A 115,343-nucleotide genomic window follows, 5' to 3' on the forward strand; every position below is an offset into this window, starting at 1 on the left:
TTGATCGTCTGGTCGCTCATGGGCTTCATGGGCGCAACCTATTATCTTCTGCCGGAGGAGACTGAGACCGAGCTGTTCAGCCCGCTGCTCGCGAAGATCCAGTTCTGGATGTTCTTCGGCGCTGCTGGTGTTGCCGTGATCGGCTACCTGTTTCAGTATCACGAAGGCCGCGAATTCCTCGAGCAGCCGTTTGCGATCAAGATCGGTATCGTCGTCGTCTGCCTTGTGTTCCTCTTCAACGTAACGATGACGGCGCTGAAGGGAAGAAAGACGACGGTCACCAACATCCTGCTGTTTGGACTTTGGGGCGTCGCGATCTTCTTCCTGTTCGCGTTCTACAACCCGGCGAACCTGGCCCTCGACAAGATGTACTGGTGGTACATCGTGCACCTGTGGGTCGAAGGCGTCTGGGAATTGATCATGGCCTCCGTATTGGCCTTCCTGATGATCAAGCTCAACGGAATCGATCGAGAGGTGGTCGAGAAGTGGCTCTACGTCATCGTTGGCCTCGCGCTGTTCTCCGGCATCCTGGGCACCGGCCATCACTTCTACTGGATCGGCGCGCCCGGCTACTGGCAGTGGATCGGTTCGCTGTTCTCCACGCTCGAGGTGGCGCCGTTCTTCACCATGGTCATCTTCACCGTACAGATGACCTGGAAGGCCGGACGCAAGCATCCGAACCGGGCTGCGCTTCTGTGGTCGGTCGGTTGTTCCGTGATGGCATTCCTCGGCGCCGGCGTGTGGGGCTTCCTGCACACCCTGTCCTCGGTGAACTACTACACGCATGGCACCCAGGTGACGGCAGCGCACGGACATCTCGCATTCTTCGGCGCTTACGTGATGCTGAATCTCGCGGTCATGGCCTACGCGATCCCGCAACTGCGCCAGCGCGCGCCATACAACCAGTGGCTCAGCATGGCGAGCTTCTGGATCATGTGCACCGCCATGATGACGATGACCTTTGCACTGACCTTTGCAGGCGTGGTCCAGGTGCATCTGCAGCGCGTGCTCGGCCAGAACTTCATGGAAGTGCAGGACCAGCTCGCGATGTTCTACTGGGTCCGCCTCGGCTCCGGCGTCTTCGTTCTGATCTCGGCGCTGATGTTCGTGTGGGCGGTTCTGGTGCCGGGCCGCGAACGGCAGACGGTCGCGACTGGCGCGCTGCAGCCGGCCGAATAGGCGTCAGGCGGCCGGCCATCGACGTGGCCGGCCGCCGTTTCAATGCTGGAGATTTGATATGAAGGCCGTACTTCACGCCGTCGGAGCGCCACCTGAGCTTCCGGCCTACGTCCCAAGCGGCAACGAGTGCACGCTGTTCGAACAAGCCTGGCGGCGTCGGCTGCCGGTTCTACTGAAAGGACCGACCGGCTGCGGCAAGACCCGCTTCGTCGCCCACATGGCGGCGCGGCTTGCTCTGCCGCTGCACACCGTCGCCTGTCATGACGATCTCACGGCGGCCGATCTCACCGGACGCTATTTGCTCAAGGGCGGAGACACGGTCTGGGCCGACGGTCCGCTGACCCGCGCCGTGCGGGAGGGAGGCATCTGCTATCTCGACGAGGTCGTGGAAGCGCGCAAGGATGTGACGGTGGTGCTGCACCCGCTGACGGACGATCGCCGCATCCTGCCGCTCGAGCGCACGGGCGAGGAGCTGGTCGCGCCACCGGGCTTCATGCTGGTCGTGTCCTACAACCCCGGTTACCAGAGCCTCCTGAAGGTTTTGAAGCCGTCCACCCGCCAGCGCTTCGTTGCGATTGAATTCGGTTTCCTGCCGGCCGAACAGGAGATCGAGGTGGTCGCAGCCGAGAGCGGACTTGCGCCCGAGCGCGTCCGTCCGCTGGTGGCGCTTGCGGGGCGGCTGCGTGCACTGAAGGGGCAGGATCTCGAGGAAGGCGTATCGACGCGCCTGATCGTCTATTGCGCGACGCTGATTTCGGCGGGCATCCCGCTTCCGGATGCCGTGCTTGCCGGCATGATCGAGCCGCTGACGGACGATGCGGACGTCAAGGCCGCACTGCTCGACGTGGCCCGCGCCGTGATCGGATGAGGCATGCTCGACTTCCTCGAACTTGAGGAAACGGTTGGCCGCGCCTGGCATCGGCTGGTGGGCGCAACGGCGAGCTATCCCGTTCATCCGGATGCGGCCGCTAAGCTTGCGGAAGTGCAGGGGCAGATCGCGATCATGTTCCGCGCGCTGGGCGGGGAGGCGGGCGTCCAGATTGCGGGCGCCAAATCGAGAAAGTCCGGCCATCGGCTCGGCTGGCGGCAGCGCATCGGGCTTGGCGACGAGAGCATCGACCATCCCGGCCGCGACGGGGCAACTGTTTTTCTGCCGGACCGGATCGCCCTGTTTCCAGACCACGAGCTCAACGCCTTGCTCTATCGCTGGCTGGCAGCGTGGTTCGCCACAGCGCCCGTTGCGATGACCGATGAGATCGACCCGTTGCGGCGCGATCTCGTGACCTTGCGGCGTGTCCGCGAGACGGTCGGAAAAGTCCAGGCGCTATTCCCCGGCTTGGTCAGTCCCTATGAGCGGCTGACTGTGGCCACGGCGCAAGCGCGCCCGCGCAGACCGCTGCCGCGGGCCGAGCAGGAAGTGGAACGGATCGTGCTGGCACTGCTCGGCGCCGACGCGCCCCCGACAGGCCCACTCTGGCCGGCCGTGACCGGCGCCGGCGATTTGCCGGCGAAAGCGCCGCCCGGATACAGGCCAATGCTGCCGTGTCCGCTGTGGGGCGATTGCTGGACACGCGAGGCCGTTGCCGCCGAGGGCGTCGACGACGACGCGCCCGTGCCGGGCGATGAGGCTGATATGCCCGATACGCGCAAGCGCCGGGCCGTCCGCGAAGGCAGCGACGGTACCAAGCGCGATCCGTTCATCCTGAATCGCTTCGAGAAAATACTTGCGATGGCGGAGATGGTGAATGTCGACCGCCCGTCGGATGACAGCGAGGATGAGGACGCCCGCAAGGCAGCCGACGACCTCGACGAACTCGCGATCGGCCGCCGCAGCGGCAAGCCGGCGACCAAGCTGAAATTCGACCTGGATCTGCCGCCGGAAGCCGTCGATGCCACACGGCTGAGCAGTGGTCGTCTTTATCCGGAATGGGATTACCGCGCCGGCGCCTATCTGCCGGATCATTGCCGGGTGTTGACGGGCGGGGCTCCGGAAGCTGGAGAAAGCTGGCACCCGGACGCGGACGTCCTCAAGCACGTCCGTCAGGTGCGGCGACGCTTCGAGGCGCTGCGGCCGCGGCATGAAGTGATGCGCGGCCAGGCCGACGGGTTCGATCTGGATCTCGACGCGCTCGTCCGCGCTAGATGCGATCTGCGGGCCGGTAGCGGCGCGCTCGATAGGGTCCACCTGGCCATGCGGCCGCAAGGGCATGACCTCGCCGCCACGCTGCTGGTCGACGTTTCGCTCTCTACGGACGCGTGGGTCGATGGCCACCGCGTTCTCGATGTGGAAAAGGAAGCGCTGCTCGTCCTCGCACATGGACTATCCGCCTGTGGCGACCATCACAGCATCCTGACCTTCACATCGCGGCGGCGCTCCTGGGTGCGCATCGAGACCGTCAAGTCGTTCGAGGAGCCGATGGGAGTTGTCGTCGAGCGGCGCATCGGTGCGCTCAAGCCGGGCTACTACACGCGCATCGGCGCGGCGGTGCGCCATGCCGCTGCCGAGCTCGCCCGTCAACCGCAGCGCAAGAAACTGCTGTTGGTGCTGACCGATGGAAAGCCCAACGACGTCGATCATTATGAAGGCCGCTTTGCGGTCGAAGACACCCGCAAGGCCGTGCGGGAGGCCCGACGTTCCGGAGTTGCGGTGTTCGGCGTCACGGTCGACGCAAACGCCCAGTCCTACTTTCCTACCCTGTTCGGGCGTGGCGGCTACGCCATCGTCGGCAACATCCGCCGATTGCCGGCGGCGCTGCCATCGATCTACCGGCAATTGGCCCGCTGACCCTGTTGGCCAGGGCCGATTAACCACGTAACGGCCCTCAATATCGTCTGGATAATCCGCGCGCAGGAATCCGTTGTGCCACCATCATTCAAATTCGACCGACTTCATTAGCCGTTAATTATTGATGTCAGGCAGGTGGCGGCCCTCGCATTCGAGTTGGATAAAACTGTAACGGTCAGTTTGAGCGGCGGGCAATAGTCTTCCCGCCAAATGCCCCGGGAGCCCGCGAGAGGCTCTTTGGGGATGTCTGATGTTCTCACGTGATCTGGCCAGTTCGTCGAGCAAGGATGCGATTGACGGCTTCGATGCGATCGCCAATGCGCTCGATCGCGGTCTCGATACCGCCGAAAGCAAGGGCTCGAGGATCGGCGACTTCCTCGCGATCGCCGCAGGCTGGCTCGTTCTCGGCGCGATTATTCTCTACCCCAGTCTCCAGCTCGCGGCGATCGTGATCTGCGCAGCTTTCCTCGGAACGCGCTCGTGTGCGCGTCTCATCCTCGGTCCAAGCCCGACGGACAAGCAGCAGCTCGACCGCCAGCGCCTGCTGGCGGCCTAACTATTCGGCTGCCGCGCCATCTGCGGCGACCGCCGGCCGTGGCAAGGTGAGCTCACCCATGTGCACCGGGTAAGAGTGCGAGGTCTTGTCCCAGACGAGAGCCGTGCCGGATATCCGGTGGCTCAGATAAATGCGCACGGCGCGCCATGTTGCGAAGAAGTTCACGAAATTGCCGACCACAAGCCTCGGCGCGGCCATCAGGGCGTGACGCACATTGTAGATCATGCCGGTGAATGTCATTCGGTTGAACAGGCGCCAGACCAGAAACAGGAAGTTCGCAAAAAACAGCCACATCGCCCAATTCTGGTTCAACAGCGTATAGACAAACTGCCTTTCGGGATCGAACACCGCCCGATAGAGTTCGAATATGGTCAGATTGGCGAGCGCAAAATAGGCCAGCATGACGGCCGGGCTGGTGATCACGCCCTTTCTGTCTCGCGCCAGAAAATACTTGGTGCCGAGCGATCCCTTCCAGCCATGTTCATGAGCGCCCTGGAATACGATGCCGAGCAGCCAGCGCGCGCGCTGGCGATAGGCGGCCTCGAGGCCTGACGGAAAGAATTCGCGGGTCGCCACGGGAAGGGTCCGGTGGAGAATGCCCGGGTTGCCGCTGTCGATGTCGATGTCGATCGCGTAGCTGGCCGGATAGGCGATAAACGCGGAATTGAACCCGAGCTCCGAGACGCGGAACGCGATGTCATAGTCTTCCGTGAATGATGACGTGCGGAAAGCCTCGCCGTGGTTCTGATCGTTGAGATGCTGGATCGCCTCCCGGCTGAAGCATGCGGAGACGCCGGCGCAGGGAATGACGCCGCTGATCCGCTGCCGGACCTCGAGGTCCTTGGTGTGCATCTCGGCGAATTCGTCCATGTAGAGGCCCGCGATGAGCGAGGTGATCGGCCGGGAGAACGAGTAGACCGGCAACTGGATGAAGTCGTAGATGTCGACCAGCTTGTTGAAGAGTTTCAGCTCCAGTGGATGAATGAGGTCCTCGGAATCGTGCATCACGATTCCCGCAAACTTGATGTTGTGCTCGGCCTCGAACATGAAGATGTCGGAGATCGTCTGGTTCAGGCAGTCGGCCTTGCTGGTGGGACCGTCATGCGGGACCAGCACCATATGGATATTCTTGTACAGCCCCTGTGCCTTGCGCACCTCGGCCTGGGTGAGGGGATCGTTCAGATAGACGCCGACGAAGTAATGCGCGTGCTCGTAGCGCACGAGCCGGGAGTTCGACGAAAGCATCGAAAAAATGACGTCGTGTTCCTTCCAGCACGGCACCATGATGGCGATGGGGCGCTCGGGCAGTTGCTCGAGAATCTCCACGCTCGGCAATTCCTTGGACTTGCTGTCCGCCGTCCCCAACAGCCTGCTGCTCCAGTACAACAGATCCACCACGACGTCGTCGATGCTGGAAATCGTGATGATCACGGCCGCGATCAACATCAGAATCTCGACGACATAGAGATATTGAAAGATAAAGGAGGCGACATGTGTCATGAGCTAGGACGCGTGCTGAAGCTGAAGGATTTTGGCCGAGCGCATTTGTGGCGGCAGGGCGAATTGCCGATAGAGAGACTCCACGATCCGCTTGCTGGCGTGACCATCTCCATAGGGAAACACCGGCCGGGCCATGCGGGTGTATTTCGCACTGTCCTTGTGCAGCTCGAACAATGTCTCGAATACCATGTGGCGGGACGTGCCGACCAGTTCGACAACCCCAGACGCCACTGCCTCCGGCCGCTCGGTCACGTCGCGTAACACCAGGACGGGCTTGCCTAGCGCAGGCGCTTCTTCTTGAAGGCCGCCGCTGTCCGTCACCACGCACCAGGCATTCTGGATCGCGGCGACGACGTCGCGGTAGCCGAGCGGATCGACCAGCTTGATCCGGGGATGTCTCGAAAGAATCTCAAAGGCCGTTTCGCGTGCGTTCGGATTGGGATGAACGGGGAAATACACGGCGACATCGGGGGTGAGATCGACGAAGGCCCTGATCGCGGTGAACGCGTCCCGTAGCGGCGCGCCAAAATTCTCGCGCCGGTGTGCGGTGAGAAGGATGGTCTTCCCTCTGGGAAAGTCGGCGGGTGGCGCCGGCTTCGAGGCCGCCACTTCAAGCAGCGAGTCGATCACCGTGTTTCCCGAGACGAGAATCTTGTCGCGCGCAATGTTTTCCCGCACCAGGTTCTGCGCCGCGGCCGATGTCGGCGCGCAGTGCAAGGATGTGGACACGGCAATCGAACGGCGGTGAAATTCCTCGGGGAAGGGCGCGTCGAGGCTCGGCGTGCGCAGCCCGGCCTCCACATGCACAAAGGCGATCTTGCGGTAGAACGCCGCAATCGAGGACGCATAGGCGGTCGTCGTATCGCCCTGGGCCAGAACGCAATCCGGCCGCACCTCACCGAAATATTTGTCCAGGCGACGAATGAGCAGGCTGGCGAGAACCGCCGGCGTGCGACAATGGCTTCGATGCGGGATCGAGAAATCCGGACGCAGGCCGAATTCGGCAAGGGTGCTGTCGAGCAGATCGCTCTGCTGGCCTGACGTGACGATCCGAACCGTTGCCCACTCGGCTTCGCGCAGCCGGCGGATGATAGGTGCCACCTTGATGACTTCAGGGCGGGTGCCAATTACAAAAACAAAAGTGCGGACAGGCGTTGAGTGGCTGAAATGTTCTCTACGTGGGTGATGCATACCGCGCTTTCCAAGATCGCATCGTCCCCACGACACGATCCAACCGAAATGCCGTTACATCGCCACTAAACCCGACGGCAAGATTAGGAATCGCCGGCAATTTAGCCCGCAGCCTTAAACCGGACAATTGATTTAAATGGTTTTTTGGAGATTACCGTAGAAGTCCGGTGAAGATTTTGGATGCATGGTAAATGCTCGCACGGCTTATCTGCGAGGACATAACGCTTAACCATCAAGCGGCGCCCGGAAATAGATTTTCGACCGCGGAAGGCGATCCGGTTGGGGGCCAGCGTGCGACCCTTGCGGATCATGCAACCGTCGAGCGCCAGTTAGTTAATTCTGATTTCTCTTTGGAAGAAGCATTTGTGAATTGGTCGTCTGCGAATCGCATCCATGCGCCCGGTATGGAGAGCGCGGTACGGCACACGCGCGAAGGCAATCGAGCTCTGCCTTGCGAACTTCTTTGCGAAGTTGCTGAATCTCGAGATAGGTTTTTGCAATATCAAGCGACATAAATGTGTTCTCAACCGAGCACACCGAATTGAACCATGAACCCATTATTTGGTCGGGTCACAACGTAACGATGAAAACGGCAATAGCGCATGAGTGCTATGCCATACAAATGGGCTTGCCTGGAGTCCCGCGATTTTAGCCATGCGCGGTAGCATTGGAAGGCTCGATTTTGCGGGTTGTCGCCAGTTTATCGCAGGACGCCGCGCTTTACCGCAAAGGCAAAACGATCGACGAATGTCTCGAGGCCATCTCGTTGATATCCCTCGAGATTTTCGGCAGCCGAGCGGAGGGAGGGGTGCGGCCGCTGCTCAATCGCATCCAGGTCCGCGGAAACCGCCTCGAGGGCATATCGCAATCGCCGTAAATCGGAACTAGATTTCGTATCCACGGCCGCCACCGCTGGAATAGAATTAATCAATGAAAGTTTAAAGCTAGAATATAATATTGCAGCGGTCAATGCGGGTGCAATTGAAAGTCTCCAACGATTTTAGGAGCTTACCCGTAAAATCTCGGCTCGTTGTCGTTTGCGCTTGTCGTACGGACTTAAATCCGGGACCGCCGAACTGGCAGCACGTTTGCGCGCTCGAAGCGCGGCGCATGCCTGCGCGAATACGCGGATCTACGGCTCACCGCTATGGATCGTGCGAGCAGGCGAAAGCTTGTTCTAAAGCGGGATGGGGTTAGGCTGAATCGATTTGGGATTCCCAAATCAGCGGGTTTCTGATTCACCATGCTGGCTGTGAAGGAGGCCAGCATGGATGGGCAAGCCTTACTCTGTGGATCTTCGCAAGCGTGTGGTGGCCGCGATTAAGGGCGGAATGTCCCGCAATCAGGCAGCCAAGCATTTTGGGGTCGCGATCAGCACGGCAATCAACTGGATGAAGCGGGTCGATGAGACCGGCAGCGTTGCGCCTGGCCAGATGGGCGGTCACAAACCGAAGGTGATTTCCGGGGAACACGCGGTCTGGCTGTCGCAGCGGATCAGGAACGACGATTTTACCCTGCGCGGGCTCGTTGCCGAGCTTGCCGGACGCGGCCTGAAGGTCGACTACCACTCGGTGTGGGACTTCGTGCACGCCGAGAAACTCAGCTTCAAAAAAAAGCGTGGTGGCTGGCGAGCGCGATCGTCCCGACGTGGCGCGTCGGCGCGCCCAGTGGACAAAGTATCAAGGTCGCGTCGAAGCTGAGCGGCTGGTCTTCATCGACGAGACCTGGACCCGGACGGATATGGCTCCCCTGCGGGGATGGGCGCCACGCGGGCAAAGGCTCCCCGCCAAGGTTCCTCATGGCCGCTGGAAGACCATGACCTTTCTGGCGGCCCTGCGCCATGACCGGATCGATGCACCATGGTTCATCGAGGGGCCGATCGACGGCGCGAGCTTCCGGGCCTATGTCGAGAAGGTTCTGCTGCCCACCCTTCGGCCCGGAGATGTCGTCGTCATGGACAATCTCGGCAGCCACAAAGGCAAGGTCGTGCGTCAGCTCATTCGCTCCGCCGGCACCAAGCTGTTCTTCCTGCCAAAATACTCACCCGACCTGAACCCGATCGAACAGCTCTTTGCCAAGCTCAAGCACCTGCTCCGAAAGGCTGCCGCCCGAACCGTCGATACGGTCTGCACCGCTATCGCTGAGGTCCTCGACGCCTTCACACCCGAAGAATGCGCCAATTACCTCAGAAACTCAGGCTATCGAAGCTAATGCCATCACGCTTTTTAAGAGCTGGCATCCCGCCACACGCTGGCTTCGTAGCCATCGATGACTTGCGTGGTATGGGTAAATTCCTCGAGCTGTCGCAACGGCTCGATGATCTTGCGTGCCACCAGCACGGTATTGGGCTCGGCGTTTTTCTGCATGTGCCCGGCGACGTCGATGACGCGATCCGAAATCGTCTCGAGGGGCGTGGAGTCGTCGAAATAGACCAGGCCCGCATTCACGCCGCAGCGAACGGCGAAATCCGCCTTGGACAGTTTTACCTCGCGGTTGAACACCTTGAGGCTCTTGATGACGTCCTTGCCTGACTGACAGGCGTCCTCCACATGGGCGAAGCATGCCATCACGCCATCGGGCGTCCATGCCGTCTTCAACACGCCCCTGGCGCGGAAGATGCGCTCCACGAGCTTCCGGTACTCTTCGAAGTCATATTGGATCGAAGCGGGGTCTTCTCCGGCCTTCATGCCGACCGAGCCGACCACATCGATGGCAAGGAAGGCGACTTCACGGCCGAACGTGTCGAGCTTCTTCTTGGTCTCGGCAAATACCCGCAACAACTCCTGGCGATTCACGGCCTTGCCGCTTTCCGCCATTCGCAGCGTTGTTTCCAGTTCAGCGTCGAGCTTGGAGCCCGGCTTCACACCCTCTTTCCGGCGCCATGCCTGGGCCGACTTTCGAAGCATCTGCCGGTTTTGGGCGGTTTGCGCGCGCTGGGCGATGGCGCCTGAGAAAATGGTGGCGACAATGGCAAGACCAATCAGTATCCAGTCGGAGCGATCGTTGCCGGCAATGTTGGTTGGCACATAGCGATGCAGCACCGGCACCGATTTACTGAGAATGTATTGGCGCGCCTCGAACAGCTTCGCCGGAACCGTTGCGCTCTTTGGATTGTCGAACAGGACAAACAGCTTCGGGCCCAGCAGAACAATAATCAGGGCAAATGTTGCAACGCCCAGAAGTTTCCTGAATCCAAACAGCACGTGAACCAGGATCGATTTAGGAGCTTCACGATGAACCACTTTGATTGTCCCCAGGCTGAGCGGGCGAGACGCTCAGGCAACCGCCCGACCGGCTTATAGCTTGCCATCCGATTGAGTGGCAAATCACCGTGCCCGATCAGGCGTATGCCGGACCGGTAATCGCGGCGGCTCATCCGCTCGGTGGCGCTTGCAGTCAGGTTGATGGCGGCTTGGCGTCCACCTCGTCAACAACCGGTCCCAAGGCGGACATCGCCGCAGTCTTCAGGCGGACCGGATCGCGCTCTCCGTCGCCGGCCACCTTCAAGATCGTTGCAGCGAGCGATCGAAGCTGCTGGTCCGATACCGGGTGAGGCAGGGAAGTCTCGGCAGCTTCCAGGGCCTTTGACATCAACTCGATCGTTTGCGGACCGAACGAGGGACCGCCAAATTTTCCATGGTCCAGCTCCTCGATAATTCGGCGGGCCTTTCTGAGCTGTACGGCTTCCTCGGCTTCGAGATTCGTCGCGGCACTCTGCAAAGCTTCGAGCTTCGGATCGGACGCAGGGCCCCCGCCTGGATGCATGAGCTTTTCAGGCACAAACAGTTCAAGAGCAAATTTCAAGGTGTCTCGAAATCTCATCTTGCTTGGGCCCGCCGTCACTTCGGCATATGCGTGGCAAATCTATACGGTTGCGCGGTCGTTGCTATTCCAGAAACTCCGAATCATCTGAGAATCCAGCCTTTCGCATTTTCAAAAAAATGCAACGTTGTTGATCGGGCAGCGGTTCGTTAGGCTGTAGAAAACTTATCCTTTTCATCGTTGGTCCGGCGGTCTGCCGGCTCAAGGAAACCGTTTAGAACGGGTACGCCAAGGAGATTCGATATGGCACGAGCTTTCAAGGTTCGTTCCGCAGAGCGCGATGCTCAAACCGACAGCGAACGGCTTGGCTCAATTTCGGCCGCTATTGAAGCCGCGGTCGCTTCCATCCAAAAGGAAAGGGACGCCCTGCGTGCGCGCGTCGATGCGGCGCGCGATCAGGCTGCCTTTGCCACGGGCACTGAATACGATGAGTATCTGACGCGGGACGCCAAGGATGCGGCCAGGATCAAGGAATACGAACAGCAAATGGCAAGCGGCGAAAACCGCACGCAGGAGCTTGATCGCCAGCTTGGCGGTTTGGGGGCCGTTCAGGAACTCTTCAGCCGGTATTTCGCCGACAAGGTGCGGTAAACCGCCGCCGCGGAAATCGCGTATAATCCGCGTTTAAATCGTATTTCCGGGATTATACCCGCTCTGAGTGCCGAATATTGAGCCGCGTTCGCAACTGCAAATAAGCCGGCCGCGTCGTCAGGCCCAGAAAATACCCCACCTGAATGGTGACAATGGGGAGGGCTACGACGGCTAAACCATCCAGCAAATCTTGGCCATTGGCCCAGGCCGAGACGATGTAAGCGCCGGCGCCCAGTACGGAGAGCGGGAGCAGCGCTAAAATATTAAAATGAAGGCCCACATAGATGCCGGCACCGCAGGCGAGGATGGGCAACATCTGTTAACTCGCTCCGATTAACCGCATTCAAACTGATTAAATGTTGCGTCGCACTCCCGCCGAGTGTATGGTCGCCGCCATTAACGAAGAGTTACTTAGGCCTTTTAAGGTCTGTCGGATTTATGGTCCGGAGCCAATAATCAGGCAGTTGGGTACCAGTAATACTGCGCGGGCATTTTTCTCATGTCGATTGGAGCGGATATTGGCAACAAGGTAGGCCAGATCGACCAATCCGCTGGCGGTCCTCCCGCTCGTTTCTCCAGCAATGCGGTCCCCTATCTCTTGTCGACCGCAGATGCGTTCGTGATCCTGCTGTCCAGCGTGGCAGGTGGCATCGGCTACCAGTTGACCATCGGCAACTTGGTACCGAACATTCTCCCGCATTGCGCGGTCGGGTTGTTGGCGAGCTTCATTCACATCCTGCGCATGAGCGGCAGCGGCTACTACGATTTTCCTGACAGCGCCAAACCGCGTGTCGAGATCGGCGAAATACTGATCTGCTGGTTTACGACGGGGTTGCTGCTCGCGTTCTTTGCGTTCTTGCTCAAGGTCGGCGTCGATTATTCGCGCGGCGCCTTTGTGGTGTTTTATTTTGTCGCGCCGGCAGGATTGCTCGTCGTCAGGAAGGGTACCAAGGTGGCTCTGGCGGCTGCCGTTTCCAGAGGTGTGATCGGCCGACGCGATATCGTGCTGATCGGTGATCTCCACGAGATCGCCGCGTTGGAGCCGAGGGATCTTCTGGTTTTCTTCGGCACCTCTGAGGTCAGCCGCTTCACGCTCAGTTCGGACGACGACCTCCAGAAGCGTGAGTCGACCGACGTCAACGTCATCAATGCAGCGGCAAACTTTATCCGGCGCAACAATTGTCGCGAAGTGATGCTCGCCATGCCCTGGGAGGATACGGGCCGGCTTGAGTTCATCCGCGAGCACGTCAAGACGCTTCCAGTTGCGGTGCGGCTGCTGCCCGACATCCGCGTTCGAACGTTGACGAATTATGCGTCGTCGGCGCGCCAGCGCGTCCTGGCGATCGAAATTCAACGTGCGCCGCTCAGTGCCGCGGAACGCTTCGTCAAGCGCGTGATGGACATTGTCATCGCGGCGCTGGCGCTGGTGTTCTTTCTGCCGATCATGGCGCTCACGGCCATCGCCATCAAGCTGGACAGTCCCGGGCCGGTTATTTTCCGGCAATTCCGCAAGGGATTTAATGGCAAGCAATTCATGATGTTCAAATTCCGAACCATGACCGTGCAGGAAAACGGGCCCGCTGTGATGCAGGCTACCCGCGACGACCCCCGGGTGACATCCATCGGCCGGCTGTTGCGATCGGCAAGTATCGATGAATTGCCGCAGCTATTGAACGTCCTTAAGGGAGATATGTCCCTGATCGGTCCGCGTCCTCATGCGCTGGCCCATGACAATTATTTCGAGACGGTATTGAGCGAGTATGCGTTCCGGCATCACGTCAAGCCCGGCATGACCGGCTGGGCGCAATGCAACGGCGCGCGCGGGGGCACACCGACGATCGAGCACATCTCCGAGCGCGTAAAACTCGACCTCTGGTACATCAACAACTGGAGCCTGTGGCTGGACGTCCAGATAGTGATCAAGACCTTCTTCGAGGTATTGCGTAAGCGCAACGCCTACTGATTGCAAACAAAGGAGAGAACCTCCGTTCTGCCAATCACCAGAGGTTGCGGGTGCGTGGCAGGGAACTTCGCCGTCAGCAGGTTGGTGACGCCGGTCCCGCCGAAATAGAGACGAGCAAGCCTGCCGTACGAATCCGGGCTGATCACGATTTGATTGATATTTGAATGACTTAGGCTTGATGCTCTTAAAGCCCCGGGGTTCTACGGGGGATTTGTTCGCCAAATTTGCAATTTTACTGGAAAGGGCCGGTGCCGGACTTATAGTTTGTCACGAATCGTGATGGTCGCAGGCGGGATGAACAAGAAGCCAAATTTCGATGGAATGTCGGTAGACGAGTTATGGCAGCTCCATGAGGAGCTTAGTCAGGTGCTATCGGTTCGACTGACGTCGGAAAAGCGTGAGCTCGAGAAGCGCTTGGCCCAACTCCGGCGTGAGAAGGAGATGCGTCAGACGGAATCCGCGGACCCGCAAAGGGCACCTCGCGAGCGCCGGAAGTACCCGCGCGTATTCCCAAAATATCGAAATCCCGAGGAGCCTTCCGAAACCTGGTCGGGGCGCGGCAAGCAGCCTCGCTGGCTCACGGCCGCTCTGAAGACCGGCCACAAGATCGAGGAGTTCGTGATTGGCAAGCCGGAAGGTAGCGGCGAGAGTCCTCGACGCCGCCGCGCGTAGTCGTCGCCTTTTTGTGGCTACGAGGTGCTATCGTCGGAGGTCCCCATGAAGCTCGCGCTCTGTGCTGCATTGACCCTGCTGCTGATCGGAACGGCCTCTGCAGGTCAAAGCAACGTCTCGATTGGCAAGCTGCGCCTGGCCGATGCCGCCACCGACGCCTGCTTAGCCAACTGCGCCAGCCAGAATGATGCCTGCAAGCGCGTATGCCCAACCACGCTTGGCGCTCCCTGCCAGAGCGCCTGTGACAGCCAGGCCCAAACCTGCAGGCAAGGCTGCCGTAATAGATAGCTATGATCGGTCGCGACGCTCTCGATCGGGCGGCGGACCTGCCCCGTCGCGACTAATTTGCGGCCTGCCGGTAGAACGCAGCCTCGGCGTCCCAGGCCGCCGCTTCGCTCCAGCCGAATTCGGCGCCGTCAATCCGATCCGTGTTGATCCGGACCATCGGTTCGGCGAACTCCTGTTGTTGCAGCAGCGTCACGGGACAGGCGATCCCAAGGCGCGATGACATTTCACTGGCAAAGCGTTGAGCAAACGCGCCCTGGCTCTCGACATAAAAGCTCGGATTGAACTTCGTTATGCCGTGATGCGGAGGGACTTTCTCAGCAAAGGTCGCGTAGGCTTTCGCCAGTAAATCAACATGGATGTTGTCCCGCACGTACAGCGGCGTGCGTACTGTCGGCACTTCGCCCTTGAACCAAGAGCGGGTCAAATAGCTGCAGAACCGCGGCTCCTCGAACGGGCCAAAGGGATTCGCGATCACGAACTTCCCGAGATTGAAATGGAGGGTTTCGCTGAGGAAGCGATAGTATTGCCAGGTGAGGCCCTTCGACAGTCCGTACGGTGAGAAAGCTCTGAGCGGTGCGTCGCCGGCACCTTCGTCCTGTTCGAATACGGAGCCGGTGAGTACGACGCCGGTCAGGCTGCGATCCATCATCTTCTTCAGGACCGCGACAAGGTTCTTCGTATTGTCGGTGACGGCGCCAATGACGTCGAAGTCCGGATTGCGGTAGTCGCCGGTTTGGGCCGCATGCTGGCACAACAGGTCCCATGAGCCGGTGCCTGCGAGATCGAGAAAGCGATCCGAGCCAAATGGGCAGTCTTCGACGATTTCGGCAACACAGCGAAGCTCGGCCACGCGACTGCCGCGCAGGCCCGAATAGTTGCTGCCCTTGAGGGGCGCGACGACGGTATGGCCTCTCGCGGCAAGGCTGCGCGCAAACCATAGACCGGTAAACGAGCTGCCTCCGGTCAGTAGGATTCTCACGTCAGGCCTCGCAAGGATTCGATGCCGTGGAATACCGGGTCGAAGTCCGGCCAGCTTTGGTCCTTGGGCGAAACCTCGACGGGCTGGCGCGGCCACTCGATCCCAAATCGCGGATCGTCGAAGCGTAGGCCGCGCTCCTGTTCGGGAGCGTAGAACGCATTCACCAGATAGAACGCCTCCGTATCGTCGGTGAGCGTCAGAATGCCGTGTGCAAACCCCTGCGGAACGAAAATCATCGTTCGGTTTTCCGCGGTGAGTTCGACGCCGAACCATTGGCCGAAGGTTGGGGAGTCCGGCCGCAGATCGACGATGGCATCAAAGAGCGCCCCGCGGATACAGCGCACCACCTTGATTTCTGCGGCCGGCGCCACTTGATAGTGCATCCCGCGCAGGGTGCCGGCTTTCGCACTGAGGGAGTTGTTGATCTGAACGATCGACATCGGCACGCCGGCCGCTTCGAATTCCTTCTGGCAAAAGAAGCGCGCGAAAAACCCCCGGTCGTCGCCGCGCTTTTCGAGTTCGATCGTGTAGGCGCCATGAAGCGGCGTAGGGTGAAACTTCACGATGCAAACCTTTCGAGATTATTGCCAGCGGAGGTCGGCAGACAGGCGGCCCACCGCAATGTGGTCCTTGAGCGTCTTGAGCCGCATCAGCGAGGACGAGCGAAACTCCTTGTCCGAGAACCGCATTCCTTTCAATCCGGCGTAGAGATTTTTGACGGACTGAGCGAGCGGGACCGCGGGAAGATGCGCAGGAGCCAGTTCAGCGAACAGTGAAAAATCAACCTGATAGGAGCGCAAATCCGGCGGTGCCGCCGTGTTGATACTTACCTTGGTACCCGGCAGTTCGGCAGCCACGACATCGGCCAGGTCGCGGACTTGATAATTTCCCGTGTTGCTGCCGGCGTTGACCACAAGAACCCGTCCGCCACGGTCCGCATCGCGTCCGATGGCCCATTCAATGGCGCGTGCCATATCGGCTACGTCGATCAGTGGCCGCCACGGCGTCCCGTCGCTGAGCACGGTGATCTCGCCGGTGGCCAGTGCACTCGCGACAAAGTCGTTGAGGACCAGGTCGAGCCGCAACCGATCCGACATGCCGCAAGCGGTGGCAAACCTCAGGCAGGTGACCGTCATGTTGCCTGCATTGCTCGAGCGAAGCGCGTTTTCCATCGCAACCTTGGACCGCGCATAGGCGGTGAGGGGATTGAGCTGGTCGCTTTCGCGCTTGGGGCGACCTTCGGCGGCGCCGTAAATGCTGCAGCTCGAAGCGAATATGAAGCGACCGACGCCGCGCTGCTCCGCCATCCGCGCAAGCGCAACGCTGGCCTTTTCGTTGATGGCTTCGGTGACCCCCTCGAATTCCTTCCCCATCGGGTCGTTGGAAATCGCAGCCAGATGAACGACGACATCGACCCCATCGAGCAGTTCCGGCGGAAAATTTCTGATATCGCCGAAATGAACGCGATCCAGCAGCGACTCAGGCAGCCTGATCGCTCCCGTAAGGTTGTGGGCAAAGAATGCAGTATCGAACCCGATCAATTCGGCGTCTGGAAATTTCTGCCGAAGGTGGCGTGTAAGGATAGGGCCGACATAACCCATCGAACCGGTAATAAGAATGCGCATGGAATCTTTCTTCTTCACCATTTCTTCCAGGGGGCCTTATTGCTTGACCAAAGATCTTCCAGATATCGCTTGTCCCGCAACGTATCCATCGGGTGCCAGAATCCGTCGTGGAGGAATACGCTGAGCTGGCCGGCCGTTGCCAGATTCGTCATCGGCTCTTTTTCCCAGACGGTCGCGTCGCCTTCGATGTAGTCGCCAACCTTCGGCGAGAGCACGAAGAAGCCGCCGTTGATCCAGTTGCCGTCGCCGCGCGGCTTCTCCTGAAATCCGGTAACGCGGGGCCCCTGATGGTTGATGGCGCCGAAGCGGCCGGGCGGCTGCGTGCCGGTCACGGTCGCAAGACGCCCCTCGCGCCGATGGAAGGCGATGCTTTCGGTGATGTCGATATCGGCCACGCCGTCGCCGTAGGTCAGGCAGAAGGCATCGTCATCGCCGATGTAGGGTAGGATTCTCTTGATGCGGCCGCCGATCATGGTTTCTTCGCCGGTGTCGATCAACGTCACCCGCCACGGTTCGGCATGTTTCTCCAGAACCTCCATCCTGTTTTCGCGAAGGTCGAAAGTGACGTTCGACTGATGCAGGAAGTAGTTGGAGAAATATTCCTTGATCACGTAGCCCTTGTAGCCGAGGCAGATGATGAAGTCGTTGATGCCGTGGCTAGAGTAGATCTTCATGATGTGCCACAGGATCGGCTTGCCGCCGATTTCGATCATCGGCTTGGGACGAACATCGGTCTCCTCGGCAAATCTGGTTCCCAGGCCTCCGGCCAGCAATACTGCGCGCATTAATTTGCCATTCAATACGTTGAGATTAATGGGTTTAGCGATATTCACTACATGAAATGGCGAGGCCATGCGAGGCCGCACCGTCATTTCGTGGCAGAATGGTTTATTTGATTTCGCCCGTCAATTTACGGGGGTTCCCGTGCGGACGGTTCGCGCGTTGAGGTAGACGCGGCCGGAGTAAGGTTGATGGGTTATCTTAATCAACGGCTTTGATTGAGCCGCTCACGGGCGAAGCTATAATGAAGTATGAAGCGAAATCGCCCACGTCGGAAAATCGTCACCAAGCGTAAATCGCGGGCTCGGCCCGACGATCTCGCGCAAAAATATCGGGAAGTGTGCGAACTCCGACGCAAATTGGAGTGCGTTACGGCCGAGTTATTTTCCCTTGGTCGGCGCGATTTGGCTTTTAATGCCGGAGTTCAGTGCGATGAGCCGCTATAACATTTTTCAGAGCACGTCGTTCAGCCCGGAGCGGGCGTGGGCGGATACCTGGCACCTCTGGACCGTCATGTTTCCGAGGCGCTCGATTACCGGGCGGCTGTTGTGGGGCAAGGTGTGGCGCCGGCACGATGGCAGGCGCTGGATCTACAAGAAGTTCGTCGAATACGAGCCCGACGACCTCGGCTGAACGACCGAGTGCTTCGCTCAGACCCGCCGTGACACGCTGCTACGCCGTTCCGAGCGCAAGGCCAATGCGACGCCGATGACGATGATCGTCATCGTTGCCAGCAGACTGGCCGGAGCGGCACAATTAATGCACGTTCCAACGATCGAGAAGGTCTCGCTCACGGGAGCTGCAACAAGGTTCGTCATACCGCCATCCTGACATTCAGGCCCGACGCGGGCCGTAAATTAAATATAGCAGCTCCGTCCTGATCCGGCCAGCGAGCACCGCTCGCTCCAGTGGATCAGCGACGATATTCGGACGTCAGGTTTATATTAATGGGACCGAAACGGGCCGATTATCTCGGATTTAGCTCGCCGCAAGCGTATTCGCGGGCATTTATGGACCGGCGCATCCCGATATTCCGGCCGATTTACTGTCGATTAACCATGATGTTTTACCGAATATTTACGCGCCAAAATAGTCCACGGCGCGCGTTGGTTTGGGGGTTTCACCTTTGTTGCCTTCTCGTAGCCTAGCGACGAGGTTGGCCGCCTGCTGGGCGGCAATACTCGTTGTGTCTGGCTGCACCACCACCCCCACCACGCCTCTGACTACGGTCTCACAACCCAGATTGACGGGGGGACAGCCGGTTTCCCTCGAACAAACCTATGCGTATGACGGCGGGCCCACGGGTGCCGTGCCGCTTCCGTCACCCTCATCGCAGGCAGTTGCGGTCATGGACGGCGGCAACGGCAGTATGATCGGCGGGACGTATTCGAAGCGGAAGGCAGTCGGCGCAGACGGCAACGTAGTACTCAATCTGGCAAGCGTCCCTCTTCAGCAGGCCGCCAAGACCGTCCTCGGCGACATGATCGGGGTGAACTACGTGGTCGATCCTCGCGTCGACGGAGTCATTTCCGTGCAAACGACGCGACCGGTCAGCAAGGCCGAGGCGCTGGAGATGTTCCAGACCGCACTGGCGCCGATCGGCGCGGTGCTGGTGCAGAGCCGCGGCACTTACCGGATTGCCCCGGCCGACCAGGCCGCCACGGGCGCGATCGTGACCGGCGACGGTCCAGCCGACAGCGCCATCGCCGGTAACGGCGTTCGCGTGGTTTCCCTGAAATACGTTTCCGCCACCGAAGTCGCGCGCGTGCTCGAGCCGATGGTGCCGAGAGGTGCCATCGTGCAAGCCGACGATGCACGCAACATTCTCGCGCTCAAGGGCTCTCCGGCGGAGATCGAGAGCATGCTGGATTCGATTTCGGTGTTCGATGTCGATGTCATGAAGGGCATGTCGTTCGCCGTGGTCCCGGTGAAAACCTCCCAGCCGGATAAGATGGTCGACGAACTGAAGGCGATCTTTGCTTCCGAAAAGGAGGGGCCACTCAAGGGGCGCGTGAGGTTCATCGCGAACACCAGGCTTGGGGCGATCCTGGTCGTGACGTCGCAGCCGAGCTATTTGCCGAGAGCGCAGACCTGGATCAGGCGGCTCGATGCCAAGGCGGCCGGCTCCGAGCGGCAGCTTCACGTCTATCAGGTGCAGAACCGGCCGGTGGCCGAACTCGCCAGCGTGCTGCAGTCGATGTTCTCGAACGAAATGAAAGTGGTGAAGCAGCCGACGCGCAGTGTTTCACCGCGATCAAGGCAGGCAAGCTTCTCCGGAAGCTCGGCCCGGGCGCCCGGACCGGGTGGCTCGGTGACGGATATGGATCAGGGCGCAGCGGCCGGGCTTCTCCGGGGCGGTGTCAATCCTGGCAACAACGATCTGCAGAGCCTGCAGCGCGCGCTGAACAACGAGCCGGATGCATTGACGGCGGATTCGATGGAGCCGCCGCCGTCGTCCGGCAGCGCGCCGGGCGGCGAACCGCCGCTCAAGATCGTGGCCGACGAAACGAAGAACTCGCTGCTCGTCATGGCCAATGACCGGGATTACCAGCGCGTGCTTCGCGTCATCCAGGGGCTCGATGTCGTCGCCAGCCAGGTGTTGATCGAGGCGGTCATTGCGGAAGTGACGCTTAACGACAAGCTGCAGTATGGCGTGCAATGGCAGCTCTCCAAGAAGGGCACGCCGACCGCCTCGTTTTCGAACGCGCTGACCGGTGGCGTGGCGTCGGTTTTTCCGGGTTTCAACTACGCCGTCAACGCGGCCAGCATAGCGGCAACGTTGAGCGCATTGAACGCGCTCACGCGCGTCAACGTCATTTCGACCCCCTCGCTGATGGTCCTCGATAACAAGACGGCCAGGCTGCAGATCGGCGATCAGGTGCCGATCACCACGCAGACCGCAACGAGCACGGTGACGGCGCAAACCGCGATCGTCAATTCGATCACCATGCAGGATACCGGCGTGATCCTTTCGGTGACGCCGCGCATTAACGAGAGCGGCAGGGTGCAGCTCGAGATCGAACAGGAAGTCAGCGCCGTGGTGAAGACCACTTCATCCGGGATCGACTCGCCGACTATCCAGCAGCGCCGGGTGAAGACCACCGTCGTCGTCAACGATGGCGAAGTGCTCGCGCTCGGCGGCATGATCCAGGAGCAGGCCAGCAAGACCAGCAACCAGATCCCGCTGCTCGGCGACATCCCTGGGCTCGGTGCCGCGTTCTCCAACCGCGGCGACCAGGTTCAGAAGACCGAACTCGTCATCCTGATCACGCCCAAGGTGGTCCGCGACGGCACGGAAAGCCGTCTCGTGACCGAAGAATACCGGCGCAAGATGCACGTCTATATGCCGCACACGACGTCGCGCGAGCGTACGCCGGCCAACACCCTGCATCGGATTACGTCACAGTGACGAAGCGAGCGGCAGCCTTCTTTAGGAATTTCTCGCTGGTGTCGAGCATGGCCTGCGCGCTCGCCGGCTGCGTGACCTATGCCTCTCCGATCATCGAACCGCCGCCGCCCTATGCCGTTTTGCCGGTCGATGAATCCATGAGCTGCAATGGCATCGCAGCGTCGTTCCGTTACTCGGCTCGCCGCGCGGCTCGATTGGAGTACTGGCTGGCGGTGGGGCCGCTGGCGGGCTACGGCTACGAACGATACCCGCTGGATGCGCCCAAGCAGCTCATCGATGAACGCCGGCGGCTCGACGCGCTGTCGGATCTGCAGCGCTACAAGGGCTGCACCGTGATGGAGCCGGGCCCCGCTGTCGTCGAGGAGCGTCTGAAGCTCGAGGGCTCCGTTCGTCCGCCGCCTCCGCCGCCACCAGTGGTGCTCAATTCCAAAGGCTAGTTGCAGCCCAATCGTCGATGCGGCGCGTCAGCTTGACGTCGCATCGCGAAGGCGCAGGCATGCGTGCGCCGCGCCTTGAGTGCGTTCCTGCCGCGCGCTTGATGGATCGATATCCCCGCGCCGCCATTCGCGGATGACGAAGGGACGTCCGTTTCCGCCTTCCAGTGAGACCAGCGCCTCTCGTATGAAGCGCGTGCCGTCCGAGGCGCTGATATCGGCACGAATGGTGATGCTGCCGCCTGCGGGCAACCCTCGCTTGCCGAGAGTCTGCTTCGGCTGGACGTTGAGCAACCTGAGCGTAGCGGGAGAGGCAGCTTCCATGTCGGGCTCCGGCCGTCCAGAGCGAACCGTGACATGGCGAAGCGCCGTCCGAAACAGCCGGGGCGACATGCCGTCGATCTGATCGAGCTGCATCACGGTCGTGAAGCGTGATTCAGCCGGCTTGGTAGCCGGCGTGGCTTGCGCCTTTGGACTGCGAAATGCGACGATCTCCGAGGCGATGCGGATGCCTCTCGACTGATCGCCCGTGAGGGCGGTGAAGAAGCGCGTCAGCGCCGCCGAGGATGCCGTGTTCAGGTCGATCTTTCCGGTCTCTTCCTCGACCGTGATCGTTGCGCGTTCGCCGCCAGGCAACCGGCAACGCAACGGAAAATTAACGGCCTGCTCGGGCGTTGCCGCCAGCGCCGTGGCAATTGCGAGGTTGACCGCGCTCTCGGCGGCCATCTCGGCCGCGGCGACCGAGGCGTAGTTCGACGATGTCTTGGTGCGGTAACGCGCGCCGACGATGACAGCCATTCCAAGCAATGTAATCAGGCCCAACGTCCAGATCACGGCGACCAGCGCGAAGCCCGATTGGCTGGCTCTGGAGCGGGACAGGGCAGGGCATTCCGCACCGGCGGGGACGGCAAATCGGTTCGTTCGAGCCTCTGGCCGGTTTGCCACGTCGGGATGCCTTGCTGGGACGGCCAGGCGGCCTGACCTCGCGTCTTCACCGATATTTACGCAGGAATGGCAAACAAAGCGTCAAAGCTTTGGTTAATCAAAACCTCCTAGAATCGCGCCGACGCAGACCCCCGCGAGACCGCCGAGCACGAATGGCATTCGATATCCAGCAATTGTTGCGCCCGGCCACGCCGCGGAGCCTGGGACCGGAACTGCCGGGGCCAAAGCACGCCGGCTTCGCGCAGGCGTTTTCCGACCTTCTGGTCGGCAAGGACCTGGTCGACCCCGCCGCCATCGGCCGGGCCCGGCGGGCAGCAGACGCGGCCTCCGAGCGTTTCGACCTCGTGCTGGTCAAGCTCGGCCTGATTTCCGAGGCCGACCTCTGCCTCGCCTATGCCACCTATTGCGGCCTGCCGCTGATCGAACCGGTGGATCTCCCGGCCCGGCCCGTTCTGGCTGACCGCCTGCAGCTCTCCTTCCTCAAGACCAACCGGATCCTGCCGATCTCGTGCGACGGCCGGCGCCTCTTGCTCGCCACTGCCGATCCCTTCGTCGACGAGGCCGCAGAGGCCATCAGCTACATGCTCGACGTCCGTGTCGATCTCGCCGTGATTGCTCCAGCGGAAATTGAGCGCGCCCTGCGGACGCTGTATCTGGACGCGGCGTCCGAGACGCACGCCGAGGAGACCGACGGCATCGCGATCGCCGGCAACGACGGTAGCGAATTCGACGTCGAGCGCCTGCGCGACATCGCCAACGAAGCGCCGGTCATTCGGCTGGTGAACCAGATCATTGCGAGAGCCGTCGAGCGTGGCGCCTCCGACGTGCACATCGAGCCAGGACGCGATGCGGTGGCCGTTCGCTACCGGATCGACGGCTTTTTGCAGCAGGAACGTCTGGTACCCGCAACGCTGCGGGCCGCGCTGACGACGCGCATGAAGATCATGGCCAAGCTCGATATCGCCGAGCGGCGGCTGCCGCAGGATGGCCGCATCAAGACCGTGGTACGCGGCGTCGAGATCGATATCCGTGTCTCGACCCTGCCGACGGTGTTCGGCGAAAGCGTCGTGATGCGAATCCTCGATCGGACCCGGGTGGAGCTGGACTTCACCAAGCTCGGGCTCGACGGCAGGACGCAGGAAAGCCTGCGTCGCCTGATGGCGCTTCCGAACGGCATCATTCTCGTCACCGGCCCGACCGGCAGCGGCAAGACGACGACGCTCTACACCGCTCTGAAGGATCTCAACCGGCCCGAGCTGAAACTGTTCACCGTGGAAGATCCGATCGAATATCAGCTCTCCGGGATCAACCAGATCCAGGTCCAGCCGCAGATCGGTCTCGACTTCCCGACGGCGCTTCGCTCGATCCTGCGCCAGGATCCGGATATCGTCATGATCGGCGAAATCCGCGACCTCGAAACCGCGCGCATCGCCATCCAGGCGGCGCTGACCGGCCATCTGGTATTCTCGACCCTGCACACCAACAGCGCGATTGCCGCGATCACGCGCCTGATCGACATCGGACTGGAGCGTTACCTGCTCGCCTCGACGATCGCAGGCGTGATGGCGCAGCGCCTGGTCAGAAAGCTCTGCCCAGCTTGCGCGCGGCCGCACAGCGATAGCGAACGCGCACACGGCAAGTTCAAGATGGCGATATCAGCCAATCCGCAAGTCGATTGGTCGCACAGCCGCGAGCCGGTTGGCTGCGAGGCGTGCAGTAATACCGGCTATAGCGGCCGGACCACGATATCGGAACTGCTGGTGATCGACGATGCCATCCGCGAAGCGATCGGAAGAAGGAGCCAGGACCAGCGCGCGGTCGAGCAGCTTGCGCGTGAAGCAGGCTTTCACACGCTCTACGAGGATGGCCTGGTGAAGGTCGGGGCCGGCGAGACTTCGCTCGAAGAAGTCCTGCGCGTCACCCGCGCGTCCTAAAGGGAGCACCGGCCCTTGGCAACATTTCACTACAAGGCTTACACCGAGCGAGGTGCCGTCACGGCGGGAACGATCGTTGCCGAAGGTCTCGAGGCGGCGATCGATGCGCTCTACAGCTCAGGGCTGACGCCGTTCGAAACCTATGGCGTGGCCGACCGGACCGCGGAACGGCCGAGCCCGGCGTCGGCCTCTCTGCACGAGACCGAAACCTCGATCTGGAAGCGGGAGCTCGTTCAGTCAAACCGATTCAGCCTGAAGGAGCTGACGGCCTTTACGGTTGAGCTGGCTTCGCTGATCAATTCCGGCATGACGCTCGATGCCGCGTTCCGGATCATCGCGGGGCCGGGCGCCGCGCCGAAAACCGTGCGTCTTGCCAACGGGCTTCTCAAGGACGTGCTGGGGGGATTGCAGCTTTCGGAAGCGATGGCGCAACGGGCGGACGTGTTTCCGTCGGACTACCGGGCCATCCTGGCCGCCGGCGAAGCCGGAGGCGTCACCGGGCAGGTCCTCACGCAGATCGCCGAATTGCTGGCACGCCGGCTCGAGATTCGCAACAAGATCGCCTCGGCGCTCGTCTATCCCCTGATCCTGATCCTGATGTCGCTGGTATCGGTCGTCGTCATCGTGTTCGTGCTGATACCAAGCATCTCGCCGATCTTCATCGATGCCGGGCTTCCGCTGCCGGGAATCCTGCATTTCTTCGAGGAGGTTCAGGACAACTGGCCGATCGTCTTGCTGGCCGTCGGTCTGTTCGGTGCAGCCGGTCTCCTGGTGTGGCGCAAGGCGAAGCAAAATCCCGAGGTCATGCGCGGTGCCGATCGGTTGAAATGCTCGCTGCCTGTCATCGGCCGGCTCATTCAGAACCGCGAAGCCGGCGGCTTTGCGCGTGCGCTCGGCACGTTGCTCATCGCGAGGGTGCCGTTGATGTCCGCGATGCAGACCGCGCGGGCGCTGGTCACCAACCGGCACCTGAACGCGCTCTATGAGAGCGCCATCAAGCGCGTTCCGGAAGGCACGCCGCTGCACCGCGCCTTCGATGGCGACGGTCTGTTGCCGCCAGCCTCGCTTCGCCTCGTCGCCGTCGGAGAGGAGTCCGGTCAGCTCGGCCCGATGCTCATTCAGGTGGCCACCGTGATCGAGGCCGACCTGCAGCGGCGCATCGAACGCATGGTCGGCCTGCTGACGCCGGCTCTGACGCTCGTCATCGGCGGCAGCATCGGCGGGCTCATCATGCATGTGATGAGCGCGGTGCTCTCGATCAACGATCTCGCGTTCCAATGAAACGCCCCGCACGATCGTCAGCCGGGTTCACGCTGGCCGAGCTGCTCGTGGTCATCGGCATCATCGGGCTTGTCCTGGCCGGCACGCTTTCCGCCAAGCCGAAGGCCGCGGCCACGCGTGTCGCCGTCACGGCGCGCTCGGTCACGGCGACGCTTCAGCTTGCGCGCGCGCAGGCGATGTCAAGCAATGCCGAAACGCTGTTTCGGATCGACGTGGAGAAAGGCCGGTTCGGCCTGCCGAATTCCATGCACAATCTGCCGCGCGGAATGGCTGCCGCGGTGGTGGTGGCCGAGACGGAGCGTTCCGGCGACACGGGCGGTATCAGATTCTATCCGGACGGCCAGTCGTCCGGCGGCGAGATCGCGCTGACGCTGGAGGGGCGGTCGGCGCGCATCGCCGTCAACTGGCTGACTGGCGAACCTCGGCTAATCCAATGATGGGCGCGCGATCCAGGCGAGCGTTTGTCAGGCACGGCGGCCAGCGCGGATTTGCGCTGATCGAAATCCTCGTTGCCTTCGTCATCCTGGCCCTGGGTCTCGGCGCGATATCGACGGGCGTGGTGGTGGCGATGCGCTCCGATGCACGCACGCAGGTCAATCGCGCCGCGCTGCGGGTGGCGCAATCGCGCCTCGAAGCGGCAGGGGTTTCCGAGGCGCTTGCGCCGGGTTACCGCGAAGGCGTGATCGCGAACAAATTCCGATGGCGGCAGACCGTCACCGAAGTTCGTCCCGCCAGCGACGCGCGTCCGTCGCAAGGCGCCCGGCCGGCGCCCGCAACAGGTGCCTTGAAGTCGTTCTGGGTAGAAATAGCGGTCGAGGCGCCGGACGGCACCGCCACCAAGCTCGCCGCGCTGAAGCTTGCGGCGGAGGCGAGACAATGACATCGGGGTTGCGCAACCGGCGGATCGCCCGCGTCGCCGCCCGCCGGAGGGGCGAGCAGGGGCTGACGCTGATCGAGTTGCTGCTGTCGCTCGCCATCCTCGCGATCCTGACGGGCTTTCTGGCCGGCGGATTGTCGATGGCGCGGCAGGCTTTCGGCGCCGATCGCGCGAGCGAGATCGGGAGTGAGACCAGTGCTGCGGTCCAGACCGTCGCTGCGCTGGTGGGATCAGCGCTCCCGGTCCGTGCGGACGGGGCGAGCCCAAAAGACGCCATCGGGTTCGACGGTCGCGGCGAGGCGATTTCCTTCGTGGGGTTGAGCGAGGGACGGTCGTTGCGAGGCGGGCCGTACAGAATCGTCCTGCGGCGAAGCGCCGGCGATATCGTCGCTGATTTCGTGGCGTTTAACGCGGCGCGCTCGAAGGAGAACCCGGAACCAGCCGCAACCCGGGTCGTGGTGCTGAGCGGCGTGCGAGAAATCCGTATCGGGTATTTTGGTGCGGCCGATGCCAAGACCAAGCCCACCTGGCGGGCCGATTGGACCCGCGCCGAGCGGCTGCCGGATCTGGTTTCGATCCGGATTGAATTTGAAGATGAACGGCGCAACGAGCCCGCCACTATCGTGGCGCTGCGGCAGGGCTAAAAATCAAGCAAGAGCCGGCAGCCGGATTTCCGAAAAATCGTGCCCAAACAACATGATGAACCAATGATTAAATGCAGATGAAGCACGTTCTGAGATCCAAATTCAGACAGCTTGTGAACGTTCGCTCGTTACCCTTCGTAAAGAATTAGTAAATAGGCTTCGCGCATTCGAATCGAATGTCTCGATCCGAGAAGTGACGATTATGCCTGTCGCCGATCTGCCCGCAGCCCGAGCCGGTGGCCTCCACGTCCTCACGGCGTGGGGCAGGGGCTTTGCGCAATGGTGGCTGGCGGGCTTGCGCGACGCGGTGCCCGCGCAATGGCGCGAATGGGCCGAGGGCGAGGCGAGACCGATAGCGACGCTTTGGCGAGATGGCGACAGCGTCACATGCCGTCTGATGTCTGCCGCCGGGCCGGCGGAAATCCGGATTCCGTGCCCCTCTTTCAACGCGGCCGCACTCGAACGATGGCTTACCGGGCAAGGCGTGACGCGGGAGGCGACGACCGTCGCGCTGGTGATTTCGCGCGAGCTGTTCTTTCTGCGCGAGTTGAGTGTGCCCAAGGCGGCCTTTGGCGCCCTGCTGCGGATCCTTGACCAGGACATCGTGCGGCGGACACCGTTCCAGCTTTCGGACATATGGCATGCTGCAACGGCCGTCGGGGAAGAGGCGGACGGTGTCGTGCCGATGTGCCACTGGATCATCCGGCGCGATCGCGCCGAGGCGGCTCTGTCGGAGCTCGGCCTGACGTCGCGGGATGTCGACTGTCTGGCGGTGGCAGATACCGGCGGCGAGGCAGTACCCGTGATCACGTTCCGCGCCGTCAGCGACGAAGATCCCGCTTGGGCGCTACGGGCGGTTCGGCTGCTAGCAGCCGCCGCGCTCGGGGCCGTCCTGCTTGGATTGGTCGTCTTCGAATGGCGCCAGGCCAGTGTCGCCGCGGCGGTGGAAACGGCACTTATCGAGGCCCGACAATCAGCCCAGAGCGGTCGCGACGGCATGAACCCCGCGGCGCGCTTGTTCGCGATGAAGGCCGAGACCGGCGTCCTCGCCGTCTGGGACGAGCTGTCGCGTATTCTGCCCAATCATACCTTTCTGACCGAGACTCGCATTGCCGAGGGCACGGTGACGCTGTCAGGGTTTTCGGCGGATGCCGCGCGGCTGGTTCGCCTCATCGACCAGTCTCCGCTGTTTTCGGGCGCGACCCTAACGTCCGCGATCACGCCGGATGCGAACGAGCACAAGGAGCGTTTCAGCATTGCGTTCAAGCTGCGCGGCGCCCGTGCGGCGCGGCCGGCCGCAAGACCCCGGACCGCGCCATGATCCAGAACCTGAAATTGGCGCGCGGGACGCCCTTCCTGGCCTTCAACGCCGCTGCCATCCTCTTCGTTATCGTCTTCTTGTTCGCGCCGATCCTGACGCGCTTTGCCGACAGGGGCGAAGAGATATCGGACAATGCGGCGCAGCTTGCGCATTTCCAGAACGTGACGCGCGCGGCAAAGAAGTCGGCCGGCAGCGTCGGGCTATCAGGCGATCCCTTCCTGCCCGGCAGCGAAGAACGCGTTGCCAGCGCCGATCTGCAGGCCAGCCTGAAGGCGATGGCCGCGACTGCCGGGGTCAATCTGCTCGCGATCCGCGGATTGCAGGGCGGCCGGTCCCAGCCGCTGCACATGATTGCCGTCAGCGTCGAACTCGAAGGGCCGTTGAAGGCCATTCGCGACATGATCTTCGCGATCGAGAATCAGACGCCGTTGCTGTTTGTCTCCACGGCCTCCTTCCGCAGCCTGGCGGATGGGGAGGACGGTCCGGTCAGGGCGGAGCTCAGGGTTCAGGGCGCTATCCGCGACGGCTCGCGGTCTCCCGCCATGGATGGCCAGCAAGCGGGCCGCGGACCGGCCCCGGCGGAGCGGATGCCATGACGTCGTTGGGGCAAATGGTCCAGCTTCGGCTGGCGGGCATGACCGCTTCGCCACGGCAACTCGCAGCCTCCAGGCTCGCCGCGATGCTCGGGCGGACCGATCTCCCCGGCCGTAGCGAATTGGCGGCGCTGCGGCCAGCGACGTGCGTTCTCATCGTCGGCTTTGCGGTCTGGATCGGGCTGGTCGGCGTGATCACCCTAAGCGCGGTGATTTCGCTCGAGCTTTCGACGGTCACGGCCCCGACATGGTTTGGCAAAAGCATGCCGGTCGCCAAGGCCTCCGATGCGCGCGCCGCCGCAGCCTTCGAGAATATCATCCAACGCCCGCTGTTCTCGCGGAACCGGCAGGTTTTTGTCGCGACCGAGCCTACCTCCGCACCGCCGCCGCCCGTGGCGACGTTGGACTCCGGAATCACCCTCAAAGGGGTATTCATGAGCGATGGGGTGGCCAAGGCGTTCCTGATTACGACGCAGAGCCCGGTGGGCGTGTGGGTTGAGGTCAACGGGCAGATCGAGGGCTGGCGCGTCGCCGCGGTTACGCCGGAGCAAGTCGTGCTGGAGGGGCAAGGCGAGAAGCTGACCGTTCCCCTTCATGCGAGCGGGAGATGATACGCTCGCTTCGCAAAACCTGTAACCGTACCGGCCGCTTTTTCGGCGAAGCGCTCGCGTGGCGCCGGGCAGGGCGGCAATACGTCGTCATGGCGTGGGGCCTGATAGCCGGCGCGGCCTGGCTCGCAATGAGCCTTGCAGGCGATCCCGGCTGGCCGCTGCCGGCCTTCGCCGGCTGCTATCTCGTGGTTCTGTTGGCCTCGATATGCGCCATAGACGGCCGCTACGGCATCATTCCGGACAGCCTGGTCCTGGCGCTGGCCGCCGGCGGGGCGCTACAGGCGCATCTGTGGGGCGCGGCAGACCTCTGGTGGCGTGGATTTGAGGCTGCCTTGGTCTTTGCCGCCGCGGCGCTGTTCCGCACCGGTTATCGTTGGCTGCGGGGCTTTGACGGCCTGGGTTTCGGCGACGTCAAGTTTGTTGCGGCCGGCACCCTCTGGATCGGCGCGGAAGGCATTCCCGGCTTGCTGTTGATCGCCGTGGCCTCCGCTTTGGTCAGCCTGCTGATCCTGAGATCCGAAGGACATGACCTTCATGGCAAGCAGGCCATCTCATTCGGGCCCCACCTTGCCATCGGCCTCTGGTGGATCTGGGTTTTGGGCCAGCCGCCGATTTAATGTGCAGCGATTCTCTGTAACGGTTGCAAGAAAAAAGCCGCCCGAAGGCGGCCTTTCGCATCACTGACGAAGATTGGGCTCAGACAGCCAGCATTGCCGGTCGTGATTTCCGGCGATAGGCCACGAAGCCGACGCCGGCGAAGCCAAGAATCAACATCGCCCAGGTCGACGGTTCGGGAACGGCATTGACCTGGATCGACACGTCGCCCAAGAGCTGGTCGTTCGCGCTGAAGAGCTTCAGATCGAAGGTGTAGACCCCGGAGACATTGGGATTGAAATTCAGCGGGCCTCCCAGAAAAGCGAAAGCAAGGTTTTCGCTGTTCTGATAGAGCGGACCGCCGATCGGCGTATTGTCTGGAATTAGCTGCGGATTGAACGCCAATGACCCTCCCGGACCGGTGATGGTCAGCAACGAATAGGTGTCCACCAGCGAACCGGGATTGACCGAGAACTCGAAATTCCACAGCGCCTTGCCGGATGAGTTGCCCACTGGTGCGATGTACAGATTTCCCGTCGGTGTGATCGGCCCGACAAATCGAATGGAGGCACGCAATCCGAGTTCGACGCCATTGTCCCCCGTGTCGACCGCGAAATGGCCGTTGCTGGTGCCGGTGCCCTGGGTCCAGCCCGACGCCAGATTCTGATCAAATGTGACGACAGCCGAGGCGCTGCTGACAGACGACGTCAACGCAAGCGCGGTCCCCAGACCAATCAATCCAAGCAACGAAAACCGCATGATTCCCCCCAATTATTAATAGTTGTATTTTCCTTAAATACGTTCCTTTAATTTAAGTCAATCTCCGGTGAGGATAACACTTCGTTGCACGTGAGATCGGCCCCGCCCATTCCGCCTTGCGGAACGAGGCAGTCTTGAGCCCTACACCCACCCACCCACCCACGGAATTTATATCAGCAGGGCTGATGATCTCAGGATGGCGTGTCCTTGGCCGACCACACTAGCCGGGCAGTTCTCGCAAAAACGATGCCGGCCGCGCCGCCCGCTAACTTCTCCAGCGCATCGATCAATGTGCCATGGCGGTCCGGCGTCACGGTCTGCAGTATCTCCAGCAGCGCCGCGGCGCCGAACACGATGCAGCAGACCAGTATCAGGCGCCGAGGATAGGCGAAGCCGAAGAGGGCGCCGAGGATGGCAAATGCGATCACGTGCTCGAAATGCGCATAGGTCTGCATCGCTGGGCGCATCAGGTACGGCGACAGCTTGAAGTAGATGGCATAGACGAAGCCGACCTGCGCCAGCGTAGCATAGGCGATCGCGATGACCGCGATCCATGCCGCAGCAATGGCAAGCTGGGAAATACGTCTCTTCATCTTGGCGTTTTGCACTGGCTCAAAGACTCTTTCGAGATAATAGGATCCTTAACCTTACCTTTCAGATCAGAGAGCCGAGCCTCGGCCGACCGACAGCGGTAAATTTTCCGATAAGGGAAACCGTCGATTGCGGACCGACCGCTTAGGCCAAGTCCAACGGATTTTCGATAAGATTGCCGAAAGAGAAAATCAACGAATGTGGGTTGGGGCGGGTGTTTGTGGATCGGCGAAAAAGCGAACGTCGCTCCTGCCACGGGGCGGCAAAGATTCAGTTGGGACTCGGCTCTCTGCCGCGCGATTGCACGATCACCGACATATCTGACGGCGGTGTGCGGATTATCGCTGAAAATCTCGATGAGCCCGCGGAGTTCACGCTGATCCTTTCAACAGGCCGCCCGCGTTTGTGCCGACTGGCTTGGCGCATCGGATGCGAATTTGGCGCTCAGTTCATCGACCATCTGGCCGCGGCTCCGTCGCGACATTCCGCTCCGCAGGATAGCGCAAGGACACCGGAATATGCGTAAGACACATTCAGCCTTGCTTGCGCTTTGCCTGGCGTTTGTGATCGCCCCCGATATCGCGGCAGCGGACGCCACGTTGGTCGTCGCCCCGGGATTCCGCGGGATTGGCTATCCGGGCGGCTACGGCTATGCGCGGCTCTACGGCCATCCGTTCGACGACGGCTACGACTATCCGTTCGGCTACGGCGAGTATGCCGAGTACGGTCCATGGGCTTATCGCAGCGATCCGCTCTGCTATGTCGTGCGCCGGGTCTGGACCGCCAGGGGCTGGCGGCAAAGAGCGGTTCGAGTCTGCGAATAGGCGTTCGGGTCCGCGACGCGCCTAGAGGTCAAGCGCCCAGGCAAGGCTATGCAGAAGCAACCACGACCAGCCGATCATGGCTGCGGCGATGGCAAACAAATATGTCAATCTGGCAACGCTTGAGCGCATGATGGTTTATTTCGATGCGAGCCGATTGACAGCGGCGGTCGCCTGCAGCGCGGCCTGGGTCCGGAAGACGGCCTGACGCAGTCTCAACACTTCGGCGTAGCGGTCGCTCAGTGACTGCTTCGGCAATTCCCGGACATTCTTGGGTTTGTTCAAACGCTGGCGCTTCACGCAATGCTCCGCAGTTCATATAATCAATTTGGCCAAATCCGCTAACTCGAAAGCAACCATAGTTTCTTACGGGTCGTTCGCAACGCAACTCGCGCGTTAAGCTTGATGCACGCGCAAAAGGTTAAATCGGGAACTGGGCTCGGGCGCTTGCGTGATGCTCCGCCGATCTCAGGTAGTCGAACAGCGCTGCCGTCTCGCCCTTTTGATCGGAATGCGCTTAGTTCTACTGCGTCGGAGCTGTTAAAAAATCTCGTCCTGAGTGTCTGGGTCAAAAAGCGTGCAGCAATCTCGGGACTTGACGAGGGGGGCGTCGGGTATCAAAGCTTGGGGTGGGCGACGAGAAGCCAAGCCGCTTCGGTGAGCGGAGCCTTCGAAGTCCCCGGTAAGACTGCGGGGGCGTGCCAAACCATGCAAAGGTGTATTCGCCGATCCAGCGTCGCTGCAGAGTTGGAAGCCGCTTGACCCGCCCGGTCGTTCCACAATGTTGATGCTCCACTCGTGGCTCGGCTGAGCAAAAGGAACGGGAAACGCTCGCCTCATTTCCAGGTCGAGATGGGACCCTGAAGAAAAGGGGAATAAAACCGCGGCAAGTCGGACAAGAACCGGATAACGAGGTTTGGCGTGATGGCACTAAACAGAGGCTAGTCATTGCTCCTTTCGTTCCTCAGGGGCAATGGTGTGCGGGCGACATCGCAGACTGCTTCGATTAAGAGACGTACCGCCCTTGTTTCCCAATCGATTTGGTCGATGGGCGCCTCCCAGTACTGAGACATCACATAGGCCGCATGGCGCGCCTTCACGCCCAATCCGCTGATCGTGCAAGCCTGTGTCTGCATGATCGCCCGTTCGATTGGATCAAGACGAGCCAAGATTGCCTCGATCTGTCTAGTCCCGGCATCGCGTTCGGCTCGTGCATCCACTCCCGCTCGCATATGGATCTTTGCGCATGACCACTGATCTGAATAGCTGATTGATTCGCTGGCTGCGTGCTGAGCGGCAGATAGTTCAGCAGCAAGCGTCTCGAATTGAGCCCCTAGCTCCAGCAAAATGCTGTCGGCATCAGACGTGCGGGGTTCACCAACTTTCGCTGTAGAATCTGGCTCAATCATTGGCCGCACCAACATTTGCTAGCATTTTTTGTCGTCGAGGCCGTGATCGCGCAGCTGGCGTCAGGCCAAAGCCCTATGGAATTTATTCTATAACACCGAGCCAGCCTGCGCCATCTTTTTATGGAATTCGTTCCATAGAAACTTTTTGAAACCAATGGCCTACCGTCCCAATGGCAGGGCGGGATATCCAGGCTGCACGGCGTATCTTGGCGCAACATGTGCGCCGGTTACGGGTTGCGCGGCAAATGAGCCAAGAGGAGTTGGCGCATGCTGCCGAACTCTCCCAGGACCAAATCAGCGAAATTGAGAATGCGAAACACAGCACCACGCTGGACAATATTCAGCGCTTAGCTTTTGCATTGGGCGTGGCCGTTGCCGAGCTTCTTGATGAACCGCGTGGTTGACGGCGGGCAATTTTGAACGCCCTCTGCGCTATCTCCAACGAGATCGAGCACGGGCGGTGGGTTTAGCGAAGAGGACCGAGGCCACGCTGCGGCAGCTCGGTGTGCTCGGCGGTTTCATCAAGGCCATGCACCCGGCATCGCCCCCTCACGGACTCGCCGAGGCGCGTGGCTCAGAGCAGCCCGCAGAGCGGACGTCTCGAATCATATAGACAAGTGATGGGGCATTCTAGACGCGCGGAGCCTGTCATCGGGCCGCGATGCGCGCGCACCCGTTGGCGCTCCTCACCATCAGGGCTATGGCGCCAATAAGATCAGCCCGAACGATTCCGGCTCATTTGGACGATGTCGCCGATGCTCCACCGGGGTTCTTGCGCCATGACCAAGTCGAGAGTATGCGCTCGGCATCGGCTTCGAGAAGTTTTTGCTTCGCTATTACTTCTTCCTTCACAACCCTGAGGTCTTCGTCCTGATACAAAAAATCGGAGCATCGTGAATTGTAGTCATTGGCAAGCGCGTTATAGGCGCGGATGTCTTCGGGACCTCGAACCCGTTGCTTCACGACACGCAGCCGTTCTTCCTGAAAGCGGCAGAAGCGAACATATCCTCGCGCAAAACGCTGGCCATTGCCGACGGGAGGAAGCAACTCTGGCTCGGCTTCCTGCTGGGGTGGATTGGGTACTGAAACGACGGAAAATGCCGCTCCCCTGTCGAGAGCCCGATACGCCACCAGCAAGCCAGGCATGACCAGCAGTACCGCAGCCGCGAGCGCGGCTTTTTTGACGTGGCGGAAGCGGCCGCTCCCGGCCGGTACCGCAAGGTCCCGGTTCTGCATGATAGCGGTTGAACTGGCATGCAGCATTTCGCGCAGTATTTCCCCGACTTCGGCGAGGCGTGCAGCCGCATCCGGAATTGACCCGAAAGCGAGGAGCGCGTTGTCCAGAACCTGCTGTGTCGTACGGTATTGCCGTTGTCGGCAAAGATCGCCGAGCAAGTCAAAGATGCGATTGGGCGTGCTGTTCGCTTCCGGGCCGCTGACCTCCTCGTGCGCGTTCGCCAATAGCAGAGGCTCCCAGAGCGAGGACCAGAGCTGCAGCGCATCAGCAAGGCTCTCGACCGAGGACGCATCGCCCGGTTGTTGTTTCAGTGCTTGGCTAGCACTGTCGACCTGCTGATCGGTTTCGGAACGCATCTGCGCAGTTGCGCACCGATAGGCCTCCAGCAGGAGGGAGTGCATTCGGATGAACGGCCGTTCGCGCGTTTCCAGGATATGGCGGGCGGACTGCAGCAACGGCTCTGCTGCGCTTTCAGGTGGATCGTAGGCTCCGATAACGGTCATGCAATGCGCATTCAGGAGATTATTCAACCCATCCCTCACACTCGCCAGCGAGGGCGGCGGCCAACCGGCTCGATGTCGGAGCGCCTGCAGGACCTGATAGACTTCCATGACATCGATGGAATCGTGCGCGTCAATCAAGCCAACGAGCAGTTCGCTCGATGCACTCCGGCGAGCCGCGTAGCGCGCAATGAAATTGGCTCTTGCGACCGGAGCTAGCCGGGACGACGTTCGCAGAATGTCTTCGTCGGAAACGTCGGCAGGCAGTTCGGTGAAAAAGAGATCGACGCAATCGGGCGTGCTGCCGAGGGGACAGGAGAGTTCGCTCGGCAGGCGCTGGACGGGGTCCAAGAGAGCTGCCTGGGCTTCGGCCAGCCTCTTCTCGGGCGCGATATGCATTTCCCGTGCGTGCGCGAGAGCCGCCTCAATCTCCATGACAGTCGCGCCAGGATCGATCTCCAGGAGACGGAATGGTTGAACTGACGGATCACGTCCGGAGGGCAGGGTGTTATTGGCTAAATTGGCTGCCATGTCGGGGATACCCGCCGTGCTCCCGGCGCTGCCTCTTGTGGAAGGGAGTGGCTATGCCGAAACGTTGGTCGAGATGGTCGATGCGTCAGCCATGTCGAACTCGTCGCTGAGCCGCATGCCGATGTCCTGCACCCGCGAACGCCAGAGCTCTCGATCAATGCGGGGACCGGCTTCCGGCCGTATGGTCAGCATCGCATTCCACGGGTTTGACCCATAGACAGTGACGACAAATCCGCGACGGGGGCAATCTTCGATGACGCGCAGCGACTTCATGATGAGCCCTGCGATTTCATCTGCGGTATGAAGCTGTTTACCGATTGCGCCGGCAGATAGTGCTGGCCGAATGTCCGGATCGGATTGCTTGTTGGCGGGCAACGGGGGAGGCAGGTTCTGACCGCCGAGCTCGGCTGCGGCCGGTGAGGCCGCGCTGGCGTCGCCTGGCGACGGCTCTTCGAACCCGCCTTCGTTCGCAATTCCTTTTGGCATGGCTACAATTTTTTGGGCAAACTCTACAAGGCTTCGATCAATCTCATCGACGGACATTACGCAATCCCGGATCGGATTTGAAAATCACGAGGTCAAGGCCGGATTCTTGACGTCGGTCACCTTGAAGCCCTTGAAAAATACGCTGTGCCGGATTGAATCGAAAAGGTGCTGCGGAGGGGTATTGTCTTCCTTTCCCGTGAGAATGACCCGCAGCCGCCAGAGCGACAGGCCTGCAATCCTGCAAATGTCGACCATCGCAGCGTAGAACGCGCCGTGGTTCTTCAGGAAGTGACGCCTGCGCGCTTCCAAGAGATAGGATGGCAAACGCTTGGGCTTGTTGTTCACGCCGGTCGACTGGCCGACGAGGTGAACCACGCGGCTTGCCGGAACGTACCAGGTGGGCCAGCCCTGCTTTCTGGCATTGAAGCAATAGTCGATGTCGTCGAAATAGGTGAAATAGCCTTCGTCGAGCAATCCCGTCGCTTCCATGGTCTCGCGCCGGACGATCATGCTGGCGCCGGAAACCCAATCCGTCTCGAAGGCATGATCGACCACGGGCGGCGCCACCACCCAGCGGCTCAAGAGCTTGCTGACCAACCCCAGCTTCAGGCTGCCCTCGAACTCTCCGAGCGGCGTTTGAAAGCGGAATGCGGACCGTTGCGGCGTGCCATCGGGATCTTCGAGCCGACTGCCGGCGATACCGACTTGTGGGTTCGTGTCCATGAAGTCAACAAGCGTCTTGAAGGCGTTCGGCCGGACGATCGTATCAGAATTGAGCAACAAGAAATATTCCGGCTTGTCGGCCGATTCCAGCGCCGGTCGCAGGATCGCATTATTGCCGCCGGTGAACCCGAGGTTTACGTCGAGCGCCTTGAGCATGCACCAGGATGACCAGCCATTGTCGTCGATCGCCCTCCGGAGGAGTTCGGCGGAACCATCCCCCGATCCGTTCTCGCAGACCGCGACATGGATGCCGGGGACGCTGGCAATCTCCTTTGCGACCGAATGCAGGCAATCAATCGCAAGCTGGGTGACGCGGTAGTTAACAATGACGACGAGCAGTTTCACGGTGTGAGACCAGTTGGTGCAAACAATCGGCGATCATTAGTCTTGCGGGTCAGAAAAGAAAAGGCATCTTTGGGGCCTTGTTTAATGCATTGGGATAAACGTTCTTGTTTAATGCATTGGGATAAACGTTAAAGGCGGCCTTTGTGCCTGCGGCGTTAAAATCCCGGGGCGAGCCGGCCTGGCAAGTCGCCAACCTTTCCATCTTGTGGTCGCTATCGCAATGCCGGCGGAACCGATGTCGATATCGGCGACAGCGTGCCGCGGGATCCCAATCTTCGGCGCAGCCGATCGATCAGAAGGTAGATCACCGGCGTGCTGTACAGCGTCAGGATCTGCGACACGAACAGTCCGCCGATGATGGTGATGCCGAGCGGCCGGCGCAGCTCGGTGCCGGGGCCGGTGGCGATGACCAGCGGAATGCCGGCAAACAGTGCCGCCATCGTCGTCATCAGGATCGGGCGGAAGCGGGCGCGGCACGCCTCGAAGATCGCGTCCGCCGACGACAGGCCGCGGTGGCGTTCGGCGTCGAGGGCGAAATCCACCATCATGATGCCGTTCTTCTTGACGATGCCGATCAAAAGAATGATGCCGACGAAGGCGATCACCGTGAGCGGCGTATTCGTCACCTGCAGCGCGAGCAGCGCGCCAAGGCCCGCGGACGGCAGGGTCGAGATGATCGTGATCGGATGCGCGAGGCTCTCGTAGAGGACGCCGAGCACGATATACATCGCCACCAGCGTCCCCAGGATCAGTAGCGGCTGCCGCGCGCTGGTCTTGTTGAAATCGCCGGCATTGCCCTCGAAACTGCTGCGGATGCCTTCCGGCATGTGCAGTTCCTCGACGGCGCGCTGAATGTTCGAGATCGCGACTTCAAGCGGCACGTTAGGAACGAGGTTGAAGGATACCGTAGCCGATGGGATGGACTGGGTATGGTTGATCGCCAGCGACGCCAGGCCGCGGCCATAGCGAACGAGCGCGGACAGCGGCACTTGAGCATCGTTGGCGCCGGCCACGAAGATGCGCTCGAGGTTGGACGGATCGGCCTGGAATTTCGGGTCGATCTCCAGCACCACCATGTACTGGTTGCGCTGGGTATAGATGATCGAGATCTGCCGCTGCGCGAACGCGTTGTTCAATGCGTCGTCGATGTCCTTGACGCGGACGCCGAGTGTGGCTGCGGCGTTACGGTCGATCGTCAGCGTGAGCTGCAGCCCGGCTGCGTCGCGGTCGGTGGAGATGTCGGTGATCCCCTCAACTGTTTCCATGCGTTTGGCGACGATCGGGGTCCATTTCCTGAGCAGATCGACGTCGACGCTCGATACCGTGTACTGGTAGTTGGAGCTGCTTTGACGTCCGCCGGCACGAACGTCCTGAGCGGCAAACATGTAGAGCCGTACGCCTGGCATCGTTTCCAGCTTCTTGCGCAACCGGTCGATCACGAGCTGGGTGCTGAATCCACCTCGCTCCTGCGGCGGTTTGAGGCTGATGAAGAACAGCCCGCGGTTTGCTGTCATGCTGCCGAGGATCGATCCGACCCCGGCGACGGCGTCGTCGGATTCGATGGCGTCCTCGAGCTGTTGCTGAAACCGGGTCATCGACTGGAACGAAGTGTCCGACGAACTTTGCGAGGCTCCGACGATCAGGCCGCTGTCGTCGATCGGAAAATAGCCCTTCGGGATATTGATGTAGAGCACCACCGTCAGCGCGATGGTGGCAAAGAACACGAGCAGGGTCAGGAACGGGAAGCCCAGTACGGTCCGCAGCGTCCAGGTGTAAAAGGCGACGACGCGCGACAGGGTGCCCTCGACCAGCCGGTCGAACCAGGTTACACGGTCGGAGGCTGCCTCCTTGATATAATGCGCGCAGATCATTGGCGTGACCGTGAGCGAGACCAAGGTCGAGACCACGACGGCAAAGGTCAGCGTCAGTGAAAATTCGCGCAGTAACCGGCCGACAATCCCGTCCATGAAGATCAGCGGCGTGAACGCCGCAATCAGGGACAGGCTGATCGACAGCACCGTGAAGCCAATCTGCCGAGCGCCCTCCAGCGCCGCCGGATAGGGCGCCATGCCGCGTTCGAGGTTGCGGTGCATGTTCTCGATCATGACGATGGCGTCGTCGACCACGAAGCCGACGGAAATCGCCAGCGCCATCAGCGACAGATTGTCGATCGAGAAGCCAGCGAGCCACATCCCGGCACAGGTGCCGGCCAGCGCCAGCGGCACCGAGACGCCCGCCGCAATGGTCGGCGTCAGCCGCCGCAGGAAGACGAACACCACCATCATGACCAGGAAGGCGGCCGCGAGCAGCGTGAACTGCATGTCGAGCACGCTGGCGCGGATCGTGCCGGTGCGGTCGACCAGCGTCGATAATTCGAGGCCGGCGGGCAGCCATCGCTTCAGCTCCGGCAGCAAGGATTTGACGCGGTCGACGGTGTCGATCACGTTGGCGTCGCTCTGCTTGGTGATCTGGATCAGGACCGCCGGCTGCTTGTTGAACCAGGCGACCGAGCGGTGGTTGCGCACGGAATCCTCGACCTCCGCGACGTCGGCGAGGCGGACGAAGTTGCCGGCCGAGCTCTTGATGATGACGTCGCGGAACTCGGCCGCGGTACGCATCTGCCGGTTGGTCGAGATCGTCTCGCTTTGCCGGCCGCCGTCGAAGATGCCGACCGGCCCCAGCGGATTGGCGTTGATGATCGCGAGCCGCACGTCGTCGGTCGCGATCCCCGCGTTTGACAGCGCCACCGGATTGAGCGCAATGCGCACCGCGGGCTGGTCGGCGCCGGAGACGGTGACTTCGCCGACGCCTGGCACCTGCGAGATGCGTTGCGCAATCACGGTATCGGCGACATCGTACATCGCGCTCGCCGTCAGCGTCTTCGACGTCAGTGCCAGCACGAACATCGGCGTCGCCGAGGGGTTTGCTTTCTTGAAGCGCGGCAGCGCCGGCAGGTCGCTCGGCAGGTCCACGAGCGACGCATTGATCGCCGCCTGCACGTCGCGTGCGGCGCGGTCGATGTTACGGCCGATCGAGAACTGCAGCTGGATGCTGGTGTTGCCGAGCGAGCTGGTCGAGGTGATTTGCTCGATGCCCGCGATCTGGCCGAGCCGGCGCTCCAGGGGCGCTGCGACGGTTGTCGCCATCACGGCGGGGTCCGCGCCCGGGCGGTTGGCGAACACCCGGATCATCGGGAAGTCGACATTGGGAACCGCCGAGACCGGCAGGAAGGCATAGGCGACCATGCCGACCAGAAAGAGCCCCACCGCCAGCAGCGTGGTGCCGACCGGCCGGCGGATGAAGGGCTCGGAAATCGAGGCCACAGCTGCTTTCCTGCTCTATTCTTCCAAGAGAAGAATGCATCGCTTCGGAGAAGCACGCCTTAGCTGGTAATCACCCGCCGTTTAAATCGGCTTTCGAAGTTTACGATCCCCGAGCGGGATGAGAATGCCCAACGGAAGGTCGTTGGTCGAGGATAATTTGCGCTCGTCGCGTGCGGAGGTTTAGGCGCGGATGTCAAATCGGCCGTAGCTGCTTACGACATCGCTCGGGCGACCAGCCTGTTTAGGCGATTTGGCTGGAGGCGGAGCTGATGGCTTTGATCGAGCTTCGCTCTCGCGAGGATCGAAAAACCGCTGTCCATATACATCAATGCCTGGCAGCGCTGCATGAGAGATCCAGCTCCACGAACATGTCGAGCGTAATCTGATCCGGCACGGTTCCGCCGCGTATGCCGTCCTGCATGGTTTGATCGGCTGCCTTGGCTTCGAACTGATGAAGCGGACCGTCGCCCTTCTCTGGCAGCAGCTTCGGCCGGACGACGAGGTTCGGCAGGAACTGGCGCAGGGTTTCGATAATCTCCTTCGAATCGCAGAACAGGAACGGTACAGCATCGGCAATACCGAGCTTGTGGGCAAAGGCACGGAAATCTGCAGCAACCTTGCGGCAGAACCTCCGTTCTGCCGCTGCCTGGCTCGACGTCCCCACCAGCGAGGCAGGCATATTGTCCGAAAACCGGCCGAACAGGCCCGGCCGGTGGACGTCATTACGCGCATTCAATGATAACTGGCGCATCAATGCGATCGGTCCGAGCCAGTAGGCGGCGCGTTCTCCCACGTTCTCGCCGTTGCTGTGACGGATGTGGATGCCGACGGCGAACGCAGAACCGATCTGCCGATCCCAAAATTGCTGCGCCTCGGCTACAAAAAAGGCCCCGTCATCAGTTGACGGGGCCCTTTGAACTTAGCTTACGAGCAGCGGCAACTTTACCAATTAAGCCAATCGGAAGCCCGTCTGATTTCTTTTGCCGCGATACGCGATAAAGCCAATTCCCAAGAATCCGAGGATCATCATAGCCCAAGTGGCCGGCTCAGGCACCGCGGTGACTTGGAGAACCGACGGCGCTCCGTTAGCCGACACGTACCAAAGCTCGAAAGGAACCGTGGTGTTGCCGAGGGGATTTGCGAAATTCTGAGTAATTGCGACAGTCTGTCCGGGGCTGTCGACTACAGTGGTCCCATTGAGTTTCAGAAGCGCACCGTCATCGTGCGTGATGGTTCCACCAGGGCCGTAGTAGTTGCCTGTGATGAGGAAGAACGTAACGTACGCGTTGTCTTTGATGCTCAGGCTGAGGGACGCGAAATCTGCCAAGTTATTCAGCGTTCCGTTAGGCGAAGTATAGCCCGAGATATTCGCAAAATTCAGAAAACTCGAGGCTAAGTTGCCGGCAGGCGTGGTATTCTGGGGCTCAATATCCACCCAGTTAAGCGGACCAGTATAGGTAAAGTGCGCGTCAGCAGTGCCGGTAGGAATGGCATTCGCAAGGTTATTCGAATCAACACCGTTAGGCGCGCCATTCCAAATCGTGACGTCGAATGTTCCAGTCAGGAAAGCGGCCGATGCCGGAACGATTGACAGCCCGACTAGCGCAACGCCGGCCAGTGCCATGGCAAGTAATTTCTTCATAGTAAACCTCCAACTCCGCAGCCAGTGCGAGATGTAATACCGGATTAATTGATAATTAAGGAGTCTGCTTAAGTCAATCGTATTTTGCGCCGCACTCGTGATTTATTTAAATTAAGTAATTTTTTAATTTCTGGCCATTTAATTAAGCCGGGTGATCTTGCCACCGTACCATGTTAAGCGGGCTGGTCAGAGAAGAGGTCGTAACTCGGGACGAGCCAAGTGTTCAGGCGGGTATGGGTACGAGGGAATAGCGAGGCGCGCCTCGTCCAACTAATTGCGTAGATTAAGTTTTTGCCGTCCTAGCGGGTTTAAATTGAATCAAACAACCATTCGGATATGGCCGGCAGGGCGGTTTGCTAATCAAATGGCCCAGCTTATGTTCGCCCGTAGAATACAGGAATTGTGCCGATCGGAAGTTGTTGTGTTCGGACATAAACTGCCGGAGTGGTCCTTACAGGCTGACTTGCGTGGGACGGCACAGAGATCAAACTTGTCAGTTGGATCGAATCTGACACGAGCCGATTATCTCGCCGCCATGATCAATCGATGCCGACCTCCGACAATCGAGCTCGATGGTGTGGTTCTGAGAGTCGGCAACTATGGCGACATCGAGCGATATCGCGAAATGTTTCCTTTAAAGAAAGAAGAAGGGATCCAAATCGGGAAGGATCGTATCCTGATACATATCCGCGCGGGCGACGTTAGCGTGCCTTCCCACGGCAGCTACGGACCCGTTCCAATCAGCTATTATCAATACCTCGTTTCGGAAACGAAGCTCACCCCGGTATTCATCGGCGAAACCAGCCAATCGCCCTACATGGAGGCATTGTCCCGCGAGTTCCCAGGTGCTGAGTTTGTCGGCGGCGCTTCGGCCTTCGAGGATTTTCAAACCATCCGCAGAGCGCAACATATCGCTGTATCAGTCAGCAGCTTCTCGTGGCTTGCCGCCTTTCTTTCAACGGCGGAAACCATTCACGTGCCATTGGCAGGCTTGTTGGACCCTCGTGAGCGGCCAGATGCGGATTTGCTTCCGCTCAGCGATCCTCGTTACCGATTCCACGACGTTAGCGCTCGCGCCTGGAAAAATCGCTATTCTGACGTGCTCGCACATCGCGCTGATTTTAAGCCCATGTCCGTGATCGACGCGAAGCGGCTCAAGGGGGCGGCGGTACGACGAACCGCTGTGCAAAGCGCGAGGATACACCTTGGTCTCATGCGCAGAATGATCTTCAGCTAATTAATACTGCGATGTCCAAGGCCGTGGATTTCCGGATAGAGCTGCTTCCAGCTACTGTCGAACGCGGCTTCTGCTTTGCTGGATTAAATGCAATTTTTTCCCGGTGATTTACTTCAAATTGACCCTCGCCTGGGGTTGTTCCACTTCGTGAACCTTTTGGTGACCGTGGCCCCGGAGGATCGCCCGCGAGATCCGTAGGAAACGGACGCGGGGCGCAACTGCCATGTTTATGACGATGAAAAATGCACAAGCCAGGCTTCTCGGCAGTGGCCGAATGGAGCGCTATCGAAGGCGGAAGGACGCCGGTTATACGCTGCTCGAACTGCTCGTCGTGATGGGCATTCTGGCGGTTCTGACCGCGATCGCGACGCCGCAGCTGATGGGATATTTCGGCAAGGCCAAGACCCAGTCGGTGCAGTTGCAGATCGAGAATATCGGCACCGCGCTCGAGCTCTATTACATGGAAAACGGCGCCTATCCGAGCGCCGACGCCGGCCTGAAGGCCCTGGTCGAGGCGCCGTCGGAGGCGTCGCGCTGGAACGGCCCGTATCTGAAGAAGGCGAAGAACCTGCTCGATCCCTGGGGCCGGCCCTATCAATACGCCATCTCCGACGGCCAGTACGAGGTCTATTCGCTGGGCCCCACCGGCAAGGCCAAGTCCGCGAATGCGGGCGCGGCGCCGGCGTTCCGGGGTGGTTAATGGGCGAATTAAATCGTTCCCGAAGAAGTGACTGACTAGCGTGGATGACGCGGCCTGCGATAAAATCAGAACGGTCGCGAAATCAATCGTCCTCGAATTTATCCCTTAACGATGATTGGACCTGACTATGGCGTCTAACATGAACCGTAGAACCTTTCTGCAAGGCGTGAGCGTAGCTTCCCTGACGTCGATGCTGCCGGCCGCGGCGCTCGCTGCACCGCTGGCGGCTCCGGGGAGGATCAAGACCCCGACATCTTCATTGGCGGCGGCAAAGTTCAATGGCGGTCGGTCGCAGGTGAATTTGAACTTTTTGCAGGTTGGCGGGGACTTCCCGTTTTTGAATTGTCTGAAGACTGCGCAGGCGTGGAGCCTGCTCGACAACAGCGGGTTTCCAGACCCGCTCACGCTCGACAGTGACGGTTATCCCGTCTCCATTTCGAATGGAGGGGTTTACACCGTCTTCTTCGTACCCTCGCAAGCGGAACGGCCGGGCAACTATGTAGTCGCTTGGGACGGCAATGGCACGATTGCGTGTCCGAATGGCACCACCGTAAGTGGCAGTCTGACAAGCACCAGCGGAAGCGGCCGCTACGTTTTTTCCACTACTCGGACTCGATTCGTCATCGGCATTTCCGCGATTGGTAACCCTCGCATCACAAACTTGAGGGTGTTTCATGTGAACGACGAGGCGGCTCTGAATGCAGGTCAGGTCTTTGGAGCAAAGTTCAAGCAACGACTCTTGGAAGCCAACTTTGGTGTAGTGAGATTCCTCAACTGGCAGAGCGGGAATACGACAAACGTTACGACGTGGGCAACGCGGAAGCCCCTTTCTTATGTTTACTACTCGGGAGCCGAATTTCGCAGCCGCCTCTATGCAGGAGTTACGACAAATGTGGGGTCTGCCTACTCGGCGACGCTGCTAGACTTCAAATTGCAAGATAAAGCGACCGTTACCCTAAAATTTAACGTCGGTAATAGCTCAGCATGCACGCTCAACGTAAACGGAACTGGCGCCATCAACATTCTAAGTGAGTATTCCGGTGCACTATCGAGTGGCGGAAATTCTTTTCCGCTGGCCGGTGCGACAGCTACCTTGGTATACGATGCCACGTTGAACGCTTGGATCAAACAGGGTGGAAGTATTTCCGGTCGACACGCCGGACTGAACAATGGATGTCCACCAGAACTAATGCTTCAATTGTGCGCTGAAATCGGCGCGCATCCTTACTTCGTAACGCCTCCGCTCGCGATTGATCCCGCAACGGATTATATGCCGAGCCTGGCCGCGTATTGCCGCGACAATGCACCGGTCTGGATGATACCTCGTTTTGAAGGCCCAAACGAAGTTTGGAATAACACTGGCGGATTTTTTCAGACTGGCTACGCGAACGCCAAGGCTCAGGCCTACGGATGGGGCGCGGACTATCATAATTGGTACGGCAAGGTGATGTCTATGCTGGGCCAAATTGTGAGTAGCGCCTACGGCGGAAATCGCGCCAGATACCACGTCATTTGTGGGGTGCAATCTGTCGGCGGCGCCAGGCTGGGCGGTACCGCAGGAAGTAACCCAAGGCTGGCATCCACGAAGTATCTCGCGCAGTCTGCATCTGCGCAGTCGCCTTACACGAAGAGTGCGGCATCAAATTGGGTGACGCACGTAGCGATTGCAAATTACATTATCCCGTCGGACTATAAGTCCGCTCAAGAGGCTACCTATGCGGCAAACTACGCAGCAGCAACAGGAGATCCGACTCTACAACAGTCGATCGCAGCGGCGTATGCAAACACCGTGAATGGCGGTGCCGGCACGTTCACGTTGATAGGATGCGCCCTGATCTACGCAAGCTGGAAAGCTTGGGCCAAGAGTTTCGGGATCAAGAAGATGTGCTGCTACGAGGGAGGATATTCACCGGACTACACTGGAGGCGGAACCTCTCAGGTCGATCTACTCCGATCTGCTTCCAAGCAGTCGCCATCGCTGACTAACTTTACAACTATCAACTATAACAATTTCACCGGCTTATCCGATAGCGATTTTACGGCAGAATTTCCATCGTGCTTCCAACTATCAGGGATGACTCCGTCAAACGGTGCTTGGGCTGTCCTGGAGAACATCTACCAGAGCCCAAACCCTCCACAATGGAATGCGATTGTGGCCTTCAATCGAAGCGTCTAATGAGTTTCAATGCGAGGAGGGGAGTGCTGCCATTATCATGATGGTGCATTATTAGGCGTGGCATTTCGCGCATTTTGCGTGGACGTCGATCGCTCAATCCGTGTAAGAGGTGCTGCTCGCTAAACAGTCGTTGTATCTTATCGAAGAGTTCCATCTGCTTGTCGGTGGGGGCAGCGCGGGCTGCATATATTTCGAAAACTCCCGGTGACGGTGAATGCCTAATGTCTTTGCATATTTTGCGCTTTGCATTTGGCCCGCCGTAGGTGCTTACCTATACTTCACGCGCCCAATTAGAAAAGCGACGCTTTGGCTGTTTTTGGGCGCGTATCTGCTACTCCCCGTGGGGGTGGTGATCAAATTTGAGATGATTCCGCAGTTTGACAAGTATTCCATACCTAGCATCTGCGGCCTAATCGGATGTCTTGTAGCATCTCAAGGTTCATTCAGAATATGGAGGAAATTCGGATTCGTAGAATTTCTAATCTGCCTTTATATCGCCAGCCCGTTCATTACGTCGTCAATGAACAACGATCCCATTGTTGTCGGAAATAAGTTTCTGCCCGGCGTCGGCAGTTATGACGCGTTCTCCGCATCTTTGGCGCAACTAATATCAATATTTCCATTGCTGATTGGAAGAGAGCTTTTCCGCACTCCCGAAAGTAGCAACTTGATCTTTCGGGCGTTGGTCATCGCTGGGTTGGCTTATTCCTTGCCGCTCCTTTTTGAGATTCGCATGAGTCCACAGCTCCATGCGTGGATCTACGGAATTCGTCCCAGCGAATTTTTACAAGGGGTCCGTGGCGGCGGCTATCGGCCCATGGTTTTCTTGGGTCATGGTCTTATTGCAGCATTCTTTATGATGACCGTCGTGGTGGCTGGATGCGCACTATGGCGAATGAGAATCCGATTGTTCAATCTACCCGGAGCTGGGACGACAGCTTACCTTGCTGGCGTGCTGATCCTTTGCAAAAGCTTCGGCGCGTTTGTTTATGGTATAATTGTGGGCCCATTGGTCCGGTTTGGATCGGTCAAGCTGCAGCATCGGGTTGCCGTAGTATTCGTGGCGATCGCGTTGGCATTTCCGATTCTTCGGATCGTCGATATTTTTCCTACGACAACCCTCTCCAATGTCTTTAGCGCCTTCAGTCAAGAGCGGGCCGACTCGCTTCAATATCGCTTTGATAACGAGGACAAGCTTCTTGCGCACGCAAACCAGCGCTTCTGGTTCGGCTGGGGACGTTTCGGACGCAATAGAGTTTATACGGAAGATGGCGACGACCGTTCAGTTACCGACGGGCGTTGGATCATCACGATGGGCCAGTTTGGATTTTCCGGCTTTCTTCTGGAGTTTCTGCTGTTAACCTTGCCGGTTTTCCTCGCTATGTCGGCTAGCCGTTTTGCCGTAACTACGTCGGACCGTGTTTCGCTTGGAGCATTGTCGCTCATTGTAGCTATCGGCGTAGTCGATCAATTGCCGAATGCATCAGTTGGATCATGGAGCTGGCTATTGACGGGTGCCCTATTGGGGCGCGCGGAGTCATTGAAGGTTCTTGGTCGATCGAAAAGAAGGCGAGCATCAGAAACGGCCGTTTGGAGCGGCGAACCTCTGGCCGGATTGCGGTCGTCGAATTAGTTAAGAATAGGCGTTAAAATGTTCTTCGATTACTTTGACCGCATTGCCGTCATTCATCTTCCTGCCCGAACTGACCGCTTTCGCGCGCTCGACCGCGAACTCTCGCGAGCCGGGTTCGATATAGGCCACCCCAAAGTCGTCTTTCCTGAGCCGCCTATGCCGAACGAAGCAAACGGTTTTCGTTCTCAAGGCGTCTATGGAAATTTCCTGAGCCACCTCGGTATCATTGAGGGAGCATATAAAGATAACCTCGATACAGTGCTTGTCCTTGAGGACGATGCCATCTTCAGTAATCGTTTTCGGGCTAAGCAGCCCGACCTGGTAGCCGCACTGGATGCAAGCCCATGGGATATGTGCTTTATTGGGCATTCCCTCACATCGGGATTGCCAAATTCCCCAACTGGATTGATTCGTTTTTCCGGCCCCTTCATTTGGGCTCACTGCTATGCCGTGCATCGGAGGGTGATGCCGCGTTTGATTCAGTTTATGCAGGATACGCTGGTTCGTCCGTCGGGGCATCCTGATGGTGGAAGAATGTATATCGACGCGACGTTCACGTTTTTCCGAAAGTCCAATCCAGACGTTGTTTCTCTGATTTCTTCGCCGTGCTTATCTATACAAAGAGGATCCCAAAGTAGCCTCAATGCTAAGTTGTGGTACGTCAAAAATCCCGTCACTAACTTTGCGGCGAACACGGCAAGAGCCGTAAGAGATGAGTTCTGGCGGCAGGGATGGCTGCCGTAAAGAGTTCTTTGCAATTGAGGAAGATAAACTAGTTTGAACCGAGATGTTGCCTGGTTCGGAATTGTGGATAACGAGCATACTTGTGTGAAAGAAAGCTCCCCTGCAGCAGCTCGACTCCCCCTTAAGACACGTTTTGCCAAGGCAGCAAGCTGGGTTCTCCTCGGCCAAATCCTTGATAATGTATTACGACTTGGCGGAAATCTCATTCTCGCTCGTCTGATGATTCCAGACGTGTTCGGAATCATGGCGGTTGCAAGCGTGGTGCACATGATTGTCGCACTGCTTGCTGATATTGGGGTACGACAAGCAGTAATTCAAAGCCCCAATGGAGGAAAACAATCTCTCCTGAACACGGCGTGGACGCTGCAAATCCTGCGCGGGTTTCTTATTTGGGCCATCTGTCTTGTTTTAGCGCTAGCCCTCCATATTGCAGGTACATGGTCGATCTTTCCCACTGGAACGGTCTACGCTGATCCCGTTCTGCCGTCGGTAATCGCAGCCGTCTCCTTCTCGGCCGTTCTTACTGGATTTCAATCGATGAAGAGCGCCAGCGCGAACCGCGCAATCGATCTGAAGCGCCTAACGATGATCGGAATCGCGGCTCAGATCGCGAGTCTCTGTGTCGCCATCGGCTTCGGTTGGCTCACTGGTTCCCTGTGGTCGTTCGTTGCTAGTGGGCTGGTTTCGGCCATGCTATCCACGTTGTTGAGCCACGTGTGGCTGCCTGGGCCGACTGATCGCGTCGGGTGGGATCGCGACGCTTTGCAAGAACTTTTGCGTTTCGGGCGATGGGTGTTCATTTCTTCGGTTTTTTATGTTTTGGCAATGAATGGTGACCGAATAATGCTGGGCGCCTGGGCGACGCCGGCGATACTTGGCTATTATTCGATTGCATTCACTCTCACAAACGTCGTTGATAGCACTGCGACGCGATTGTTTACTGCGGTCTCGATGCCCGCTCTAAGCGAGATTGCACGGACTGCGCCTCATCGAGTGCCGAACCTGTTTTTTCGGATGCGAAGCCTTACCGATGTTGTTTATGTTGGTCTGGCTGGTTTTTTCTTTGCCACCGGTGCTTGGATAATTGGATTCCTTTACGATAGTCGCTACGCCCCTGCGGGGCCGCTGCTTCAATTCCTGTCGTTCAGTCTTCTATTCTCTCGATACAATCTTGTGACCTCTGTCTACCTGGCGCTTGGACGTCCCGAATATCAGTCGTATGTCAATGTTGTTCGAGCCGTTTCCTTGTTCGTGCTGGTGCCGATCTCTTATCATCTTTTTGGATTCGAGGGAGCCATTGTCGGTATCGCTTGTCATACAGTGCCGACGCTACCATTGATATTTTGGCTGAACAGCCGGCATGGACTCAACAACATCCTGTTCGAGTTTGCCGTGTTGTTGATGTGGCCAGTTGGTTGGGCGGTAGGCCACGCGTTTATTGCTATCGCGCGCAATATTTCGTGGTAGCGTACTCCAGCGCGACTGCTACCTTCATCGCAAATCAGAATATGAGAGGTTGAGCGCGGTCCGACACCGCTGTTGGTCGAACGATCGCTTCTTGCGAAACTCGGCCATTACGCCGTGAATCGCGATTAGATCAGCGAATTCCTCGATCGCCGAATAGTTACGACCCACGTAGTCATCGACCAATAACCGGGTTTCGGAACTAACGTGAAGAAGACTTTCCAGGGCGCAAGCAACTCGCATGCGTCCATCGATCAGAATTGTGTTTGGCTCTTTGGTCTTTAAAATACTCCAGGGCGCCTGCGGGTACCTTTGCCAACGAGCAATTCGAGACTCGGTAGGGCGCCCGAAAACAGGTGTTCCCCATCTTGCGGTTACGCCGATATAGGGAGAGAGCAAATGAAGCTCGGCCTTAGTAGGAGGCATTGCCTTTTCGACCGCTCGTCTAAAAACCGGGTCGCTCTCGACACTCACCAAGGTGTTCACGTACCTTGACGCGACAATGGTCGATCCACCGCTGCCATATTCAAGGTAAGTCGACGTTTTTTCAATAATGGACCGGAAAATCGCCAGGCCCGCTGGCTGGAACGTTGGCTCGAACCCTACTTCGTAACCTAGAATATGCTTCTTTGCGACGAAGAGGCCTGCATCTAAGAAGTAGCTTGCCTTTCCCATCAGGGAACTAACCATCTTGAACCTTCTCTGCTTGTCTGGCTATTTAAATCGCGTTTTCAATGAATTGCATTAGGGGACGCCTGATCGTCCGACATATCCGAGATGGAAGTAGTTATGACATTTGAAGGGTCTCGCCGGCATTGCAATAATTTCGGCTTCCTCCGTCTGCTTTTCGCCTCGCTCGTTATTATTTCGCACTCGGCCGAAATTATTGACGGAAATCGTTCCCGTGAATGGCTCGTGAGCATCGGCGGCACGATGACTCTAGGGGAAGTTGCGGTTGACGGTTTCTTCTTGATCAGCGGCTATCTTGTACTGCAAAGCTTCCAGAACTCAACGACTGTGTATTCTTACATCATAAAGCGAGTTAGGCGAATCTATCCGGGATTCATTTTTGCCTACGTTACTTGTTTCTTTGTCGTCGCGCCATTTGCTGGCGTAGATTTTGGATCATTGAAGTTCACTAGCTATTTGAAGTATGCACTTCAGGCTCTAATGCTCAACGGACCAGATTTGTATGCTTTCCCGTCAATGCCCGTTCATGCGTTGAATGGCCCAACGTGGACCATCGTCTACGAGTTTAGGTGCTACCTACTGATCGTCCTGATTGCCGGGCTTGGCCTCTACAAGTGGCCCCTAATGTTTGCCGCACTCTCAATCGGGTTGCTGCTACTGAACGAAGTAGGATTTTTTATAAAGGTTGGCGCCTTGGGCCGGATCATAGGAAACCCAATGTTTCTAGTTCGGTTGGCTTCATTGTTCTGTATAGGAAGCTGCTTCTATTTGTTTCGTTCTAAAATAAGATTTCGCGTTGAATTTGCGATCATTGCTTGCACGGTTCTGACGGCTTCCATCTATTTTTCAAAATTTCAAGAGGCTGTATTCGCGATCTTCGGTGGATATCTTATCTTTTACGTGGCTCTCCATATCAAATCGAGAGTTTTAGTGAGCATAAACAGCAGGGTCGATATTTCGTATGGCGTCTATCTTTATGCTTGGCCAATCCAGATTTCGTTAGCTTATTTTTTTGGCATCCATTCTCCATGGACCTTGACGATAATCGCAACTCCATTCGCATATGTTGCCGGCCTTCTGAGCTGGCATTTCATTGAACGACCATTCCTTGTCCCGGCGGTCGCCGAGCGACGCACTTACGCTTAGCTGGTGCGACCACGAAGTTCCCCTCGACCTTTGAGATTGTTTACGTTTAGACCCAGCAGACCCTCCTTCTGCAGCCAGAACTAAGCCGAAAATATATGATTGCCTGATATGCCATTTCTACCGCAGGCATTCCGTGTGTCTATAATAAGATTGCTCCATTCTGCCAGGGTTCTGTAATCGACGTCATCGTGATCTGTTGCAATTAGAACGACGTCGTATGAACCCACCGTTTCTACATCAAGCTTCGCAGACTTTCGATTGGCCAGATGGCCATGTTCTCTGGTGCGAGGAATGGTGGGCACGTGAGGATCGTGGTAATCTACCACAGCTCCTCTCGATTCCAGCAAGTCTATAAGTACAAGAGCTGGACTTTCTCGAGTATCATCGATGTTCTTCTTGTAGGCCAATCCGACGACCAAAACTCTTGAACCATTCAGTCCTTTCTTGCGCTCACGGTCCAGCGCGATTGCTAATTCATTCACGACATAGGAGGGCATTCTTGAGTTGATTTCACCCGCGAGTTCGATGAAGCGGGTTGGAATTCCATACTCTCGCGCCTTCCACGAGAGATAAAAAGGATCAATCGGAATGCAATGGCCTCCCAAGCCGGGGCCTGGATAGAATGGCATAAAGCCAAATGGTTTTGTCTTGGCAGCTTCGATTACCTCCCATATGTCAATGCCCATCTTGCTGTAGATTTGCTTAAGCTCGTTGACCAGGGCTATGTTCACAGCTCTAAAGATGTTTTCAGTAATTTTAACTGCCTCCGCTGTGGCAGATGAAGAAACGGGGACCGTCCTAGCAACGATGTTGTCATAGAGCAGCAGAGCGAGCTTCTGCGCATCCGTCCCTTCGCCTCCTACGATTTTCGGAATCTGTGCCGTGCTAAAATTCGGATTGCCGGGGTCCTCGCGCTCGGGCGAAAAGGCGAGGAAAAAATCGGTTCCGCACCTAAGATCGCTCGTTTCGAGAATCGGCAAGAGAATGTCTTTGGTAGTCCCAGGAAAGCTAGTTGACTCGAGTACAATGAGTTGCCCTGGGCGCAAGTGTGCTGCGATCTGGTGCCCGGTGGATTTGACAAATGATAGATCTGGCTCGAAATGAGATGATAAGGGCGTCGGCACGCAAATAATGACCACGTCGACAGAGGCAAGCCGGGAAAAGTCTGTTGTTGCGGCGAAAAGGCCGCTCTGATTCGCTAGTTCAATATCCTCTGAAGGGATGTGTTTTATGTAGCTCTTTCCAGTCTCCAACAGCTTGGCCTTCGATGGGTCGACATCGAATCCCAACACCCTTGATCCTGCGCGAGCTATCGCAAGAGTGAGAGGTAGTCCAACATATCCTAAACCTATGACACCAATGTGTGCTTTTCGATGCTCTAAGCGCCACGCAAGATTATGCTCGGTCATGCCTGTTATCATATTTTGCTACGCTCCAAGAACACAAAGACTTAAGGAATATAACGCGCTGAGTTAGTCAGCCGGATGTAGTCAAGACTACTCCAATTAAGTACTGTTACTCAATTCTGCTTCGATCAGGTCTAGGGTCCGCAGAAGACGTTCAGGATTTACGGTAAATCCGCTTAAAGCTGGTTCTGCAACAACGTATCCAAACCGAATTCCGTTAAGATCAAACAATATCTTGTGGAACGCGTTGAACTGATTTGGCGGCTGGATCACCAGAACTCCTGCATTCTCGGGGAGCGCGAACTGTGCGTGGTTCAGCGCTGACCCCTCCACTGAAACAACAATCTTTGCACTAGCTAACGATTGTGCAATTGCCCGGGGGGAGAGACTTTCGGGCGCGACGACCGTGAAACCTCGAGCTGCCAGGAGCTCGACGATGGCGGGCGCGTTTAGCAACTCTCGGGCCGCGCCTGTCAGCCCGCGTGCCAGAAAAACACGAGATGGACCGCCGGCGTTGGTCTTTCCGCGAACTCTTGCACGCAATTCTTTGAATCGACTGATCCAGCTAGAATTAAGTCCGAGATCGTCGATCACCCAAAGCCTTTCTATTCGCGCATATGAAACGGGAAGGCCGGGCAATTCCATTAACTCTCGGTACCCGGCTTCGTGCATCCAGGGCTTTCCCTCAAAACTTAGTGGGAGCAGGCCGCGCTGTTGTGCAAGGAGCTCCATGGCCATGGCATCTCGCAACCAATGACCAAAATAAATATTTGAAGGGGCGTAGGTACAGAGTTGTCCCTCAGGATACTCATCATAAGATCCTGCAAGAATAGCGCGCTTTTTGCGCGCTTTGGATACCTCATAACCACCTGACCAGTAGCAGGTGTGATCGGCCAATATCGCGTCATCGAGCCGATATGCAATCGTTGGTCCATGTTTCAAGCTCTTTGCTGTTACGATCTTTCTTTCAGCTTCAATTGTCGAGCTTGGACCAACTCCTCGCACACGCTCAAATTCATTAGGCAGAGCTATAACCGGAAGTGCAGGAGCTTCGTCAGCTGGCGCCAATTCAATGCTTTCGACGGCGCCTTCCGGGACTGGACGTATCTTCTGAAATTTTGCCTTGAAGCGCGCCGTAAGCGGCAAAAAGCTGTATTTTGTAAGAATTGACATCACGAAACGTCCGGATAGAGTTTCTCAATCATTCGCTGAACTGCTGTTGAGTAGCCTTGTTCTTGATCAACAAATTGCAGCGCGAGCTGAGCACATTCGGATTTCAAACGTGTGTACAAAGCAGGTGTATTGATCAACGACAATATTGCAGACACATAACTATCAATATTGTCGACCTCAGCTTCGATTGTCGCTGCTCCAATCACGTCGAATGCGTTCGCTACTTTGCTTGTAATTACCGGAAGACCCGATAATACAGCTTCCGCGCAGACCTGAGGCATTCCCTCGGTAAAATTACTACGTGTCGGCACGATCGCAGCGTGGGCCTCTCCATATACCTTTAGCAGAGCTTCCCGCTCAAGACGCCCGTGAATGATAACCACATCGCTCAGGCGATCTCGCTCGATCAGTTTGGCAAGCTCGAGCAGTGCAGGGCCGTCTCCACAGACATCGAAAATGACTTTTACAGAAGCTTGTATCTTGAGATCAGCGGCCATTTGCGCGAGATCCAATAGGCCTTTGTTCTTCTCCGCGCGCCCTACAAACACGATTCGAAATGTTCCGCCCTGGTATGACGGAGAATGCCTGAACCCTTCGCGCCTGAATTGGCAGCGATATTGAAAAAACGGAATTCGGTGATCTGATTCTGCCTGCACCTGACGCTCGCACTCGGGCGAGACGCCGATAGCGCCAGCGGCTGCATACCGAAAGAAAAGGCGGTTCAGCGACCGGATAGCCCGATGGACAAACCCGGTAGGCGGAAAACCCGCTGGCCACAGGACGTTATGCAGGTTGGCGACGACAGGAATCCCGACCGCTCGAAATAGAGTCAGAACAAAGTAGTGGCTGGTTCCTGAATCGATAATCGCGATATCCGCTCTGAAGCGGAGTGCGCGAATAGCTAAATATATGCCGTACAGAGTGAGGGAAAGATGGAATCGAAGTCCGCCGCTGTTCTGGAACGACTTCGGCCGGTTCTCCATCGTGATGTTTTTATCTTCTAGCCGATCGATCCTGCTGTTTGATGAGATCGCGAGCGTCTTGATGTTATGGAGTCGGCAATAGGCAAACAACTGTTCCGAAAATGCGATGCTGGTCTCATTTACCGCCAATCCCGCGAGCTGATTTTTCCGAGCGTTTACAATATCGCCCGGTCCCAGTGCTGTGAACAGTCGCAATTCCGGTTTCACTTGGTCGCCTCCAGCCACGGCTCCAACGCCACTCCAATTCCCTCATCTACCATGCGCTGGCGGTCCGATGCCGGCTTCCAGCCCAGCTCGGTGCGCGTGCGCGTGCAGTCGAAATAGGCCTTCTGCGTCCGCGATTCCCAGTCGGCGTAGCTCGGTTTGCGGATGCGGTCGGGATGTTTCACCAGAACCTTCACCGTCCATTTCGCGAAATCGGCGAGGTAGAACTTCCAGATCGGCTGATAGATCACCGATAGTTTCAGGTCGCCGCGCCGTTGCAACTCCTGCAGATATTCGCGCGCCGTCAGCAGCGGGGCATCGATCAAATTGTAGCTCTTGCCCTCGATGCCTGGAACCTCGATGGCCCGCACCAGCGCCGCGGCCACGTCCGATACCAGCACGAACGGCAGCTTGTTGCGTCCGTCGCCCCACACCTCGCAGATGTTTTCCGAGAAGCGGCCGACGCCCCAGTGAAACGGGCCGCCGCCGCGGCCGATCACGATCCCGGGCCGCAGAATGACGAGCGGCAATTGCCGGCCCCGGCTCATCTCGGTCAGGATATCCTCGGCCGCAGCCTTGGCGCGCGCATAGTAGTTGCGCCGGCTGATCTCTGGATCGAGCGGCGTTGCTTCCGTGATGGTGCCTGTCTTGGCGCCGGCATAGTAGGAATCGATCGTGCCGGTGTAGACCAGCCGCTTGATACCAGCCGAAAGGCAAACCTCGGCCACCAGCCGGGTCGGCTCGACGTCGTTGGCGAGGTATTCATCCCACGTCTTGCACTGCGCATGGGCAAGGTGATGGACGAATTCGATTCCCGGCATGGCCCGCTCGAGGTCGGCGCGGTTGCCGATATCGCCGCCAACGATCTCCAGGCGGTCGGACGCGAATTCGTCGAGCGGCAAGGCCGAGCCGCGCACCATGGCCCGCACGCCATAGCCGGCGGCAAGAAGCTGGCGTATCAGCTCCCTGCCGATGAAGCCGGCGCCGCCGAGAACCAGCACCGTGGGCGGCGCGGCGAGGGCAGGGCGATCGGCCGCCGCGCGGGCCGCCATGGTGACTGAAACATCGATGGCGGACGCCTCGATGATCCCGACGCAATGGCCGATCACATCGCGGCCGGTGCGGCCGGCAATGCGGACATCGAGCGGCTGTCCGTTGCGGATCGCCGCGTAGAAGGCGGCGGTCGCGTCCTGGATCGAGTTCTGGTACGGGTTGCCGCGCCGCACCAGCTTCAGCTTGCCAAGCCCGTAGCGGGCCAGCACCGCGAGCGCCTGCCGGCGCAGCTGGCTTGCGATGCCGCGGCTGCGCTTGAAGCGGTCGAAATCCACATCCAGCGGCGTCCGCTGATCGATCACGCAGGTGTCGGCGTCGAAATCGAGCAGTGCCGATCCGAACAGGCCGCGGACGTAGATGGTCCGCTGCGGAAAGCCCGGCGCAAAGTTGATGTTGAGATCGATCGCGGTGCGGCCCACGGTGGTCCGCACGCGCCAGCGCCGGTAGATGCCGGCGCCGTTCGGCAAGGTCACCTTGCGGTCGGCGGTGACGGAAAGCGCTTCCGGCGCGCCAGCCAGATCGAGCAGTGCGGATACCAGATGCGGGCCAGTTTCGAGAATGACGTTGCCGGGGTTGCGCAGCATCCAGTTGTCGAACGGGCCAAAGCGGATCTGGCCGAGCTCGTAGAAATGATTGAAGGTGATGTGATCGATCGGGCCGAGCTCTTTCGCATGCACGGCCGCGCGCAGCCGCTCGAACGCCGCCGAGAACAGGAAGTTGTGGCTGACGCCGAGATAGAGGCCTCGCTCCGCCGCGAGCTTGACCAATTCGTCCGCCTCCGCGGTGGAGGTGCACATCGGCTTTTCAAGAAAGACGTGAACGCCGGCCTCCAGCGCAGCCTTGGCCAGGGAGAAATGCAGGTCCGGCGGCGTCAGGATATGGACGCAGTCGATCTGCGTTTCCTCCATCATCTTCGACAGCGAGTCGAAGGCGCGCGGAATATTCCAGGCGCCGGCGAAGGCCTTGGCCCGCCCGAAATTGGCGTCGCAGGTTGCGATCAGCTCGACGCCCGCGGCCTCGCGAATCGCGCGCGCGTGAAACTCGGCGATGTAGCCGGTTCCGACAATGGCGGCGCGAATGGGAGCCGTGGCGCTGATGGCGGCGCGCCGGTTCGTTGAATTATTGATCATGTATTTCCGCTCGTTGGTATCTGCTTGTGTTCGATGAGCTGCGGGCGGCGATGCAACAGGCGGTCGCGCCAGAACATCGCCAGCCCCAGCCCTTCCGGGAACCGGGCAAGAAGCTGAAAGAAGGCGAGGCGTGCGCGGTCCGAAAGCGGGCCCGGGTTGTTGATGCTCAGCCGGGCGAGCTGCATCGGATAGATCAGCCAGGCGATCCATCCGAAACGCGGCAGCGCGATTGTTGCGACGATCGCAGCGAAGGGAAGCAACAGGCCCCAAACCAAGGCGCGCCGTGCCTCGCGCACAAAATGCCGCTCAGGCGGCGCACCGTGCAGATGCGCGCCTTGCGCAAAGGCGTATCCGGCGCGCTGAGCCCTGCGCCACCACTGTCCGAAATGCAGCATCGCCGCATCGTGCAGCGCCATCGCGTCGGGAAGCCGCCAGATCCGCCAGTTCGCCTGGCGAAGCCGCACCGATAATTCGTCTTCTTCGGCGGCAATCACGTCCTCGCGATAGCCGCCCACGCGCTTCAGCGCTTTCGCGCGGATCATCACGTTGCCGGCAAAGGCGCGAACCTCGCCCGTGGGGCGGTCCCACTCCTTGTCGCAAAGCCAGTTGTAGACCGACCGCTCCGGATAGCGCTCGCGGAGCCTGCCGCATACGGCTGCGGCGTCCGCCTGGCGGTCGAGGAAGGCTGCGGCGGCGTCGAGCCATCCGGCGGCAAGCTCGGAGTCGCCGTCCACGAACTGAACATAAGCCACGTCGGGAGCGATCGTCAGCAGGCGGGCAAAGCCGGCATTGCGCGCGCGCGCCGCGGTGAAGGGAGTGGCAAGATCGAGTTCGACGATGTCGGCGCCCATCTCGCGCGCCGCCTCAACCGAGCCGTCCGTCGAATTGCTATCGACGTAAACCACTGCCGTCGCTGCGGATACCGCACGCAGGCACGTGATAAGCCGTCCGCCCTCATTGCGCCCAATGACGACAACGCCGAATCTTGCACGCTCCGGGCCATATTTGTGGTTAATGCGCTCGCTCGTCTGCAAAGTGGAATCTCTTAACATTTCAATCAGGCGGCGGCTTGGGGCGCCGGTAAACTTCCATCAAACGCGATTTCGAAACGCGACAGCAGCGGCAATTGTTTTGCCGACCGCGCCCCAATGACGAGGCAGATCGACAGAGCCTAGGTATCACGAAGGGAACGGACCGCAGGTACTATTGCTGAGCGTGGTGAATTCCTCCGGGATACCCCGTCGCCACCCCATACGGCTCGACGTCGGCAATCACCACCGCGTTCGCCCCGATCCGCGCATGCGCGCCGATCTTGACCGGCCCCAGGATCTTGGCGCCGGCGCCAATGTCGACATGGCCGGCAATTTCGGGAACCCCGCCGCGGCCGCGGCTGCCAAGTGTGACCTGGTGGAAAATCAGGCAGTTCACGCCAATTTTGGCGTCCGGGTGAATGACGATGCCATTGGGGTGGGGGATCAGCAGCCCACCGCCGATCCGGCAGGTGAGCGGTATCTCAGCGCCCGTCACCACGCTCCAGAAGCGATGACGCAGGGCGATGACCTTGCAACAAAGCGTGCCGAAAAGGCCGCCGCGCGCCTGCCAAAACTGGTAGCGCCGAACCGTCAGCAGCAGTTTGCGTCCGGGGTCCCAGAACTGCCTAGGGTTTTCCCGCGTCCAGTCGGGAACTTCGGCACTGATCTGTTCGATAGCCTGGTCCACCTCTGTGCACCTATTCTGGAATTAAACCCAATAGCGGACGGTTTGGCTTGTTGGAAGCCATCTTGAGCATAACCATCAGTCATTAATCGCCAATGGCCGCGATCCCGGTGGACTCCGCCGCCCATCGGTTTGGAATTGCTATTTCATTCGTGGACGCGGTATTAATCACGTACATTAAATCGATTTCACTAAGCAGGAATTTCGTAGTAGATCGCATACTATTCGTTAATTATATGACGGGGCCCCGCAATGCGTCCGGGCGAAATTTGAAGTTCGTGGAGCATTTATGTTGAAGACGTTGCGCCCCCCGGCAGTCTCGGCCGATTTTCCCGAGCAATCTGCAGACCCGCAGTCGGCAAGCGCCTCTCCGGACGACCTTTCCCGCCACGTATTTGGTCTCCTCGGCATTCCCGTGGATGCGCTCGATTTTCCCTCGCTGCTGCGGTCGATGGATCTCGCGACGAACGCCGGCTCGGCATTTCTGATCTCGACACCCAATGTCAATTTCCTCGTCAAGAGCCAGATCAACGGTACGTTTCGCGAATCCATGCTGCTGAGCGACCTGTGTCTTGCGGACGGCATGCCGTTGATCTGGATCGCCAAGCTGCTGCGCATTCCGATCCATGAGCGAATTGCCGGCAGCGACCTGTTCGGCCGGCTTAAATCCGCCAACGCGACCAGCAGGCGTCTGCGCGTCTTCCTGCTCGGCGGGGCCGAGGGGCTCGCGGCTGCAGTCGGCGCCAGGCTGAACGCCGAGAAGGGCGGGCTGGAATGCGTCGGCGTGTTCAACCCCGGTTTCGGCACGATCGAAGAGATGAGCTCGCCGAAAATAATCGAGGAAATAAATGCGAGCAACGCGGATTTAATTGCCGTATTTTTTGGCGCGGAGAAGGCCCAAGCCTGGCTTCTGCACAACCATTGGAGGCTGCGCCCGCCCATTCGAGCCCAGTTCGGGGCGACAATTAATTTCGAGGCCGGAACTGTTCGGCGGGCGCCGCCGATGCTCCGTAGCACCGGGTTTGAGTGGCTGTGGCGTATCAAGGAGGAACCGTACCTCTGGCGGCGCTACTGGAGCGACGGGAAGGCCCTGCTTGCGATGCTGGTCACCTGTGTGCTGCCCCTGATGCTGAGCGAGAGACGGGCGCGAGCCTTGAACAAGCTGTCGATCGCAAGAAGTGAGGATCATGGTTCAGTGACCCTTGCCCTGTCGGGGGCCGCGGTAGCGGAACATGTCGACCGCGCAATCGAGCAGCTCCGCGATGCGCTCGACAGCGGCAAACGAATGATCCTCGACGTTTCGAACACACAGTACATCGACGCAAGGTTCTTCGGGTTGTTCCTGATGGTTCGAAAGCAATTGGCCAGCCGGGGACAGAAACTCCTGTTTACGGGCGTGTCCGCGGGCCTGCGACGAATATTCCGCCTGAACAGATTCGAATTCCTCCTGTCACAGGAAGTGTGATAGCGGAGAAAACAGACGATATCCGGCCGCGTTCGGCCGCGTGCATGGTAATCCAAAAATGAAGCAGCCAGTCGGTCAATCTTTTTACGTTCGCGGCTCTCTTGCGCTCCTGCTCGTGACGTTCGTCGCGGGCTGCGGATCGCCCGAAGAACGCGCGCAAAGTTACTATGAGAGCGGAATGGCTCTTATCGAAAAGAAGGACGATCTCGAGGCGCGGAAGGAGCTTCTGAAGGCGGTCAAGTACAAGAGCGACAAGGTCGAAGTCTGGCGGGCTCTCGCCGGCATCGACGAACGGACCAAGGCGACTTCGCTCTTCCTGGATCTGCGCCGCATCGTCGAACTGGATCCGAACGACCTGAACGCGCGATTGAAGCTCGCAAGAATTATGGTGGGCGGTGGAGCGGCCGAGGCCGCGCTCCGGGTCGTCGATGCCGCCAACGAAGGCGACAAGCCAAACGCGGAACTCCATGCCCTGCGCTCGATCATTCTGCTTCGCACCAACGACAATGCCGGCGCGATCCGCGAGGCGCAGCGCGCATATGAGATCGATCCGGCCAACGTCGATGCGATCTCGGTACTCGCGTCGAAAAAGGTCGCTGATGGCGAACTGGATGGCGCACTGAAGCTTCTGGATTCGATCCCCGCTGACTCCAAGGACGACACGCGCCTCGCGTTGCAGAAAATCGACGTGTATGCACGCAAGAAGGATTTGCCAAAGGCGGAAGAACTGTTGCGCAAGCTGATTGTGCAGAATCCTCAAGAGGCCACATACCGAGCTCAGCTTCTGCAATTTCTTATCGCACAGCGAAAGTTTCCCGAGGCGGAGAAGGAGTTTCGGGCTAGGGCTGAGGCGAGCCCGACCGACAGCAAGCTCGGAATGGACCTTGTCCGCTTCCTTAGCGCCACGAAAGGAGCGGATGCCGCCAGAGCCGAACTGGAAGCGCGGATCAAGGCAGGCGGTGATGACTTTGATTACCAGATCGCATTGGTCGAGCTAAATCATCAGCAGAACCGAACGGCCGACGCCGTACAAGCGTTGCAGAAGCTGGCAGATACGGTCGCCGCTCCCGACAGAAAACTCGCCGCTCAGGTCAAGCTCGCGGAAATCCATCTTTCCAAGGGAGAGAAGGCGGCAGCCGAGCCTTTGATCGCAGAAATCCTCGCAAAGGATCGTCGCAACGGCGGCGCGTTGCGGCTGCGGGCGGCTATGAGCATCGACAAAGGCCAGTTCGACAGTGCCATTTCCGATTTGCGCGAGGCCCTTAACGATCAGCCGAAGTCGGTTGAGCTTTTGTCGTTGCTGGCGGTTGCATATGAGCGCAGCGGGAAAGGCGAGTTGGCCGATCGCCAGTACGCCGATGCGTTGAAATCATCCAACTCCAACCCCGATGTTGTTCTGCGATATGTCGCATTCCTGCAGCGTAAGGGCGATGCGGCTCGCGCCGAAGAGATCTTGATGGAGGCTGCCAATCGCAATTCCAACAATCTGCAGATATGGTCGTCGCTTGGGCAAGTCAGATTGAGCCGACAGAACTGGTCGGGAGCTCTGGCGATTGCGGATGCTCTCGGCCGTGTCGATCAAGCCCGCGTGGTTGCCGACCAGATCCGCGCAGCAGCGCTTGCCGGCCAGAACAAGATCGAGGAGAGTATCGCAGCACTGGAGTCTGCGCATAAAGCGGCGCCCGATGCGCCGCAGCCGGCGCTGGCACTTGCCTCGGCCTATGTGAAGCAGGGTAAGCCAGATAAGGCTTCGGCACTGTTGCAGACGATAAGCAACAAGTTCCCGGCCAATGCTCAGCTCCTCGTGTTTCTCGGCCAGGCCAAACTGGCGGAAAAAAAGAACGATGAGGCGCTGCAGAGCTTCAGGAAGGCAGTCGAGCAACAGCCGAGAGAGCCGGCGGGATACACGGCGTTGAGCGAGTTCTATGTTCAAAGCAAGGACTACGATGCGGCCGAAAAGGTGCTCAAGACCGGACTTGCGGAGTTGCCCGGCAATGTAGCTTTCCGTCTCGCCCTTGCGGGATTGCAGATCCAGCGCGGGAATAATGACGCTGCAATAGCTCAGTACGAAGCGATTGTTCAGGACCAGCCGAATTCGATGGTTGCCGTCAACAATCTCGTCAGCCTGCTATTGGACAATCGGAGCGACAAGCCGAGTCTCGATCGTGCCGTCGAGCTTTCGGAAAAGCTGAAGGGTTCCAAGGTACCGCAGTTTCAGGATACGTGGGGATGGGCCCAGTACAAGCGTGGCGATTTCAAGGGAGCGGTCGCGACCCTCGAGACGGCTGTGGTGGCAATGCCGAACCTTGCGGCGGCCCACTATCACCTCGGTATGAGCTACGCGGCGGCGGGGCAAACTGAAAAGGCGGCTGAGCAGTTCAAGACCGCATTTTCCCTCGAGCCGGACGGGACACCGCTCAAGGAAAATATCCGTTCTGCGATGAAATGAAACACGGACTAATTGCCGGACGGCAGCACAGTCCAGTTGTGCGTCACGACGAACATGAGACTGTGGGAGTCTGCGGGGCCCGTGCCGGAAACCGTTGGCGTACCGGTAATAGGATCGAAAATGGCGGTACCGGTGCTGGCGAACCGATGCAGGTATCGGTAGGTGAGCGACGTCCCCCATTCCCGGGTCAGATTGTAGCTGTAGGTCGCCGACGCTGAAGCATAATCCGTCGTTGTGGTCGCGATCTGCCGATTCCCGCTCGCTGAAAGCGTGAGGGTAGATCGTGAATTGATGCTGTGGCTCAGCGATGCCGAGATTGAATCCCGCTTGAACAGAGAGCCGACAACGCTCGGTCCAACCGACTGGCTGGCGATGACGGACAAGGTCGTGCTCTTCAGCATTCGATAGGTGAGGACAGCGTCGCCGATCCAGTCGAGCACCGAACTCGATACGGGTGTGGCCGACGTCGTGCCCCCGAATGCAGAACTCGAGACTCCTCGATCGGTCACCAGATAGGCGACGCCGGCGTTGGCGCGAAAGGAAAGCACCGCCGACAACGTGGCGTCGAACCCGGCCTGATCACGAAAAATCTGAACCTGGGTGTTGAATGCGTTGTCATATTCGAGCAGTTCATACTCGGAGGACAGGTTGATCGCCGTGACCGAACTTAGCGAGCGACGCCAATTGCCGCGCGCAAGTGTATCGGTAAAGGGCGTGCCGCCTCCGCTCGACGGCTGGTAACTCGTGCGCGAGGACGTGGCGAACAGAGACACTGTGTCGAGTGCGGTGATCGAACGGTCGATTCCGCCGGTTGCCGTAAGCCGATCGATAAAGCCTGAGGTCGGAACGGAGACGCCGAGATCGTTCAGCAGCGCGAGAGCAGTACTCTGTTGTCTCCAGCTTGCCTCGACATACTCCCGGTCGAATCTGGTCTTTTCCTGAACCTCGTAGCGCGCCTTGAATCCATAGTTCAGGAATTCCGACGCAGTTCCGACAACGCCCGGGCCCCAATACTTCTTGTAGCTGCCGTCGCCGGAGAAATTGAACTTGGATGTTGGAGTACGCGCTTGTGCGTCGGCACTGAGCGTCGTGTAGGAGCCCACCGATCCCGCGGGGGAACTACGCAAGAACTGGTTGCTGTTCAGTTCGACGGTTTCGGTCTCGCTGGCCTTTATCGACCAATCGAACGCAAATGCCACGGACGGCGCCATGCCAAAGCACACCGAGACTGCTATGGCAGCTCTCTTCACGTTGCTTCTCGCCCCCGCCGTGCGTCAGACCTCACTCAAACAAGCGCCGTTCCGGAACCATGATGACGTCGCCGGCTCGCAAGGTGATGTTACCTTCCAAATCGTCACCAGCCTCATAAGCCCGGTAGTTAAACATGAAAATTGTTTCATCGCCTCCGGGGCCCTTGCGTCGTACCTGGATACGATTTTTCGCAGCAAAAGGGCCGATGCCGCCGGCAAGGGCAATAGCCTGCATCAGGGTCGTCTTCTGCCTGACGACATAGGAGCCTGGCTTGATGATCTCACCGGTGATGAAGATCTTCGGCTTCAGATCGTCCTCGGGGATCTCCTTGGGCGCGCTCACGACGGCAACCGTGACGTCGAGATTCTCGTCCTTGTAGTTGTTCTTCAGCTTGTTCTTGAGAATGTTTTCGAGCGCCAATGGTGTGAGCCCGCGCGCCCGGATATGACCGGCAAGGGGAAACGCGATTTCACCGGAAGGGTCGACGACAACCGTCCGGTCGAGCTTCGGGTCTTGCAGGACCGTAATGCTTAAGCTGTCGCCCGATTTCAGGGCCTGCGCTTCCGCCCCGGAGGTCAGGAAGGCAACACACAGCAGTGCCAGCAAGATTCGCATGTCATTTCCCCTAACCGTCGGCAAAAAGCCCGCAAACAAAGACATTTGGGCCGACGCGCGGGGGATTCTCCCGAAACACGCAGCCATTATTTAGCCATGGGGAAGTTAATAGAATACAATAACTTAGGGAACCCGCGAGAACTTTTTTACCGGAAAAATGCTGTACTGTTGCTTGTCTGCAATAACGTCCCGGACAATGTGATCCGAAATGACCCGCTGGTCGTTGGCAAAGCCATAGACGAGCGCCGTGTCACATAGGACATTGATCATTCGGGGTATTCCGCCGCTCGCGGACGCGATCAGCGAACAGGCCTCCTGGCTGAAGAGCGGCCGGCGGGCACCCACCGCCTGGAGCCGAAAGGCGATGTAATTGGCGACCTCCCGGTCATCGAGGGGGCGCAGGTGAAAGTCGGAGGAGATCCGCTGGGCGAATTGATGCAACTTGGGCGCCAGTAGCAGGTCGCGGAGCTGAGGTTGGCCCACCAGAATCAGCTGCAAGATCTGAAACTTGTCCGCGTTAATATTGGAGATCATGCGCAAGTGTTCGAGCGCCTCCGGCTCGAGGTTCTGCGCCTCATCGATGATCAATATGGTTCTTCTTCCATTGGCGAATTGACCATACAGAAAATCCTGTAATTTCTTGAAAAGATTGGGATAATCTCCATCGAACGGTTGCCCGAGCGACATCAGGATCCATTGCAGCAATTCCTGCCGGCCTTGTGGGGAATTCGAGATCAGGCCAATGGTGATTGCCGGGTTGACCTTCTTGAGCAGATGCCGGACCAGGGTCGTCTTGCCGGAACCTATTTCACCGGTGATCACGGTGAAGCCGGCGTTATTCATGACGCCGAACTCCAGCATCGTGAACGCCATGGAATGCATTTTGCCCCAGTAGATCAGGTCAGGGTCGGGGAGAATCGAAAAGGGTTTCTCCCGTAGCTGATAAAATGCCTCGTACATTGAACTTCCTTAGCCCGGCTACAGACCCTTATAGCGTAGTTTGAAGAATTACCCGCCCGACGGGACCTATTTCTCTGATCTACGTAAATTCGCAAAGCGGTGGCCGATGGAACCATTAAGATTGAAATTTAAAAGTCCTGTTGCTGAACAACTATTCATTAAATCCCTGCAAGATCGATGCTAAGATCGCGTGTCGGAGCGATCCGCCGATCATTCCGCGGCACTGTTAACCTTGCAGGCGCGCAAATAGACGCTCGGACGAGACATGCTGCAGAAAGTTGAATTTGAGGACGATTTCCAGCCGCTGCAAGAGGACCGCAGTCACCTGTTGCAGCCCACTTTTTACTGGGAACTGTTCAAACGGCGGTGGGTCTATTTTGTACTGCCATTCGTCACGATCCTTGCCGCCGGCGCCGCGGTAGCGCTGCTGTGGCCACCGACCTATGTCTCCGAAGGACGAATACTCGTTCAATCGCAGCAGATTCCATCCGAACTGGTCCGGCCTACGGTTACCAGCGCCGCGCAGGAGCGAATCCAGGCCATTCAACAGCGAACGATGACGCGAGACAATCTCATCGCGATCGCCGACAAATTCAAACTATTCCCGGACAAGCGCACGTTGATGTCGCCGACCGAACTCGTCGCGGAGGTCAAGAAACACACGAAAATCGCGCCGGTCGACCTTCAATTGGACTTCAAGCAGCGGACGCGCGCTGCGATGGAAAACCCCACGATCGTTTTCTCGGTCGGATTCGAATACGGCAATGCTACAGTGGCTGCGCAGGTAGCCAACGAGTTGATGACGCGGATCCTGAACGAGGATCTTCGGGATCGGACCAGCCGCGCCACCGACACCACGAAGTTTCTGGCGCGAGAGGTGCAGAGACTTCAGGCGGAGAACAATGCGCTCGATGCCAAGATCGCTCAGTTGCGGCTCACGCAAGGCAAGCCGGCGTCTGGCGGCTCCGAGCAGCCGACAACGCTTACACAGCTTAAGGCCGAATTGATCCAGAAGGGCGCGCTGTATTCAGAACGGCACCCCGCGATCCAATCCCTGAAGAAGCAGATCGAAGCCTTGGAAAAGGTGGCTGCTGCGCCGGCGCCCACCAACGACGCTGCAACGGTGGCCAGCCTCGAGGCCTTGGTCGCCCAACAGGAGAGCTTGCAGAAAAATCTCGATGCTGCCTCGGCAAAATTGGCCGCCGCACGGCTCGGCGAGAACCTCGAAAAGGACCAGCAGTCCGAGAAGCTCGAAATCATCGAGCAGCCCACGGCGCCGCAAGAGCCGATCAAGCCCAATCGGCTGAAGGTCCTTGCCATGGCGTTCGCGGCGGCGCTTTTTGGCGGAGCGGGGTTGGCGTTTCTGGTCGAAATCCTGGACAAGGGAATCCGCAGAAGCAATGAGCTCCTGTCGGTGGTCGATGGCCAGTTGATCATTTCAATTCCCTACATCACGACGGCGGCCGAGTTGCGTGCGCAGCGGCGGCGGATATTTGCTTTTCTAGGGGTGTTTGCGCTGGTTGTGATCGGACTGTTGATTGTTGCGTACCTCTTCCTTCCGCCCCTTGATCTCTTGATTGCCAAGGCCAGGGTCGGGCTGTTTCGATAATTTGCGGAGTCACGTGGTGGATTCAATAAAGCAGGCTGTCGAACTCGCGCGCGCTGCAGAGGTAGTACACCGTCCGGGAGTCTTGAGCGGATCTGCCCTTGCGGCTAACGGACCGCTGCAGCGCTCCGCCGAGTCGCCGATTAACGAGGTGCGTCTTCGGGCCGATCATCTCGAAGCCAACCGAATCGTGGCATATGGCACTTCCGGTCCGAACGGCCGCTACTACGACATGCTGCGCACCCAGGTGCTGCAGGAGATGGACAAGAAGAGCTGGCAGTTCCTGGCTGTGACCTCGCCGACCGCCGGGTGCGGAAAGACGGTGACGGCCTGCAATCTTGCTCTGAGCATTTCCCGCCTGCCGGAACGATCGGTGCTGCTGGTCGATCTCGATTTGCGCCGGCCAGCGGTTGGAAATTATCTGGGTATAGACGGCAATGGCGGTGTTCTCGATGTCCTGGAAGGACGCACGCCGCTTTCTTCGGCGGTTCTGCAGGCAAGCATCGGTCCCAACAACATGCTGGTGCTGCCCGGATCGGTCTCGTCGAATTCTTCCGAGTGGATGGCTTCGCAGACGATGGGGGCGCTGCTGCAGACCATCAAGCGGGATTTCCGGTCACGTATCGTCATCTTCGATCTTCCGCCGATGCTGCTCGGCGATGATGTGATTTCGATCCTGCCTCGAATGGATGCGGCGTTGCTCGTTGCGGGGGTTGGAAGCACGACGGTTTCTGACATCAAGGAATGCCAGCGGCATTTGCGACGGACGACAGTTGTCCGTGTAGTTGTGAACAAGTCAACCGAGGCGGCTGGTTCGTACTACGGCTACTATTGATTTCAATCCGCCCGCGATTCCTAACGGCGTGAGGATCGATTGCGCGTCTTCCGAAATGACTATTGTTGTCGTTCACTCAGGAACGCCTGATAGGCGAGCCGGATGCCGTCGTCGAGCTTCGTGCCGGCGCGCCAGCCGAGTTTTGCCAGCCGGCTGACGTCGAGCAGTTTTCGCGGCGTGCCGTCCGGGCGCGAAGCATCAAAACCGATCTCGCCGCGATAGCCGACGGTCGCCGCGACCACGCGGGCGAATTCGGCGATCGTGATGTCCTCGCCGGTGCCGATGTTGACCAATTCGCTATCTGAATAGGTCTTCATCAAATGGATGCAGGCATCCGCGAGGTCGTCGACATAGAGAAATTCGCGCCGCGGCGTGCCGGTGCCCCAGACCGCGACCTCTTTGGCGCCGGAGACCTTCGCTTCATGGAAGCGGCGGATCAGGGCGGCGACGACGTGGCTGTATTCGGGATGATAATTGTCGCCGCGGCCGTACAGATTGGTCGGCATCACGTTGATGAAGTCGGCGCCGTACTGGCTGCGATAGGCCTCCACCATCTTGATCCCGGCGATCTTGGCAATCGCATAGGGCTCGTTGGTCGGCTCCAGCGGCCCCGTCAGCATCGAGTCCTCGCGCAGCGGCTGCGGCGCCAGTTTGGGATAAATGCAGGACGAGCCTAAGAACATCAGCTTCTCGGCGCCGTGGACATGCGCCGCATGGATCACGTTGGAAGCGATCGCCAGATTGTCGTAGAGGAATTCGGCGCGCAGCGTGTTGTTGGCGACGATGCCGCCGACCTTGGCGGCGGCCAGAAACACCGCCTGCGGGCGCCGGGCGGCAAACCAGCGGTTGACCGCGGCCTGATCGCGCAGGTCGACCTCGTTGCGGGGCGTCGTCAGCAGTTCGACGTGTTCCGCCGCCAGCCGGCGCACCAGCGCGGCGCCGACCATGCCGCGGTGGCCGGCGACGTAGACCGTCTTGCCCTTCAGCTCAAACGGCAGGCTTGCCATTGGCGACCTCCCGCCGCGCATCATCGAGATCGTTCGCGACCATTTCCTTGACGATCTGGGCGAACGACGTCTTCGGCTTCCAGCCCAGTTTCTGCCGCGCCTTGCTGGCATCGCCGACCAGAAGATCGACTTCGGTCGGCCGGAAATAGACGGGATCGATGCGGACCACGGTCTTGCCGGATTTGGCGTCGACGCCGGTTTCGTCGACGCCCTGGCCGCGCCACTCGATGCGGCGGCTAACTTCGGCGAACGCCAGCTCGACGAACTCGCGCACCGAGCGGGTCTCGCCGGTCGCCAGCACGAAATCGTCGGGTGCGTCCGCCTGCAGGATCTTGTGCATGCCCTCGATATAATCCCGTGCATGGCCCCAGTCGCGCTTGGCTTCGAGGTTGCCGAGATAGAGCACCTCTTCCAGGCCGGTCTCGATGCGGGCGACGCTGCGGGTGATCTTGCGGGTGACGAAGGTCTCGCCGCGGATCGGGCTCTCATGGTTGAACAGGATGCCGTTACTGGCAAACATGCCGTAGGCCTCGCGGTAATTGACCGTGATCCAGTAGCCGTACAGCTTGGCGACGCCGTAAGGCGAGCGCGGGTAGAACGGCGTGGTCTCCTTCTGCGGCACCTCCTGCACCAGGCCATAGAGTTCGGAGGTCGAGGCCTGATAGAACCGCGTCTCGTTCTCCATGCCGAGAATCCGGATCGCTTCCAAAAGCCGCAGCACGCCGATGGCATCGGCATTGGCGGTATATTCCGGGCTTTCGAAGCTGACGCCGACATGGCTCTGGGCGGCGAGGTTGTAGATCTCGGTCGGCCTGATCTGCTGCATCAGCCGGATCAGGTTGGTCGAGTCGGTCATGTCGCCGTAATGCAGCAGGAACGGCACGTTGCGGGCATGCGGGTCCTGGTAGAGGTGATCGATCCGCGCCGTGTTGAACGAGGAAGACCGCCGCTTGATGCCGTGGACCTCATAGCCGAGGCCGAGCAGATATTCGGCCAGGTAGGCGCCGTCCTGCCCGGTGACGCCGGTAATCAGCGCCACGCGCTGTTTTGAATGTTCAACTGTCATGCTTGCTCCAATACTGCTTCGAGCGCGCCAGGGCGCCAAATTTATCAATGCCGAGGTCGTGATTTGCTTCAACGCGCGAGCAATCGACCGACAGGACCAAGGGGCTAATGAGAGCTACTAAAGCTGCAAATGGGCGGGCAAAAAGGCCGCAATTTCTGAGGCCGGTACAAAGTATTTGGCGATATCACGCGTTTCCATCTTTCTGGTGTCAGGTCGATATTTCGGTTGCGAAATTTTCCGGCTCATTATGCCGAGCAGGCATTTGCGTTTGACATCGAACACTCCTGATCCGGAATTACCGGTGCGAGCCACATCGGCGATCACCGTGCTGAATCGGCTGCGGGTTCCAGCCGGCAGCCGATCGGGCGAGAGGATGTGGGAGCGCACGGCAGATCCCGGTACAATGGTCACAACCTCTTGCCCCGGCCTGGGCGGTTCGGCGCAGATTGAGTTTCGACGAAGCCGCAATCGCACCGGAAGAAGCGCTTCATCAACCGATAGCAGCGTTAAATCTGTTCCCTCGAAACTGCCTTCTTTGACGACACGGGTCGGATATTCCAATCCGGCAATCGCGACCTTGGGCCGCGTCAGCCAGGTCCGGCCTGCGACATGCGCTGCCGTGATGAACAGGCCTTTTCCGAGATAGATGCCTGATCCCGGCCCCCAGCTCTGCATCGGCGTCTGATGAATGCCTACCGCGTACGGCAGCAGCGTCTCGTCGGCGCCTTGCGCGCATGTCGGCTGCCACGCAGCCGCCAGAAGAAGGATGCTATGCAGCAATGGTACGCGCAGCAATTTCGAGGTGAGTTGAGCGAACGGCAAAAATCACCTGTCAAGTTTGCACGCCGCGACCTTCAACTCGCGCCGGTAAAGAACTTAAGTTCCTGAGGTGGAATGGCGGCGAGCAGATCGCGGATAAACTGATCCTGCAGTTTGAACGATACATCCTTCGGCAGACCGATCGTGGAGACCCTGATTAGGGCACCATCGGGAATGATCCCGCGCAGGCCATACTTCAGCCGGCTCAACTGATGATCGACGACGCCATTGGCGATATCGTTGCCGACCCGCAGCCAGTAAGTCACCGGTTCGAATCTCGATTCTCTTGTCGCAACCAATCGAGTCATCTTGATGGGTTGCGCGCCATTGCGATAGCCAATCGCGGCATCCGCTTTTTCCGAGATCCGGAAGCCATTGGCGGTATAGCAAATCTCCGGACGGTGGGACTTCAGCCGATAGTTCTGTACCGGACCGTATGCGACCATCAGCATGACGATGTTGCCATGTCCGTCCGTATAGCCCCGGCCAACTTCCTGGCTGTAAATCTTTCCAGCGAGCGGGTCCGGCTGAACGTACGCGTCTGGATCTGCTGGACGCACCGGACTAATTTCGGGAACCAGCTTCCAGGTTCCAAATTGGCGCGGAATGACGGTTTCGAGGCTAGGGGAGGCCGACGTACGGGCCATCAGTTGACGGGGCGCCAGCACTGTCGCAAGCACGGCGCATCCCACGATTGCGATACATGCCAGTATGATCTGAATTCGAGGGTATTTCATCGAGACCACGCACAATTGAGAGTTAAAAAATTGAGAGTTAATTGGATCAGATGTTTCTGATGAGGATATACTCCAACTGGCCGATTTACAGTCAAAAGAAAGAGATAATCAGTCCCTTAACGAAATTAACATAAACAACGGAATTTGCAGCAAAAAAGTGCTATAGGCTCGACCGTGGACAGCGGGCTCGCTAGTCATAGCAGGATCAGGCACGGCCGGCCTGTTGCATTTGTTTCCCGGCCCTATTTGGATGCACGGAGTTCCTGGATGAAGGGTATGTCCATCAAGATCGCCCGGCTGGCCGTTTTGCTCGCCTGCGGTGCGGTCGCCTTGGCCGGTTGCGGCAAAAGCGACCAGCCCGCCGCTTCCAAAGGACAGGTGGTTGCGCGTGTCGGCGAAGAAGTCGTGACCATCCAGGATCTGGAGAACGAGTTTCGCTGGGCGAACGTGACGCCGGACAAGCAGAAGGAGCCCGAGATAGTCAAACGCGTCCTGGGTGATCTGGTCGTGCGTAAACATTTGCTCCGCCAGGCCATGGCGGCGAAGCTCGATCGCGAACCGGGCGTGCTGCTGGACCTCTTGAGGTCGCGCGAACAAATTCTCGAGAATGCGTATCTGCAGCGGACGGCGGCTGCCAAGGCGCCGGGCAAGGCAGATATTGACAGATACATCGCCAACAACCCGGCGAAATTCGCCGGCAGAAGACTGCTCAGCGTCGAACAAATCGCATTTCCAATAGGGCCATCCACCCAGTCTTTCGTCGAAGCGAACAAGAACGCCAAATCGCTCGACGAAATCGACCAGAAGCTAACCGCGGCTGGCATTCCCCACGGTCGGCAAATGGGCGCGCTGAACAGCGGCGATTTGCCGCCGGAGTTTTACGGATTGATCGAGGCCAAGAAGGCGGACGACGTGTTTTTCGTCCGCGCCGGCCAGAACGGCGTGTTCTTCAAGGTCAAGGGTGAGGAGCCGCGCCCGCTCGAAGGCGATGCGGCGGCCAATCTTGCACGGCAGTTGATGCGTGCGGACGCGGTCAAGGCCGAACTGGGCATTGCGCGCTATTCTGCGAATCTCGAAGCGAAATATGAAGGTGAATACGCAAACATCATGCAGCCGGCAGATGGCAAGAAAAACTGAGCGCGGATGTGATCGCGCCGCCGTAAGATGTTCCACAAGGCGATATTGAATGACGACGTTTTTTGATGTGTTGACCGTTACCTGTTTCGTGGCGCTGGTGATCGCGTTCTTCCAGTTCACCGAGCGGGACAATCGAACGTTGCTGCACTACATGCTGGCTGGCATTGTATTCGCCGTCGCTAACCAAGTCGGAAATGCGGGCTCGTTCTACCTTGCGCTGGTCTTGATTCTTGCTGGCGCTGGTTACGCGGTTTTGATAGCCCGGAGATGAACTGTTTGTTCCATTTAATGGTATCAATGAATTAGATTTGGAACCTGTTGGTATTTGAATGACATATTCGCAAGTAATACCATCGGCGAAGGCAGGTTTTCTCGGCCCTTTTTTATGGCCGGCGCTGCTCGGCGTCTCTGTGATCGCCGCCTATGCCCAGACCGTTCTCAGTTTGATCGATGGACCTTGGCAGACGGAGCAGGAGGGCCACGGTCCGCTCATCATTGCGGCCTCGCTCTGGCTGATCTGGCAATCGCGTGAGAAGTTGAGGGCCGTTGAAATTTCTCCGGCCCCCGTCACGGGGTGGCTTGCTCTGCTCGGCGGCTTGGTCATCCTCTATCTCGCCCGGATCCAACAGGGCCTGGTTACTTTCGAAACCTTTTCCTTGATCCCCGTCATCGTCGGCTGCGTGCTGATTGCAGCCGGATGGCCGGCGTTGCGGGTGCTCGCGTTTCCGATCGGCTTCTTGATCTTCGCCGTGCCGATGCCCGACTGGCTGATCGATGCCGCCACCGTGCCGCTGAAGGTCTTTATTTCGAACGTCGTGACCAACGTGCTTTATGCGACGGGTTTTCCGGTTGCTCAGAATGGCGTGATGATCATGATCGGGACCTATCAGCTCCTGGTAAAGGATGCCTGTTCCGGGATGAATTCGATTTTTGCGCTGTCGGCGATCGGCGTTTTCTACGCCTACGCGTTTCGCTGGCAGCAGAAAATCCGAAGCCTGCTCCTTCTCGCGGCCATCATTCCGATTACTATCATTGCAAACTTCTTTCGCGTTTTCGCGTTGGTCATGATCGCTTATTATCTGGGACCTGACATGCTCGACGGAATTCTGCACGATCTTACCGGTATTGGCCTTTTCGTCATCGCGGTTATTCTGCTGTTCCTGTTCGATGCCTTTCTGGGGCTGTGTTATGCTCTGGCGCGCCGTTTCCGCAACCGCACCGCGCTGGCGAAGCCCGCTTAGCTTCGAACATCTGCGCTATGCCTCGTGAAGCCGTCCGTCGACATGTCTTCTCGCATGCTGTTTCCGCAAGATGGACGTTCGCGGTGAGCTTGCCAAGCTCATCCACTTCAAGGCCGGTTCTTGACGAAGGTTGCCGTGAGCCGAACGTATGCCATACCCGACCTTCATGGTCGGCTGGATCTCCTGGATCGCGCAATTGACGCGGTTGCCCGCCATGCGGAGGGGATCGCTTCCACGATCATAACCTTGGGCGACTACATCGACCGTGGGCCCCAGAGCAGACAGGTCATCGAGCGTCTCATGACCTGGAGACCGGATGAATCGAAGGTCGTCCATCTGAAGGGCAACCACGAAGCCATGATGTGCGCGGTCTGTGAAAACAGGGCCGAGCTCGACTGGTGGATCAGGAATGGGGGAGGTGAGACGCTGGCTTCCTATGGCCAAAGCCCGGCGCTTCCCGATTTGCGGGCGATCCCGGCCGATCATCTGGCCTGGATGGGCAATCTCCCGCTGATGCATGTCGATCGGCACAGAATATTCGTCCATGCGGCGGTCGATCCGAAAATTCCGCTCGAGCAGCAGAACGAGGAAACGTTGCTTTGGAAGCGTTATCCGCGCGGCGCTGATGTCGGGCATGGCCAACGATATGTCGTACACGGTCACCATGCCGATACGCGTGCGCCCATGGCGGGCAAGCACAAGACCAATCTGGATGGGCTGGCCTGGAAGACGGGGCGCTTGGTGATCGGGGTATTTGAGGACGACCGGCCCGTCGGTGCCTCCGAATACTTGGAAGTATTTGGTCCCGAAATGTAGGACCGACGCATAGCCAGCGGAGATGCGCTCTGGGCCGGCTACCAGTGGCAAGTCGCACATTCGCGGGTCCGCGGCCGATGAGGTGGGAAAAATAAAATAGTGCGGCCGCCGCTGCCAATCCCAATTAAGGTTTAATTTCTTTTCGGTGGTCACTCGTTTCCGCTATTATCTAGCGACGAATCAGTGCCGCGTTCGTTTTCACACAAAATTTCGGGAACGTACATGTTCATGAAGATGAACTCGGCTGCCTTGGGGGCGGCCCTGATATTGCTTGCGGGTGTCGCCAACGCAAACGCGGGCTTGGTCAGCTATTCTGACTTCACGTCATGGAGCGCAGCCGTGCCAAGCAAGACCTCTCTTGCAATCCCCGATCCTGCTTCAGGTCCTTATCCAGGCTATGACGAGTTCGGAAGCGGTACGGCCTCCGTTAGCTATGGTGGCGTACTGTTCGAAACGAACATCGCCTTGGGCAACGGAGATTTCTACAACGTTGGTCCGACGTATGAGGATTCCAACGGCCCCTTACCGGTTTTATCTTCGCAGCAGCAGACTGTCGGCGTCGCAAATATCCTGATTACGCTCGCTGCTCCCGTGAACGCATTCGCGCTGAATTTCGATACGTATGACGGAGTTGACGACGGAACTAACTACGGAGCTGTCGTCTCGTTCACACTTTCCAACGGTCAGACCCTGTCGAAGGACAGCGTAGGAAATGTGTACGATCTTCAAAGCTTTTTCGGCGTGGTCGACGACACGCCCTTCAAATGGGTTTTGCTGACCACATCGGATCCCGTGTTGAGTATCAATGCGCTGAACTTTAGCGCGCCGGTATCCGCCATTCCGGAGCCGGCGACCTGGATCATGCTGATACTTGGCTTCGCCGGGATTGGTCTCATGGGCGGTGCCCGACTCCCCGCACGCCGTGCACGGGCGAGTTGACGAACAAGATTCAGGCCTCGGCTTGGAGTTTGCGATCAGCAAGGCCGCCTGCGGGCGGTCTTTTGCTGTCTGCCAAACACGATGATTGCAAAAGACATCCGCGCATCGTTTTAGAAGCAGCGGCGTCCCTGACTGTCATGGAGCACGTAATCCGTTCCAGGCGGCGGATAGTGAAGTTGCCCGCACGCGCCGGAATTGACTGGAGCGCCCAAAATATCAAGCTTTCTGTCCAGCGCGTTTGGCGAGGCGGTCTGGTCGCTGCTCCCCCGCCCGTAGTACTGACCGCTGTATTGTCCGCTAAATTGCCCGCCATACTGGCCGCCGTACTGTCCGCCATATCGGCCGCTATACTGCATGTTGACCTGGCCGATGGCCGGCTGCATCGAGCCGATCATCGCTAAGGCCGCCAACAGAGTAAACTGTATCCTCATCTCACTTCCCGGAAGCATGAGGAATAGGGGGACCGGGCGCTGCCGATAACTATCGGCCCAACGGTCGTCTAGGCTTCAATCAGCTTAATAAGCTTAGCCGCTTCCTTGTCGATATCATGGCGCTGCAAAACCCTTTTGCGAGCACTTTCTCCCATTTCCGTGATCGCTTCCGGCGCCGCGTTGAGACATTCCTCCATTGCCTCGGCCAAGCTCTCCAGATCGCCGGCAGGAACCAGCCAACCGTGCTCGCCGTGCTGGATCAATTCCGGGATGCCGGCGACGAACGTAGTTATGGCCGGCCTTCGCAATGCCATGGCCTCCATGATGACGACCGGCAGGCCCTCAGCGAAGCTCGGCAACACCAGCGCGCGGGCAGCGAGGATTTCGGCCCGAACCTCGTCACTGCTGATCCAGCCCGTTATGCGCACGATGCCCGTCAGCTTGTACTTTGCGATGAGCGACTCGATCTCGCAGCGCATCTCGCCGTCGCCGGCGAGCACCAGTTCGAACTTTGTCCCGCGCTCCGCCAGTAGCCGCGATGCCTCGATCAGGAGCAACTGCCCCTTCTGTTCGCAGATGCGACCCACGCAAACCAACCGTCGGTCGTTGCCCGCCGCCGTGACATCGGTGTCATAGAAAGCCGGCTCAAGCCCGCAATGGACCACCTTTATCTTGGGCCAGTAAGCGTGCGGGACATTGCGAAAGAGCTGGCTCCGTCCGAATGAACTGACTGCGACGACAAAGCGCGCCCGCCGGATTTTCTCAGGAAGCGAGATGAACTTCGGCTTGTCGAATTCCTCGGGGCCGTGAGCGGTGAAGCTCCAGGGTGGGCCTCCCAGTTCGCCGACAAGCATCGCGACTTCGGCAGAATTGGTTCCGAAATGGACGTGCAGATGCTGGACCTTTTCGTTCCGCAACCACAGAGCCACTTGGCATGCTTCGAACAGATAAATCAGATGAACGGGGAGGGGCCGCTCGGCCCGTAGACCGATCTTTAACGTCAGGGCGATCACGCGAAGCAGGCCGGCGGGATTGGTTACCAGGATGCGCAGGAATGAAATTAACAACGGCACGGCGCCGCCGCGCAGGACATAACGCGTGCGCGCCTGCTCCAGTTGGTCCTCGGAGCTACGCTGCGCATCGGCCCAGCCCCGCACGGATATTCGCAGGATCTCGTGGCCCAGGCGTTCGAGCGCCAGGATTTCGCGCCGGATAAAACTGTGGCTGATCGCCGGATAATGGTTAACCAGATAGGCGATCTTCATGAAGGGTGCTCTGCCTGACCTATTCTAAAGTAGCCCCGAAAAAATACGGGTCCCTCGTCCTATTATCTATTTGAGAAATATAGTAGTAATTGAGAGGGAAGCAGGATATTTATAGCCCGCTTCCATTTTCACTTTTTTGCCTGACAAAGCGTTAAGTCAAACGTTTCGAGATCGGTATTTGCGATGTTGATCTTGGCCGCTCTGGCTGGATTGCTCAGCGTTCCCGTCGCTGTCCTGCTGGTTGAAGTCATTGCAGCTCTTAAGGCGCCGAAGCTGGAGCCTTTCGAGGTCAAGGAATTAAATATTGAAAAGCGCGTTGCGGTAATCGTTCCGGCGCACAATGAGAGCGTTGGGCTGGTTCCAACGCTGCAGGACATCAAGCCGCAGCTTGGCGCCGGAGATCGCCTGATCGTTGTCGCGGACAACTGCACCGATGACACCGCGGAGGTTGCGGCTGCATCAGGCGCCGAGGTCATTATTCGCAACGACCCCGGGAGAATTGGCAAGGGGTTCGCGATGGGGTGGGGCATCACTCATCTCAGCCAGGACCCGCCCGATTTTGTTCTCTTCGTCGATGCCGATTGCAGGCTCCAGGCTGATTTGGTCGAAGGGCTAAAGCGGGTTTGTCATCAGGTCCAACGGCCCGTGCAAGCGCTGTTCGTGATGCGAAGCGCCGAGAACTCGCCCGTCAATCATAGCTTCGCAGAGTTCGCCTGGGTTCTCAGAAACTGGGTTCGTCCTCTTGGATTAAGAAACCTTCGTGGTCCCGTCCAGCTGATGGGGACAGGAATGATGTTTCCGTGGAATGCGATCAGCTCGGTTCCGTTGGCAAGCGGTCACTTGGTGGAGGATTTGAAGCTGGGTCTCGATCTCGCGGAAACGGGCAAAGCGCCGTATTTCTTTCCGTTCGTGACAGTTACCAGCACGTTCCCGACAAGCTTCAAGGGGACTGAAAATCAGCGGCAGCGGTGGGTCCAGGGGCATCTCGCCACAATCGGAAGGTTCGTTCCAAGACTTCTCACTGCGGGTTTGATGCGCGGCGACGTAAATATCCTTGTGCTGGCGCTCGATCTGTTGGTGCCGCCACTCTCTCTCCTTGCGCTGTTGATGGTCGTGACGATGGTCATGACCTCGTCAGTTACGGTGCTTGGAGGGCCATGGCTGCCAACCCTGATCGCAGGCGGCAACCTTCTTGGATTTATCTTCTGTGTTGTTCTGACCTGGTTTAAATTTGGCCGCCAGGTTTTTCCCGCGCAGGAGTTATTATCGTTCGGCTCTTTTGCATTGAAAAAAATAGGGTTTTACGGTCGGATGTTGATCGGGGGTACGGCGTCTCAATGGATACGGACCGACCGATCGACCCCTACCTAGCGTGACGCGGATTTTTCCCGCGGCGTCCCCCGAATGGGTCACGCAAACGAGTCACGCAACCGTTATCGAACGCCAATAAGTGCGCACCAGACAAAGGTTCGTTTGGTGCACCAGCCGCATCACCGGAGTTGGCTGGCACATCGTTTGCTTGAGCTTCTCAGGCGGGAGGAGGGGGTCCTCATGAAAGCGCATAGCCGTACCAGTCTGCCGAAATCAAAGAAGCCGAAGAAGTCTTTGAAAAAGCTCCGAGCCGTCAGCATTACGGAGCGCTATCTGGAATTACGACGTCTGCGCGAGCGCTTGTCCGAGGCCGAAGCTTTGAGAAGTTCGCAGTGAACAAGTTGCGTCAGGGATTAGCCCCACCGCTCTACCTGGCGGCGATCGGGATCGCCATGGTTGGCTGGTTGTGGGCGATTTTTGCCGGCGTGGAATGGCTTTTGGGGGCCTAGGTAGCCAGCCCTTATGCCGCATCCGCGTGATGCCCCCGATGCCGGCCCATCGCAGCCTGCAGATGCCTGTTTCGTCGCTCGAGGGCCTTCCGGTTTTCGCCGAATTTTCTGCCGCCGATAGCCCGCTGTTGCATTCCTGCCGCTGCGAAGGAAAATCAGCCAAGCCCAAAATGCGTTCATATCCCCAGCCCCCTTTGTACGCTATCAACCGGGTGCAAGAGCCGTTCGCGTAGAGTTGGAAAACCGTCGGCGAATCCAGCGGCAGGCTTGCGAATCGCCCCAATAGTCGGGATTCTGGCTCGGACAGTGTTGAGTTCGACGAGCGGCTTGGGTTGTTGCGGCACCGTTCGTTCTGGCGTGAGAGCGAGCTGGTGCTGGATGGAGCAGGGGACTGGCCGTGCCGGATAGACTGACAAGCGCGCTGCTTGCTGCGCTAAATGAATCGACCGAAATTAAACAGAGCGATTGGCTGCAGCTCGAAAGGGCCTTGCGCGGGCAATCGGACAGGGTTGATGGCGAGGCGATCAGCGACCTGAAATCGGGCCCAGAGAACCGATTCGCCGCCACGGTATGCTCGGGGATGGCCAAAGTCCGAGCGAGTTTCTGAGCTTCCCGCGCTCTTCCCGAACTTCCAGCCCTTGCCGTGAAGATTGGGTTCGCGACTATCCCTGGCGGCCTTGCCGGGCCGAGGGTTGACTGGTGCGGCTGCAATCCTCGTCTATTGAGTTTCGATTGCCGGTCGTATCGAATATCTCAGCGCCCGGATTCCACATTTGGAAAAGCCCCCGCTCAGCTCTTTTGTTATAGATGGCCCTCCGCGTTTGTGTGCCAGAAAGCCATGTGGAAAGCCTTTATCGTCCCGGCGGTCTTCACGTTGAGCGCAGCGGCGGACGCACAGGAGAGCGGTCGCATCAGGCGGCCGCCGCCCTCTGCCGCTGAGGCCGCACGGATCGCCTCTGATATGGCCATGAACGACACCCTGCTTCAGAGGGGCGACATCGTGGCCACTGACCGCGGCTTTTTTGTTTTTCGCGGGACGGCTCCGGATGGCGTGACGAATGAATTCGCAAGGGTGCCCGATCCTGCCCTGCAGGGCAAACCAGCCCGGTGACCTCACCGCAAAGCACCGGCCGGACGGTCCGCAAGCGAACCAGCCCTGTCGCCGGGAATCAGCTTCGATCCGGCCATAGACCAATTAAATGATAGCGTTAATTGCAGGCGGGCCTTGATTAAAGGCGGGACGATATCGCCGCATGGTTAATCGCGGCCGTTGAAGATTGAACCTCGGCGCCTTGTTGGAGCACACACATCTGTACGGGAATCAGCCGAACACGCGTTTATTGAAGGCGCAAATCAACCGACGCGCGCATGGGCGATCTCGTTGGACAACCTGCACGATCAGGCCGTTAACGATCAACGCTGCCGCAGAAGATGCTGCTTGCACTGGATGAAGCTCATGGTAATAACTTGATAACAATAAACGATGACGTTCGATTTATTTGTTCGCCCTTCGAGGAATTTAATATGTCGCTGCGATCTCGTTTGCTCATTGCTCTCTCAACAACCGTGCTGGGTTCTACGGCTGCATCGGCCGCGCTGGTCACTGTCACCAGCTACGAGATGAACAACGGCAATGGGCTGACCCAGAACGGCAACTACAACTACTTCGATACGAGCTACTCTGTTCCGACATATGCCAATACCAACGGCTCTTCGTTGGTCGTGCCGTCAAATGGCGCCCCCAAGGAAGCCTTACTGACAGGGGGTACCGGCAAACTGACCGACAATATCATTCCAGCGCAGAATTACTCGTTCGTGCCCCAAGACTACGTCGGCTGGAAATATCAGGATCCCACCATCATTTTTAACCTCGAGGCGGGCAAGAGCGTTAGTACGATTACATTGTATGTAGCGAGTTCGTACGCTGGTTCGCTCGGCTTCATGGGCCTTGTCGGTCAGCCAGCGTCGGTAGACGTCTCGATCACCACGCCTGGCAATTCGACTTTCACCCCGAGCTATACAACGACCTTTACGGACTATCTGGGTGACAAGTACAACGGAACGGAAGTTATTACGCTTACTTTTGACTCGCCCATCGTTTCCAGTGACACTTTCAGCTTGACCCTGAACAGGGGACCCTTGCTGCTGGATGGCATCAACTACTACAACAATCATGTCGCCGGATACGGCTGCGACGCCGCCGGGTGTTTCCTCGATAACGTCAACGACTTCAAGAACAGTGCATACATCCCAAATCTTGAGCCTTGGATATTGCTGAGCGAAGTGCAGTTCACCGCTGCCGTACCAGAGCCGTCCACCTGGGCGATGATGATAATTGGATTTGCGGGGTTAGGTTTTGGCATGTATCGGCGTAACGCCAGACGCGTGCCAGCAACGGCATAGGCTGACCTGCGAACAACCGAAAATAATGAAAGCCGCCGAAAGGTGGCTTTTGTTTTGGATAGCAAAGGCCGGTTGAGTTGTTTGGTCTGATCCGAGCGTTTCATAACCCCGGCGATCGCTATTTCGGTTCGTAGAACGATCAAGCGCCTGCGGATGTGGCGGCGCTCAATAGTTTATCGACGTCTGCGCGAAGATCCCCTGAGCCCGCTGATCGCCTGCGAGGCGCCAGCGATATTGTAACGTCAATTCCCAGTATGAAGGCGGCGCCGTGTATTTCGTTCCGCCGAACCAGTAGCGCAACGAACCGCCTGCGCCGGCCGAGTAGGCGGAACGGTTGGCGAATGAATCGTCGTAGTTTGCAGCCAGCACGGCGTGCGGGAAGAACACCAGGTTGCTGCTGATCGCATCGAGCCGGAAGCTTCGTCCGAAACGGCCTTCCATGATCGCGACCAGCTGTCGCTTCTCGAGGAAGCGATCCACTTCCGCGTAGACGTACCAGGTCGGCCAGCTCGCATCCAAGACACGCAAATCGGTGCCGACTGTGTAGGAGTAGAGCGCGCGCAACAGCGTGTCATCGCGCGCCGCATCGCCAAGCGCGATAAGTCTGTCTACTTCAAAAACGAGGTTGGCGTTCGAGAACGGCTTCCAGCGGGCGCCCACCATGCCCTGTGTCGTGCGTCCGCCCGTCGGTCCGCCGGACTGGTCATAGAGGGTTTCGAAAAGTCGGCCGAACAGCTCGAATATCGCGCCATTCCTGTATCCGAACCCTTCCGGGCGATAATAGAACTCGGTTCCCAGTTGCGATGTGTAACTGCTCGGCGCGGTCGTCGTCAGGAACGGATTGGGCGCCGAACCGACTTTGCCGTAGGAAACCGAAGTATTGATACCCCACACCCGGGCCAGATCTGAAACTGTTCGACGCGTCTCGAACAGCTTTTGATCGTCAATATCGATCCGTCCGTTTGCCTTGGCGTCGATCCCTTCCATCAAATAGGCGATGGCCTTTGGATTTTCGAAGCGACGCATCGCGGTATATCCCGCATCGATCGTGGCCCGAGCTGGCAATTGGCCGTTGCCATGCGCGCGATCGAAGCGAGCCAGAGCTACCTCATCGTTACCAACGGCGACGGCAAGATAGCCAACATCGGCATCCCGGACAGAACCCAACCTGCCATGGGCGATCGCCTGATCAAATACGATGCGGGCTTCCGGCTTGCGGTCCAACTCGACCAGCGTATTGATTTGCGCGCGCAGCGCGCCGTCCCTCTGAACAGCGGTCGTTGCGAACCGTTCCGCTGTCCTGAACTCGGCAAGCGATTCTTCCTTTCGACCGAGCGCCTGCAGTGCATAGGCCTTGCGGATCGACGTGTCATAGCCGACGGCCAATTTCTGAAGTGCGCGCAAAGCGCGCATGGGCTCGTTGGAAGTCAAGGCAGCATCGGCGAGGGAAAGTCGAACGCTGCGGGCTTGAGCGGGCGGCAGGCCCCGCTTCAGGGCCGTTTCCCAATCCGACATCGCGCCACCGAACTTCTTGAGCTTACCTCGCGCATAGCCGCGTTGTGCATAGATCTCAGCGCTTGAATGGCCCGCCCCGATCGCCTTGGTCGCTTCGGTCTCAGCTTCCGCGGGGCGGCCGGCCGACATCAGGATGTTGATCAGCAGGAGGCGGCTTGCGGCGACCTCGGGTTCAAGCTGTACGGCTTTGCGCGCCTCGACGATGGCTAGCTCGTAGTCCTTGTCTCGTTCAGCCCGGTAGGCCCGTTCCTTTGCTTCAAAGATTTCTGCTGCGGCCTTTTCTTCGGGCGATGCAACAGGGGTCAATATGCTGAGGACCGCGGGGGCCTCGAGTTCGCAACTAACGCCGTTGGCGCTGGTCGAACATTCCTGCACCGGCGTTGGCATTGTATTGCCGTTGTTCTGAAGCACGCCCCTGCGCTGGCTTGCGCCTTCGGCATCGGTGAGGCGGGTGATGACCTTTGGGTCGGTTCGCGAATAGCTACCCAATAATTCCATCGCGGCGTTGAAGTCGCCTGACGCCAGGGCTGCATCCGCCGAGATCAGCCGGATATTCTTCTGCTGAGAAGCTGTCAGGCCCGGGATCGCCAGGGCAGCGTTGAAGTCGGAGACAGCATCGGCGCGCTTCCCCAGCCGCTGGTTGATATAGCCGCGCCATACCAGTGGAACATAATTCGCTCGATCGAGCGCAATCGCTTCGGTGACGGTTTCCAAAGCTCCCGACAAATTATTGTCGGCAAGCTGGGCGTTCAGCAGCAACAGGCGATACGACATCGAGTCCGGCACATAGTCGACTGCACTGCGCGCCGCCCGCACCGCGGCTTTGGCATCGCCCTTCTCAAGCGCCTTGTAGCCTTCGCTTGCCGGCGATAGGGCGAGGCGTTGCCGGATATTCGCTTGCCGTCCTTGGAGTTCCTGATTGCCTGCAAACGCCGCCGAGGCGACCTTCGTTGCTTGCTCGGCCTGGGGGAGGTCGCCCGCGGCGACCAGGGAATCGATCAGAAGCAAATGCAGGCGGAGGAGGTCAGGACGGAGTGCCACAGCCTCTGCGGCGCTCGCCGCGGAGGCCTTGTAATCGCCCTGGCCGAACGCCTTGTAGGCGGTCTCCGCCGCCGCATAGGCTTCGCCCTCCAGCGGAGGACCGCCATCCGCCACCTGGGCGCTGGCGCCCGCGCACAGGACCGCGGCGAGCAAAAGCGCAGCCAGCGCCGCCCGAAAAGCCGTCTGGCGCAGGTATTTTCCGCCCCAATTGCCCATGCAACCAGCGCTATTCCAATTCCGTTAAATTTTGACGCCGAACTGTAACTGAGACGACGATTCAGCGGAACCGGGATTTGGCCTTTTTGGTGCTGGGACAGGCCTTGATGTCATTCATTTTTCTCACTTTTTTCGGGGCTGTGACGTTTTTGCTATGAACAATCGGACGAAGCGCATCACAGCGCACGTTAACCATTGTTCTAGTTCTGCAGGGCCTCCAAGTGCGTGCGTTCCAAACGGCAGAACTGATGGTGAGCGACCATTCCCGACAGCATCAGACCGATTCTTGAAGCTGGGCCTCATTGAATTGCGAAACCACGAATAGGGGGGAGTCTCTCCGCCAGCCTCTCAAGGATGGACAACTGTCAATGTGCGTCGCGGGCAAAGCTCAAGGCTGCGCAGATTGATCTCAAGTAGCACCGCAAAAAAGTCTCTGAGTGTGAACCAGCTCACCCAGGAGCTCCAACGGAAGGTCTATTTTCCAGGGGCGGTGGTGTCGGTGGTTCGAGTGAGGAAGTTCGAATGTCCACCAGGGAACCGCTACCTGCATTCGAGGATCGGGCCCCGAGCGATCGCTATTGCGACTTGATTCTCACCGGCGGCGTCACGAGCTCGATTGCCTATCCAGCAGCCGTTTTCGCGCTCGCGACCGCCTACCGCTTCAACAGCATCGGCGGCTCCTCGTCCGGTGCCGGCGTCGCAGCGTTGGCGGCCGCCGCCGAATACCGGCGTCGGCACGGCTCGTCGCACGGATTCCAGATCATGCTGGAGCGTACCGCTGCCGTCGCCGACAACGTGCACGGCAAGACCCGCCTCGCGTGGCTTTTCCAGCCTGAGGAAGAGAACAGGCGTCTGTTCAATGCGCTGTTGCCCGGCTTTGCCAAGCCATCCGGCAAACTATGTGCATTGGCACTCGGGATCGTTCGCTCGCATGCAATCGTCTTTATCATCGCGATCATCATCCTCGTCATCGCGCTCGGGGCTGCCGCACTGCGATGGATCGACTATTCGTCCGCTTTCCTGACCGGAACGCTCTCGTTCGTTGGGGCAGTTATCGCGATGCTCATCTTCGTCGCATGCGAGGTCAGACGCTTGGTGCGGCACGACTATGGATTGTGCACCGGGAGTCGCGTGGGGAAGTCGCCACTCCCGCCGCTCACCGACTGGCTGCACGGCCTTATTCAGGAGATTGCCGGCCGCAAGGTGGACGATGAGCCCTTGACCTTCGCGGACCTGGCGAAAGCCCCAGGCTCGCCACGGGAAACTCTGAACGACCCCTGCTCGGCAGGGGCCAGTTCGATCAATCTGCAGATGTTCACCACTAACGTGACCCATGGGCGGCCGTACATCTTTCCGCAGCAGGAAGACGGCGAGGTGGACGACCCGCCGCTCTATTTCCGCTCGAGCGAGATGCGTCGGCTGTTCCCCCAAAGGGTGGTCGAATGCATGATGAGGAAATCGAGCTCGTACGATGGCAATGCCAAGCCGGCGCCGGTCGAACCCGCTCCGGTGGGCCTACTCCGTCGTGTGGCTCGCTGGTTCGTGTCGCTCGTTGGATCGTCGGTCGCGGGAGGCGAGGATGAGCCCGAGGAGGAGCCACTTTATCCGCTGCCGAGGGAGCACCTGCCGATCCTGGTGGCGGCGCGCATGAGCGTCAGCTTTCCGGTCCTGTTCAGCGCGGTGCCGCTCTGGATCCTCGACGAGCGAGACAAGCAGAAGCCCGTGTTCAGGCGGTGTCTATTCTGCGACGGTGGCATCTGTTCGAACTTTCCGATCCATCTCTTCGATAGCCCGATCCCTTCCTGGCCTACTTTCGGCATCTCGCTGCACGAAATTCCCCAGAGCGAGCAAGGAGCGGCGCGCGCGCGGCGGCCTTGGTGGAGTTTGTTTCGATGGTGGCGGCTTTGGCGGAGGACGTTGGCGTGGATCTGGCTGTCCAGCCAGCAGTGCTTGGGGACGCGGTGGACCGGCCTTCCGAGGAAATACGGCGTGGTGCGGCTGCCGCGAGACCATCTCGAAGGCAGGGAGGACCAATGGAGCGAGTTCGAGGCAGAACCCGGATCTTTTGACAGGCTGTCTGGCTTCTTCAGCGCACTTGCTTCAACGACGATTAACTGGAACGACGCCACGCTGGCTCGCCTGCCTGGGGTCCGCGAACGCGTCGCGCGGGTGAGGCTGCGTAGCGGGATCGGTGGCCTGAACATCCGGATGACGGGCGATCAGATCAGGGGGTTGGCCGATCTGGGGCGCGTGGCAGCGCTCAAGCTGCTCAAGCGATATGCCTTTCCCGTCGCGCGGCCTTCCGACGAACTGTCCGACGACAAACTGTCCGACGGCTGGAACGAGCATCGCTGGGTGCGACTCAACGTGCTGCGAGACAGCCTTGCAACGAGCCTGGCCGGGCTGACCTGGGCGGCGTCTCACGTCGGTTATGGCAAGCCGCTTCGCGACCTGATCCGTCTGGCGATCGACGAACCGGTGCTGAAAAAGGACAAGGATTCGCAACTGCTCGCTGCCCAGGCGGCCGCACTGGAGGGAGCGCTGGACGCGCTGATCGAGGCGGAGCGCGCATTGAACATGTCGACAGCCGGCCAGCCTTATAGGCCGTCGCCAAGGCCGGTGATGCGGGTGCGCCCGCCACTGTAGCGAACAATTGCAGGGATAGGAACGAGGGAACCGCCATGCAGATTGATATACAGAGCAAGTCGAGGAGCCTGTTGGGCGTCACCGACCTCACCCTAGCGGCAAAAATTAAGCCCGGGCTGATCCCGGCACTGGACTCGCGCAGCTACGAAAGCCGGCTGCGACTACTGTTGAGGACGCTGAACCTGCTGCGCGTTTCGTCACTGGAGGCGGAGCCGACGTCACTGATCGCCGACGCGGTCGATCGAATCCGGGCCATTCACTCCTTCCGCCTTGCGATCGTCGGGGAGGATCCGCCAAAGCGGCTCCTGCTTTCGGTCGCATTCGATGGCGGGTGGGAGCCCTACATGCGCCGCATCTGGCGTGATTTGGGGCCACTTCTGGACGTCATTTTTTGTAACTGCGAGGGTTACCTTGATGCCCACAGCCACGATTTCCCGGCCTACGCGGGCTGGGTCCGATCGGCCCAGGTCACTACTGAATTCTTCTACAACGCCAGCGCGCTGACCGTAAACGACCTGCACTACCTTCGGCAGGAGCGACAGGGGTGGCACGACGCCGGTCGCCGCGGCCTTCTTGAGGAGGCGCTATCAGCCCTGACCAGGCTGTACCGGCTGACTGACATGCATCTGCAGCTTGCAAGTGCGAACGACGGCGACTCTCTGCTGCGCGCCGCAAGGCATCTGTTGCGGGATCCCGCCCGTACACTAATCGAGAAAGCCCGACAGAGCGAACTCGACGCGACGCTACAAGCGGCGCTGACTTGGTTCGATAGGTACGAGGCCGGCTTTCTGAAGCAGGCGCTGCCGGCTTTGACCGCGTTGTACCGGCTGAGCGACATGTATCCGCCGCTTGCAGATGTGCCTGACGGCGACTTTCTGCTGCGCGCCGCAGGGCATTTGTTGGGGGAGGAACTCGCCCAGTGCATCGGGAAAGCCCGGCAAAAAGAGCTCAACCCGACGGAACGAGCGGCGCTGACTTGGTTTGCTAATTACAAGGCGAAGGCGCTGGATGGCCGCGCCACCACAGCGAAATGGGATCCTCTCAAGGTTCAGGGCGGCATTATCGAGGCCTACACGGGCGCCACACATGCTTGCCTGCTGCTGGTCTCGCTCAAGGACTCGGCAGCGGCGTGCGACATGCTTGAATACCTCAAGCCGGATATCCAGCACACCAGCGCCACCGCATTGGAGGCGGCGACGGCCAAGCCATTCGTTAATGTCGGATTCACCGTCCAGGGGCTCACGATCGCAGGCGTGCCGAACGGCACACTTGACCTGCTGCCATATGAGTTCCGGGAGGGTATGGCGGCGCGGGCCAGCATCCTCGGCGACGTGCGCCACAACCATCCGATCAACTGGTCCCTCCCGGAGCGCAATTGGCCCGAGCCGCCACAACACGAGCGGGAGCGCGTGGAGCTGTCATCGGTCCATGCGATCGTCATGTACACATGCAAGGGACCTGCGGATGAATGGCAGGATATGGCTAGCGACAAGCATCCGCTGCGCGGTGCGGTCTTGCAATTTAACGAAAAGCTTTCCGGCAAGGGCGTGCAGATCCTTTCGGTGCAGAGCATGCGGCGCCTGGTCGGCTCGGGAAGTGAGCCTCCCCGGGACCATTTTGACTTCGTGGACGGCATCAGCCAGCCATGGCTGGAACCGCCTCAAAAGCCGGCCCGCTCCAACGAAGTCATGACTGGCGACGTAGGTTACAAGAACATCCCCCGAGATCGACCGACGAGGGACAAGGTCGTGACTGGCGACTTGCTGCTCGGTTACGAGAACTCCTTCGGCGATCCGCCGCTGACCGGCAAACTCTGGGATGACAGCACCTTCCTAGTCGTGCGCAAACTGGAGCAAGATGTCGACGCGCTGCACACCGTACTGAAAGAGAGCGGAGACGTGGAGGGGACAAAGGCGAAGTTCATGGGTCGCACAGGTGACGGCGAAGTCTTGATCGAAGACGAGACGATCAACAGGAGGGGCAACGACTTCGACTATTCGAAAGACGCAGAGGGAAAGGCTTGCCCATTCCAATCCCATATCCGACGCGCCAATCCCCGCGGCACCCGGGATGATATCCGCACTGTGCCCCGGATCATGCGACGAGGCATGTCCTATGGTCTGCCTTATAGGGAGAAGCCGAACGCCAAACGTGGTTTATTCTTCATGGCGTACAACGCGTCGATCGCAGAGCAGTACGAGGTCATCCAGGCTTGGCTGAGCGGCAGCAACAGCAGTGACCAGAATACGTACTCGGCCCTACGAGATCCGTTTGTCGGCGTGCCACTGGACGGTGATCCGCACACCTTTGTGCTCCACGGCGCCGAACCAGTGAAGCTACCGTTGGACCGGCCGATCGTCACAATGAAATGGGGTCTGTACGCCTTCGTCCCGTCGATCAAGGCGATCGACGAACTCACGGAGCTTGCAAAGGCAGCGGCAAAAATCGAGTCCATTAAGGACAAGGATAATCCGAAGAAGAAAGACCAGCGTGCCGCAGAGCTCGCCGTGCATGTGCAGAAGGGCGCGGCGGTCATCGCCAAGCTGAGACGAACCGAACAGCAACTGGGTTTCGACTCGGCGGCGGACCAATGGAAGATTGCGCTTGAGGATATAAACGCACGTATGTTCGGCATCAGCCAAGCAGTATGGGCGGCGATACGGGAGTTGCACGGTGGGGTGCTGCGGACGCCATATGGGGTGTTGGTATGCAAGAAGGATCTCGTGACCGAAGTATTCAATAACGGCGGAAGGGGGGACCCGCGCTACACGGTGACGGGCTATGCCGAGCGCATGCGCGCGTCCTTCGGTGAGATCTATCTGGGCAAGGACGATGACCGGCTGAGCACGTCGAAATACCGCGCCGAGGCTTGCCCTGCCAACAAAGCAATAATGGCCGTCAGCCGCGAGGCGGCGTTCACAAGCTCTTTTAAGCACACGCAGGAAGCGCTCAGATCCCTCGTCCCAGACGACGGCGAGAAAAGGTTACAGGTAAAGGACATCGTCGACGACACCCTGGCGGGCATCAGCAAGGAGTGGTTCGGCCTGCCCGATGGCGAGCATGTGGCGTGCGGCGGCTGGCATTGGCGATCGGACAAGCCTACCTGCCCGGGCCACTTCCACTCGCCGTCACGGTACATGTTCCAGCCCAACCCGGGCTTGGAAGCGACCAAGGTGGGCCAGCAGCACGGCAAGGACCTATTCAACGCAGTCGGCAAGCTCATCGAGGCGCAACGAAAGGCCGAGAGGAACCTGGGAACACTCGGAAACGCGTTGTTCGATGCATACTCCAACGACCAGGCGCAGCTGACCTCCGAGAAGAACGCGCAGCTGACAAGCACGCTGATCGGCGTGATGATGGGCTTCCTTCCGACCGTCGACGGCAACATCCGCGGGGCGCTGTTCGAATGGATCAGCGACCGATCGTTGTGGGACCATCAGCTCGCCTATCTGGCCGATAAAAACCAAGACCGCTTCGTAAAAGCTTGTATGGTCCTGATGGGCCCGCTGACGAAAACCCTGCTCTTGCGACCCGTTCCGGAGCTCGTGTGGCGCACCGCACTTGAGCGGCATTTTTTGGGACCCGTTGAGGTCCGTCCAGGCGACAAGATTGCGGTGAGCATCGTGTCAGCAACGCAAGAGTGCCGTCTCAACGACGACAACGACGGCCTATACCTCCTCTTCGGTGGCAACCGCAGAGAGAAGGGCCATCCCACCCACGCATGCCCGGGCTACGAAATGGCCATAGGTGTGATGCTGGGTATGCTGGCCGGACTGCTGGAATGGGCGCGGCTGCGGCCTACAATGTCGCCAATGGAATTGAACGTGAGCCGGCGTTGAGCTGCCGACGCGCTGGCGAGAGCGCGCGCTGTGTCCTGCCTGAATGTGCCGGCGTCAGCACAAGTTCAGCGCTCGCAAGGACGGTCAAGAACGTGTAAGATCGTGGCACCTAATTTTCGACGTGCCGGTTGAAACGACCGGTTGGGCCCTGCGAGCTCTTGCTGTCGACGTAATGAGTTCGAAACTGCCGTCCCAAAAGGAAGTCCTTTAAGTGGCACGGTGAGTGACATGACCAATCGAAGACAGGAAGAGGCAAGATCGCGGCGCAGATATCTTGCGATCCTATTTTCGGACTTGTCAGACTCCGCCCGCCTCGCGGCAGGTATGGAGGCCGAAGACTTTTCGGATCTGCTGAGTCACCTCCGCCGCGCCTATGAAGACATCATCCCAAGGCACGGTGGAACGATTGTCCAGATTCGGGGGGACGGCCTGCTGGCCAGCTTCGGTTATCCGGAAACACATGAGGACGATGGACGCCGAGCGACCGAGGCCGCGCTTGATCTTCACGACTTCGTTCGAAGAATCCCACTTGACCTCTCACCCCGCACCTTGCCGCCGCTGCATCTGCATACGGGAGTTCACTCCGGCTTGGTACTTCTTGCCGATGGGGATGATCTTCATGGACGGCTTGATTTGTTGGGTAATACTGTAAATGTTGCGGCGCGCCTTTCCGACGTTGCGCAAAGCGACGAGATTTTAGTCAGCGAAGAAACGCTGGGCGCTGAAAGCCACTTCTATGAGACTACGCCCAGGCGATCCCTTAGCCTCCAGGGGATAATCCAGCCGATCGCAGTCTACGGCATCCTTGGTCGCGCTGCCGTCGGCACACGATTCGAAGCAAGATCGATGCGGGGTCTAACGTCATTCATAGGCCGCCAAACCGAACTCCAGGCTTTGAAGGGAAGCCTCTACGACATAATAAAAGGGCAGCCGCAATATGTTGCGATCGTCGCACCCGCGGGTATGGGAAAGACCCGGCTCGTCGAGGAATTTCTCCGCGACTCGGCAAATTCTGATTGCCGGATACTGCGAGGTTACTGCGAAAGCTATCTAAGCGCCGAGCCCTTACAGCCATTCCTCCAGATTCTCCGATTGTTGCTGGGCCTGGACTATGGAATGACGGCTGCGCGCGCCGCCAAGGTGCTTGAGAGAACGCTCGCGGAAATTAATCCCGATCTCCTCAAGTATCGGTTTGAGTTCCTGCGTACTCTTTCGCTGGATCCCGTGAACGGGCAACTGGAATCGCGTAATATTTCGCTGGAAAACACGATCGCCGCGATATGCAAGCTTTTCGATGCCTTAGTCATTTCCAAACCTGTGGTGCTATTCATCGACGATTGGCAATGGGCCGATGTCGCATCGCGTCAGGTGCTCGAAGCGATAAGACGCGGCGACAATCGGACGTTGTTCGTGCTCGTTGCAAGCCGCGAGCTTGGCGATGGTAACGTGGCGATCGGTGGCGCGAACATCTTAACCCTTGCGCCTTTCAGCGCTGACGAAGCCGAGGAAATCATTCGTCAACTACTTCCTGGAAGCAATCCGTTCACCGTTACAAGAATCAGGGAGCTCTCTGGCGGCAATCCGTTGTTTATTGAAGAGCTATGCCACTCCGTTGCGCATGACAGCCCGGATCACAACCGGATTGGCCGCATCCACGGCGGCGAGGCATGGTTGGAGAAACTCATAGAATCCCGCGTCGAACGACTGAAGCCCGAGCAGATTGATCTGGTTCGCACGGCAGCCGTTATTGGCAATGTCATTCCCACTTGGCTGCTTGAGAGGCTCACCGGCTGTGGGGAAAGCCATCCACTTATCGCAACGCTCGCTGCACAAGATCTCATTTTTCCCGGCGAGCAATCGGGAACACTTCGATTCAAGCACGGCATTGCGCGTGACGTGATCTACGACTCAGTTGGTCTGCGCCAGCGCAATGCGCTGCATAAATGTATCGCTGACACGCTGAGAGAGCATGGACCGGCAGGCGCGCAGGAAGAAGCTTGGGAACTACTTGCGTATCACTACGGCGCATGCGGGAAGGTGGTCGAGGCCGCTCAGTACGCCGAGGCCGCGGGAGATAAAGCCGCCGGGGCCTCGGCGTTGGACCGTGCCCAAATACAGTACGGCGCCGCTCTCTCGGCCCTCGATCCGGATTCTTCTCAAGAAAACTATGAACGTTGGATCTCCATAGCGCAACGACTGGCTTTGGCCTGCGTATTTGATCCGTCAAGGGATCAACTGGAGTTTCTGCAACGTGCAGTCGTCCTTGCGACAGCCCACCACGATCAGCGCGCGCTTGCGCGAGCCGAATATTGGGTAGGATACATCAACTACGCGCTAGGGGAGCTGGCTTATGCCACACGCCACTTGGAAACCGCGCTTGCACAAGCCACGGCCGTCGGCGACGAACCGCTTGCTGTGCAAATTCGAGCGGTGTTGGGGCAAGCCTGTGCGGCGGCAGCGGAATACGACAAGTCCCTCGTGTTGCTTGACGAGGCAATCTCGATAAAGCGTCAATTCCGCAAACGCGGTCGGCTCCCTGTTGCACTTGCTTATTCGTTGGCCTGCAAAGCAACGGTCCTCGGCGACCGCGGGCTATTCGAGCAAGCGCACGCATGTTTAGACGAAGCTTTGGCTGCAGTTCATGATTCAGGCCATGAGGTTGAGGCGTCGATCTTGTGTTGGAAAAGCGCCGTCAGTTTGTGGCAGGGCCGTTGGGAGGACGCACGAGCAGCTGCGATCAAGGGCCAGCATATCGCAGAGCGAGTGAGGAGTCTGTATTTGTATGCAATGAACCTTTCATTAGGTGGATATGCGAGTTGGATGACGCAACGGTCCCAGAAATCATTGCAGGCGATCGTAGATGCCACGTCATGGCTCGAGAACCGCAATCGAGGACTGTTTGTATCATTGAATCACGGTTGGTTGGCTGACAGCTTGGTTGAAAGTGAACGATGGCAGCAGGCGAGGCACCATGCCGCTCGTGCGCTGTTGCGTAGTCGACGGCATGACCGGTTGGGGGAAGCCATGGCCTACCGCGCGATGGCTCGCGCCTCGGCTGCCGGGCATAACCGGAAGTCGCCGGAAGTGTATCTCGCTCTGGCGATGAAGAACGCGCTTGCCAGAGGAGCACGACACGAGATTGCGGTCACGCAGCTCTGCGACGCCCAGATACGACTTGCTTGCGGAGAACGCGCGCACGTAGCCGAGCTATTAGACCAGGCGGAGAGCCTGTTTGAAGCAATGGGGATGACTTGGCACATCGAGGCAACCCGCGATTTGCGTCGACGGTCAAGGTGAGCGGTAACTACAGGAATGGATGACCATGCCTTGCAGGTGAAAGCCCGCGTTTCCCGCTTGTGGGCGCTCGTGAGTGCATCGCGAGTATTAGGGTTAAATTCGTTCGCCAGTTGCAGAGACCAGTGGGAATCTGAATTTGTTGGATCCGAATCGCGGTCAGGCCGACCCTAGACTAATACTTTTTCGATCGTTCATTGTTTCAGTGTGCCGAAATCCGGATTGATGGATTTGACATGGATGTTGAGACGAGCATCACCACCCTGATGGACAGGCAAACATTCAAGCTGGTTTGCGACCGATGCGGCAGCCTGACCGTTGCGTTGCCGACCGAGGCTCAGCCGAATCCCTGTTCCATTCTGAAATGTGGGCGGTGCGGCTCTCCGAGAGGAACGCTTCAGTCGCTGCGCGACACGTCAATCCAGGCAGGCATCCGGCATCCGGTGTAACGGAGATGGCCGGGGCCTGATTTGACCTGCTCGTGGTTTCGAACGGAGGCTCGGGCGTATCGGGCGCTCGATTGCCGGATTGTATGCGGCTGTTGGCGGCACCGCGGCGCAAGCCGCGAACGCCGTTGTCACCCGCGTCCGATGATCGTGGAAAATGGGGTATCGGGAGCCCTAGTCAGCATCCGGTCGAGCGGATAGGCTCCGAACTCCGGCTTTTGTTGTCTGCAAGAATCTTCGGCATTTCGGAGCAGCTGCTAATTTCGCAAGGGGGAGACGAGACATGCGAACGATCTGTGCGTCCGTGCTGGCGACCGGCCTTTTGATTGCTACCAGTGCCAGTGCAGCGCCACTTCTGAGCCATATTCAGCCTGCTCCGGATACGCTGATCACGGCCGCGAAGGTGATCTGTGACGAGGCGGGCAATTGCTACCGACCGCATCGGCGCCGCCCCGTGGCGCGGTGGGTTTACGGCGACAAGAATTTCTCTGGCCCGTACGCTGGACCGGGTTACTACGGTAATCCGCGGTATCGTTATAACTGGTGGCCCTGGTACTGATCTCGCCGGCGGGACATCATCGCTGCGCGGGCCGTTAGCCTGATGAAAGCCAATGCAGGAACGTGGCGCAGCCGCAAATGAGTTGCGATGCCAGCATAAGAATTGCCCATGAAACGAACAGGATACGAATCATCCCCGCGTTCTCGGCCGGCTGCAGATCGCTGATCGGTCGAGCACAACGCTCCAGATTCGAATTTGTTCATCACCGCTATGGGACCGGCGAGTGCGACCTTGTTTGCTCGCCTTGCGCTTCGTAAACGGCTGCGAGCTTCGCCAATATCTGGCGATCGCTTGAACGCGGCATCTGCAACGAGATTAATGCCGGCGGCTTAAATCGTTTTTCAAATGGCTGGGGCGCCAGCCCGTCGGATCCAGGCGGCAAGGGCTGCAGCTATCCCCACAACCGGATTCAATGGAACCCGAATTAAGCCTGTTTCGCCCTATAAACTGTATCAAATCGCTGCTATAGGACTGCATAACGTGGCCGACAAGTTCGCCCCTTAATGCCGATGTTGCTAAGGCTTACAATCACCGGTTTTTAAAGATAATGACGTTGTTCAATATGGCTATTAAAACGAATGATGCCGTCCCGCGGCTTTCGGGGTCTCGAGGCATCGGATTGGGCGACAATTCCGATTTGGCTGGCACCTCCGAAGGCGAGCGCCATGACCAGCTCGATGGCATCGATTGGTCAAAAGCGGCACCAAGCTGGGTTTCAATGTTTACTGGGCTCGTTTTGCCGCTGCTTGGCCTCGCTCTGCTGGTTGGTTCCGTCGATTTTGCGTTGAGCTGGTTGGTTGGAAGATGGGTCAGCCCCTCGAGCATGTCGCAGTTGCCGCTCGCTGCGATCATGTTTCCGCCGGCGCTGATAATCGCTTTCGGCTGCTGCAAGCTTTTCCTGCACTTGAAAGATGCGATGAGGACGGCTTATCGATCCGGCAAACGCCAAGACGTTGTCTGAGCGGATCGATCACCTGCGGCATCGTTTGACGCTCGGCTTCCGTGTGAATTCGGGTGCGAGGTAAGTACCTCCTGCGCCTCCCTTGATATCAGCCTCCTGTACGGCGATGATTTCCGTGTGAAGTCCGTCCCGGCAGTTCCGGCTGGATTTTGAGAAGGGGCCCGCATGAGCGCTGAAATCAAACCCTATCGCATTTCGATCGGTGACGACGTCCTCGACGACCTCAGATCGCGGCTGCGTAACACGCGCTGGCCGGAAGCCGAACTGGTCGACGACTGGAGCCAGGGCGCGCCTCTGAAATGGATCAAGGACATCTGCCGCTACTGGGCTGAAGAGTACGATTGGCGTGGGCGCGAGGCGCGGCTCAACCGCTTTGCGCAGTTCACCACTGAGATCGACGCGCTCGACATTCATTACCTGCATGTGCGTTCGCCGCATCCGGACGCAATGCCGCTGCTCGTCACGCATGGCTGGCCGGGCTCGGTGGTCGAGTTTCACAAGGTGATCGAGCCCTTGACCGACCCGACCGCGCACGGCGGCAACGCCGCCGACGCGTTTCACGTCGTTTGCCCGTCGCTGCCCGGCTTTGGATTTTCGGAGAAGCCGAAGACAACCGGCTGGGGCATCGACCGTATTGCATCGAGCTGGGCGGTGCTGATGGATCGCCTTGGCTATGCGCGATACGGCGCGCAGGGCGGCGATTGGGGATCGGCGATCACCACCGCGCTCGGCGCGCAAGACCCGCAACATTGCGCCGGCATCCACGTCACACTTGCAATGTCGATCCGCCCCAATGTGGAAGGCGAGCCGACGCCTGAGGAAGCGCGTGCGTTGAAGGGCATCCAGCATTATGCCGACTGGGATTCCGGTTATTCCAAGCAGCAGTCCACTCGGCCGCAAACGCTGGCGTATGGCCTGACTGACTCGCCGAGCGGGCAGGCGGCATGGATCCTGGAAAAATTCTGGGCGTGGACCGACTGCGACGGGCACCCCGAAAACATCTTCGGCCGCGACGAACTGCTCGATAATGTCATGCTGTACTGGGTGACCGCCACCGCCGCTTCATCGGCGCGCCTGTACTGGGAAAGCTTTGGGCCGAAGCGCCGGACGGCTCACAAGGTGTCGGTGCCGACCGGTGTTGCGGCCTTCCCGAAGGAGATCGTCACGCCGGTGCGAAAGTGGATGGAAGCGAGCTACACGAATATCCAGCACTGGAGCGAAATGCCGAAGGGCGGTCACTTCGCGGCTTTCGAGCAGCCTGAGCTGTTCGTGCGGGAGGTGCGGGAGTTTTTCCGGAAATTGCGAAAGGTCCCGGCATAAGCGAGCGGCGCGCTGAACGTTTTCCAGCTCGCCTTCAGAGATACCAGGCCAGGACAGCCTTGAGCAGGGCGTTTTCGATCACGGGCAGAACGACGATCTGGTTCATTCCCGCTGCGCGCGCCAGCTGCGCTGCAATGGTGTCATCGACCTTCAGATGCTCGTTGATGGCGGGCATGCCCGTTGCCCAGGCGCCGCCGATGCTGCCTTCGCCCTTGCGTATCGTCTTTGATGCGTAAAGCGAGGCCAGATCGGCATTCTTGCTGCAATCGCCGGACTGAAACACCAGTTCCGTTCGCGACGGATCCGGCACCCAGATCTCGAAACGCCTGGCGATCGGCGTTGCCTGCGCGGACAGGAAGGTCATGACCCAGGTCTGATCCGGCGGCGTCGTGTAGGGAATGCCGACGCCGCAATTGATTCCGATTTCGCTCGCTTCCTCCCAGCGGAGGAAACTCCTGGCATTCTGCAGGTCCTTGATGATGAGAGGCATGCCCGCCTTCCAGGCGCGGCCGGGCAGGCCAAACCCGCGCGGGAATTTTGTATGGCGTGAATTGAACTCGAACATGTCGGCAGTACCGTAATAGCTCAGGAGAGGCCGCCGTTATTGCCCCTGCGGCCGGGCTTCGGCAGCATCCGCTCATGGGCGTTTTCGAGGATAGGCTTCTGTGCACAGATCAGCCTGGGATCGCAGGAAGCGTCGTGACCTGGCCATGCTCAACCTCCGAGCTATGGTTCGCCAGCCCCGTCATGTCGAGCGGTCGACCTGCCACGACACAGACGGCTTCGATCAGTAGCCGCACCGCGCGTCGATCCCACTCGGCCTTCTCCAGCGGCTCAGCCCAGTACTCGGAGATAATGTAGGCGGTGTGCCTGGCCTTCACCCCGAGACCAACAACGGTTTGAGCTGGAGCAGCCATGATTGCTCGCTCGATCGGCTCCAATCGGGCGAGGGCAGCCTCGAGCCGTTCCAATCGTTCCGCAGCAAGCTTGTCCGCCTCGTCCCCGGCGCGAGCTTCGCAGCTTCCTTTGCTCCGATTGGCCGGACCAGCGCCGCAACCATATCCCGGCATTATTTCTCCATTTTGGTTGGCGGCCGTCCTCAACAGGACCGCGAATTCGCGCGCGAGGACTTCGAACTGCCGCTCCAGGGATAGCAGTGCATTATCGTCGGCTCCGGATTCGGACGGCATCGAACTCGGGACGTTCGCTCTGCTACTCTGCGTTGCAGAGCTGGAAGGTGGCGGCGCTTCGCGCTTACGGTGCATCGCGTGAGTCCATGACGTCGAAGGGGCGGCTGCGGGCGTTCCGGAGGCTATGCCGCGCCTTAGCCTCCATGATTTTAAAGTATAGATTATAACCTATAGAATTTCTAGCCCCGCTTTGGTCCTACCGTCCGAATGGATTGGTCGGACCCAAGCGCGGCGCGCGGCATTCTCGGGGCAAACGTCAGGCGCCTTCGCAAGGCACAACGGTTGAGCCAGGAGCGCTTGGCCGAGCTCACTGATCTCGACCAGCCGCATATCAGCGAGATCGAGGCCGGTCTCGTCAACCTCACGCTCGACAACGTCCAAGCCTTGGCTGTCGCGTTAGGTGTGGAGCCTTCCGATTTGCTGAAGCCAATTAATCGCCGATAATCGAGTGTTTTTGTGAGCGCACAGTCACGAATTGGCTCAACTCGGTGCATGATCCTGAATCTAAGTCTGGTAACGATGAAACGTGTGGTTGAGTCGCTGGACAAGTCTTCCGTTTCAATCTTGCGAAGCCGAGAATTGCGTGCTCCCGGACGAGTGCCCACTGGCGGCAGTGACAACGGCCCATCGGCAGCTGCAAACGAAGAAGGCAGACGAACGGGTTCGTCCGCGCCCTCAACTATTTGCCCTAAATTCAGGAAGGGTACCGAATCTCAGTTCCGATAAGACGGATCGGCGCGGTCGAGCTTGCGCAGTAGCGCCGGCCAGGCGAGGTCGCCGTTGCGGGCAGCGCGCCCCGGCTTCGGCAGCATCCGCTCATAGGTGTCCTCGAGAATATTCTGCGGCGGGTAGATCAGCCTGGTATTGCAGGACAGTGCCATGACCTGAACCTGGCAGGCGCGCTCGAGCCGGAACAATACGTTGAACGCCGCCGGCACGGTTCGGCCGACGACGAGCAGGCCATGGTTGCGAAGGATCATGGCTTCGTTGTCGCCGAGGTCTCTCACCAGCCGCTCGCGCTCATCGACATTGTCGGCGACGCCTTCGAAGTCGTGATAGGCGATGTGGAGAAACCGCATCGAGGTTTGCGCCAACGGCAGCAGCCCGCATTCCATCGCCGAGACCGCCATGCCGGCCGGCGTGTGCGTATGCGCCACGCAGTCCATGTCGTGCTTGGCCATGTGGATGGCGCTGTGAATGACGAAGCCGGCGACGTTGACGTCATAGTCGGACGCGTTGAACAGCGTGTTGCCCTCGACGTCGACCTTGATCAGGCTGGACGCGTCGATTTCCTCGTAGAGCATTCCGTACGGGTTGATCAGGAACTGGTCGGTTGTCCCCGGCACGCGGCAGGATATGTGGTTGGCGATCATCTCGGTCATGCCATACATCGCCGTGAGACGGTAGCAGGCCGCGAGATCGACGCGTGCCTGCCATTCCTCCGCACTCACCTGTTCGCGGACGGACTTGACGACCTTGACGGCGGGAGAACTGACGGGAGGATTCATGGCATTTCTCCGCGGAGATGATTATCCGGCCCGCCGGGCCGATCGTTGGCCGGCAGGATAGCTGCATTTCGCTGCGCGACAAGGCGAGCACCGCAGGCGTTATTGCAGGTCTGGCGGGTGAAAAGCGAATGCGCTATGGCAGCAAGTGAGGTGAATGCCATGACCGAAGGACGCTATCGGCTGATCGGCTCGACCGCGTCGCCCTACGCCATCAAACTCCGCGCGCTGCTGCGCTACCGCAGAATTCCTTTCGATTGGGTCATCATGACCAAGGCGCTGCGCAAGGCGACGGAGCATTTGCGGCCCAACCTGATTCCGGTGCTGCAATATCCTGACGGTACGTACCGTGGCGAGACGACAACGCTGGCCTACGATCTGGAGAGCCGTCACAAGCGCCGTTCCGTCATTCCCGATGACAGAGCGGTTGCATTCATCTGCGATCTCCTGGAAGACCTCGCCGACGAATGGGCGGTGAAGCCGCTATTTCTGTATCGCTGGTGGGATCCTGAAGATCAGGCCTACGTCTCGCGCTGGGCTGGCGAGGAGTGGTCGGTGTCCGAGGCGGAAACCGGCAGCGCGGAGGAAATCGAAGAGTTCCGGCAGCGGCAGATTTCGCGCATGGTTATTCTCGGTGCCACCGCGGAAAACAAGCCGCTCCTGGAAGAGAGTTATCTGCGGACGTTGGCGGCGTTCGAGCCGCATGTCGGCATGACCAATTATCTGTTCGGCAGCCGGCCCTCGCTCGCGGACTTTGCCTGGTTTGGGCAGCTCAGCGAAATGGCGACCGATCCGACGCCGATGCGGATCATGCGCGCGAAGGCGCCGTTCACCGATCATTGGGTACGGCGGCTGGACGATGCTTCCGGAGTGGAGGGGGAATGGTATCCGCGTGAACGGGCGCTCGGGGGCATGGCCGAGGCGTTGCTCAAGATATCAGGCGAACTTTATCTGCCATTCCTGGCCGCCAACGCTGAAGCCTTCGCGAAAGGACTTGAACGGCTGGAGATGAATGTTTGGGGCCTGCCCTATGCGCTGGCGCCGTTCAAATACCAGGTGAAATGCCTGCAGCAGCTTCGCGACAAGTTCGCGATGTTGGATGAGCAAGACAGGACGGCACTGCGGCCGGTGCTCGAGCGCACCGGGTGCTGGCAGTATTTGGCTAGCGGGTAGACACTCAATCCTTGCGCTCACGGCTGGTGCCGGCTGCCTAGCGCCGCTGCAACCGACTGTGGATTCCGGATGCGCTCGATCAGCATGTCGATGCGATCGCCGCCCCAGAACAATTCGCCGTTGAAGACCATGGTCGGCACGCCGAACACACCGAGCGCTTCCGCCTCATCGATGATCCGATCGTGCTCCGCCCGCGCGGGGCCATGGACGTAAGCTTCGAATTCTTCTGCCGAACCGCCGAGCGAAGCAATCACGCCGGAAATATCGGACAGTTCGTCGATTTCGAGATCATGACTCCAGAACCGACGGAATACCGTGTCGTGATAGGGGCGGAATAGGCCATGGCGTTGGGCGAACAGCATGCCGGCGCTGGCATAGAACGCGTCATAAATGCGCCGCGGACCTTTCATGATGAGGCCTTGCGCATTGGCATAGCGGCGTGCGTCCATATAGGCATAGCGCACCTTGCGCCAGAAATGCGGCGTACGCTCCTCCACCGTTCCCATGAATTCAGGGATGCGCAGCGTGTAGGGCAGCCATTCCAATTCGACGCCGTAAATCTCCTCGAGCTCGAATAATCGCTTGTTGGCGACGAATGCGTATGGGCTCTTGTAGTCGGTGTAGATTCGCACGCGCGGTCTATCCATGGCTCTCCCCTGTTCGATCGGATCAGTATCTCCGATCCGAATAGAGCATGGAACCATGCGTCGCGGCTTTGATGCTTCCAAAACGAATGGGCCCCGGTGCATTTGAGCATCGCGGGGCCCTACATCTTCGTTATAGGCGAAGGATTTCTGGTAGACACCAGTATGTCTCAGGATCCGGCATGCGCGTGGCCTTTGCGCTCCAGTCCTGCGGGTAGCTTCGAATTGTTGAAGGCGCGATGAGGCTGGCAGCTGCTATGACCTCGACCGCACCTGGACCTTGCGCTGAGCAAGGTCACCGGTCTGACCCGGTGGCGTCATGCTCCTCTCCAAGAGTTGGCCAACGGACCGTATGTCCGCTTCCGCTGCGTGTCGTCTCGATCATCTAACCGGGGCGCCAATGCCTGCGAGGTGGAGAGCGAATGCTCCGGGCCTCCGACAGGTGCAGCATACGAAATGCTGCGGCAGATGCAGGCCCATGTCAAGCTATCCCAAAGGTAAGTCGCGCGTCCGGTTCCCCGGGAACTGAGTCAAGCCTTTGTCTGGCGGTAGTCATGTAGGTCGGGATCATGGGTCATCGCCCAGTAATCCACGAACCGCCATGGCATCGCCGAAAAAACTCTGCCTTGGCTGTTGCGGTAATAGGTGGTCATGCCTGGGTGCGTCCAGATCAACTGCTCATGCTCGGCATCCACTTTCTTGATGTACTCATCGTGCGCATCGGGGCGAACATCGATCGCAGCGATACCTTGCTCGATCATCTCGACGAGGCAAGCCGAGATGTAGCGGCTCTGGCACTCCGACTGGAAGATCACACTGCCGCCATGCGCCGGACCTGAATTGGGGCCGAGCATCACGAAGAGATTGGGAAAGTCTGGCACGGTGAGGCCGAGATAAGCAGTCGGGTTATCGTTGGCCCAGGCCGCCTTCAGATTCTTTCCATCGCGCCCGGTGATGTTGAGGCGAGCTGCCATTTCGGTGACCCTGAAGCCGGTGGAAATGACGACGATATCGGCGGGACGCAACCTGCCGTCGGAGGCGACGATGCCGTCTTGTGCGAAATGGTCGATCCTGTCGGTGACCAGCTCGACATTCGGCTTCGTCAGGGTCTTGAACCAGTTGTTGTCGAGCAGAATGCGCTTGCCGTAGGGCGGGTAGGTCGGCACGCATTTTTCGATCAGATCGGGACGGTCCCTCAGCTCGGATAGAATAAAGTCCGTCAGTTCCTCGCGATGGCGGTCATTGCCCTTGTTGACGGCGCGTTCAGGATGCGGCCACGCCGGGTCCTTGCGCAGAAACGGCAGCAGGCCGTCGCCGTAGCGCCAGAACATGTTGAAGCGGTACCACTGCACATAAAATGGCAGGTGCGCGAGCAGCCACTGCGCGCCCTCGGTGATCGGATCGGAATAGCCCGCCACGGGGCGCGCCCATTGCGCGGTACGCTGATAAACGGTGACCGAGGCCACGCGATCGGCGATCGACGGCACCAGTTGCATGGCGGTTGCGCCGGTGCCGATGACGGCAATGCGCTTGCCGTCGAGCTTGATGTCGTTGGACCATAGCACGGAGTGCAGCATCACTCCCTTGAAATCTTCCTCGCCCTTGAAGTGCGCAGGGTGGGGATCGTTGAGCTGACCGATCGCGCTGACCAGCGTGGTTGATTCAAATATCTCTTCGCCATTGGCGGTCTTCAGAGTCGATATCCAGCGTCGCGTGCTCTCGTCCCAGCGCGACGATGTCAGCTCCGTGTTGAGTCGGAGATGTTCTCGAATGTCGTATTCGAGCGCGACCTTCTTGAGATAGTCGAGCAATTCCTGGCGCTGGGCGAAATAGCGCGTCCATGGATTACGCCGGCCGAACGAGAACGAGTACGAATGGTTGGGCGTATCGACGCCGCAGCCGGGATAGCGATTGACATACCAGGTGCCGCCGAGCTCGTCGTTCTTCTCGACGATGGTGTAGGGGATGCCGAGCCGCCCGAGTGCGACGCCGAGCGCAATGGCGCAGACGCCTGCGCCGACGATCAGCACATGCTGCTGCGCCAGCTTGTCGTTCGATGGCGGTTTGGTCCAGCGCACGTCGCGGGGAATGAAGCCCATTTCCTCGCGCATCAGCGGCGCATATTCAGGTGCGACGTCTTCGCCCAGCGTCGCGCGCATCATCTTCAGCATCAATTCATTGCCGGGATCGGTGATGACCGGCTTCGGCTCGCCATTCGCAAACAGCTTCAATACGGCGGCACGGATCTCGGCCTGGACTTCCGGCGGCATACCGGCTTGCGGGTCCGGGATCAGGCGGACGTCGCGCTTAGGTCTGTAAGGCGGTTCCAGCCAGCGCTCGTCGCCGGTCATGTGCACCAGCACCATCAGCAGCACGCGGATGTCGCCCTCGGCGATGGCCGATGACAGATCGAGTTTCTTGCGCGGCAGCTCGATATTCATGCTGATGTCCTCGTTCACGTGCCTGGTGCTTCGGGCAAGCCGCCATAGGCGGCCCAGGTGGTGCCGGCGATGTAGCCGGCATCGACGGGAAGGTTGATTCCGGTGACGCCGCTGCTCATCGGCGAAAGCAGCCACGCGATGGCCTGCGCGACCTCGATCGGCTCGACCAGCCGGTTCATCGCGGTCGGGCTTTCGAGCCATTTCTTGTGCAGCGCACCCGAGGCGATTCCGGCTTCCAGCGCCGCCGTGCGGGTGAAACCGGGCGAGACCGCGTTGACGCGCACGCCACTGCGGCCCCATTCGGCCGCCAGCGTCTGCGTGATCTGGATGACGCCGGCCTTCGCGGCCGTATAGGCGTGGATCGGGCCTGAGGTCATGCCGGCAACAGATGCGACATTGACGATCGCGCCATGCCGGCGCTCGGCCATCTTCACGCCGACGCTGCGGGCGACCAGAAACGTGCCGCGGAGGTCGATGTTGACCTCGCGGTCCCATTGTTCCATCCGCACGCGTTCGATTTTGTGCATCTTGCCAAAGACGCCGGCGGCGTTGACGAGGCGTGTGATCGGGCCGTGCGTGGCCTCGATCTCGGCGATGCCACGGACGACGGCGCTTTCGCTCGCGACGTCGAACGATGCGGGCCACAGGATGGTTTGCGTTTCCGCGAGCGGTTCGGGCGCAATATCGACAATAACGACTTTCCGGCCCTGCCCGGCGAGAAGCGCTGCGGTCGCGGCGCCAATGCCGCGGCTACCGCCGGTGACGAGAACGATGCCTTCAGCGGTCATTGCCGTTGCCTTTGTCCGGCGTGAATAGACCGCGCGTGACCAGCTTGCGGTAGGCGGAGATGACATGGTCGGGCGCCGCCGTTACCGCGCCGCCGGTGTACGAGTATCTCCGGCTCAGGTAGCCGCGCGCGCCCATGAACATGTGAACGATGGCTTCGAACTCCTCGTCGCTGAAATCCACTATGGCGCCGGCCGTGCGGGCGCGTTTGAGGATGCGTACATAGGCGGTCGCGATATTATCGAGATGCTTCTGGTAGCCGACCGGTGCGAAATATTCGGCTTCGTTGAGGATGCGCAGGAATTCCGGTACCTCACGGATGAAATCGAAGAAGGCGCTGAAGCGCTCGATTTCCTGCCTTGCGGCATCTGCGGTGCCGGTGCGCTCACGGATGAAGTGGACCATGTCGATGCCGATCTTCGGCAGCAATTGATCAAGCAGTTCCTGACGGTTCTCGAAATGATTGTAGAACGTGCCTTGGGCAACGCCGGCTTCCTCAGTGATGCGGGCGACGGAAGCCTCGGCGTAGCCGTACTTGCCGACGATCTTGGTGGCGGCATCGAATAATCTGCGCTTGGTCCAGGCGTTGCGCTCGACTCGGTTGAGTTTTGTCACTTTGCCCGATGCGGCGTGCGATGATTGCGTCATGCGTGAGTTTCCAGTTCGGCGCGCAGCACGCGCTTGAGAACCTTGCCTGAGGGGTTGCGTGGCAGGCTGTCGCGGATGATGAGTTGCTTCGGTACCTTGAAGCCGGCGAGGCGCGTGCGGCAATGCTCTATGAGATCAGGCAATGCCAGCGAGGCGCCATCCGCGAGCACCACGACGGCAACCGGCTTTTCTCCCCAGCGCTCGTGCGGCACGCCGATCACGGCGACTTCGCGGACCTGCGGCAGCTCGTAGATGACGCGCTCCACCTCGGAGGAGGCGATGTTCTCGCCGCCGGAGATGATCATGTCCTTCTTGCGGTCGGTCAGATAAAGGAAGCCGTCTTCGTCGAGATAGCCGATGTCGCCGGTACGAAACCAGTCGCCGAAGAAGGCGGCCGCGGTCTTCTCAGTATCTTTCCAGTAGCCTTGCGTGACCTTCGGTCCGCGGAGGCAGATCTCGCCGTTCTGGCCTGATGGCAGCCGGTTGCCGGCGTCATCGCGGATTTCGACTTCGACATGGGCGATGGCGCGCCCCGTTGAGCCGATCTTTTCGATCTCGCGGCCGGCTTCCATGAAGGTATCGCCACCGCAGGTCTCCGTCAGTCCATAGGCGTCGATGTAGCGGGCGTTCTTGAAACAGTCGGAGAAGGCGCGGATGCGCGCTTCCGGGGTTTTCTCGCCGCCACCGATCGCCCAGCGCAGGCTGGAGACATCGTAGCGGTCGCGGGTCGGGCAGGTGAGGATCGCAGTCGTCATGACCGGCGCAAACCATGCAGCGTTGAGCTTCTCGGCTTCGATCGCGGCGAGCGCCTGTTCGGGGTCGAAGTTGCGGTGAACGGAAAGCAGGCCGCCATGCCAGAGCACCGCAATACCCGGCAAATCGAGCGCGCCGACGTGGTAGAGCGGACCGACCACCAGCAATCGCGTTTCCGCGCCCAATCCCAGAGCCAGCGTCTGATCGGCCGACTTCCAGTACATGTTCTCGTAAGTGAGCATCACGCCCTTGGGGCGGTCGGTAGTGCCTGACGTGTACATCAACCGCATCAGGTCGCGCGGCTGCCTGACATGAACAGGGGCGGGCATGACGTCGGGTGCAAGCCGTGTAGCCGTCAATTGCGCTGACTCACCAAGCAACACCACCGGCGCGCCGCCTGCGGCGATGCCCGCGAGTTCTTCATCCGCAATCAGGATGCGCGCACCGGAGTTGGCGATGATGTAACCGACCTCGTCGGCGGACAGCCGATAGTTGATCGGCAGAAAAACCGCGCCGACGTGGCTGGTCGCAAACGCCAGTTCGAGAAACGCCGCGCTGTTCTTCATCAGCACCGCGACGACATCGCCGGGACCAATGCCCCGCTCGGCGAGCCAGCCGCCGACCCGCCGGATGCGATCGTCGAACTCGCCGTAGGAGACATCCTCGCCGCGGTATTTCAACGCACAGCGGTCCGGCGTCCGCCTGGCATGAAAAGCGATGAAGCTCGAAAGATTGATCATTTGCCGCCCAAAACGCCGCTTTCGGTCCGGTTTCCAGCTAGATGAATTCTGACTCGTAATTCATCTTTGGCTTGACGTCACCCCCCTCGCTCTGAAATCCTCAAAGCCTACGGAGACGACACGATCTCCGGGAGGGATTTGGGAACCCGCCAAACCCACAGGGAGGAAACAATGACGAGAACCCGCAAACCGGGCGTGAGCCGACGTGCGACGTTGGCGATGATGGGCGCCGGTGCCGTATCATTCGCGACGCCACTTGGGATTCCTTGGGTGGCGCGCGCGCAAGCCAAAACCATCAAGATCGGCATGCCGACCATTCTCTCCGGGCGCGTCGCGCAGCTCGGAACATCGTCCCGCAATGCGGTGATGCTGGAGATCGAAAAGGTCAACGGCGCGGGAGGCCTGGCCGGCCGCCAAATCGAGATGGTAATCCGCGATTCCAAGGGACAGCCGCAGGAAGCCGCCCGCGTCGCACGCGAGCTCGTCAATACGGATGGATGCGAAATCCTGATCGATGCCGAGGCGTCGTCGGGTGCATTCGCGGTGCACGAGGTGGCGCGCGATCTCGGCGTGCTCTGTCTTCACACCAATTCGGAAACTTCGGCGCTGACCGCCGATCCCAAGCAGCACATTCCGAACGCCTTCCGCACCGCGCGCCAGGGCGTGCATGACTCGATCGTCGGCGGCAGCTACGCCGCGGCAATTGCGAAAGCCAAGGGGTTGAAGAAATGGGCGACCTGTTCGCCCGATTACGCCTATGGCCGCGATACCACCGGCGAATACGTAACGTATCTGAAGCGCTTCGCGCCCGACACCGAAATTATCAGCGAGTCCTGGCCAAAGCTGTTCCAGCCTGATTACACCGAGGTCGTGACAAAGATCCTGCAGGCCAAGCCGCAGGCGCTGTATACCTGTCTCTGGGGCGGCGACCTCACGTCCTACATCGACCAGGCCAATATCTACGCGCTATTCAGCCAGATGGAGGTGTTTGCGGTCAACATGGCTGATTACACCGCGCTGACGGTCGTGAAGAACCTGCCGAAGGGCATTCACTCCGGCAATCGCTACATCAAGACCTATCCGGCGACGCCGGAGAACGCTGCCTGGGGTGATGCCTACAAGGCGAAGTTCAACGAGTATCCCACCAACTGGTCGTGGGAGAATGCCACCGCGATTATGCTGCTGGCGGAAGCGTCCAAGAAGGCGAATTCAGCCGACGGTAAGAAGATTGCGGAGGCGCTCCGCGGTCTCAAGATCAAGTCCCCGTTCGGCGCCGACGGCACCGTCACCATGCGCGCCGAAGACCAGACGCTGGTGGGTTACGCGATCGGCTGGGGAACGACGATTCCGCAGGAACCCTATGTGCCGCAGGTCCAGGCAGGCGACTGGAAGACGATCTTCGAACTCGAAGCCGAGTGGAAGAAGAGCAAGGGCTACACCTGATCGATCGGCGATGACGGAGGCGGATCAACCGCCTCCGTCTCGCTGCGGAATGTTTTTGCGTGTCGCTCATTTCCGGCACGCCGCAATGGATGCTTCCCTTGGACCTCGACGCGCTTACCGGCTGTCTCGCCAGTTCCGCCTGCCTGGTGACGCAAACCACCAGCGGCTTCATCATCGGCATGTTGCTGTTTCTCGTCGCTGTTGGGTTGACGCTGATCTTCGGCGTACTGAAGGTCGTCAACTTCAGCCACGGCGCCTTCTATATGTTCGGCGCCTATTTCGCGATGACGGCCTACCAGCTCTCCGGCAGTTTTGCGCTGGCGATGCTGTGCGGCGCGGCGGGAACGGCCCTCCTGGGACTGATCTTCGAACGCGTGTTCATGAGCCGCGTATACGGAGCCGACGTGCTGATGCAGCTTCTGGTCTGCTACGCCTTCGTGCTGATCTTCGACGATGTCGTGCGGATGATCTGGGGCCCTGAATTCAAATCGATGGGCATGCCGGCCGCGTTCCAGGTGGTGCCGCTGTTCATCGCCGGCGGGGTGGTGCCGCCATATTATTTGCTCTTGATCGGTGTCGCGCTCGCGGCGGCAATGATCCTGGGGCTCGGCCTTGCCCGCACCAGGATCGGCAAGGTGATCCGGGCGGCCGCCCATAATCCAGGCATGGTGTCCGCGCTCGGCATCAACACCGGCCTGATCTATGGCGGCGTATTTGCGCTTGGCGGCATGCTGGCAGGCCTTGCGGGGGCGCTTGCAGCGCCGGTGCGGTCGCTGACGCCGGGCATGGGATTTTCGGTGCTGATCGAATCCTTCATCGTCACCGTGATCGGCGGCATGGGTTCGATCCTGGGCGCGTTGATCGGTGCGATCTTGATCGGCATGATCCGCTCGTTCGGCTCGCTCGGCTTTCCGCTGTTCACAGAAGGGCTGATGTACCTCTTCATGGTGATCGTGCTGGTGTCGCGGCCGACCGGCCTGTTCGGCAAGGAGGTCGCATGACCGAACTGCAGGCCGAGCAGGGCGCGCAGGCACTCGATCTCCCCCATGCGCAGCCAAAGACGCGCCGTAACCGGGATGTCCTGATTGCGCTTGCGGTCTTTGTCGTACTTGCCCTGTTGCCGGCGGTCTTCAGCAGCAAACTGCTGCTCGACTTCGTGATCCGCTGCGCCGCCTACGGGCTGTTCGCGACATCACTCAACCTTCTGGTCGGCTACACCGGCCTGATTTCGTTTGGCCATGGCATGTTCTTCGGCCTTGGCGCCTACGGTTTCGGGTTGATGATGCAGAAGACCGGCGTTCCCGTCCCGGTGGCTTTCGTTGCAACGCTGGCGATCACGTTTTTCGTCGCCCTCGTCATTGGTGCCATCTGCGTCCGGCTGAAGGAGATCTATTTCGCCTTCGTAACACTGGCCTTCCAGATGCTGATCCACTCGACGATCCTGTCCTGGGTATCGCTGACCGGCGGCGATCAGGGATTGCGCGGCGGCATTCCGCGGCCGCCGTTTTTGGGCATTGATCTATCGAACCAACTGCATCTCTACATCGCAAGCTGTGCGCTGCTGGTGATCGGGCTGTTCCTGATGCATCGGATCGCGCAGTCGCCGTTCGGCTACACGCTGCGCATGATCCGCGACAACGCAACGCGTGCGAGCTTCATCGGCATCGACGTCTGGCGTGCCAAACTGACGATCTTTGTGCTTGCAGCGCTGTTCGCCTCGACCGGAGGGATCATCATGGCGCTATTCGTCTCCGGGGCCTATCCGGAATTCGCCTATTGGACCATCTCGGGCGAGGGTATCTTCATCAACATGCTTGGCGGCGTGACCACGTTCCTGGGGCCGATGGTCGGCACGGTGCTGCTCCTGATCCTCAACGATACCGTCACCCGTCTGACCGATTATCACGGACTTGTGCTGGGCATCGTGATCCTGTTCTTTGCGATCGGCCTGCGGAAGGGCCTGATGGATTTCGTCGTCGAATGGTACGCGCAACGCCGTAACAGTGCTGGGGAGCGCGGCTAGCCATGCTGGAGATACGCTCCCTTTCCAAATCGTTCGGCGGCGTCAGGGCGACGGACAATGTCACGCTGGATTTCGCCGACGGCTCGCTCACCGCAGTGATCGGCCCCAACGGGGCCGGCAAGAGCACGTTCTTCAACCTGATCACGGGCGCGCTGAAGCCGGATTCCGGCCAGATACTGCTCAACGGCATCGATCTCGCCGGTCGCTCGCCACCGGAAATCGTTCGCCATGGAATCGGCCGTGCGTTTCAGGTTGCGAGCATCTTCCCATCACTGACGGTGCAGGAGACCATGCTGGCAGCGGTGTGCGCCGATCAGCGCAAAGCCAGCGTCTTGCACCGGCGCTTCCCGTTGGCCGAGACCCGCGACCGCGCCGAGCATGCGATGGAGCTGTTGGGACTGGTCAGCAAGCGAAACCGGACTGCGGCGACGCTGTCGCATGGCGATCAGAAGCTGCTCGACATCGCGCTAGCGCTCGTGCTCGATCCGAAGGTGCTGCTGCTCGACGAGCCTACTGCCGGCATGGGCACCGAGGAGCGCTGGCGGATGATCGACAAAGTGAGGGAGCTCTGGGAGACGCAGAACATCACGGTGGTGTTCATCGAGCACGACATGGATATCGTATTCAAGATCGCGCCCGAGATTGTCGTGCTCTGCTACGGTCGTATCCTTGCAACCGGTAAACCGGATGCGATCCGCCGCGACGAGGCTGTGATCGAGGCCTATCTCGGCACCGAGCATCACGCGGGGGCCGCCGTATGAGCACGCAGCCGGTCGTGCAGGTCGAGGATCTCGACGTCTACTACGGCACCAGCCAGATATTGTTCGGCGTCGGCCTGTCGGTCCGGCGCGGTGAAACGATGGCATTGCTCGGCCGCAACGGCGCCGGCAAGTCGACCACCATGAAGGCGATCATGGGGCTCGCGCCGGCCCGCCGCGGCAGAGTCACCTTGCAAGGCAGGGTTGTCTCCGGGCTGAAGCCGCATCACATCGCGCGCGCCGGCCTCGGCTTCGTGCCGGAGGATCGCCAGATCTTCCCCGAACACACGGTCGAAGACAATCTGGTCATCGGGGCCAAGAAGGGTCCTAACGGTGAGGACGAATGGCCGATCCGGCGCATCTATGAGGTGTTTCCGCTGTTGGAGCCGCTGCGCCACCGGATCGCCGGACGGCTGTCGGGTGGCGAACAGCAGATGCTGGCGATCGCGCGCACGCTGATGGGCAATCCCGCATTGCTGCTGCTGGACGAGCCAAGCGAAGGACTGGCGCCGATCATCGTGCAGCGGATCGGGGAGTTGCTGCGGCAGCTCCGCGGCACCGGCGCAACCGTGCTGATCGCCGAGCAGAACATGCATTTTTGCCTTGGCCTTGCGAGCCACGCGACGGTTATCGACAAGGGCCAGATCGTTTACACCTCCGGGATCGAAGAGCTGAAAGCCAACGAAAATATTCGTCAGCGCTACCTCGCGCTGTAGCTTCTCCGCCTGCCCCGGGGGAACGAGATGACCGTCGAACGGAAGATATCGCCGACGCACGAGGCGCCGTATCGCGGCCTGCGCGTGCTGGACTTCGGGCAGGGCATCGCCTCGCCGTACTGCGCGATGCTACTGGGCGTCTATGGCGCGGACGTCATTAAGGTGGAACCGCCGGAGGGGGATTGGTCGCGCTTTCTCGGAACGACCTATGGCAGCCACACCACGTTGTCGGCGGTCTATAATCGCGGCAAACGCAGCCTCTGCCTCGACATGAAGCACAAGGAAGGTATTGCAATCGCGCAAACGCTGGCGAGAGATTGCGACGTGCTGATCGAAGGCTTTCGGCCGGGCGTCGCGGCGCGGCTCGGGATCGGTTACGAGGAACTGTCGCGCGAGAATCCGGGGCTGATTTATCTCTCGGTCAGCGCGTTCGGGCAGAGTGGTCCCTATTCGAAGCGACCGGGCTCCGACTCCGTCGCCCAAGCCTTCTCCGGTCTGGTGTCGATCAATGTGGGGAACGACGGCACCCCGCACCGGGTCGGCACCACGATTTCCGACGTCGTGACCGGCGTCTATGCCTTTCAGGCGATTGCGACGACGCTATTCGCGCGCGCAACTGTCGGCACCGGACGTTGGATCGATGTCAACCTCTGCCAATCGACGTCGGCGCTGCTGGGCCACAAGGTCGCCGAATATATTTTAGAGGGCGGCACGCCACGCCCGCTTAACGTGCCGGCGGGCTCGTATCAGACGGCCGACGGCTGGATGATGGTCACGCTGGTGAACGAGCCGCAATACAAGCGGCTGTGCGCGGCGATCGGGCGCGAAGACCTCGCCAGCGATCCCCGCTTTGCCGATTTCGCGCGGCGAGCAGATTCCGTGGATGCGCTGATTCCACAGTTGCGGGATGTGTTTCTGGCGCAGCCGACGGATGCCTGGCTTGCACGACTGCACGCCGCCGATCTCATCGCCGAACGGATCTTCAATCCCGGAGAATGGCTGCGCAACGCCCACGTCGAGGCGATAGGAGCGGCCGTCTGCCAGAAAACGCCGGGCGTCGGGCCGGTGTATTCACCGCGAACGCCGGGTATTGCGAGCTTCTCCGAGGATGACTTGCGCCCCGCACCTGATATAGGCCAGGACAGTTACGAGGTGCTGCTGGAAGCCGGTTTCGTGCGCAGCGCCATCGATGATCTGGTCGAGGCCGGCGCGGTGCGCCAGGCCAAGGGAGGCACAGCATGAGCACCGATCTCGTTCGTTATTCCGTCTCGGGCAATATTGCCGAGATCATGCTGGATCGCCCGCCGGTCAATGCGCTGAGCATGGACCTGATCGATGCGTTGCTGGCGGCGCTGGCGAAAGCCAGAGACGACGAAGCGGTGCGCGCCGTCATCATCGGCAGCGCGCACAAGGTGTTTTGTGCCGGGC

General features: G+C 59.3%; 103 protein-coding genes and 2 pseudogenes (2 of these 105 running past the window's edge). 60 read left to right on the top strand and 45 right to left on the bottom strand.

Annotated elements, in window-relative coordinates; translation table 11 throughout:
* From LMTR13_RS09595 to LMTR13_RS09610, 4 genes are all read left to right on the top strand, one after another.
* On the top strand, positions 1-1,179 hold the 3' portion of the coding sequence (locus LMTR13_RS09595) for a cbb3-type cytochrome c oxidase subunit I (protein ID WP_065727660.1). It extends 168 nt beyond the left edge of the window; 1,179 of the gene's 1,347 nt are visible here — the last part of the coding sequence; the start codon falls outside the window, past its left edge; its stop codon occupies positions 1,177-1,179.
* Positions 1,180-1,237: 58 nt separating this feature from the next.
* Positions 1,238-2,047: a CbbQ/NirQ/NorQ/GpvN family protein gene (locus tag LMTR13_RS09600; protein WP_065727661.1), complete on the top strand. Its 810-nt coding sequence runs from the start codon at positions 1,238-1,240 to the stop codon at positions 2,045-2,047.
* 3 nt (positions 2,048-2,050) lie between these two features.
* Complete coding sequence (locus tag LMTR13_RS09605) at positions 2,051-3,964, top strand: nitric oxide reductase activation protein NorD (RefSeq protein WP_065727662.1); 1,914 nt, start codon at positions 2,051-2,053, stop codon at positions 3,962-3,964.
* Between the two features lie 250 nt (positions 3,965-4,214).
* Positions 4,215-4,520: a hypothetical protein gene (locus LMTR13_RS09610; protein WP_065727663.1), complete on the top strand. Its 306-nt coding sequence runs from the start codon at positions 4,215-4,217 to the stop codon at positions 4,518-4,520.
* On the opposite strand, the gene LMTR13_RS09615 is transcribed toward LMTR13_RS09610, so the two are convergent.
* Together LMTR13_RS09615 and wecB are read right to left on the bottom strand one after the other, a co-directional pair.
* Positions 4,521-6,020: a glycosyl transferase family protein gene (locus LMTR13_RS09615; RefSeq protein ID WP_065727664.1), complete on the bottom strand. Its 1,500-nt coding sequence runs from the start codon at positions 6,018-6,020 to the stop codon at positions 4,521-4,523. It abuts the gene before it with no gap.
* Positions 6,021-6,023: 3 nt separating this feature from the next.
* The gene (wecB, locus tag LMTR13_RS09620) at positions 6,024-7,121 is read right to left on the bottom strand and encodes a non-hydrolyzing UDP-N-acetylglucosamine 2-epimerase (RefSeq protein ID WP_197521057.1); all 1,098 of its coding nucleotides are present in this window, start codon (positions 7,119-7,121) and stop codon (positions 6,024-6,026) included.
* Between the two features lie 1,361 nt (positions 7,122-8,482).
* Between wecB and LMTR13_RS38990 the strand changes: the two genes are divergently transcribed.
* Positions 8,483-9,422 (top strand): IS630 family transposase gene (locus LMTR13_RS38990; protein ID WP_156795525.1). Its coding sequence is split into 2 segments (ribosomal slippage): positions 8,483-8,818 and positions 8,820-9,422, totalling 939 coding nucleotides; the frame shifts between segments, so codons are not numbered across the junction.
* 14 nt (positions 9,423-9,436) lie between these two features.
* On the opposite strand, the gene LMTR13_RS09640 is transcribed toward LMTR13_RS38990, so the two are convergent.
* Positions 9,437-10,453, bottom strand: coding sequence for a hypothetical protein (locus LMTR13_RS09640; protein WP_156795526.1), 1,017 nt, complete (start codon positions 10,451-10,453; stop codon positions 9,437-9,439).
* A gap of 154 nt (positions 10,454-10,607) precedes the next feature.
* Positions 10,608-11,054, bottom strand: a complete 447-nt coding sequence (locus tag LMTR13_RS42300) for a hypothetical protein (protein ID WP_236843327.1) — start codon at positions 11,052-11,054, stop codon at positions 10,608-10,610.
* A gap of 222 nt (positions 11,055-11,276) precedes the next feature.
* Between LMTR13_RS42300 and LMTR13_RS09650 the strand changes: the two genes are divergently transcribed.
* Positions 11,277-11,624, top strand: a complete 348-nt coding sequence (locus LMTR13_RS09650; RefSeq protein ID WP_083218950.1) for a hypothetical protein — start codon at positions 11,277-11,279, stop codon at positions 11,622-11,624.
* A 52-nt stretch (positions 11,625-11,676) separates the two neighbouring features.
* On the opposite strand, the gene LMTR13_RS09655 is transcribed toward LMTR13_RS09650, so the two are convergent.
* Positions 11,677-11,940, bottom strand: a complete 264-nt coding sequence (locus LMTR13_RS09655) for a hypothetical protein (protein WP_065727671.1) — start codon at positions 11,938-11,940, stop codon at positions 11,677-11,679.
* A gap of 183 nt (positions 11,941-12,123) precedes the next feature.
* Here LMTR13_RS09655 and LMTR13_RS09660 point away from each other — a divergent pair, with 183 nt between their 5' ends.
* From LMTR13_RS09660 to LMTR13_RS38995, 3 genes are all read left to right on the top strand, one after another.
* The gene (locus LMTR13_RS09660) at positions 12,124-13,587 is read left to right on the top strand and encodes an undecaprenyl-phosphate glucose phosphotransferase (RefSeq protein ID WP_083218951.1); all 1,464 of its coding nucleotides are present in this window, start codon (positions 12,124-12,126) and stop codon (positions 13,585-13,587) included.
* Between the two features lie 294 nt (positions 13,588-13,881).
* Positions 13,882-14,259 (top strand): H-NS histone family protein, encoded by a 378-nt coding sequence (locus LMTR13_RS09665; protein ID WP_065732562.1) that lies wholly within the window; start codon positions 13,882-13,884, stop codon positions 14,257-14,259.
* Positions 14,260-14,304: 45 nt separating this feature from the next.
* Positions 14,305-14,547 carry a hypothetical protein gene (locus tag LMTR13_RS38995; RefSeq protein ID WP_083218952.1) on the top strand — a complete coding sequence of 81 codons (243 nt, stop codon included), beginning with the start codon at positions 14,305-14,307 and terminating at the stop codon, positions 14,545-14,547.
* Positions 14,548-14,599: 52 nt separating this feature from the next.
* Here LMTR13_RS38995 and LMTR13_RS09670 read toward each other — a convergent pair whose 3' ends face one another.
* The 4 genes from LMTR13_RS09670 to rfbF are packed head-to-tail and all read right to left on the bottom strand — an operon-like array spanning position 14,600 to position 17,936.
* Positions 14,600-15,526 carry an NAD-dependent epimerase/dehydratase family protein gene (locus LMTR13_RS09670; protein WP_065727672.1) on the bottom strand — a complete coding sequence of 309 codons (927 nt, stop codon included), beginning with the start codon at positions 15,524-15,526 and terminating at the stop codon, positions 14,600-14,602.
* The gene (gene rfbC, locus LMTR13_RS09675) at positions 15,523-16,089 is read right to left on the bottom strand and encodes a dTDP-4-dehydrorhamnose 3,5-epimerase (RefSeq protein WP_065727673.1); all 567 of its coding nucleotides are present in this window, start codon (positions 16,087-16,089) and stop codon (positions 15,523-15,525) included. Before rfbC ends, LMTR13_RS09670 begins: the two co-directional genes overlap by 4 nt.
* Before the next feature lie 18 nt (positions 16,090-16,107).
* The gene (locus LMTR13_RS09680; protein ID WP_065732563.1) at positions 16,108-17,151 is read right to left on the bottom strand and encodes an NAD-dependent epimerase/dehydratase family protein; all 1,044 of its coding nucleotides are present in this window, start codon (positions 17,149-17,151) and stop codon (positions 16,108-16,110) included.
* 14 nt (positions 17,152-17,165) lie between these two features.
* Positions 17,166-17,936, bottom strand: a complete 771-nt coding sequence (gene rfbF, locus LMTR13_RS09685) for a glucose-1-phosphate cytidylyltransferase (protein WP_065727674.1) — start codon at positions 17,934-17,936, stop codon at positions 17,166-17,168.
* Positions 17,937-18,363: 427 nt separating this feature from the next.
* Between rfbF and LMTR13_RS09690 the strand changes: the two genes are divergently transcribed.
* From LMTR13_RS09690 to LMTR13_RS09700, 3 genes are all read left to right on the top strand, one after another.
* Complete coding sequence (locus LMTR13_RS09690) at positions 18,364-18,564, top strand: hypothetical protein (RefSeq protein WP_065732564.1); 201 nt, start codon at positions 18,364-18,366, stop codon at positions 18,562-18,564.
* A 715-nt stretch (positions 18,565-19,279) separates the two neighbouring features.
* Positions 19,280-21,340: a type II secretion system secretin GspD gene (gspD, locus tag LMTR13_RS09695; RefSeq protein ID WP_065727675.1), complete on the top strand. Its 2,061-nt coding sequence runs from the start codon at positions 19,280-19,282 to the stop codon at positions 21,338-21,340.
* Positions 21,337-21,777: a hypothetical protein gene (locus LMTR13_RS09700; RefSeq protein ID WP_156795527.1), complete on the top strand. Its 441-nt coding sequence runs from the start codon at positions 21,337-21,339 to the stop codon at positions 21,775-21,777. The genes gspD and LMTR13_RS09700 overlap by 4 nt, the downstream gene beginning before the upstream one ends.
* Before the next feature lie 27 nt (positions 21,778-21,804).
* Here the strand turns inward: LMTR13_RS09700 and LMTR13_RS09705 are convergent, their stop codons facing one another.
* On the bottom strand, positions 21,805-22,608 hold the full coding sequence (locus LMTR13_RS09705) for a type II secretion system protein GspK (RefSeq protein ID WP_156795528.1): 804 nt from the start codon (positions 22,606-22,608) through the stop codon (positions 21,805-21,807).
* A gap of 263 nt (positions 22,609-22,871) precedes the next feature.
* Between LMTR13_RS09705 and LMTR13_RS09710 the strand changes: the two genes are divergently transcribed.
* The 9 genes from LMTR13_RS09710 (at position 22,872) to LMTR13_RS09750 (ending at position 30,597) form a co-directional block, all read left to right on the top strand.
* Complete coding sequence (locus LMTR13_RS09710; RefSeq protein WP_083218953.1) at positions 22,872-24,653, top strand: GspE/PulE family protein; 1,782 nt, start codon at positions 22,872-22,874, stop codon at positions 24,651-24,653.
* A gap of 15 nt (positions 24,654-24,668) precedes the next feature.
* Complete coding sequence (locus LMTR13_RS09715) at positions 24,669-25,934, top strand: type II secretion system F family protein (RefSeq protein WP_065727678.1); 1,266 nt, start codon at positions 24,669-24,671, stop codon at positions 25,932-25,934.
* On the top strand, positions 25,931-26,371 hold the full coding sequence (locus tag LMTR13_RS09720) for a GspH/FimT family pseudopilin (RefSeq protein ID WP_065727679.1): 441 nt from the start codon (positions 25,931-25,933) through the stop codon (positions 26,369-26,371). Before LMTR13_RS09715 ends, LMTR13_RS09720 begins: the two co-directional genes overlap by 4 nt.
* Entirely contained in the window at positions 26,368-26,814 is a 447-nt protein-coding gene (locus tag LMTR13_RS09725) for a type IV pilus modification PilV family protein (RefSeq protein WP_083218954.1), read from the top strand. Before LMTR13_RS09720 ends, LMTR13_RS09725 begins: the two co-directional genes overlap by 4 nt.
* Positions 26,811-27,455 carry a prepilin-type N-terminal cleavage/methylation domain-containing protein gene (locus tag LMTR13_RS09730; RefSeq protein ID WP_065727681.1) on the top strand — a complete coding sequence of 215 codons (645 nt, stop codon included), beginning with the start codon at positions 26,811-26,813 and terminating at the stop codon, positions 27,453-27,455. Before LMTR13_RS09725 ends, LMTR13_RS09730 begins: the two co-directional genes overlap by 4 nt.
* Positions 27,456-27,657: 202 nt before the next feature.
* Positions 27,658-28,776: a PilN domain-containing protein gene (locus LMTR13_RS09735; protein ID WP_065727682.1), complete on the top strand. Its 1,119-nt coding sequence runs from the start codon at positions 27,658-27,660 to the stop codon at positions 28,774-28,776.
* Positions 28,773-29,372 (top strand): type II secretion system protein GspM, encoded by a 600-nt coding sequence (gene gspM / locus LMTR13_RS09740; RefSeq protein ID WP_065727683.1) that lies wholly within the window; start codon positions 28,773-28,775, stop codon positions 29,370-29,372. Before LMTR13_RS09735 ends, gspM begins: the two co-directional genes overlap by 4 nt.
* Entirely contained in the window at positions 29,369-29,980 is a 612-nt protein-coding gene (locus tag LMTR13_RS09745) for a hypothetical protein (protein ID WP_156795529.1), read from the top strand. The genes gspM and LMTR13_RS09745 overlap by 4 nt, the downstream gene beginning before the upstream one ends.
* Entirely contained in the window at positions 29,977-30,597 is a 621-nt protein-coding gene (locus tag LMTR13_RS09750; protein WP_083218956.1) for a prepilin peptidase, read from the top strand. The genes LMTR13_RS09745 and LMTR13_RS09750 overlap by 4 nt, the downstream gene beginning before the upstream one ends.
* 79 nt (positions 30,598-30,676) lie before the next feature.
* On the opposite strand, the pseudogene LMTR13_RS43630 reads toward LMTR13_RS09750, so the two are convergent.
* Positions 30,677-30,778: pseudogene (locus LMTR13_RS43630) on the bottom strand (PEPxxWA-CTERM sorting domain-containing protein); the annotation flags it as partial.
* 746 nt (positions 30,779-31,524) lie between these two features.
* Positions 31,525-31,926, bottom strand: a complete 402-nt coding sequence (locus tag LMTR13_RS09760) for a VanZ family protein (protein WP_065732567.1) — start codon at positions 31,924-31,926, stop codon at positions 31,525-31,527.
* 212 nt (positions 31,927-32,138) lie between these two features.
* On the opposite strand from LMTR13_RS09760, the pseudogene LMTR13_RS09765 reads away from it, so the two are divergent.
* A pseudogene (locus tag LMTR13_RS09765) lies at positions 32,139-32,381 on the top strand (PilZ domain-containing protein); the annotation flags it as partial.
* 61 nt (positions 32,382-32,442) lie between these two features.
* The gene (locus LMTR13_RS09770) at positions 32,443-32,748 is read left to right on the top strand and encodes a hypothetical protein (RefSeq protein WP_065727687.1); all 306 of its coding nucleotides are present in this window, start codon (positions 32,443-32,445) and stop codon (positions 32,746-32,748) included.
* 135 nt (positions 32,749-32,883) lie between these two features.
* On the opposite strand, the gene LMTR13_RS40500 is transcribed toward LMTR13_RS09770, so the two are convergent.
* Positions 32,884-33,045, bottom strand: a complete 162-nt coding sequence (locus LMTR13_RS40500; protein WP_156795530.1) for a hypothetical protein — start codon at positions 33,043-33,045, stop codon at positions 32,884-32,886.
* A 641-nt stretch (positions 33,046-33,686) separates the two neighbouring features.
* Positions 33,687-34,154: a hypothetical protein gene (locus LMTR13_RS41590; RefSeq protein ID WP_197521058.1), complete on the bottom strand. Its 468-nt coding sequence runs from the start codon at positions 34,152-34,154 to the stop codon at positions 33,687-33,689.
* A gap of 245 nt (positions 34,155-34,399) precedes the next feature.
* Between LMTR13_RS41590 and LMTR13_RS09780 the strand changes: the two genes are divergently transcribed.
* On the top strand, positions 34,400-34,558 hold the full coding sequence (locus LMTR13_RS09780) for a helix-turn-helix domain-containing protein (protein ID WP_236843329.1): 159 nt from the start codon (positions 34,400-34,402) through the stop codon (positions 34,556-34,558).
* 331 nt (positions 34,559-34,889) lie between these two features.
* Here LMTR13_RS09780 and LMTR13_RS09785 read toward each other — a convergent pair whose 3' ends face one another.
* The 6 genes from LMTR13_RS09785 to LMTR13_RS09810 all read right to left on the bottom strand — a co-directional run bounded on the left by LMTR13_RS09785 (position 34,890) and on the right by LMTR13_RS09810 (position 42,941).
* Positions 34,890-36,422 carry a hypothetical protein gene (locus LMTR13_RS09785; RefSeq protein ID WP_156795531.1) on the bottom strand — a complete coding sequence of 511 codons (1,533 nt, stop codon included), beginning with the start codon at positions 36,420-36,422 and terminating at the stop codon, positions 34,890-34,892.
* Positions 36,423-36,473: 51 nt separating this feature from the next.
* Complete coding sequence (locus LMTR13_RS09790) at positions 36,474-36,965, bottom strand: hypothetical protein (protein ID WP_065727690.1); 492 nt, start codon at positions 36,963-36,965, stop codon at positions 36,474-36,476.
* Positions 36,966-36,992: 27 nt separating this feature from the next.
* Entirely contained in the window at positions 36,993-37,976 is a 984-nt protein-coding gene (locus LMTR13_RS09795) for a glycosyltransferase family 2 protein (protein ID WP_083218957.1), read from the bottom strand.
* A gap of 212 nt (positions 37,977-38,188) precedes the next feature.
* Positions 38,189-41,299, bottom strand: a complete 3,111-nt coding sequence (locus tag LMTR13_RS09800; RefSeq protein ID WP_065727692.1) for an efflux RND transporter permease subunit — start codon at positions 41,297-41,299, stop codon at positions 38,189-38,191.
* 325 nt (positions 41,300-41,624) lie between these two features.
* Positions 41,625-42,092 (bottom strand): hypothetical protein, encoded by a 468-nt coding sequence (locus tag LMTR13_RS09805; protein ID WP_065727693.1) that lies wholly within the window; start codon positions 42,090-42,092, stop codon positions 41,625-41,627.
* 156 nt (positions 42,093-42,248) lie between these two features.
* A complete protein-coding gene (locus LMTR13_RS09810) occupies positions 42,249-42,941 on the bottom strand; it encodes a PEPxxWA-CTERM sorting domain-containing protein (protein WP_065727694.1) in 693 nt (230 codons plus the stop codon).
* Positions 42,942-43,431: 490 nt separating this feature from the next.
* Between LMTR13_RS09810 and LMTR13_RS09815 the strand changes: the two genes are divergently transcribed.
* The 6 genes from LMTR13_RS09815 to LMTR13_RS09840 all read left to right on the top strand — a co-directional run bounded on the left by LMTR13_RS09815 (position 43,432) and on the right by LMTR13_RS09840 (position 50,898).
* Positions 43,432-44,178 (top strand): alpha-1,2-fucosyltransferase, encoded by a 747-nt coding sequence (locus tag LMTR13_RS09815; protein WP_197521060.1) that lies wholly within the window; start codon positions 43,432-43,434, stop codon positions 44,176-44,178.
* 274 nt (positions 44,179-44,452) lie between these two features.
* Entirely contained in the window at positions 44,453-44,878 is a 426-nt protein-coding gene (gspG, locus tag LMTR13_RS09820) for a type II secretion system major pseudopilin GspG (protein ID WP_065727696.1), read from the top strand.
* Between the two features lie 139 nt (positions 44,879-45,017).
* On the top strand, positions 45,018-47,054 hold the full coding sequence (locus LMTR13_RS09825; protein WP_156795534.1) for a hypothetical protein: 2,037 nt from the start codon (positions 45,018-45,020) through the stop codon (positions 47,052-47,054).
* A gap of 214 nt (positions 47,055-47,268) precedes the next feature.
* On the top strand, positions 47,269-48,687 hold the full coding sequence (locus LMTR13_RS09830; protein WP_065727698.1) for a hypothetical protein: 1,419 nt from the start codon (positions 47,269-47,271) through the stop codon (positions 48,685-48,687).
* 18 nt (positions 48,688-48,705) lie between these two features.
* Positions 48,706-49,431 carry a glycosyltransferase family 25 protein gene (locus LMTR13_RS40510; RefSeq protein WP_156795535.1) on the top strand — a complete coding sequence of 242 codons (726 nt, stop codon included), beginning with the start codon at positions 48,706-48,708 and terminating at the stop codon, positions 49,429-49,431.
* Positions 49,432-49,464: 33 nt separating this feature from the next.
* Complete coding sequence (locus LMTR13_RS09840) at positions 49,465-50,898, top strand: oligosaccharide flippase family protein (RefSeq protein ID WP_236843330.1); 1,434 nt, start codon at positions 49,465-49,467, stop codon at positions 50,896-50,898.
* Positions 50,899-50,922: 24 nt separating this feature from the next.
* Here LMTR13_RS09840 and LMTR13_RS09845 read toward each other — a convergent pair whose 3' ends face one another.
* Positions 50,923-51,585, bottom strand: a complete 663-nt coding sequence (locus LMTR13_RS09845) for a hypothetical protein (protein ID WP_065727701.1) — start codon at positions 51,583-51,585, stop codon at positions 50,923-50,925.
* A gap of 99 nt (positions 51,586-51,684) precedes the next feature.
* Here LMTR13_RS09845 and LMTR13_RS09850 point away from each other — a divergent pair, with 99 nt between their 5' ends.
* Positions 51,685-52,731, top strand: a complete 1,047-nt coding sequence (locus LMTR13_RS09850; protein ID WP_197521061.1) for an acyltransferase family protein — start codon at positions 51,685-51,687, stop codon at positions 52,729-52,731.
* 80 nt (positions 52,732-52,811) lie between these two features.
* Here the strand turns inward: LMTR13_RS09850 and LMTR13_RS09855 are convergent, their stop codons facing one another.
* The 6 genes from LMTR13_RS09855 to LMTR13_RS09880 all read right to left on the bottom strand — a co-directional run bounded on the left by LMTR13_RS09855 (position 52,812) and on the right by LMTR13_RS09880 (position 60,399).
* Positions 52,812-54,140 carry a nucleotide sugar dehydrogenase gene (locus LMTR13_RS09855; RefSeq protein ID WP_197521062.1) on the bottom strand — a complete coding sequence of 443 codons (1,329 nt, stop codon included), beginning with the start codon at positions 54,138-54,140 and terminating at the stop codon, positions 52,812-52,814.
* Between the two features lie 96 nt (positions 54,141-54,236).
* Positions 54,237-55,310, bottom strand: coding sequence for a glycosyltransferase family 61 protein (locus LMTR13_RS39000; RefSeq protein WP_083218958.1), 1,074 nt, complete (start codon positions 55,308-55,310; stop codon positions 54,237-54,239).
* Positions 55,310-56,500 (bottom strand): glycosyltransferase family 4 protein, encoded by a 1,191-nt coding sequence (locus LMTR13_RS09865; protein WP_156795536.1) that lies wholly within the window; start codon positions 56,498-56,500, stop codon positions 55,310-55,312. Before LMTR13_RS09865 ends, LMTR13_RS39000 begins: the two co-directional genes overlap by 1 nt.
* Positions 56,497-58,680, bottom strand: a complete 2,184-nt coding sequence (locus tag LMTR13_RS09870; protein WP_065727706.1) for an NAD-dependent epimerase/dehydratase family protein — start codon at positions 58,678-58,680, stop codon at positions 56,497-56,499. Before LMTR13_RS09870 ends, LMTR13_RS09865 begins: the two co-directional genes overlap by 4 nt.
* Positions 58,677-59,732 carry a glycosyltransferase family 2 protein gene (locus tag LMTR13_RS09875; protein ID WP_083218959.1) on the bottom strand — a complete coding sequence of 352 codons (1,056 nt, stop codon included), beginning with the start codon at positions 59,730-59,732 and terminating at the stop codon, positions 58,677-58,679. The genes LMTR13_RS09870 and LMTR13_RS09875 overlap by 4 nt, the downstream gene beginning before the upstream one ends.
* A gap of 151 nt (positions 59,733-59,883) precedes the next feature.
* A complete protein-coding gene (locus tag LMTR13_RS09880; RefSeq protein ID WP_065727707.1) occupies positions 59,884-60,399 on the bottom strand; it encodes a serine acetyltransferase in 516 nt (171 codons plus the stop codon).
* Positions 60,400-60,946: 547 nt separating this feature from the next.
* On the opposite strand from LMTR13_RS09880, the gene LMTR13_RS09885 reads away from it, so the two are divergent.
* Positions 60,947-61,861: a WecB/TagA/CpsF family glycosyltransferase gene (locus LMTR13_RS09885; protein WP_197521063.1), complete on the top strand. Its 915-nt coding sequence runs from the start codon at positions 60,947-60,949 to the stop codon at positions 61,859-61,861.
* A 178-nt stretch (positions 61,862-62,039) separates the two neighbouring features.
* Positions 62,040-64,310, top strand: a complete 2,271-nt coding sequence (locus LMTR13_RS09890; RefSeq protein ID WP_197521064.1) for a tetratricopeptide repeat protein — start codon at positions 62,040-62,042, stop codon at positions 64,308-64,310.
* An 8-nt stretch (positions 64,311-64,318) separates the two neighbouring features.
* Here LMTR13_RS09890 and LMTR13_RS09895 read toward each other — a convergent pair whose 3' ends face one another.
* The 3 genes from LMTR13_RS09895 to LMTR13_RS09905 all read right to left on the bottom strand — a co-directional run bounded on the left by LMTR13_RS09895 (position 64,319) and on the right by LMTR13_RS09905 (position 67,136).
* The gene (locus LMTR13_RS09895) at positions 64,319-65,560 is read right to left on the bottom strand and encodes a porin family protein (protein ID WP_156795537.1); all 1,242 of its coding nucleotides are present in this window, start codon (positions 65,558-65,560) and stop codon (positions 64,319-64,321) included.
* A 31-nt stretch (positions 65,561-65,591) separates the two neighbouring features.
* The gene (locus tag LMTR13_RS09900; protein ID WP_065727711.1) at positions 65,592-66,176 is read right to left on the bottom strand and encodes a polysaccharide biosynthesis/export family protein; all 585 of its coding nucleotides are present in this window, start codon (positions 66,174-66,176) and stop codon (positions 65,592-65,594) included.
* A 123-nt stretch (positions 66,177-66,299) separates the two neighbouring features.
* Positions 66,300-67,136, bottom strand: a complete 837-nt coding sequence (locus tag LMTR13_RS09905; protein WP_065727712.1) for an ExeA family protein — start codon at positions 67,134-67,136, stop codon at positions 66,300-66,302.
* A 265-nt stretch (positions 67,137-67,401) separates the two neighbouring features.
* On the opposite strand from LMTR13_RS09905, the gene LMTR13_RS09910 reads away from it, so the two are divergent.
* Together LMTR13_RS09910 and LMTR13_RS09915 are read left to right on the top strand one after the other, a co-directional pair.
* Positions 67,402-68,745: a GumC domain-containing protein gene (locus LMTR13_RS09910; RefSeq protein WP_065727713.1), complete on the top strand. Its 1,344-nt coding sequence runs from the start codon at positions 67,402-67,404 to the stop codon at positions 68,743-68,745.
* An 82-nt stretch (positions 68,746-68,827) separates the two neighbouring features.
* Positions 68,828-69,577, top strand: a complete 750-nt coding sequence (locus tag LMTR13_RS09915) for a CpsD/CapB family tyrosine-protein kinase (protein WP_236843332.1) — start codon at positions 68,828-68,830, stop codon at positions 69,575-69,577.
* A 59-nt stretch (positions 69,578-69,636) separates the two neighbouring features.
* On the opposite strand, the gene fcl is transcribed toward LMTR13_RS09915, so the two are convergent.
* From fcl to epsI, 4 genes are all read right to left on the bottom strand, one after another.
* Positions 69,637-70,584: a GDP-L-fucose synthase gene (gene fcl / locus LMTR13_RS09920; protein WP_065727715.1), complete on the bottom strand. Its 948-nt coding sequence runs from the start codon at positions 70,582-70,584 to the stop codon at positions 69,637-69,639.
* Entirely contained in the window at positions 70,565-71,650 is a 1,086-nt protein-coding gene (gmd, locus tag LMTR13_RS09925) for a GDP-mannose 4,6-dehydratase (RefSeq protein ID WP_083218960.1), read from the bottom strand. The genes fcl and gmd overlap by 20 nt, the downstream gene beginning before the upstream one ends.
* 117 nt (positions 71,651-71,767) lie before the next feature.
* Positions 71,768-72,472 (bottom strand): S1 family peptidase, encoded by a 705-nt coding sequence (locus LMTR13_RS09930; protein ID WP_236843333.1) that lies wholly within the window; start codon positions 72,470-72,472, stop codon positions 71,768-71,770.
* A 32-nt stretch (positions 72,473-72,504) separates the two neighbouring features.
* On the bottom strand, positions 72,505-73,149 hold the full coding sequence (epsI, locus tag LMTR13_RS09935) for an exosortase-associated protein EpsI, V-type (protein ID WP_236843334.1): 645 nt from the start codon (positions 73,147-73,149) through the stop codon (positions 72,505-72,507).
* A gap of 324 nt (positions 73,150-73,473) precedes the next feature.
* On the opposite strand from epsI, the gene LMTR13_RS09940 reads away from it, so the two are divergent.
* The 5 genes from LMTR13_RS09940 (at position 73,474) to LMTR13_RS09960 (ending at position 77,339) form a co-directional block, all read left to right on the top strand.
* Positions 73,474-74,343: a hypothetical protein gene (locus tag LMTR13_RS09940; protein WP_156795538.1), complete on the top strand. Its 870-nt coding sequence runs from the start codon at positions 73,474-73,476 to the stop codon at positions 74,341-74,343.
* A gap of 49 nt (positions 74,344-74,392) precedes the next feature.
* Complete coding sequence (locus LMTR13_RS09945) at positions 74,393-74,614, top strand: XrtV sorting system accessory protein (protein WP_065727718.1); 222 nt, start codon at positions 74,393-74,395, stop codon at positions 74,612-74,614.
* Between the two features lie 58 nt (positions 74,615-74,672).
* Entirely contained in the window at positions 74,673-75,584 is a 912-nt protein-coding gene (gene xrtV / locus LMTR13_RS09950) for an exosortase V (RefSeq protein ID WP_083218961.1), read from the top strand.
* A gap of 120 nt (positions 75,585-75,704) precedes the next feature.
* The gene (locus tag LMTR13_RS09955) at positions 75,705-76,400 is read left to right on the top strand and encodes a metallophosphoesterase family protein (protein WP_083218962.1); all 696 of its coding nucleotides are present in this window, start codon (positions 75,705-75,707) and stop codon (positions 76,398-76,400) included.
* Positions 76,401-76,622: 222 nt separating this feature from the next.
* On the top strand, positions 76,623-77,339 hold the full coding sequence (locus LMTR13_RS09960) for a PEP-CTERM sorting domain-containing protein (protein ID WP_065727719.1): 717 nt from the start codon (positions 76,623-76,625) through the stop codon (positions 77,337-77,339).
* A gap of 110 nt (positions 77,340-77,449) precedes the next feature.
* Here the strand turns inward: LMTR13_RS09960 and LMTR13_RS09965 are convergent, their stop codons facing one another.
* Entirely contained in the window at positions 77,450-77,770 is a 321-nt protein-coding gene (locus tag LMTR13_RS09965) for a hypothetical protein (protein ID WP_156795539.1), read from the bottom strand.
* A 68-nt stretch (positions 77,771-77,838) separates the two neighbouring features.
* Positions 77,839-79,035 carry a glycosyltransferase gene (locus LMTR13_RS09970; protein ID WP_065727721.1) on the bottom strand — a complete coding sequence of 399 codons (1,197 nt, stop codon included), beginning with the start codon at positions 79,033-79,035 and terminating at the stop codon, positions 77,839-77,841.
* Positions 79,036-79,218: 183 nt separating this feature from the next.
* Between LMTR13_RS09970 and LMTR13_RS09975 the strand changes: the two genes are divergently transcribed.
* From LMTR13_RS09975 to LMTR13_RS09995, 4 genes are all read left to right on the top strand, one after another.
* Positions 79,219-80,406, top strand: a complete 1,188-nt coding sequence (locus LMTR13_RS09975; protein ID WP_065727722.1) for a glycosyltransferase family 2 protein — start codon at positions 79,219-79,221, stop codon at positions 80,404-80,406.
* 180 nt (positions 80,407-80,586) lie between these two features.
* Positions 80,587-80,742: a hypothetical protein gene (locus LMTR13_RS40515; protein ID WP_156795540.1), complete on the top strand. Its 156-nt coding sequence runs from the start codon at positions 80,587-80,589 to the stop codon at positions 80,740-80,742.
* 951 nt (positions 80,743-81,693) lie between these two features.
* The gene (locus LMTR13_RS41595; RefSeq protein ID WP_065727725.1) at positions 81,694-81,966 is read left to right on the top strand and encodes a hypothetical protein; all 273 of its coding nucleotides are present in this window, start codon (positions 81,694-81,696) and stop codon (positions 81,964-81,966) included.
* A 320-nt stretch (positions 81,967-82,286) separates the two neighbouring features.
* Complete coding sequence (locus tag LMTR13_RS09995; protein WP_083218963.1) at positions 82,287-83,258, top strand: PEPxxWA-CTERM sorting domain-containing protein; 972 nt, start codon at positions 82,287-82,289, stop codon at positions 83,256-83,258.
* 165 nt (positions 83,259-83,423) lie between these two features.
* On the opposite strand, the gene LMTR13_RS10000 is transcribed toward LMTR13_RS09995, so the two are convergent.
* Positions 83,424-85,532, bottom strand: a complete 2,109-nt coding sequence (locus tag LMTR13_RS10000) for an NfrA family protein (RefSeq protein ID WP_210184856.1) — start codon at positions 85,530-85,532, stop codon at positions 83,424-83,426.
* Positions 85,533-85,655: 123 nt separating this feature from the next.
* On the opposite strand from LMTR13_RS10000, the gene LMTR13_RS41600 reads away from it, so the two are divergent.
* The 7 genes from LMTR13_RS41600 (at position 85,656) to LMTR13_RS10030 (ending at position 99,095) form a co-directional block, all read left to right on the top strand.
* Positions 85,656-86,078 carry a hypothetical protein gene (locus tag LMTR13_RS41600; RefSeq protein ID WP_197521066.1) on the top strand — a complete coding sequence of 141 codons (423 nt, stop codon included), beginning with the start codon at positions 85,656-85,658 and terminating at the stop codon, positions 86,076-86,078.
* A gap of 474 nt (positions 86,079-86,552) precedes the next feature.
* On the top strand, positions 86,553-88,676 hold the full coding sequence (locus tag LMTR13_RS10005) for a patatin-like phospholipase domain-containing protein (protein WP_065727728.1): 2,124 nt from the start codon (positions 86,553-86,555) through the stop codon (positions 88,674-88,676).
* A gap of 35 nt (positions 88,677-88,711) precedes the next feature.
* Positions 88,712-92,515, top strand: coding sequence for a Dyp-type peroxidase (locus LMTR13_RS10010; protein ID WP_065727729.1), 3,804 nt, complete (start codon positions 88,712-88,714; stop codon positions 92,513-92,515).
* Between the two features lie 228 nt (positions 92,516-92,743).
* Positions 92,744-95,812 (top strand): ATP-binding protein, encoded by a 3,069-nt coding sequence (locus LMTR13_RS10015; protein ID WP_083218964.1) that lies wholly within the window; start codon positions 92,744-92,746, stop codon positions 95,810-95,812.
* Positions 95,813-96,538: 726 nt separating this feature from the next.
* The gene (locus LMTR13_RS40525) at positions 96,539-96,814 is read left to right on the top strand and encodes a hypothetical protein (protein WP_156795542.1); all 276 of its coding nucleotides are present in this window, start codon (positions 96,539-96,541) and stop codon (positions 96,812-96,814) included.
* A 619-nt stretch (positions 96,815-97,433) separates the two neighbouring features.
* A complete protein-coding gene (locus LMTR13_RS10025) occupies positions 97,434-97,775 on the top strand; it encodes a hypothetical protein (RefSeq protein ID WP_065727732.1) in 342 nt (113 codons plus the stop codon).
* Positions 97,776-97,940: 165 nt separating this feature from the next.
* A complete protein-coding gene (locus tag LMTR13_RS10030) occupies positions 97,941-99,095 on the top strand; it encodes an epoxide hydrolase family protein (RefSeq protein ID WP_065727733.1) in 1,155 nt (384 codons plus the stop codon).
* A gap of 34 nt (positions 99,096-99,129) precedes the next feature.
* Here LMTR13_RS10030 and LMTR13_RS10035 read toward each other — a convergent pair whose 3' ends face one another.
* Entirely contained in the window at positions 99,130-99,660 is a 531-nt protein-coding gene (locus LMTR13_RS10035) for a GAF domain-containing protein (RefSeq protein ID WP_236843335.1), read from the bottom strand.
* A 109-nt stretch (positions 99,661-99,769) separates the two neighbouring features.
* Positions 99,770-100,285, bottom strand: coding sequence for a hypothetical protein (locus tag LMTR13_RS41605; RefSeq protein WP_065727734.1), 516 nt, complete (start codon positions 100,283-100,285; stop codon positions 99,770-99,772).
* A gap of 297 nt (positions 100,286-100,582) precedes the next feature.
* Here LMTR13_RS41605 and LMTR13_RS43305 point away from each other — a divergent pair, with 297 nt between their 5' ends.
* A complete protein-coding gene (locus LMTR13_RS43305) occupies positions 100,583-100,729 on the top strand; it encodes a helix-turn-helix domain-containing protein (RefSeq protein WP_335622074.1) in 147 nt (48 codons plus the stop codon).
* Positions 100,730-100,998: 269 nt separating this feature from the next.
* Here LMTR13_RS43305 and LMTR13_RS10050 read toward each other — a convergent pair whose 3' ends face one another.
* Positions 100,999-101,793 carry a class II aldolase/adducin family protein gene (locus LMTR13_RS10050; protein WP_065727736.1) on the bottom strand — a complete coding sequence of 265 codons (795 nt, stop codon included), beginning with the start codon at positions 101,791-101,793 and terminating at the stop codon, positions 100,999-101,001.
* Between the two features lie 159 nt (positions 101,794-101,952).
* Between LMTR13_RS10050 and LMTR13_RS10055 the strand changes: the two genes are divergently transcribed.
* On the top strand, positions 101,953-102,963 hold the full coding sequence (locus LMTR13_RS10055) for a glutathione S-transferase N-terminal domain-containing protein (RefSeq protein ID WP_065732574.1): 1,011 nt from the start codon (positions 101,953-101,955) through the stop codon (positions 102,961-102,963).
* A gap of 17 nt (positions 102,964-102,980) precedes the next feature.
* Here LMTR13_RS10055 and LMTR13_RS10060 read toward each other — a convergent pair whose 3' ends face one another.
* The 5 genes from LMTR13_RS10060 to LMTR13_RS10080 all read right to left on the bottom strand — a co-directional run bounded on the left by LMTR13_RS10060 (position 102,981) and on the right by LMTR13_RS10080 (position 108,975).
* Complete coding sequence (locus LMTR13_RS10060) at positions 102,981-103,610, bottom strand: 2-hydroxychromene-2-carboxylate isomerase (RefSeq protein WP_065727737.1); 630 nt, start codon at positions 103,608-103,610, stop codon at positions 102,981-102,983.
* Between the two features lie 527 nt (positions 103,611-104,137).
* Positions 104,138-106,048 carry a flavin-containing monooxygenase gene (locus LMTR13_RS10065; RefSeq protein WP_065732575.1) on the bottom strand — a complete coding sequence of 637 codons (1,911 nt, stop codon included), beginning with the start codon at positions 106,046-106,048 and terminating at the stop codon, positions 104,138-104,140.
* Between the two features lie 14 nt (positions 106,049-106,062).
* Positions 106,063-106,836 carry an SDR family NAD(P)-dependent oxidoreductase gene (locus tag LMTR13_RS10070; RefSeq protein ID WP_065727738.1) on the bottom strand — a complete coding sequence of 258 codons (774 nt, stop codon included), beginning with the start codon at positions 106,834-106,836 and terminating at the stop codon, positions 106,063-106,065.
* On the bottom strand, positions 106,826-107,482 hold the full coding sequence (locus LMTR13_RS10075; protein ID WP_065727739.1) for a TetR/AcrR family transcriptional regulator: 657 nt from the start codon (positions 107,480-107,482) through the stop codon (positions 106,826-106,828). The genes LMTR13_RS10070 and LMTR13_RS10075 overlap by 11 nt, the downstream gene beginning before the upstream one ends.
* Positions 107,479-108,975 carry an AMP-binding protein gene (locus tag LMTR13_RS10080; RefSeq protein ID WP_065727740.1) on the bottom strand — a complete coding sequence of 499 codons (1,497 nt, stop codon included), beginning with the start codon at positions 108,973-108,975 and terminating at the stop codon, positions 107,479-107,481. Before LMTR13_RS10080 ends, LMTR13_RS10075 begins: the two co-directional genes overlap by 4 nt.
* A gap of 171 nt (positions 108,976-109,146) precedes the next feature.
* Between LMTR13_RS10080 and LMTR13_RS10085 the strand changes: the two genes are divergently transcribed.
* The 7 genes from LMTR13_RS10085 to LMTR13_RS10115 all read left to right on the top strand — a co-directional run.
* Complete coding sequence (locus LMTR13_RS10085; protein WP_065727741.1) at positions 109,147-110,418, top strand: ABC transporter substrate-binding protein; 1,272 nt, start codon at positions 109,147-109,149, stop codon at positions 110,416-110,418.
* A gap of 98 nt (positions 110,419-110,516) precedes the next feature.
* Positions 110,517-111,419: a branched-chain amino acid ABC transporter permease gene (locus LMTR13_RS10090; protein WP_065732576.1), complete on the top strand. Its 903-nt coding sequence runs from the start codon at positions 110,517-110,519 to the stop codon at positions 111,417-111,419.
* Positions 111,416-112,441 carry a branched-chain amino acid ABC transporter permease gene (locus LMTR13_RS10095; RefSeq protein WP_065727742.1) on the top strand — a complete coding sequence of 342 codons (1,026 nt, stop codon included), beginning with the start codon at positions 111,416-111,418 and terminating at the stop codon, positions 112,439-112,441. Before LMTR13_RS10090 ends, LMTR13_RS10095 begins: the two co-directional genes overlap by 4 nt.
* Before the next feature lie 2 nt (positions 112,442-112,443).
* The gene (locus tag LMTR13_RS10100; RefSeq protein WP_065727743.1) at positions 112,444-113,202 is read left to right on the top strand and encodes an ABC transporter ATP-binding protein; all 759 of its coding nucleotides are present in this window, start codon (positions 112,444-112,446) and stop codon (positions 113,200-113,202) included.
* On the top strand, positions 113,199-113,915 hold the full coding sequence (locus LMTR13_RS10105) for an ABC transporter ATP-binding protein (protein ID WP_065727744.1): 717 nt from the start codon (positions 113,199-113,201) through the stop codon (positions 113,913-113,915). Before LMTR13_RS10100 ends, LMTR13_RS10105 begins: the two co-directional genes overlap by 4 nt.
* Positions 113,916-113,942: 27 nt before the next feature.
* Positions 113,943-115,157 (top strand): CaiB/BaiF CoA transferase family protein, encoded by a 1,215-nt coding sequence (locus LMTR13_RS10110; RefSeq protein WP_065727745.1) that lies wholly within the window; start codon positions 113,943-113,945, stop codon positions 115,155-115,157.
* Positions 115,154-115,343 carry the beginning of an enoyl-CoA hydratase/isomerase family protein gene (locus LMTR13_RS10115; RefSeq protein ID WP_065727746.1) on the top strand. 587 nt of this gene lie beyond the right edge of the window, so the window shows 190 of its 777 coding nt (coding positions 1-190); it begins with the start codon at positions 115,154-115,156; its stop codon lies off the right edge, out of view. The genes LMTR13_RS10110 and LMTR13_RS10115 overlap by 4 nt, the downstream gene beginning before the upstream one ends.

Source organism: Bradyrhizobium icense (assembly GCF_001693385.1).
GTDB lineage: Bacteria > Pseudomonadota > Alphaproteobacteria > Rhizobiales > Xanthobacteraceae > Bradyrhizobium > Bradyrhizobium icense.

Bases quoted from the DNA above. Each gene is read 5' to 3' on its own strand.
- LMTR13_RS09875 (WP_083218959.1), bottom strand. From the start codon at position 59,732: ATGTTAAGAGATTCCACTTTGCAGACGAGCGAGCGCATTAACCACAAA.
- gspD (WP_065727675.1), top strand. From the start codon at position 19,280: ATGGACGGCGGCAACGGCAGTATGATCGGCGGGACGTATTCGAAGCGG.
- LMTR13_RS09660 (WP_083218951.1), top strand. From the start codon at position 12,124: ATGTCGATTGGAGCGGATATTGGCAACAAGGTAGGCCAGATCGACCAA.
- LMTR13_RS10035 (WP_236843335.1), bottom strand. From the start codon at position 99,660: ATGTTCGAGTTCAATTCACGCCATACAAAATTCCCGCGCGGGTTTGGC.
- LMTR13_RS09830 (WP_065727698.1), top strand. From the start codon at position 47,269: ATGCCTAATGTCTTTGCATATTTTGCGCTTTGCATTTGGCCCGCCGTA.
- fcl (WP_065727715.1), bottom strand. From the start codon at position 70,584: ATGGCAAGCCTGCCGTTTGAGCTGAAGGGCAAGACGGTCTACGTCGCC.
- LMTR13_RS09825 (WP_156795534.1), top strand. From the start codon at position 45,018: ATGAACCGTAGAACCTTTCTGCAAGGCGTGAGCGTAGCTTCCCTGACG.
- LMTR13_RS09760 (WP_065732567.1), bottom strand. From the start codon at position 31,926: ATGAAGAGACGTATTTCCCAGCTTGCCATTGCTGCGGCATGGATCGCG.
- LMTR13_RS10015 (WP_083218964.1), top strand. From the start codon at position 92,744: ATGACCAATCGAAGACAGGAAGAGGCAAGATCGCGGCGCAGATATCTT.
- LMTR13_RS09780 (WP_236843329.1), top strand. From the start codon at position 34,400: ATGAGCCAAGAGGAGTTGGCGCATGCTGCCGAACTCTCCCAGGACCAA.
- LMTR13_RS09845 (WP_065727701.1), bottom strand. From the start codon at position 51,585: ATGGTTAGTTCCCTGATGGGAAAGGCAAGCTACTTCTTAGATGCAGGC.
- LMTR13_RS09995 (WP_083218963.1), top strand. From the start codon at position 82,287: ATGCTGCTTGCACTGGATGAAGCTCATGGTAATAACTTGATAACAATA.
- LMTR13_RS09945 (WP_065727718.1), top strand. From the start codon at position 74,393: ATGACGACGTTTTTTGATGTGTTGACCGTTACCTGTTTCGTGGCGCTG.
- LMTR13_RS40515 (WP_156795540.1), top strand. From the start codon at position 80,587: ATGAAAGCGCATAGCCGTACCAGTCTGCCGAAATCAAAGAAGCCGAAG.
- LMTR13_RS10010 (WP_065727729.1), top strand. From the start codon at position 88,712: ATGCAGATTGATATACAGAGCAAGTCGAGGAGCCTGTTGGGCGTCACC.
- LMTR13_RS09680 (WP_065732563.1), bottom strand. From the start codon at position 17,151: ATGCGCATTCTTATTACCGGTTCGATGGGTTATGTCGGCCCTATCCTT.
- LMTR13_RS09770 (WP_065727687.1), top strand. From the start codon at position 32,443: ATGCGTAAGACACATTCAGCCTTGCTTGCGCTTTGCCTGGCGTTTGTG.
- LMTR13_RS39000 (WP_083218958.1), bottom strand. From the start codon at position 55,310: ATGTCAATTCTTACAAAATACAGCTTTTTGCCGCTTACGGCGCGCTTC.
- LMTR13_RS10080 (WP_065727740.1), bottom strand. From the start codon at position 108,975: ATGATCAATCTTTCGAGCTTCATCGCTTTTCATGCCAGGCGGACGCCG.
- LMTR13_RS10050 (WP_065727736.1), bottom strand. From the start codon at position 101,793: ATGAATCCTCCCGTCAGTTCTCCCGCCGTCAAGGTCGTCAAGTCCGTC.
- LMTR13_RS09890 (WP_197521064.1), top strand. From the start codon at position 62,040: ATGGCTCTTATCGAAAAGAAGGACGATCTCGAGGCGCGGAAGGAGCTT.
- LMTR13_RS09790 (WP_065727690.1), bottom strand. From the start codon at position 36,965: ATGTCCGTCGATGAGATTGATCGAAGCCTTGTAGAGTTTGCCCAAAAA.
- LMTR13_RS09650 (WP_083218950.1), top strand. From the start codon at position 11,277: ATGGCACGAGCTTTCAAGGTTCGTTCCGCAGAGCGCGATGCTCAAACC.
- LMTR13_RS09785 (WP_156795531.1), bottom strand. From the start codon at position 36,422: ATGGCAGCCAATTTAGCCAATAACACCCTGCCCTCCGGACGTGATCCG.
- LMTR13_RS09905 (WP_065727712.1), bottom strand. From the start codon at position 67,136: ATGTACGAGGCATTTTATCAGCTACGGGAGAAACCCTTTTCGATTCTC.
- gspM (WP_065727683.1), top strand. From the start codon at position 28,773: ATGATCCAGAACCTGAAATTGGCGCGCGGGACGCCCTTCCTGGCCTTC.
- rfbF (WP_065727674.1), bottom strand. From the start codon at position 17,936: ATGCGCGCAGTATTGCTGGCCGGAGGCCTGGGAACCAGATTTGCCGAG.
- LMTR13_RS09940 (WP_156795538.1), top strand. From the start codon at position 73,474: ATGAAGGGTATGTCCATCAAGATCGCCCGGCTGGCCGTTTTGCTCGCC.
- LMTR13_RS38995 (WP_083218952.1), top strand. From the start codon at position 14,305: ATGAAGCTCGCGCTCTGTGCTGCATTGACCCTGCTGCTGATCGGAACG.
- LMTR13_RS10105 (WP_065727744.1), top strand. From the start codon at position 113,199: ATGAGCACGCAGCCGGTCGTGCAGGTCGAGGATCTCGACGTCTACTAC.
- LMTR13_RS09960 (WP_065727719.1), top strand. From the start codon at position 76,623: ATGTTCATGAAGATGAACTCGGCTGCCTTGGGGGCGGCCCTGATATTG.
- gmd (WP_083218960.1), bottom strand. From the start codon at position 71,650: ATGACAGTTGAACATTCAAAACAGCGCGTGGCGCTGATTACCGGCGTC.
- LMTR13_RS10055 (WP_065732574.1), top strand. From the start codon at position 101,953: ATGACCGAAGGACGCTATCGGCTGATCGGCTCGACCGCGTCGCCCTAC.
- LMTR13_RS09615 (WP_065727664.1), bottom strand. From the start codon at position 6,020: ATGACACATGTCGCCTCCTTTATCTTTCAATATCTCTATGTCGTCGAG.
- LMTR13_RS09750 (WP_083218956.1), top strand. From the start codon at position 29,977: ATGATACGCTCGCTTCGCAAAACCTGTAACCGTACCGGCCGCTTTTTC.
- LMTR13_RS40510 (WP_156795535.1), top strand. From the start codon at position 48,706: ATGTTCTTCGATTACTTTGACCGCATTGCCGTCATTCATCTTCCTGCC.
- LMTR13_RS09720 (WP_065727679.1), top strand. From the start codon at position 25,931: ATGAAACGCCCCGCACGATCGTCAGCCGGGTTCACGCTGGCCGAGCTG.
- LMTR13_RS09690 (WP_065732564.1), top strand. From the start codon at position 18,364: ATGAGCCGCTATAACATTTTTCAGAGCACGTCGTTCAGCCCGGAGCGG.
- LMTR13_RS09975 (WP_065727722.1), top strand. From the start codon at position 79,219: ATGTTGATCTTGGCCGCTCTGGCTGGATTGCTCAGCGTTCCCGTCGCT.
- LMTR13_RS09910 (WP_065727713.1), top strand. From the start codon at position 67,402: ATGCTGCAGAAAGTTGAATTTGAGGACGATTTCCAGCCGCTGCAAGAG.
- LMTR13_RS09855 (WP_197521062.1), bottom strand. From the start codon at position 54,140: ATGACCGAGCATAATCTTGCGTGGCGCTTAGAGCATCGAAAAGCACAC.
- LMTR13_RS10100 (WP_065727743.1), top strand. From the start codon at position 112,444: ATGCTGGAGATACGCTCCCTTTCCAAATCGTTCGGCGGCGTCAGGGCG.
- LMTR13_RS09600 (WP_065727661.1), top strand. From the start codon at position 1,238: ATGAAGGCCGTACTTCACGCCGTCGGAGCGCCACCTGAGCTTCCGGCC.
- LMTR13_RS09710 (WP_083218953.1), top strand. From the start codon at position 22,872: ATGGCATTCGATATCCAGCAATTGTTGCGCCCGGCCACGCCGCGGAGC.
- LMTR13_RS41605 (WP_065727734.1), bottom strand. From the start codon at position 100,285: ATGCCGTCCGAATCCGGAGCCGACGATAATGCACTGCTATCCCTGGAG.
- LMTR13_RS10110 (WP_065727745.1), top strand. From the start codon at position 113,943: ATGACCGTCGAACGGAAGATATCGCCGACGCACGAGGCGCCGTATCGC.
- LMTR13_RS09665 (WP_065732562.1), top strand. From the start codon at position 13,882: ATGAACAAGAAGCCAAATTTCGATGGAATGTCGGTAGACGAGTTATGG.
- LMTR13_RS09810 (WP_065727694.1), bottom strand. From the start codon at position 42,941: ATGAAGAAATTACTTGCCATGGCACTGGCCGGCGTTGCGCTAGTCGGG.
- LMTR13_RS09870 (WP_065727706.1), bottom strand. From the start codon at position 58,680: ATGATCAATAATTCAACGAACCGGCGCGCCGCCATCAGCGCCACGGCT.
- LMTR13_RS09610 (WP_065727663.1), top strand. From the start codon at position 4,215: ATGTTCTCACGTGATCTGGCCAGTTCGTCGAGCAAGGATGCGATTGAC.
- gspG (WP_065727696.1), top strand. From the start codon at position 44,453: ATGGAGCGCTATCGAAGGCGGAAGGACGCCGGTTATACGCTGCTCGAA.
- LMTR13_RS09730 (WP_065727681.1), top strand. From the start codon at position 26,811: ATGACATCGGGGTTGCGCAACCGGCGGATCGCCCGCGTCGCCGCCCGC.
- LMTR13_RS09850 (WP_197521061.1), top strand. From the start codon at position 51,685: ATGACATTTGAAGGGTCTCGCCGGCATTGCAATAATTTCGGCTTCCTC.
- LMTR13_RS09885 (WP_197521063.1), top strand. From the start codon at position 60,947: ATGCTGCTGAGCGACCTGTGTCTTGCGGACGGCATGCCGTTGATCTGG.
- LMTR13_RS41595 (WP_065727725.1), top strand. From the start codon at position 81,694: ATGTGGAAAGCCTTTATCGTCCCGGCGGTCTTCACGTTGAGCGCAGCG.
- LMTR13_RS10005 (WP_065727728.1), top strand. From the start codon at position 86,553: ATGTCCACCAGGGAACCGCTACCTGCATTCGAGGATCGGGCCCCGAGC.
- LMTR13_RS10065 (WP_065732575.1), bottom strand. From the start codon at position 106,048: ATGAATATCGAGCTGCCGCGCAAGAAACTCGATCTGTCATCGGCCATC.
- LMTR13_RS09970 (WP_065727721.1), bottom strand. From the start codon at position 79,035: ATGAAGATCGCCTATCTGGTTAACCATTATCCGGCGATCAGCCACAGT.
- LMTR13_RS10075 (WP_065727739.1), bottom strand. From the start codon at position 107,482: ATGACGCAATCATCGCACGCCGCATCGGGCAAAGTGACAAAACTCAAC.
- LMTR13_RS10060 (WP_065727737.1), bottom strand. From the start codon at position 103,610: ATGGATAGACCGCGCGTGCGAATCTACACCGACTACAAGAGCCCATAC.
- LMTR13_RS09655 (WP_065727671.1), bottom strand. From the start codon at position 11,940: ATGTTGCCCATCCTCGCCTGCGGTGCCGGCATCTATGTGGGCCTTCAT.
- LMTR13_RS10095 (WP_065727742.1), top strand. From the start codon at position 111,416: ATGACCGAACTGCAGGCCGAGCAGGGCGCGCAGGCACTCGATCTCCCC.
- LMTR13_RS09965 (WP_156795539.1), bottom strand. From the start codon at position 77,770: ATGAGGATACAGTTTACTCTGTTGGCGGCCTTAGCGATGATCGGCTCG.
- LMTR13_RS09725 (WP_083218954.1), top strand. From the start codon at position 26,368: ATGATGGGCGCGCGATCCAGGCGAGCGTTTGTCAGGCACGGCGGCCAG.
- LMTR13_RS10030 (WP_065727733.1), top strand. From the start codon at position 97,941: ATGAGCGCTGAAATCAAACCCTATCGCATTTCGATCGGTGACGACGTC.
- LMTR13_RS40525 (WP_156795542.1), top strand. From the start codon at position 96,539: ATGCGAACGATCTGTGCGTCCGTGCTGGCGACCGGCCTTTTGATTGCT.
- LMTR13_RS09735 (WP_065727682.1), top strand. From the start codon at position 27,658: ATGCCTGTCGCCGATCTGCCCGCAGCCCGAGCCGGTGGCCTCCACGTC.
- LMTR13_RS41590 (WP_197521058.1), bottom strand. From the start codon at position 34,154: ATGATTGAGCCAGATTCTACAGCGAAAGTTGGTGAACCCCGCACGTCT.
- LMTR13_RS09900 (WP_065727711.1), bottom strand. From the start codon at position 66,176: ATGCGAATCTTGCTGGCACTGCTGTGTGTTGCCTTCCTGACCTCCGGG.
- LMTR13_RS10070 (WP_065727738.1), bottom strand. From the start codon at position 106,836: ATGACCGCTGAAGGCATCGTTCTCGTCACCGGCGGTAGCCGCGGCATT.
- LMTR13_RS09745 (WP_156795529.1), top strand. From the start codon at position 29,369: ATGACGTCGTTGGGGCAAATGGTCCAGCTTCGGCTGGCGGGCATGACC.
- LMTR13_RS09605 (WP_065727662.1), top strand. From the start codon at position 2,051: ATGCTCGACTTCCTCGAACTTGAGGAAACGGTTGGCCGCGCCTGGCAT.
- LMTR13_RS10085 (WP_065727741.1), top strand. From the start codon at position 109,147: ATGACGAGAACCCGCAAACCGGGCGTGAGCCGACGTGCGACGTTGGCG.
- xrtV (WP_083218961.1), top strand. From the start codon at position 74,673: ATGACATATTCGCAAGTAATACCATCGGCGAAGGCAGGTTTTCTCGGC.